The organism is Microbacterium sp. Root61, assembly GCF_001427525.1.
In the GTDB taxonomy this organism is placed as follows: Bacteria; Actinomycetota; Actinomycetes; order Actinomycetales; family Microbacteriaceae; genus Microbacterium.
The window spans coordinates 3,120,907-3,236,249 of the sequence record NZ_LMGU01000001.1 but is presented as its reverse complement, the minus strand read 5'-3'; the positions used below and the strand labels follow the sequence as shown (position 1 = coordinate 3,236,249).

The window sequence follows — 115,343 nt, the reverse complement described above, 5'->3', positions numbered from 1 at the left end:
CGGCATCCGTCACCTGGTCGTCTTCCCGATGTACACGCAGAACGGGTCGAGCAATCGGTTCGTCGAGGCGCTGATCGCGGAGGTCATCTGGCCGGAGTTCATCGCCGAGCTGGAGACCGAGTACGCGAACAAGCTGTTCGTCTCGCTGCGCCTCGTGGACTTCACGCCGGGCTACGACACGAACTCCGCCGTCCTGTTCCCCGAGACGGTCGCGATGCGCGAGATCCCGACGTTCACGTGGGGCGCGATCTTCCAGGATCGCGAAGCGGCCCGGTACCGCCGGGTCGTGCGCGCCGCCGCCGAGATCACCAAGCTCGAGCTGCCCGCCGCGGCCGCCCGCATGCTCGATGATCAAGACCTCACCGAGCAGACGTTCGTGATGTGGGACCTCATCCACGACCGGACGCACATGCGCGGCGATCTGCCGTTCGATCCCTTCATGATCAAGCAGCGGATGCCGTACTTCCTCTACTCGCTGGAGGAGCTGCGGTGCGATCTGACGGCGTTCCGGGAGAGCGTCGCGATCGAGCAGCGGCTGCGGGCGCGCACCGACGAGTTGTCGGTCGCCGAGGCCGCGATGCTCGAGCACGCGGGGCTGGTGCAGTACGCGGTGATCTTCGACCGGATCTTCCGGTTCGCGATCACCGGTACGCGGGTGCGCAACTACGACGGGCTCGGCGGCCAGCTGCTGTTCGCGTGGATGCACCAGCACGGGGTGCTGCACTGGACCGACACGTCGCTCGCGTTCGACTGGGACGACGTGCCGGCCCCGGTGATCGCGCTCGGCGATGCGATCGACGAGCTGTACTGGCGTTCGATCGACCGCCCCAAGACGGCGCACTGGCTCGCGGCGTACGAACTCGTACGCGGCGTTCTCGCGCCGAACCCGGCGTCCGTGTGGGCGCGGGGGCTGTCGGACGACGTGCTCGCCGGCCCCGTCTCGGGGTACACGAACGCGGTGCTGGACGACGAGTTCCCGCTGTCGATGTTCTACGAGGCGCTCGAGAAGAAGATGCGCCCGGTGATCGATTCGACCGCCGGCATCCGCGGGACAGATGACTGAGGACGCCATGAACGACCGGCAGGTGCTGCTTTCGGGCGGCACCAGTGCGGCAGGGCGCGCGGCAGCGCGCGCCCTGCTCGCCGCCGGGGCCCGGGTGATCGTCGTCGGGCACGACCCGGCGAAGCTCGACGAGCTCCGGGCCGAGCTGCCGGAGGTGCAGACCGAGGTCTGCGACCTCACCGACGAAACAGCAGTCGCCGGGCTCGCGCAGCGACTGCACGAGAGCGGCCGGATCGACGGCATCCTGCACCTGGTGGGCGGATGGCGCGGCGGCGGCGGTCTCGCCGGGCAATCCGACGACGACTATCGGTTCCTCGAGCGGTCCCTCACCGCGCTGCGGCACGTCAGTCGCGCGTTCGACGAGGACCTGCGGGCCTCGGATGCCGGACGCCTGGCGATCGTGTCCTCCACCGTCGTGAACCGTCCGCTCGCGGGCGGCGCGAACTACGCGACGGTCAAGGCCGCCAGCGAAGCCTGGACCCGGGCGGTCGCCCAGGGCTACGCCAAGGCCGCCCGCGACGCGGGCACCGAGCTCACCTCCGCCGCGGTCATCTTCCGGGTGAAGGAGCTCGCGGGGCTCGAAGAGAAGCTCGCCGACGCCTATGCGGGCCTCTGGGCCCAGGACGCGGCATCCGTCAACGACTCCGTCATCGACCTCACCGGTTCATAATTCAGTTTCTCCGCTTCGGCGGCCGCGCCTTCTTCGTGTGTTCTCGGGGATCGGCGGCTCCGCCGAATCCATAGGGACTGAATTGTGAACCGCCGTCACAACTAGATTGGACCTCGTGACTGCACTCCACGACACCACGGTGCGGGGCTTCGCCTCCGACAATTACTCCGGCATCCACCCCGAGGTCCTCGCGGCCATCGCGGCGGCGAACGACGGGCACCAGGTCGCGTACGGCGAGGACGTCTACACGACCCGCCTGCAGGAGGTGTTCGCCGGACACTTCGGCGACGGCGTCCAGGCGTTCCCGGTGTTCAACGGCACCGGCGCCAACGTCGTCGGGCTGCAGTCGATGCTCCCCCGCTGGGGCGCGGTGGTCGCGGCATCGACCGCGCACATCAACGTCGACGAGGGCGGCGCCCCCGAGCGCGTCGGCGGCATCAAGCTGCTGACCGTCCCCACCGACAACGGCAAGCTCACGCCCGAACTGATCGACCGCGAGGCGTGGGGCTGGGGCGACGAGCATCGCGCGCAGCCGCTCGTCGTCTCGCTCACCCAGTCCACCGAGCTGGGCACGCTCTACAGCGTGGACGAGCTCAAGGCCATCGCCGACCACATCCACGGACTCGGCATGCACCTGCACATGGACGGTGCGCGCCTCTCCAACGCCGCGGCCTCCCTCGGCCTGCCGCTGCGGGCGTTCACCCGCGATGTCGGTGTCGACGTCCTCAGCTACGGCGGCACCAAGAACGGGGCGATGCTGGGCGAAGCCGTCGTCGTGCTGAACCCCGAGGCATCCGCGGGTCTGATCTTCGGGCGCAAGCTCAACATGCAGCTCTCCTCGAAGATGCGGTTCGTCTCGGCGCAGCTGATCGCGCTGCTGGAGGGCGACCTGTGGCTGCGCAACGCAACGCACTCCAACGCGATGGCCGCCCGACTGCGGGCGGGCGTCGCCGCCGGCATCGCCGACGGATCGATCTCGGGCGTCGCGTTCACACAGGAGACCCAGGCGAACGGCGTCTTCGCGACGCTGCCCGACGGCGTCGCCGACCGTCTGCGCGAGTCGTTCCGGTTCTACGACTGGGATGCGGCGAAGAACGAGGTGCGCTGGATGTGCTCGTTCGACACCACCGAGGCCGACGTCGACGCGTTCGTCGCCGAGCTCGCCCGCCTCACGACGGCCTGATCCGACGGGTCAGCGCAGCGCGCCGACGCTCGCGAGGGCGAGGCGGATCAGCGTGCCGCGTCCGCCTTCCATCTCGGCGGAGAGGGCATCGGATGCCGCCTCCTCCGGTGTCAGCCAGGTCACTTCCAGCGCGTCCTGACGCGGCTCGCACGTGCCGGTGACGGGCACGACGAAGGCGAGCGACACGGCGTGCTGGCGGTCGTCGTGAAACGCGCTGACGCCGGGGATCGGGAAGTACTCCGCGACCGTGAAGGGCAGCGGTTGCGGCGGCAGCAGCGGGAAGGCCATCGGTCCGAGGTCGTTCTCGAGGTGCCGGAACAGGGCGTCGCGGATGGTCTCGCCGTAGCGGATGCGGCCGCTCACGAGCGTGCGCGTCATCTCGCCGACGGGTGTCGCGCGCAGCAGGATCCCCACCTGGGTGACGGTGCCGAGTCCGTCGGTGCGCACCGGCAGCGCCTCGACGTAGAGCATGGGCAGGCGTCGACGCGCCTCCGCGAGCTCGATATCGGACAGCCAGCCCGGGTTTGACGCCGATCCCGGCGTGGGCGATCCGAATGACCCGTCGCCGAGCGGGTGCCCGCTCGAGCCGAACGACGCGCCGATGCCGCCGAGAGGATCGCGGGGGGTACCCTCGTCGTCGTTCTCGTTGGGATCGGGATCAGGCGTGCGCACCGGCATGTGTCCTGTATACCTCAGCGAGGGGTGCTCCGCTGGCGGCCGGCGTCGGGTGTCCCTGTCAGGACCGCCTGGCAGGATGGGCGGATGACCGAGTCTTCGCTGCGCCTGGATGCCGATGTCGTGCTGTGGTCGGCGCCCGAGGACGAGCGCGCCGGACGGCCGGTGCTCGTGCTCCTGCACGGGTACGGCGCCGACGAGCGCGACCTGTTCGGCCTCGCGCCGTACCTGCCGGAGGAGTTCGTGGTCGCCGCCGTGCGCGCGCCGCTGTCCCCGCCGTTCCCGGCGCCCGGGTACTCCTGGTATCCGATCGAGGGACTCGACGGCCGGGATTCCTCGCATGTCACCGCCGCCGCATCCGCCTTCCTGTCGTGGGCGGATGCCACCACCGCCGGCGCGCCGCTCATCGGGCTGCTCGGGTTCTCGCAGGGCGCGGCGATCGCGCTGCAGGCGCTGCGACTCGACCCCGACCGCTTCGCGTTCGTCGTCAACCTGTCGGGCTACGTGAGTCCCGGCGAACTCGACCACGACGAGGAACTCGCGGAGCTGCGGCCGCCGGTCTTCTGGGGTCGGGGCACCCGCGACGAGGTGATCCCGGCCGAGCTCGTGGAGCACACCATCGACTGGCTCCCCCGCCACGTCGAGCTCAGCGGTCGGGTATACCCGGGCCTGACGCACAGCGTGTCCGAGGCGGAGCTGGGCGACGTCCGCGCGTTCCTCGACAAGCAGCTCGCCGCCGCCGCCGAAGGTCCGGCCGTCGCGGCGGGATGACGCGACGTTCAGCGAACGGGCAGACAGGATGCCGCGGCATCCGCTAGTCTGGCGGTTCCTGTTCCCGACGTAAGGTCCTCCGGTGACAAAGATCGACGCTTCCGCGCTCTCTTCCGCGCGCTGACCCGTCGACGCTCCCTCCGTGTGAGCACTGCCCTCTCTGGGCATCCGGTGTCAGTGCATCCCTGACACCCGGGAGGCTTCATGCCCACTCACACTTCTGCACCCTCCATCGTTCTGGACCGCGTCACCTTCGCCTGGCCGGACGGTTCGATCGCCCTCGATCAGGTCTCTGGCTCGTTCGGCACCGGCCGCACCGGTCTCGTCGGCCGCAACGGCTCCGGAAAGTCCACGCTGCTGCGGCTGATCGCCGGTGAGCTCGCGCCCTCCGATGGCACGGTCTCGCGCTCGGCCGAGGTGGCGTACCTGCCGCAACGGCTGACGCTCGAGGTCGACCGACCCGTCGCCGAGCTGCTCGGTATCGCGGAGACGCTCGCGGCGCTGCGCGCCATCGAGTCGGGCGACGTCGACCCGCGACATTTCGACACGGTCGGCTCCGACTGGGATATCGAAGCGCGCGCGGAGGCGGCGCTGGGCGATGCCGGTCTGCCGCCGGACGCGCTCCACCGGCACGTCGGCACCCTCTCCGGCGGCGAGGCTGTGCTGGTCGCGCTGGCCGGCATCCGCCTGAGCGGTGCGCCGATCACCCTGCTGGATGAGCCCACCAACAACCTCGATCGCGTCGCCCGCGCGCGCCTGTACGACATGGTGCGCGGATGGCGCGGGGCCCTGATCGTGGTCAGCCACGACGTCGCTCTACTCGAGCTGATGGACGACACCGCCGAGCTCCACGAGAGCGCACTGTCGTTGTTCGGCGGCCCGTACTCGCAGTGGCGGGCGTGGCTGGATGCCGAGCAGGACGCCGCGAAGCACGCCGAGCGCTCCGCCGAGCAGGCCTTCCGCCGCGAGAAGCGCGATCGCATCAGCGCGGAGGCGACGCTGGCCAAACGCGAGCGCACGGGGAACAAGGCACAGGTCGAGAAGCGGGTACCCGGCATCGTCGCGGGCCTGCGCAAGAGCTCGGCCCAGGTGTCCGCGGGCAAGCTGCGCGGCGGCATGGCCGGACGCGAGGCCTCCGCCCGTGCGGCCTGGGATGCCGCGGAACGGCGGGTGCGCGACGATGAGGGCATCCGCATCGACCTGCCCGATCCGGGGGTTCCGGCCGGGCGCCGCATCGCGACGCTCGATGACGGGTCGCGGACGTTCATCATCCAGGGGCCGGAGCGCGTGGCGATCGTCGGCCCCAACGGCGTCGGTAAGACGACGCTGCTGGAGCGGCTCGTCGGAGGTGCCGACTCCAAGCCGGATTTGGAAGACCCGGACACGGCCCCTCCCGCCGATTCGGCCGCGGATCGGCGGAGTGGTGCACACGCCGAGGCGCTCACCGACCTCGTCGCGTACCTCCCGCAGCGGGTGGACGGACTGGTGGACACGGCATCCGTCCTCGACAACGTCCGCGCCGCGGCGCCGAACGTCACCCCGGCCGAACTGCGCAATCGGCTCGCGCGATTCCTGATCCGGGGGGACGCCGTGGAGCGCGCGGTCTGGACGCTGTCCGGCGGCGAGCGCTTCCGCGTCGCGCTGGCCAGGCTGCTCCTGTCCGACCCGCCGCCGCAGCTGCTCGTGCTGGATGAGCCGACCAACAACCTCGATCTCGACACGGTCGACCGGTTGGTGGAGGCGCTGGCCGTCTATCGCGGTGCCGTGCTGGTCGTCAGCCACGATGACGCGTTCCTCGACCGGCTCGGGCTCGACCTTCGACTCGAGCTCGGCCCCGACGGGTCGTTGACCGAGATCGGGGGTTAGCCCCCTCGTGCAGCCCGATCCCGCACGACAGGATGGAGATATGAACAATCTCGCCCGACCCCGACAGGGGCGCATGCTCGCCGGCGTCTGCCGCGGAGTCGCCAACCGCTTCGGCTGGAACGTCACAGCCGTGCGAGTGCTGACAGTGCTCGCCGTCGTCTTCTTCGGCCTGTCGCTGTGGATCTACATCCTGCTGTGGTTCCTCATGCCCAACGCCGACGCGTAGCCGCAGCAGCCCGCACGTCTGCGCAGACCCACCCGCCGGCGTTTCATCAGCGAAGGCCGGAGCCGGCGAAGTCGGCGAAGGCCGCTGCGATCTGCTCCGTCGTCCACCGTGTGTCGAGGGCTGCCTCAACGGACAGCGCATTCACCCCGTCGGTCATCTCGTAGTTGGTCCCACCCAGGTAACCACTGGATTCCATGAGGAACGATGTGATGCCGGCAACGCCGAGATCGTGCGGCTCGCCGAGCCCTGCCCAGGGCACGTTCCAGGCCATCCCCGACTCCAGGATCCCCAGAGCGATCGTCTGCCCGGACTCTTCCAATGAGCACCAGGTACGGTTCGAGGCGAAGTCTCCCGCCCGTGTCGCCTGCAGCGGCGGATCGTGATAGCCGGCGGAAGTCGCGGACAGGGTCGCATTGAGCCGTTGCCCAATCGCCACGGCTACCGAGTTGCAGTCGACGACCGGCCACCAACCAGACGTGTCGCGCTCCCATGCGAGGTCGGACGCGGCCGCTCGGCCGACAATAAGGGCGCTGATCTCTGCCGCCATACGGTCGGCTTCGGCACGCCCGCGCTCGGGCAGATCCGTGGCATACCCTCCGATCCAGAGCGAATCCGTCTCCTCGATCCAACTGCAGCCCCATTCACACTCGCCGATGTGCGACTGCTCCCACACCGAGAAGACCGTGTCCCCGAGCATCTGACGAGGCAGTACCTGGAACGATCCCGACACATCACCGCCGACCCACTCGCACGCTAACCCGCCGACATTGTCGATCGAACTCGTCCATGTCGGATCACGCTGCGTCAACTCGATCCCCGCGATGCCGGTGACCTCCGACAACGCCTCCTCCGATATCGCGGCATGGCAGTCGCCACCGAAGACCTGCGGCGGCTTATCCCCCGGAGCGACGACCAGCGCCTCCGCGGTCGGGGACGGCTCCGGTGTCGACAAGGCCACCGTCGGGGACGGCCTCGGCGCGGGGGCGGGCGTGCAGCCGGTGAAGATCAACAGCATCGCGAGCATCGGAACGATAGCGAGTGCGGGGCGGCGGGGCATCCTGGGTCCTGTCGTCGGCAACGGCGTCGTTGAAGCGGCTGTCTCGACAGACTATGACCTGGCGAACGCGGACATCCCGCCCGCACGTCGCACGTCGCACTCGCCCCGATGTCGCCGACAGCGACGAAGATGGGGGGATGGGTGACGTGCTGGACCGGTTCAGTCCCGCGACGGCGGACTGGTTCCGCGGCGCGTTCGTCGCGCCCACCGACGCGCAGAAGGGCGCGTGGGACGCCATCTCCGCGGGCAAGCACGCGCTCGTGGTCGCGCCGACCGGGTCGGGCAAGACGCTGTCGGCGTTCCTCTGGGCGATCGACCGCGTGTTCCGGGAGAAGCCGGAGGCCGAGGCATCCGTCCCCGTCAAGAAGGCGGCCCGCTCGACCCCGAAGCCGCCCGCCACGCGCATCCTGTACATCTCGCCGCTCAAGGCGCTCGGCGTCGACGTCGAGCGCAACCTGCGCTCGCCGCTCGTCGGCATCGGCCAGTCAGCCCGGCGACTGGGCACGCGCGTGCCCGAGGTCTCGGTCGGCGTGCGGTCGGGTGACACGACCTCCAGCGACCGGCGCAAGCTCGTCACCGCGCCGCCCGACATCCTGATCACGACCCCCGAGTCGCTGTATCTCATGCTCACGAGCCAGGCGGCGCAGACCCTGACGGGCGTGCACACGGTGATCGTCGACGAGGTGCACGCGGTCGCCGCGACCAAGCGCGGCGCGCATCTGGCCGTCAGTCTCGAACGGCTCGACGCCCTCCTCGAGCGTCCGGCGCAACGCATCGGGCTGTCGGCCACCGTGCGCCCGATCGACGAGGTCGCGCGCTTCCTCGGCGGCTCCGCCCCGGTGGAGATCGTCGCACCGCGGGCGACGAAGGCGTACGATCTGCGCGTCATCGTGCCCGTCGAGGACATGCTCAATCCCCCACCGCCGCCGGGGACGGAGCAGGCTGCCACCTCGGATGCCGCGACCGACGGCGAGGACTGGTTCGCGAGCGACAGTCGCCCCGAGAGCACCGAGATGACCGGGTCGGTGTGGCCCCACGTCGAAGAGGCCATCGTGGACCGGATCTTGGCGCACCGGTCCACGATCGTGTTCTCCAACTCCCGTCGTCTCGCAGAACGCCTGACCGGACGGCTCAACGAGATCTACTCGGAGCGACTCGGACTCGATCTGCCGGAGAAGGCGATCCCCGCCGCCACGATGGCACAGGCCGGCATCACCGCGGGCGCGGAACCGGTGCTCGCCAAGGCGCACCACGGCTCGGTCTCCAAAGAGCAGCGGGCACAGGTCGAAGAGGAGCTGAAGTCCGGCGTCCTGCGCTGCGTCGTGGCCACGAGCAGCCTCGAGCTCGGCATCGACATGGGCGCGGTCGACCTGGTCATCCAGGTCGAGGCTCCGCCGAGCGCGGCCAGCGGCCTGCAGCGGGTCGGGCGCGCCGGCCACCAGGTCGGCGAGGTCAGCCGCGCCGCGCTCTTTCCCAAGCATCGCGGCGACGTGCTGCACACCGCGATCGTGACGGAACGGATGCTGGCCGGGCAGATCGAGGCCATCACCGTGCCGCAGAACCCGCTCGACATCCTGGCCCAGCAGACCGTCGCGGCCTCGGCACTCGGGTCGATCGACGTCGAGGACTGGTACGAGACCGTCAAGCGGAGCGCGCCGTTCCGCAGCCTGCCCCGCTCCGCCTACGAAGCCACGCTCGACCTCTTGGCCGGACGATACCCGTCCGACGAGTTCGCCGAGCTGCGCCCGCGCCTGGTGTGGGACCGCGACAACGGTACGCTCACGGGCCGCCCCGGGGCGCAGCGGATCGCGGTCACCAGCGGCGGGACGATCCCCGACCGGGGGCTGTTCGGCGTCTTCGTCGCCGGCGAATCGCAGAACGCCCGCGTCGGCGAGCTCGACGAGGAGATGGTCTACGAGTCGCGAGTGAACGACGTCTTCACCCTCGGCACCACGAGCTGGCGCATCGTCGAGATCACCCATGATCGCGTCAACGTGCTGCCTGCGTACGGGCAGCCGGGCAAGCTCCCATTCTGGCACGGCGACGGCATCGGTAGGCCCGCCGAGCTCGGCGAGGCGCTCGGGAAGTTCAATCGCGACGTGTCGACCGCCCCGCGCGCCAAGGCCCAGGAGCGCCTCCGCGAAGCGGGGCTCGATGACCGCGCCGCCGCCAACCTGCTCGCCTACCTCGACGAGCAGAAGGAGGCGACCGGCAGCCTGCCGACCGACAAGAGCCTCACCGTCGAGCGCAGTCGCGACGAGGTCGGCGACTGGCGCGTCATCCTGCATTCCCCTTTCGGCATGCAAGTGCACTCGCCGTGGGCGCTGGCCGTCAACGCCCGTATCCGCGAGCGCCTCGGCGTCGAAGGATCGGCGGTCGCCAGTGACGACGGGATCATCGCCCGCGTACCGGATGCCGCGGCCGAGCCGCCCGGCGCGGAGCTGTTCGTCTTCGATCCGGACGAGCTCGAGCAGATCGTCATCGACGAAGTGGGCGGCTCCGCGCTGTTCGCGTCGCGGTTCCGGGAGTGCGCGGCGCGTGCCCTGCTGATGCCGCGGATGAACCCGATGAAGCGCACGCCGCTGTGGCAGCAGCGGCAGCGCTCCGCCCAGCTGCTGGAGGTGGCCCGCCGCCACCCCACGTTCCCGATCATCCTGGAGACCCTCCGCGAGGTGCTGCAGGACGTCTACGACCTGCCCGCGCTGCTGCGCATCGCGCGGGGCATCGGCGAGCGCAAGATCCGGCTCGTCGAGACCACCACGACCCAGCCGTCGCCGTTCGCGCGCGATCTGCTGTTCGGATATGTCGGCGCGTTCATGTACGAGGGCGACTCGCCGCTGGCCGAGCGCCGGGCCGCCGCACTGTCCGTCGATCCGGCGCTGCTGAGCGAACTGCTCGGCAAGATCGAGATGCGCGAGCTGCTCGACCCCGACATCATCGTGCAGTTCGAGCGCGAAGCGCAGCGCCTGGATCCCGAGCGGCGCGCACGCGGGCTCGAAGGCGTCGCGGACCTGCTCCGGATGCTCGGACCGCTCGACGCGGCCGAGGTGGCGGAGCGGCTCGAACCGGCGGACGGGGCCGAATCGGACGACGCCGGTGCCCACCTGGCCGCGCTGATCGACGCGCGCCGGGCGATCGCCGTCACCATCGCGGGCGTCCCGCGGGTCGCGGCGATCGAGGACGCCGGACGGCTGCGCGATGCGCTCGGGGTCGCCCTGCCCGTCGGCATCCCGGTCGCGTTCCTCGAACCCGTCGCCGATCCGCTCGGCGATCTGACCGCGCGCTACGCCCGCACGCATGGCCCGTTCACGGCGGATGCCGTGGCCACCCGGTTCGGCGTCGGGATCGCCGTCGCACGGCAGACGCTGCAGCGCCTCGAAGGACAGGGCCGTGTCACGAGCGGCTTCTTCCTGCCCGAGGCACGCGCGGACGACTCCTCGCACGGCCTGGACCCCGAGTGGTGCGACACCGAGGTGCTGCGCCGCCTCCGGATGCGCTCGCTCGCTGCCATCCGCGGCAGCGTCGAGCCGGTCTCGCCCGAGTCCTACGCGCGCTTCCTGCCGATGTGGCAGCACGTCACCCGTCCACTCGAGGGCCTCGACGGGGTCGCCGCCGTCGTCGAGCAGCTGGCCGGGGTGCCGATCCCGGCGAGCGCCTGGGAGTCCCTCATCCTCCCGGCGCGCGTCCGCGACTACGCGCCGACGATGCTCGATGAGCTGACCGCCACCGGTGAGGTCCTCTGGTCGGGCCACGGCTCGCTGCCCGGACGAGACGGCTGGATCGCCCTGCATCCCGCCGACACCGCGCCCTTCACGCTCGCCGAGCCCGATGTCGAGATCGCCGCGGAGTCGCTCGAGGCACGGCTCCTGGAGTCGCTCGCCGGTGGCGGCGCCTACTTCGCCACCCAGCTGCGCCAGCTCACCGACGCCGAGAACGAGCAGTCCGTCATCGAGGCGCTGTGGAACCTGACGTGGGCAGGACGCGTCACCAACGACACCTTCTCCCCCATCCGGACGCTGCTGGGCGGCGGCGCACAGACGCACCGCGTGGCACGCAAGGCCCCGCGATCGCGGATGTACCGCGGGGTCGCGCTGCCGCGCCCGACCGCGAGCGCCCCGCCACGACCGCCGGCGCTCGGTGGTCGCTGGTCGATGCTGCCCGCCGCCGAGCCCGACGCGACGCTGCGGGCGACCGCCTCGGCCAGCCTCCTGCTCGACCGCTACGGCGTGGTCACCCGCGGCTCGGTCCAGGCCGAGGGGGTGCCCGGCGGCTTCGCCCAGGTGTATCGCGTGCTCGCCGGGTTCGAACAGGCCGGGCACTGCCGGCGCGGCTACGTGATCGAGAAGCTCGGCGCGGCGCAGTTCGCGGCCTCCACGACCGTCGACCGCCTGCGCGAGTTCGCCGGGCTCCCCGACCCGGCGCCGCTGAACGCGGTCACCCTGGCGGCGACCGACCCGGCCAACCCGTACGGCGCCGCGCTCCCCTGGCCCGCCCTCGAGGGAGTGTCGCACCGCCCTGGGCGCAAGGCCGGCGGGCTCGTCGTGCTCGTGGACGGCGCGCTGACGATCTACCTCGAGCGCGGTGGCAAGTCCGCGCTCGCCTTCACCGACGACGAAGCGCGGCTCGGGGCCGCCACGCGGGACCTCGCCATGACGGCGCGCGCACGCCGCCTCGACACCCTCACGATCGAGCAGGTCAACGGCGCATTCGTGTACGGCACCGCGGTGGGTCGCGCATTGCGGGATGCCGGATTCGTCGAGTCTCCGCGCGGCCTCACGCTGCGCCGGACGACGGCGTCGGCGAACCCGGTCGGAGCCCCGCGTGGCTGACCTCCGGCGCATCCGGCACCGCGGGCGACAGGTCCATGCCCGAGGGTGACACGGTCTACCGCACCGCCCGGCGACTGCACGAAGCGCTGGCGGAGGCGGAGGTCACGCGGTTCGACATCCGGGTACCGGGCAGCGCCACGGCCGATCTGCGCGGCGAGAGAATCATCGGCGTCGTCCCCCGGGGCAAGCATCTCCTGGAGCGGATCGGCGATTGGACCCTCCACTCGCATCTGAAGATGGAGGGTGAGTGGCAGCTGTACCGCCCCGGCGAGCGGTGGCGCAAGCCGGCGTTCCGGGCGCGGGCCATCGTCGGCACGGCGACGCACGAGAGCGTCGGGTTCGACCTCGCCATGGTCGAGGTGCTGCCGACGGCGGACGAGGAGCGCGTGGTCGGGCATCTCGGTCCGGATCCGCTCGCACCAGACTGGGATGCCGCGGAGGCGGCACGGCGTCTCGGGGCCGACGACCGCCCCGTCCATGTCGCCCTCCTGGATCAGCGCAACATCGCCGGCTTCGGCAACGAGTACGCCAACGAGATCCTGTTCGTCCGCGGCATCCTTCCCACGACTCCCGCTGCGCAGACGGATGCCGCCGCCATCGTCGAACTCGGTGCCCGCATGATCCGCGCCAACGTCGAGCGCGCCGACCGGACGTTCACGGGCGACACCCGCCCCGGTCGGAACGCCTGGGTGTATCGACGCGAGAATCGCCCGTGCCGACGCTGCGGCACAGCCATCCTCGCGGGGTCGATCGGTGCGACGCCGACCGCGGAACGCCTGACCTTCTGGTGCCCCGCCTGTCAGCGCTGAGCAACGCACGGCCCCACGGCCACCGCGGCAAGGACGATCTGTCGGCGTCACGAATCCTCACCGGAATCTGAAGGTGCATACCTTTCGGATCACCCCGGTTTCCTGCGTGTTACGGACCGTCGGACGATCTGTCGCGCGCGATCGGCTGCGATCACGAATCGTCCTGTTCATCGCGCTCACCATTGCCCGCGACGGGGGCCGCGTATTGAATGACCCGTATACCCGCGCATCGGCGCGCCGGTGCGACGAGGAGAGTGCCGAGAGGTGACAGCGACGATGGATGCCCCGACCGCCCGGCAGGATGCTTCGGACACCGCCGAGACTGCAGGAGCGGTCGTCCTCGACCGCATCACGAAGCGCTGCCCGAGCAGGCGATCGACCTGGCGACCTCCCTCACGGCGTACACCGCCGGCTCCGCGTTCGTGAACCACCTCGACGCCGTCACCGGCACGATCGAGGTCGGCAAGTACGCCGACCCCGCGGTCCTCGATCGGGATCCGTTCGACGGCCCGGCCGACCGGATCGGCGCCACGCGCGTGCTGCAGACGTTCGTCGAGGGCGGGCGCGTCTACACCGCCGCCGACGCGTAGCTGCGTCATCCGCAGCGTCCGCGGGATCCCGCAGACTTGTCCCTGAACCTGCAATACCGAACCCCTGTAAGGAAGTGATAGCCGTGGGAACTACCGTGTTCGAACGGCAGATACCGCCCGCCGCCGCCATCCGCCGAGGCCTGGCCGAGACGCGTCAGAGCGTCTTCTGGCTGGATGACCTGCACGATGTCCCGACGCGCCCGGCGCTGACCGGAACCCGCACCGCCGATCTCGTGATCGTCGGCGGCGGATACACCGGGCTATGGACCGCGATGCTGGCGAAGCGCCGCAACCCGGACGCCCGCATCGTGCTCCTCGAGGGGCAGAAGATCGGATGGGCCGCCTCCGGCCGCAACGGCGGATTCAGCGAGGCGAGCCTCACGCACGGCCGCGAGAACGGACTCAACCGCTGGCCGGATGAGATCGAGACGCTGGACCGTCTCGGTCACGAGAACCTCGACGCCATGGGCGCCGACATCGCCGAGTGGGGCATCGACGCCGAATGGCAGCGCGTCGGCACGATCGGCGTGGCCACCGAACCGCACCAGCTCGAGTGGCTCGACGAGTGGGCAGCGGATGCCGCGGCTCGGGGCGAAGAGGGCGTCGTGCGCCTGAGCGAGGCCGAGCTGCAGGCATCCATCGCCTCCCCCACCTACCTGGGTGGCGTGTGGGAGCAGCACTCGGCCGCTCTGGTGCACCCGGGCAAGCTCGCTACCGGACTCGCCGCCGCCGCCGAAGCGGCCGGGGTCGAGATCTTCGAGCACTCCCCGGTGCGCTCGCTGGACGACATCGACGGCGGGGTGCGCGTGGTGACCTCCGTCGGCGAGGTCATCGCGAGCCGCGTCGTCCTGGCCACCAACGTGTTCCCGTCGCTGCTGCGGCGAAATGCGCTGATGACCGTCCCGGTCTACGACTATGTGCTCATGACCGAACCGCTCACTGACGCCCAGCTGGCGTCGATCGGGTGGAAGGACCGTCAGGGACTCAGCGACCTCGCCAATCAGTTCCACTACTACCGACTGAGCAGCGACAACCGGATCCTGTACGGCGGCTATGACGCCGTGTACCACTACGGCCGCAAGGTGCGCGCCGGGTACGAGAACCGGCCGGCGTCGTTCGAGCGGCTCGCCAGCCACTTCTTCACGACGTTCCCGCAGCTGGAAGGCGTGCGGTTCAGCCACAAGTGGGCGGGGGCGATCGACTCGTCGACGCAGTTCTGCGCGTTCTTCGGCACCGCACGCAAGGGCCGCGTGGCGTACGCCGCAGGGTTCACCGGCCTGGGCGTGGCCGCGACCCGATTCGCGGGCGAGGTGATGCTCGACCTCCTCGAGGGCGCCAAGACCGAGCGGACCGAGCTGGAGATGGTGCGCAAGCGCCCGTGGCCATTCCCACCCGAGCCGGTGGCCGCGATGGGCATCAACGCCACCCGCTGGTCGATGGATCGCGCCGACCACAACCGTGGACGCCGCAACATCCTGCTCAAGACGCTGGATGCGCTCGGGCTCGGATTCGACTCGTGAGCGGGCTGACCGCCGGAGCGGTGACGGATGCCGCGGCCCTGGTTCTGGAGCACGAACCGGTCGCACCGGATCAGGTCGTGGCCGGCGCACCCGCGACCGGGTACGCGGAGCTCGACGATGCATCCGGCGTCGGCGTGTGGGAGATGACGCCCGGCGCGATGAGCGATGTCGAGGCCGACGAAGTGTTCGTCGTGCTCGCCGGGGCGGCCACGGTCGAGTTCGTCCGCCCTGCCCTGCCCTCGATCGAGCTCGTCCCGGGCTCGGTCGTGCGGCTCGCGGAGGGCATGGAGACGGTCTGGACCGTCCGCGAGACGCTGCGGAAGGTCTACATCGTCGGCTGAGAGCCGGGATCGAGGGGCTCGCATCGCGCGCAGGCGATGCGGGCCCCTTCGTGTGCGCGGTCTCAGCGCCCCGCGCTGCGGCGCACCAGGAGGGCGAGGTGCAGGGCGGTCTGCGTCTCGCCGTCGTCGAGGTCGGCGCCCAGCAGCTGTTCGATGAGCGCGATGCGCTGGTAGAACACCGAGCGCGATAGGTGCGAAGCGGATGCCGCGGCCGTGCGGTTGCCCGGATGCGCGAGCATCGCCTCCAGCACGTCGAGCAGATCGCCGCCCCGCTCGAGGTCGTGCACGATGAGCGGCGACAGCATCCGCTCGCCGTGCTCGAGGAGCCGGTGATCGTCGCGCAGCGACGAGATCAGCTGCACGAGCGGCCGATCGGCCGCCCGCCGCAACTGCACACCGCGGCCGGCGCGACGGCGACGGCCGCGCGCCAGAGCGATCGCCTCCTGCAGCGAGACGAGCCCCTCCTCGAGGCCGTCCGCCGCACGACCGACCGACATGACGAGCCGGTCGAGGTCCGCTCCCGGCGCGACCGCCCGGGCGAACTCGGCCGCGGTGGCATCGTCGAACGTCGCCTCGAGCGGCAATGACAGCAGCACGGCGACCGCCGGTGGGTTCACCCCGGCGGGCACCGAGCCCGCCAGCGCACGTCCGCGCAGGCCGCGGGCCGCGGCATCGGCCGCCTCGCCCGCCAGCGGGACACCGGCGAAGACGACGCCGTAGAGCCTGGCGCCGGCGATCGGCACCCCGGCGGCCTCCAGCCGCGCCGCGGCGCCGGGGATCCCGGCGAACCGGCCGGCGAGCAGCCCGTCGATCAGCCGCCGCCGGCCGACACGGCTCCACTCGTCGACGTCGCCGTCCGCGAGTCGGCCGAGGGCGAGGGCGATCGCGCCCTGCTCGAGCACCGCCGTGCGCCCGGCCGCGTGCGGGGGTCCGGGGAGCGCGATCAGGTGTCCCCACCGGACGCCGCGCGCCTCGACCGGAATCACGAGCCATTCGTCCGGGTCCGGTGCTCGGTCGCCGCGCGCCCGCGCGTCGCGATGTACCGTGCGGGAGCGCAGCTCCCACTCGGCGAAGAGCTCAGCCTCGTTCGCGAGCGGCACCTCGGCGGCGACCATCTCGTGGCCGAGGTTCTCCAGGATCACCGAGGCCCCCAGCGTCTGGGCGAGCTGGTGCACGATGAAGTCGGCCGGCGCCCCGCGCAGCGCCAGGGCGGTGAACCGTTCGCGCACCTCGTCCCGCGCCCGCAGCGCGGCAGTCTGGTCCGAGATGATCCGGCCGTGCACGGCCTCCGTGATCGTCACGAACTTCACCTCGCGGTGCAGTGCGGCCAGCGGCAGCCCGTGCTCCTGCGCGGCGTCGGCGACGACCGCGGGGAGGTAGCGGTAGTGCGTGCCGAGCTCCAGGACCAGGCCGGCGAGCCCTGCGGCGACGAGGTCGCCGATGAACGTGCGCAGCACCGCGGGGTCGGCCGGCCAGCCGCTGCCCGTCGACAGCAGCAGTTCGCCGCCGTTGAGCAGGCGGGCGACCCCGGCGCTGTCCGAGACATGCACCCAGCGCACGCGTGCGTCCAGCACCTCGCCGCCGACGATGACCTCGGGCAGACCCTCGACCACTTGCGGCAGGGCCAGCACCTCGCGCACCGTCGGGAGGCTCGCGTCCGCCGGAGCGCCCGTCGGACGATCCGTTCGGAACGACGCATCTTCGCGACGATCATCCATGCCCATACCCCTTTTGCGCCTGACACACTTGGGTTCATAAGCCTAGATGAGGACCGTACGATCTGTCCGGCACGAAAGGACTCCCATGAGCATCACCGAGGTTTCGCCCGCGGCGACGACCGCAGCATCCACTCCGGTCATCGGCCACTGGGTCGACGGAGCGCCCTTCGCGTCCGCGTCCGGTCGTACGGCCCCCGTGTACAACCCGGCGACCGGTGTCGTCTCTTCACACGTCGCACTGGCGGATGACGCGGAGATCGCCGCCGCGATCGCATCGGCCAAGGCCGGGTTCGCGGTCTGGTCCGATTACTCCATCGCCAAGCGCCAGTCGGTGCTGTTCGCGTTCCGCGAGCTGCTGAACGCGCGCAAGGGCGAATTGGCCGCGATCATCACGGCCGAGCACGGCAAGGTGCTCTCCGACGCGATGGGCGAGATCGCCCGCGGCCAGGAGGTCGTCGAGCTGGCCACCGGGTTCCCGCACCTGATCAAGGGCGCGTTCTCGGAGAACGCCTCCTCCGGTGTGGATGTGTACTCGATCAAGCAGCCGCTCGGCGTGGTGGGCATCATCAGCCCCTTCAACTTCCCCGCGATGGTGCCGATGTGGTTCTTCCCCATCGCGATCGCCGCCGGCAACGCCGTCGTGCTCAAGCCGTCCGAGAAGGACCCGACGGCGGCACTGTGGATGGCGCAGCTGTGGAAGGAAGCCGGGCTGCCGGACGGCGTGTTCACCGTGCTGCAGGGCGACAAGCAGGCCGTCGACGGCCTGCTCACCTCCCCCGATGTGGAGTCCATCTCCTTCGTCGGCTCCACGCCCATCGCGCAGTACATCTACGAGACCGCTTCCAAGCACGGCAAGCGCGTGCAGGCCCTCGGCGGCGCCAAGAACCACATGCTGGTGCTCCCGGATGCCGACCTGGAACTGACGGCCGACATGGCGATCAACGCCGGCTTCGGCGCGGCCGGCGAGCGCTGCATGGCCATCTCGGTCGTGCTCGCCGTGGAGCCTGTCGCCGACGAGCTCATCGCGAAGATCGTCGAGCGCATCGCCAAGCTGAAGATCGGCAACGGCGCGGGCGCGGATGGCGTCGAGCCCGACATGGGCCCGCTGATCACCGACGTGCACCGCGACAAGGTGTCCGCGTACGTCGACATCGCCGAGGCCGACGGCGCGACCATCATCGTGGACGGCCGCGGCCTGCAGGTCGACGGCCACGAGGACGGGTTCTTCTTCGGTCCGACCCTGCTCGACCACGTGCCCACCACGTCCCGTGCGTACACCGAGGAGATCTTCGGGCCGGTGCTGTCCATCGTCCGCGTCGCCTCGTACGACGAGGGACTCGCCCTCATCAACTCCGGCCAGTTCGGAAACGGCACCGCGATCTTCACCAACGACGGCGGCGCCGCACGGCGCTTCCAGAACGAGGTGCAGGTGGGCATGATTGGTATCAACGTGCCGATCCCGGTGCCGGTCGCCTACCACTCCTTCGGCGGCTGGAAGAAGTCGCTGTTCGGTGACGCGAAGGCGTACGGCGTTCACGGCTTCGACTTCTTCACCCGTGAGAAGGCCGTCACCAGCCGCTGGCTCGACCCGGCGACGCACGGCGGGATCAACCTCGGCTTCCCGCAGAACAACTGACCCGCAGGCAACCTCAGGGACTCATGATGACCGATGCAATGACCACCACAGCCCGCGCGATCCCGGACCCGGACGGCGACGCCCGCGTCCGCACCGACGACCGCGCGCACGTCTTCCACTCCTGGAGTGCACAGGCGCTCATCGACCCGCTGCCCGTCGCGGGCGGTGAGGGCTCGACGTTCTGGGACTACCAGGGCAATGAGTACCTCGACTTCAGCTCGCAGCTGGTGAACCTCAACCTCGGGCACCAGCATCCCGATCTCGTCGCCGCCATCCAGAACCAGGCGGGCCGTCTCGCGACGATCCAGCCCTCGATGGCCAACGACGTGCGCGGCGACCTCGCCCGGCGAATCGCCGAGGTCGCGCCGGACGGCATGGAGAAGGTCTTCTTCACCAACGGCGGCGCAGACGCGAACGAGAACGCGGTGCGCATGGCGCGGGCCGTCACCGGCCGCCGCAAGGTGCTCTCGATGTACCGCAGCTATCACGGCAACACCACGACGGCGATCTCACTGACGGGTGACCCGAGGCGCTGGGCGAACGAGCCGGGCGACGGATCGGTCGCGAAGTTCTTCGGCCCGTACCCCTACCGCTCGGCGTTCCACTCGTCCTCGGACGAGCAGGAGACGCAGCGCGCGCTGGAGCACCTCGAGCAGACGATCATCCTCGAGGGCGCCTCGACGATCGCGGCGATCATCATCGAGACGGTCGTCGGCACCAACGGCGTGCTGATCCCCCCGCCTGGCTACCTGCCCGGCGTCCGCGAGCTGTGCGACCGCTACGGCATCGTCTGGATCGCGGACGAGGTCATGGTCGGCTTCGGCCGCACCGGCGAGTGGTTCGCCTTCCAGGCCTATGGCGCCGACCCCGACCTGATCACGTTCGCCAAGGGTGTGAACTCGGGCTACGTGCCCCTCGGCGGCGTCGTGATCTCGGACCGGATCGCGTCGCACTTCGACACCGTCGCCTTCCCCGGCGGACTCACGTACTCGGGCCACCCGTTGGCCTGCGCCGCGGGCGTCGCGACATTCGAGGTGTTCGAGCGCGACGGCATCCTCGAGCGCGTGCGCGACCTCGGCTCCCGCGTCGTCGAGCCGCGCCTGCGGGCGATGGCCGAGCGCCACCCGTCCATCGGCGACGTCCGCGGTGCGGGACTGTTCTGGGCGATCGAGCTCGTGCGCAACCGCGAGACGCGCGAGCCCCTGGTGCCGTACAACGCCGGTGGAGCGGATGCCGCACCCATGGCCGCGGTCGCCGCGGCGTGCAAGAAGGCCGGTGTCTGGCCGTTCACGCACTTCAACCGCCTGCACGTCGCGCCGCCACTGGTGATCTCGGAGGACGAGCTCGTCCGCGGCCTCGAGGTCATCGACCGCGCGCTGGACGTCGCCGACGAGTACGTCGCGTAGCGCATCGCACGCCACAAGGGCCGGTCGACCTCTCCAGGTCGACCGGCCCTTCGGCCGCGCGCCGATGCCGTCGTCACGCCCGAGAGGACCGGCACGTATGTTGGAGGAACACCGAGGAATCGAGGGCGAACGCACATGACCAAGAAGACCGTGATCCACATCTTCCACGACGATCCGGACTCGATCGCGACCGGAAGCCGGGTGGCGCTTCGGATGCGGGAGATCTCCGTCGAGAAGGACGTCGAGATCGAGGTGTTCTGCTTCGGTCCGGCTCAGCGCCGCCTCGGTGCGTCCGCCACCGATGCGGAGAACACATTCAATCGCCAGATCGATGAGCTGGTCGCCGCCGGGGTGACCGTCGGCGCCTGCATCAACGCCGCGCGCGCCGACGAGACCGAGGATGCCCTTCGCGGTCGCGGGATCGCGCTGCACGTCGCACGCGACGAGTTCCTTCGTTTCACCCTCGAAGACGCCACCGTCATCACCTTCTGACGGGTCTTCTCAGCCCTTCATGCCGCGCGCGGCGGTGGTGAAGGCACGCGCCTTCGACGTGACCGCGCTCCAGTCACCGGATTCGACGTCGGCGCGCCCGATGACACTCGAGCCCGCGGTGACGGCGAGCGCTCCCGCTCGCACGTAGTCCGCGGCGTTGTGCGCCGCGATCCCTCCGGAGGCCACGAGCGGCACGTGCGGCAGCGGCCCGGCCAGGTGGCGGAAGTAGGCGGGCCCCACCGTGTCGGCCGGGAAGATCTTCACTGCCGACGCGCCGAGTCCGACGGCGGCCATCACCTCGGTCGGGGTCATCGCTCCCATCACCACGGGCAGCCGCGCGTCCTGCGCCGCGACCGCCACCTCGCCGCTGACGCCGGGCGTGACGAGGAACTGCGCGCCGGCGGCGCCGGCACGGCGGACGAGGTCGGCGTCGGTCACGGTGCCCGCCCCGATCAGCACGCCGGCGGGGGCTCCGGCCACCGCCGCGGCGATGATCTCCTCGACGCCGGGCGTGGTGAACGCGAACTCGATCGCACGGATGCCGCCGCGCGCCAGCGCCGCGACCAAAGCGGCGGGGTCGGCGATGGCGGGAAGCCGCACGAGGGCGATCGCGCGGTCGGCCTCGAGCAGGTCGAGGAGGGCGGAGTCGGTCACGAGCGGGTTCCTGTCGTCGAGGGTGGGGTCGGGCGCAGCACGGTACCGGCGAGGACGTCGGTGCGGATGCCGTCGCGGTAGGCGACGCGGCCGTTCACGAGCACCGCGACGATGCCCGTCGCCGCCTGCCGTGGGGCCTCGAACGTCGCGGTGTCGTGCACCGTGCGCGGATCGAACAGCACCAGGTCGGCGGCGTAGCCCTCCCGCACGAGTCCGCGGTCGGTCAGCCCGAGCCGCCGGGCAGGGGTTCCACTCAGGTGGCGGATGGCCTCTTCGAGGCTCAGGACGCCGAGTTCGCGCACGTAGCGCGACAGGTAGCGCGGGAACGTGCCCCACGCCCGCGGGTGCGGCCGGTCGCCGACGAGGATGCCATCGCTGCCGCCGGCGTGCTGCGGATGCCGCATCACGGCCTGCACGTTGTGCTCGTGACCGACGTGCATCAGGATGCCGGTGGCCAGGCGGTCGGCGAGCAGGATGCGGGTGACCACATCCACGGGATCCGCATCCTCGCCCCCGGCGATGTCGGCGATCGTGCGCCCCACGTACGGTGCGAGCTCGGGTGCGACGACGCCGGAGATCTGGATGCGCGACCAGTCCGCGCGCTCGCCGTGGAAGCCGTCGCTGCCGGCCACCTCGAACGCGTCGACCAGCGCCGCCCGCTCCGTACCGGACGCGAGGCGGTCGAGCAGGGCGTCGGGCCCGCCCTGCGCCAGCCGGCTGGGCAGCAGCGCGGCCAGCGTCGTCGCGCCGGGCAGGTACGGATACGAGTCGAGCGTGAGGTCGATGCCGTCCGCGAGCGCCTGGTCGATCATGTCGAGGAACTCCGGCGCCGAGTCGGTGTTGGAGCTGAAGTTGAGCGTCGCGTGGGTGAGATGGAGGGCGCACCCGCTGTCGCGCGCGATGCGGATCATCTCGGCGTAGGAGTCGAGCGCCCCTGCACCGTACGAGCGGGTGTGCGGCGCGAAGTACCCGCCGGCCGCCGCGACGACGCGGCACAGCGCGGTCAGCTCGGCCGTGTCGGCGTACATGCCGGGGGTGTAGGTGAGGCCGCTGGAGAGCCCGACCGCCCCGGCCGCGAGGCTGTCGGCGAGGATGCCGCACATCGCATCGAGCTCGGCGGGGGTGGCCGGCCGGTCGTCCTGCCCGACGGTCAGCATCCGCAGGTTGCCCTGCGGCACGAGCACCGCGGTGTTGGTGGCCGTGCCGCCGGACAGCCGCTCGAGGTACTCGGCCATGCTCCGCCACCCGATCGGCAGCTCCGGACGGCCGTTCCAGCCCGCGATCTGCAGTCGGATACCGGGGAGCACCTCGTCGTCGACCGGGGCGTACCCGATGCCGTCCTGGCCGAGCACTTCGGTCGTCACACCCTGGCTGATCTTCGCCAGGTGGGCGCGATCGGCGAGCACCGCCAGGTCCGAGTGGGCGTGCATGTCGATGAACCCGGGCGCGAGCACGAGTCCGGTCGCGTCGATCGTGGGCGGTGCGGGATCGCCCGCGAAGGTCGCGCCAGGCTGGTGGATCCGGGCGATCCGCCCGTCGCGCACGAGGACGTCGGCGGGGTACCCCGCGGCCCCGGTGCCGTCGATGACGGTGGCACCGCGGATCGCGGTCGTCGGAGCGGGGTCGTGGATCATGCTCAGAATCGCGTCTCGACGACATCGATCACGCGGGGGTCGTCCTCGTTCGCATCGGCCACCACCGGGATCCGCCGCCAGCGGTCCAGCGCGGTGCACGGATGCGAGAGCCCGAGCCGGACGACGGCCCCGACGGGCAGTGCCTCGGCCGCACCCGCCGCGAGCGCATCGGGGGAAAGCCTCAGGAAGCCGTGCTGGTCGTTGAGCGCGGTGATCTCACTCCCGGCGAGGGCGCGATCGCTGTCCGCCGCGGACAGCCCGACGATGCGCTGCGGAACCGGCAGTCCCTCATCGAACGACAGGTCGCGCTTGCCGCCGTCCAGCAGCACCAGCCCCGGCTCCGGGTGCGACACGACCCGCACCCAGGCATGCATGGCCGAACGGAACGGCTCGGTGCCAGGCAGCATCCCCATCGGTGAGATCTGCGCGTAGAAGCCGTCGTCGTGGATCTGGAACGCCCCGGAGCGCAGCACGACCTCCGCCTCATCCGCCACCGGCGCGAGCCGCTCGGCGACGCGATCGAAATAGGCGCTGCCGCCCACGGTCACGATCGGCGGAACGCCCGGGCGATACAGCCCGGCGGCGGCGACCTCCTCGTGCAGACCGCGCACGTCATCGAGGTACGCGTCCACGCGGGCGACGGATGAGGGGGCGCGGTCATGCGCGAGCGCGCCTTCGTATCCGCCGACGCCGGCGACGGTGAGGACGTCGGATGCCGCGACCGCCCGGGCGACCTCGAGCGCTTCGGCGCGCGACCGAGCTCCGGTGCGCCCGCCGGGAGCACCCAGCTCGACGATCACGGGGATCGGGCGCGGCACCCCGGCTTCCCGCAGCACGGCCTCCATCACGCGCACGGTGGCGAGGCTGTCGACCCAGCAGCTGATCTCGACATCGGCGTGGGCCGAGAGCTCGGACGCGAGCCAGCGCAGGGCGACGGGATCCACGATCGCGTTCGCGACCATGAGGCGACCGATTCCGACGCTGCGCGCGACCTGCGCCTGCCAGGCAGTGGCGAGGGTGAGTCCCCAGGCTCCGGCATCCGTCAGCATCTCCCAGAGCGCGGGAGCCATCGTGGTCTTGCCGTGCGGCGCGAGGTGCAGGCCGTGCGAGGCCACCCACGCGGACATGACGCGGACGTTGTGGCTCATCGCCGCCTGGTCGAGGGTCAGCAGCGGAGTGGCGAACCGGGACACGGGCGGGGCAGTGGCGAGGAACTCGGCGACCGTCAGCCCCCAGGCGTCGGGCGGGAAGGACTTGTCGTCGACGGCGAGCACGTTCATCCTTTCGTTGCGCACAGTGCAACGTGCATTGCAACAGGTGTGATTGCAGAGTAATCTCGCGGCATGAGCACGTCAATCCCGACGGCCGGAACGGATCGGGCACACCCCGACCGTCCGCCGCGCGCCGTCGCCTTCGGCGAGGCCCTGGTGGTGCTCGTCCAGACCGAGCCCGGGCCATTGGAGGACGCCGAGAGCTTCCGGCGGTCGCTGGGCGGAGCCGAGACCAACGTCGCGATCGGACTGGTCGCGCACGGCCTCCCGACGACGCTGCTCAGCCGCGTCGGCGACGACGGGTTCGGGCGTTACGTGCGCGCAGAGCTCGAGCGGTTCGGGGTGGACACGTCGATGATCGAGGTCGATCCGGTGCGATCCACGGGCGTGTACGTGAAGGAGGTCGGCGGTGCCACCGGCTCCTTCACCGACCTCGGGCCCGGCCGCAGCGCGATGCACTACTACCGCGCCGGATCGGCCGGCTCCCACCTCTCCCCCGCTCTGCTGGACACGCCGAGAGTGGCGGCGACGCTCGACGCTGCGACCCTCGTGCACACCACGGGCATCACCCCGGCGCTCTCGTCCCACGCCGCGGCCGCGCAGCGTCTCCTCGTGGATCGGTCGCGCTCGCGCAGCCTCGTCGCGTTCGACCTCAACTGGCGCCCGGCACTGTGGCACGGCCGCATCGAGCACGGGCGCGAGCTGCTGGCGGGCTTCCTGCAGACGAGCGACATCGCCCTCACCGGACTCGACGAGGCGTCCGCCGTGTTCGGCACCCGCACCGCCGACGACATCCGGCGGCGGTTCCCCGAGCCACGCTGGCTCATCGTCAAGAACGACGGGGGCGCGGTCAGCGCATACGACGGCGACGAGCGGGTGGATGTGGACGCGCACGAGGTCGCGGTCGTCGAGGCCATCGGCGCCGGCGACGCGTTCGCAGCCGGGCTGCTCGCCGGGCTCGCACGCGGAGACGCCTTGCGCGACTGCGTGGAGCACGGCCACGCGACCGCCGCACGGGCGCTGCGCACCTCCTCCGACCACGTCGCGGGAGGTGTGCGATGAACCAGAGCGTCGCGCGATCCCTCGAGCTGCTCATCGCCCTGCAGGACGGCCCCCGCACCCTCGAGGAATGCGCCACCCGGCTGGGGGTGCACAAGTCGACAGTGCTGCGGCTGCTGCAGACGATGGAGGCGGAGCGCTTCGTCACCCACGACGCGCAGCACCGCTATCGGCTCGGCAGCCGCCTGTTCGACCTCGCGAATGCAGCGCTGAGCCAGCGCGACGTGCGCGCGGTGATCCGTCCGCACATCGAGCAGCTGAGCGCACTGACCGGACAGACCGTGCATCTGGCCGCGTACGAATCCGGCGAAGTGGTCTACATCGACAAGATCGACGCCCGCGACGGCATCCGGATGTCCTCGCGCGTCGGCTCCCGCGCGCCCCTGCACTGCACGGCGGTGGCCAAGGTGCTCGTGGCTGATCTGCCCGAGGCACAGCGGGTGCGGATCGCCGCAGAGATCGACTACCAGCGGTACACCGACCAGACGATCCTCGACCCCGAGCGCTATCTCGCCGAGCTGGAACACGCCCGCGCCGACGGCTACGCGCAGGACCGACGGGAGCACGAGTCGTTCATCACGTGCATCGCCGCACCGATCCGCGACGGCAGCGGCGCCGTCGTGGCCGCGGCATCCCTCTCCGTCCCCCACGTCACCCTCGACGAGCGCGGCGTCTTCGCCTTGCGCCCACTGCTGTTGCAGGCCACCCTGGCCGCGTCGATCGACCTGGGCTGGGCACCAGCACCCGAGATCCCCCCTGCTGAAGGAGCATCCGAATGACCGATGTCAAGACCCGCGTCTCCACCACCGGCGCGCCCGCGCCCGCCCACACGTTCTCGCAGGGCGTGCGCAAGGGCCCGATCGTGCAGGTGTCCGGGCAAGGACCGGTCGATCCCATCTCGGGCGAGTATCTGCACGCGGGGGATGTCGCCGCCCAGACGCTGCGGACGCTGGAGAACGTGAAGGCGATCGTCGAGGCGTCCGGCGCCACCTTCGACGACGTCGTCATGCTGCGCGTGTACCTCACCACCCGCGACGACTTCGCTCTGATGAACGAGGCGTACGGCGAGTTCGTCTCCGCGCACACCCCCAGCGGCGTGCTGCCGTCGCGCACGACGGTCTTCACCGGCCTGCCCCGCGCCGAGATGCTGGTCGAGATCGACGGCCTCGCCGTCGTCTGAGCGGACCGATTATTCACGGCGCGACACGCTGTGCCGGCTGCCTGCCCGCGACAGGATGGGAGGAGAGCCCGTCCGGGGCGGACGGGTCGCGATCCAGCTGAGAGGCAGGAACACCATGTCCCGCACCTACGTCATCACCGGAGCCGCGAGCGGCATCGGCCAGGCGACATCCCAACTGCTCGTCGAGCGTGGTCACCGCGTGATCGGGGTCGACATCAGAGATGCCGACGTCGTCGCGGATCTGTCCACCACCGAGGGCCGCGAGGCGATGGTGGCCGGCGTCACCGCAGCGAGTGGCGGCGTGATCGATGGGGTCATCGCCAACGCCGGGCTGTCGGTCCCCCAGGCCGTCACCGTGGCCGTGAACTTCTTCGGGGCGGTCGCGACGCTGGAGGGACTGCGTCCGCTGCTGGAACGCTCGGATGCGCCGCGGGCCGTGGCCACGGCATCCATGGCCTCCCTGTATCCGCCGGATGACGCACTGCTGGAAGCCCTGCGCCTCGGCGACGAGAACGCCGCCCTTGCTCGAGCCGCCGAGCTGGAGGCATCGCCGCAGCATGCGAACCTCATCTACGGCACATCCAAGCGCGCGCTCGCACAGTGGATCCGTCGCGCTGCTCCCACCCCCGAGTGGGCCGGCGCGGGCATTCCCCTCAACGCCGTCGGCCCGGGCGTCGTCGCGACCCCGATGACGGCCGGGCTGACCACGACCGCGGAGGACCGCGACGCGCTGCTGCAGCAGGTGCCGATGCCGCTGAACGGCATCTTCGGACCGCGGGATGTCGCGTATCTGCTGGCCTGGCTGACCAGCGAGGAGAACGCGCATCTGTGCGGACAGGTCGTCTTCATCGACGGCGGATCGGACGCCGTGATGCGCGGCGACTCCACCTGGTAGCCCTCCTCCGACACGCGCACGGCCGGTAGTCGACGCATCACGCCGGCCATGCGTGGCGGTCCCCGCAATCCGTTCGCCCCACTCGCTGCGAAGAGCACGATGCACGGGAATGAATTCCCTCGTTCGGAGGTTATTCATTTACTCGGCGCATGAAGGCGCTGCAGGAGGGGATCGTGGGCAAGAACTACGTCGACATCGAGAACGACCTGGGCGAGACGCTGCGCTATCGCAAGCACGTCAACGGTCGGGGTTTGATCGCGCACGGCGCCAAGGTGCACCCAAGCGCGATCGTGGACAGCGGAGCGTATGTCGAGCCCGGCGTGCAGATCGCGGCGGGCGCACACGTCGGACGCGGTGTCTGGGTCGAATCCGGCGCCATCATCGGGCCCGACGCCGAGATCGCCCCCCTCGCCCACATCGGCTCGCGTGCGGCCATCGGCGCCGGCGCCAAGATCGGCGTGCGCACCCAGGTCGGCACCGACGCCCGGGTAGCCGTCGGCTCGCTCATCGGCGACGACGAGATCATCGCCGACGGCGAGCGCGTCGCCACCGACCGTCGCGGACTGCGCCTGGCCGCCTGACCCACCCGGACGCGTCGCGGGATGCCGCTACTCTGACGCGGTGGCACACAACTCCCGGCGACGCGGGTCGCTCTGGTCGCTGATCGGCGTGCTCGCACTCGCGGCCGCGATCGTCCTCGGATGGATGGTGTGGACCGGCGGATCCCCCGGCGACGCCGAAGAGGATGCCACCACCGCGCCTCCCGCCGAGGAAGTGCCGTCACGCCCCGCGGACGCGTTCGCCCTCACGGTGAACTACGTGTTCGACGGCGACACCATCGAGGCGACGATGGTCGCACCGAACGACATCGTGACGACCTCGAACCCGATCCGCATCCGGCTGATCGGCATCGACACGCCCGAGGGCACGCCGACGCCGGAGTGTTGGGCGGACGAGGCCCGCGCACATCTCAGCGAGCTGCTGCCCGAGGGCGCCACCGTGTGGGCGGCACCCGACAGCGACACGTGGGACGACTACCGGCGACGCCTGTTCAACCTCTGGACCGACGACGGCCGGTTCGTGAACCACGAACTCGTCGTGGCCGGCGACGCCGAGGCGATCCGGGTCTGGCCGAACGTGCGGTACTACGACCTGCTCAGCGATGCGCAGAGGCAGGCCGAGGCATCCGGAGTCGGCCAGTGGGGCGCGTGCGGCTGAGGCCTCTGCGTCAGGCGAACAGGAACAGCACGAACCCGATCAGCGGGAGCGTGCCCTGCACGAGCGCGGGGCGCAGGTACTTAGCGCCCGAGGTCGTGAGCACGAGCGCCGCCGCGAGCATCGAGCCGAGGCTGAACAGCACCAGCGTGCGGCCGGCGACATCCGCGACGGTCCCCGGACCACCGGCCCAGAAAAGCACGATGCCGAGGACCGCGCCGATGGCCAGGAACAGGTTGTAGAACCCCTGGTTGTACGCCATCGGCTTGGTGATGTCGGCGGCCGCCTGGTCCGCGACGCCGAAGCGCTTCCAGACTCGGGGCTGGGTCCACTGCACGCTCTCCATCACGAAGATGTAGACGTGCAGCAGCGCGGCGAGTGCTCCGAAGACGGTGGCGATGATCGCGATCATGAGCGAACTGTATCGCCCGAGTACGCTGGCGTGATGGCGAAGAGCGGCAATTCCTCAGGCAAGAAGCGGGATGCCGCACCCGCTCGTCCCACCAAGGGCAAGCTGACGCGCGGCGCACAGCTGGCGGCGTCGAAAGGCGGCAAGCCCGGGGTGAAGGGCGCCAAGCCCGGCGCCAAGGGTGGCAAGCCCGGCACTCCGGCGAAGGGCAGAGCCCCTAAGCGCCCCGCCGCGACACCGGTCGCGCCGGAGTCCGAGACGCTCGCACCCGCTGCGGTGTTCCGTCTGGGCATGGTCCCGGGGGCGACTCCCGGCAAGTGGATCGACGCCTGGCACGAGCGCATGCCCATGACGGCGATCGAGCTCGAGCCGATCGAGCTGCGCGACCAGCACGACCGTCTGCGCGACGGCGGGATCGATGCGGCCCTCGTACGACTGCCCCTCACGATGGACGGACTGTCCGTCATTCCGCTGTATGACGAGGTCGCCGTCGTCATGATGAACGCCGATTCGTCGCTCACCGTCGCGGAGGAGCTCGATCTCGCCGACCTCGCCGGGGAGATCGTCATCGCCCCGCTCGACGACGTCTACGGCCTCGAAGTCGCCGGAGCCGTCGCCCCCGCCTTCGAGCCGCCCGCCGACACGGCCGAGGCGGTCGCCACGGTCGCCGCGGGTGTCGGGGTGCTGATCGTGCCGCTGTCGCTCGCGCGACTGCACCGTCGCAAGGACGCCCCGCACCGCCGGCTCCGCGACGGACCCACCTCGACGGTGGCGCTGGCCTGGCCCACCGACCGCACGACCCCCGAGGTCGAGGCGTTCATCGGCATCGTCCGCGGGCGCACCGCCAACTCGTCCCGCGCCTGAAGCAGGCCTCCGGGCCGAAGACAGGGGATGTCGCCGACCTGGGTCTCTGCGACATCCCCCGCTGGCTTCGACGAACAGCGACCTGCGTGCCCCCACACGCCCCCGAAAACCGCTGTGCCCCCAGTACGCCCGGCTCCCCGCCGGGCGCATGCGTTCCGTCTGTTCCATGCATCCAGAGTCCGCCGCGGACCTGCTGATACATCGGCGCGGAAGTATTCTCAGAAGCCCGCGCCGTGCGTCTGGAACGGGGAGACGAGTCCGGTCAGAGCGGATGCCGCCGCCAACGCCGCGGCCGGGGGAAGCCCGACGGCCAGCCCCTCGTGCATCGCCCCCAGCAGTTCGCAGGCGACGTCGTCCGCGACGATGACCGGGGTGGCGATGACGGCCCGGGTGCCGGCGTGCAGCCAGACGCGCGTCATCCCGACCGCCTCCTCCCCCCAGCGCACCGAGGAGCGCCCGACCTCGCACGCCGACAGCACGACGACCGACGGGACCCGCGGCATCCGATCGATGTCGTACCCGAACAACGCACCATCGGCCAGCTCGAGACCGGAGAACAGCGCGTTGTCGGCGGCGTGGCGCCCGTGGGCGGCGATGTGCAGGAGGTCCACCTCGGCCGCCAGCGTCGTGACGGCGTCGACCGTCGCCTCCGAGCCGCGCAGCAGCCGCGCAGACGTCCAGGCGGATGCCGCGGCCGTCACTTCCTCGTCTCCACGGGCGACCCGCGGACCGACGGCGAGAGCCACCGTCGTCGGCGCGACGCGCGCGGTCTCGCGGCGGCTCAGCCACGCGGTCGCGGAGACGGCGAGGGTGAAGGTGCGTCCGTGCATCGCGGGCAGCATCCCCCACGGCACCCCGTTCAGGATGCCGGGGACGGTGATCACCAGGCGCCGGTCGCCGGCCACGGCGACGGCCTCGTCGAGCAGCGCGGAGGACAGCCGCGCGAGACGATCGTCCAACGACCGTCGCACGACGTCGGCCAGCGGTCCGGTCCGCACCGTCGCCGACATGTCGAGGTCGGCGCGCAGCCCCGGCAGCGCCTGCCGCACGGCGGGCCACTGGGTGACGTCGATGACGGCCTCGCGAGAGCGGGTGACCACCAGCGCCGTCAGCGCCGAGCCGGAGAAGATGTAGGCGATCAGCGCCGTGTCCTCGTCCAGTCCGGCGCGCAACTGCTCCAGACCGACATGGTCCTCGAAGGTCACCGAGCTCGTCGCCGACCACTGCCGCTCGCGAGCACGGTGCTGCAGCTCAGCCGCCCGGGGGTCGGTGAGCCACGCGCCGGTCGGATCGTCGGCGCGCAGCATCCGCAGCTGGGCCAGGTCCTCCGCGAGCTCGGGGTCGGGCGGCGGCCGCACCGGCACCACCTGCTGGCTGAGGTGGCGGGCGCGCTCGGACCACTCGAACAGCACGTCGGGCCGCCGCGACCGCACCGCCGCGGCGAGTCCCGCGAAGATCAGTCCGTTGCCGTGCATCCCGATCGAGGTCTGCAGGTCGAGGCTGCCGAAGTCCCGCTGCCACCGCCCGAGCGTCTCCAGCCCCGCCGCCGCATGACGACGGGCCTCGCCGTCCCTCCCCCGCGCCGACGCGCGTGCCGCACGGACCTCGTGGGCGAGCAGCCGCACATCCATCGACGCCGTCGACGGTGGGCGGAGCATCCGCGCGGGGCCGTCGTGCGCGTGTCGTGCACGCCACAGCTCCCGCGACATCCGGAGCGCGGCCGCCTCGCTGCGGAACCCGCGGGCCTCCAGGTCGGACGCGACCAGCTCGACCTCTGCGGCCGTCGGGGTGCGGCGGGGCTCGGGCACCCGCTCGCCCACCTTCGCCGGCCCGCCTCCGGACAGGAGTGCGCGCAACCGGACCGCGTCGGCACGCGCCGCCCACGTCTCGTTCCCGAGGGCGCGGAACCGACGGCCGGCGGCGGCGGCCAGACGGCCGGCGGCGACCGGATCGTGCATCAGCTTGGAGCGCGCGAGGTTGAACTCGGCCTCGGCCCGCGACTGCGGCATCCGGTGCGAGCCGAACACCGTCGCGGCCCGGGTCAGGATGCGCTCGGCCTCGGTGGTCAGGCCGGCATCGCGCAGCACCTCGGCACGGTCGACGTCGCCGACGGCGGCAGCGACGGGAGAGGATGCCGCGAACGGCCGTGCAGCGAGCATCTCGTGCAGCGCCGCGACGAGGTCGCCGGCCAGGAGGGCGACGTAGCCGAGGTTGTGGCGGGCCTGCCCTTCGTCGGTCGGCAGGCCGTGGGCGTGGAACGTCGTGATCGCGGCTTCGAGGTCGGCCGTGGCATCCTCCAGGCGCCCGAGCTGCAGGCTCACCAGACTGCGGTTCACCCGCGTACGAGCGGCGGCGACCGAGTCGTCCTCGAGGCGGACGATCGACGCGGTCAGCAGCCGGACGGCGTCATCCAACCGACCGCCGTAGACCGCGAGCGCACCCAGCTGCCCGTTGAGCACAGCCTCGGTGTGCGCGGAGATGCCGGGCATCGCCATGGCGCGACGGCACAGCTCTTCCGCCTCCGCCGGACGTCCCGTGCGCTGCAGGATCACGGCGCGCGTCCCGAGGATGCGCGCGTCCAGGTCCGGGTCCTCGACGCGCGCGGCCGCCTCATCCAACGCGCGCAGCGCCCGGGCGTACTTGCCGTGGATCGTCAGCTCGACGGCACGACTGTGCAACTCCCCAGGTGTCCGCGCCACGGGCTCATCATGGCGTACCCCGCGGCGGAACGCATCCGCCAGTCAGCCTGCGGGGTTCGGCAGCTCCTCGAGGACCGTGCCCTCCGCGGTCCGCAGAGCCGTCGACCGATCCTCGGCCGTGCCACCCCCCGTTCCGTCCATGAGTCCGGCGGCGACGATCGCAGCGAGCCTCCCCGCGACGAACGGTGCCGCGAATGAAGTGCCGCTCCAGAGCGAGAAGCCGCCGGTGAAGTCATCCGGGTCGATGTTCTCGCGCCGCAGACCGTACCTGTCGTTGCGCGCACCGGCCTGCACGCCCCCGTTGAAGGGCGGTGCGGTGCTGAGCAGCGACGCTCCGGGCGCGTAGACATGCACCCAGTCGCCGACGTTGCTGAACAGCGCCATCGAGCGGCGGTTCGGGTTCAGCGCGCCGACCGCGACATGCGGTGCGGCATCCGCCGGATCCTCGACGACGAAGTCGGCTCCGGGCCAGTCCCACAACGCGGCGGGAAACGTCGGCCGGTCGGTGGCGTCGTTGCCGGCGGAGCACACGATGGCGCATCCGTGACGCCGCGCGGCCACCAGCAGCTCGGCGAGCGTATGGTCGAACAGCTCGTCGTCCGGGGTCTCGTGGTAGTAGCCGAGCGACAGGTTGATCACGTCGATCGCACGCCCACCCTCTTCCGGGGTGGCCGCCATCCACTTCACGAGCGAGCGCACGGCGAGCATCAGCTCGCCCTCCAGCACCGTCCCCATGCTGTCGGCGACCCGCACCGCGATGAGGTCCGCCTCGGGCGCGACCTGCCGGATGATGCCGGCGATGAAGGTGCCGTGCCCGGCGGAGGGATCGAGGGCGCCGTCGAACGGTCCGGTCAGGTCGCCGTGCAGCTCCGGGTCCGTCACATCGTCGACCAGCCCGATCGGGTTGCCGTCGAAATGCGGCTTGCGCGTGACGATCCCCTCGGGCAGCCACGGATGGATGCCGCATCCCGTGTCGAGCACCGCGATCACCGGTCGGCGCCCACCCTCGACGATCGCCGCGGTGCGCTGCGGCCCCGCGCCGATGTAGTCCACGGCCTGGTGCCCGCCCATCCCGGCCGTGGCGTAGCTGCCCGGGCCGGGGGCGTTCGTGGATCCGTACGGGTTCGTGCTCCCGTACGGATTGGTGGAGCCGTAGGGATTCGTCGAGCCGTACGGGTTCGTCGAGCCGTACGGGTTCGTGGAGCCGTAGGGGTTGGTGCTGCCGTAGGGGTCGACGGTGATCAGGTGGTCCAGCCCCACACCCTGTACGTCTTTGCCGTACCGCGCCCGCACCCGCTGCAGCAGGCGCCAGGCGTCGATCGGCGGCACCGGCTGGTCATCCTTGTCGGGGCTGGGCTGCGGGAAGATCCCGACCCGGTGGATCGTCGGCAGGTTCAGGGCGTCCCGCGCACGCTTCGCCCGAGCGGATGCCGCGGCCTCATCCAACGGCGTCCCGTCGAGGTTCTGCAGCTCGATGCCCCACCCGAAGTCTCCCGCTGCTTCGCGCAGCCGCTTCAGCAGCTCTTCGAGCCGGCCGTCGGTCGCCGTGATGAGCAGATGCCCGGCCGCATACGAGGTCGGGTAGGCATCCACCCCCCGGACCGGCTCGCTCGACGGATCCAGCGGAATGCCGCGCCCGCGCGTCGCGTCGAAACGCTCGCGCCATTGGGGCGGCCGCGCGCGGCCGTCGTCGGAAGTGGGAGGCGTGGCATCGGTCATGGGCGTTCCTCAAGGTCGGCCGCGACCCCCAGGTCGCGGCATCCGGTCAGACTTCGAACTGCGGTGTCTCGAACTCGTGCATCTCGCCGTCGGAGCCGCGCACGACCAGACGGATGCGCGAGACGCCCGGCGTGACGGCGTCGAACGCGAAGCGGCCGTGCTCCCCCGGGTCGGCGGACCACTCGCGCTCGCCCTGGGTGAGCCGGATCGCCAGCGGCAGGGCGTCCACCCAGCCGTCGACGCGTCGCGAGCCGTCCTCGACCGTCGTCACGTGGACGAGCACGCTCGTCTCGCCGTCGCTGAACTGCAGCGTCGCGGTATCGGCCTCGCCCCGCACGGCGGCCAGATGCGCGCCCTCGACGAGGGTCAGCAGCGCGTACTCGCGGCTGAGGTCCTCGACCGCGACGGCGGCGACCATCCGGTCTATGAGATCGGCCGGCATCGGATCCACCTCCCGCCACGTCTCACGCAATCGCGCGAAGACCGCCGCATCGGCGGCGAAGTCCTCAATCTCCATGGTGGTCTCCTCCCCATCCGTCGCCCTCGATCAGAGCGCGGAGTTTGCCCAGGCAGCGCTGCCGGGTCGGCCCGATCGAGCCGATCGGCATCGCGAGGTCCTGGGCGATGCGTGCGTAGTCGGGCCGTTCGTCGAACGCGACCACTCGCAGCAGCCGCTGACAGCGGTCGTTGAGCTTCGACACCGCCGACCACAGCCGATGCGATTCGTCGCTGACCGTGGCCGTGTGCTCGGCCGACTCGGTGCTCGGCAGATGCGGCTCGAGGTCCTCGGTCTCGGTGGGGTCGGCGCGACGGTGCAGCTTCCCCACACGCCAGGCCTCGCGTCGAGCGCAGGTCGTCAGCCACCCCGACACGGCGAGCGGTTCGGCGATGGAGTCGTGGCGCCGCACCAGCGTCATCCAGGTGGTCTGCACGACGTCTTCGGCGAGGGCGCGGTCCAGACCGTACGCGCGCACCACGTGCCACAGCACGGGGGTCATCACGCGGACGAGCTCGTCCATCGCCCGCGACTCCCCCTCCCTCCAACGGATGAAGAGCGCGGCAGCGCGCTCCCACCGGGGCAGGTCGGCGGTGGGCTCGCCGGGGTCGCCGGGGAGGGCGCCCCCCGCGTCCGCAGGCTCGCCGGAATCACCGAGGGGCGCTGCGCGGTCTCTCGCGGTCATAGCGCCCATTGTCTCCACATCACCAGAGAGCGCGGTAGTGCCGCCTTGATACACCGAGTTCGGAACGCTGACACCAGGGCCGCAGCGGCCTAGAATCCACCCCATGACCTCTGCGCCGCTTCTGTACGTATGCGTGCGCCCGCAGCAAGGCGCGGCCGCAGCCGAGTACGAGTCCTTCCGCCTGGCGACGCATCTCGACGAACGCGACCTCGCGCAGCACGATCTCGTGCGCGAGCCCCTTCCGGACGATGCGTTCGAGCGCTTCGGCGGTTTCGTGATCGGCGGGAGCCCGTTCAACGTGGCCGACCCCGAATCGACCAAGACACCCGTGCAGCGACGGCTCGAGAGCGACCTCGAACGCATCGCGACAGCTGCCGCCGCCGCGACCACCGCCGCACTGTTCACCTGCTACGGCATCGGCATCGTGACGCGGATGCTGGGGGGCGAGGTCACGAGGGCATTCCCCGAGGACACCGGCCCGGTGACGATCTCGCTCACCGCGGCCGGCGGGCGCGACCGGGTGCTGGGCGGGCTGGCGACCCGGTTCACCGCCCTCACCGCCCACAAGGAGGGCGCCCGGTCGCTGCCGCCCGGCGCCGAGCTCCTCGCGACGAACGAGGCGTGCCCCGTCCAGGCCTACCGCGTCGGCGATCGGCTGTACGCGACGCAGTTCCACCCGGAGCCGACGACCCGCGCATTCACCGAGCGGATGGCCGTCTACCGGGACGACGGCTATTTCGACTCCGGCGACTTCGACGCGATCGCGGGACGCGTGCTGGCGGCATCCGTCACCGAACCGGCGCGCTTGCTGCGCGCGTTCGCCCGCGAGTTCGGTTCCGCGGAGGGCTGAGGGCTCAGTCCATGGCGGGTGCGTCGTCCGCGCTGCGCAGCAGCAGGTCGATGCGGTCGTCGAGGTAGCCGACCAGTGGCGCGATCGCCCCGGCTGCGCTCCACCGCACCCCGAACGCACCGTCCTGCGTCACGAGCGGGCCGCCGGTCGCACCGATCGCGTCGAGGTCCACTGCGCGCCATCCGAAGTGCACCGGTGTGCCCTCGGCGAAGCCGCCGCGGAATGCGGCCGCCGCGAGCTCGGCCCGTCGTCGCTGCGACTCGGCGGCGAACCCCCGGCGCACCTCCTCGTGCGAGGAGACGATGTCGCCGGTGGCGAGCACGGCGTCCGGCGTGAGCAGCAGCACGCCGAGGTGCCACGCCCGACCGCGCGGCACGATCCGCGGCGGGCGGGAGAGTCCGAGGATGCGTCGACCGAGGCTGAGCTCGCCCAGCGCCTCCGTCGGCGCTTGCGCCAGCCGGGCGCGCGCGTCGGCGAACAGAGCGGCGATCGAGTCGGTCATCTCGGGGGAACGAGCGGGTCGTACGCCGGGGAGGTGACGACCTCGCGGTCGCCGTGGAGCGACATTCCGATGAGCGGGAACAGCAGTACTGACAGCATGCCCGCACCGACCAGCGCCGACGCCATCCCCGACGAGATGAGGCCTTCGTCGACGCCGATCGCGGTGACCGCGACGATGATCGGCAGCCCGGTGGAGCCGAGCAGCAGCATCGCCATCCGGTCTTTGCGCGACGAGCCGACGGGGAGCGCGAGCGTGGACGGGAGGCCGCGGACGATGAGCAGCAGCACGAGGAGGATCGGCACCATCACCATGACGCGCCAGTCCGAGACCAGCGCGTCCAGGTCGAAGGTGACACCCGTGTAGATGAAGAACACCGGCACGAGGAAGCCGAAGGCGACGGCCTCGACCTTGCTCTCCACGGCCTCGCGGTCCTCATGGTTCGCGTTGCGCATGATGAGCTGCCACACGATGCCCGCGGTGAAGGCGCCGAGCAGCATGTCCAGGTCCATCCAGATGCTCAGCACGACCAGCGCGCCCAGGATCAGGAACACGATGCGCACGGCGACCTGACCCGACGTGTGCAGCGTCGCGTTCACGAAGCGGTGCAACCGGCCGTGCGGCGCGCGCATCGCGAGCCAGATCGATCCCCCCGCCACGAGGATGAACGCGGCGAGCACGAGCGTGGAGAGCTCCAGGTTGCGCGCCCCGAGGAACAGGGAGATCGCCACGAGCGGACCGAACTCGCCGACCGCGCCGACGGCGGTCACCGCCTGGCCGAACGGGGTGCCGAGCTCCTTCGCATCGCGCAGGATCGGCATCAGCGTACCCAGCGCGGTCGAGCACAGGGCGACGCCGATCACGACCGCGGCCTCGCCGGGCTGCAGCAGGAATCCGGCCGCGACGCCGGCGGCGAGGCTGATCAGCCAGCCGAGCGACGCCCGACGGATGGGGCGGCCGGCGATCGCGCCGAAGTTGATCTCGGAGCCGGCCATGAAGAAGAGCATCGCCAGGCCGAGGTTGGAGAGTTGCGAGAACAGCTCGGAGGGCTCGATCAACCCCAGAATGCTCGGGCCGAACACGATGCCGAGCACGAGCTCGAACACCACGATGGGGATGCGCACCCAACGACCCAGCATCCGTCCGAGGATCGGTGCGAGGACCGCCAGGAGAGGGATGAGGAAGAACCCGGAGTCCACGACACTCATCCCGTCAGCGTAGTGGCCGCGCGCACACCCGTCAGGGCGCCGGCGACACGGTGCGATCGAGCCACGACAGCAGCCCGGGAATCGCGAGGTAGGCCACCGTCGCATGCGTCGCGAAGGAGATCGGCTCGAAAGTGACGTCGACGCCGATCGACTGCTCGTGCCGCACGAACTCCTCCGTGTCGGCGGGGACGACCAGCTGATCGGACAGCCCCTGGGCGATGAACAGCGGGGCGGAGAAGCTCGTCCCGCCGGCGGAGTTCTCGGCCAGGAGCTCATTCCAGGGTGCGGTGGTGGTCGGGTCCTGCGCGAAGAAGTTTCCGACCAGCGGCTGCCCGATCTCATGCAGCTCCGGGATGTTCGTCAGCAGGCAGAGCGAGTTCATGCGGGGCAGCAAGGCGATCGCCGCCGGCGTGAGGACCGTGCTCAGCTGCGCGCCCGGCACGGCGTCGCCGTAGACGTCGGCATACGCGGCGAACGCGTACGACCCGATCGTGACGCCGGAGATATCGTCCAGGTGCGACCGCATCAGCGCCGAGAGATCCGCCGCGGGTGCCGCCGCCGCGACCGCTTCGATCTGCAGCTCCGGGGCATAGGTGCCCGCCTGCTCGGCGGCGAACAGCACGGCCTGTCCGCCCTGCGAGTGTCCCCAGAGGATGACGCGCTCGCTTGCGGATGCCGCGGGGATCGCGCGCGCGGCGCGCACGGCGTCCAGCACGTTGTTGCCCTCGGTGACGCCGACGAGATAGGAGTCCGGCCCCGCCGTTCCCATCCCGGCGTAGTCCGTCGCGACCACCGCGTAGCCGCGGTCCAGGAGCGGACGCATCCCCTCGATGCCGATGAACGGATCGAGACCGTACGACGGCGCGCAGGTCGGTGCGGAACCGGTCGTCGGATGCCCCCACGAGACGACGGTGCGCCCCTCGGCGGGGGCAGGTCCTAGCGGGACGACGAGGATGGCGGTGACGATGACGTCTTCGTCGTGCAGGTCGCGCGAGTGGTACATCAGCCGCCACGCGCGCGCGGCGAAAGGCACCCCGACGAGCTCCTCGGACTTGATCATCGCGCCGGGCTCCCCCGCCGTAGCAGGCGACGGCTGCGCGTAGAACGCTGCGAGGTCGGGCCGTTCGAGCTCGTCGCCGACGACGCGCACCGCTTCGGTCGCGATCACGGCACCGAAGACGGCGAGGAGTGCAGCGAACAGTGGGACGACGATCCGATGACGGCGTAGTCGCGGACGGGCGTCGCGTGTCATCCCTCGTCGAGCGCGGCGCGCGCCCGCTCCGCCCGGTCGGCCGCCGACTTCGCCGCGGATGCGGCATCCCTGTGCTCGCTCTCCATGCCGCGTACTTCCGCCTCGATCGCCTCAGCGTCCCGCTCCATGCGCGCGAGCTGCTCGCGCAGGTCGTCGATGCGCTCGTTGAGGAGGTCGGCACGTTCGCGGGTCTTGGCGAGTCGCGCCTCGACCTTCGTCAGGGCGCGCTCGGCCTCGGACGACAGCCGATCCGCCTCGCGGGCGGCCTGCTCGGCGGCCTTGCGGGCGCGCCGCTCGGCGAGGTCGTCTCGAGAACGCGGGGCCGCCGCGGCGGGGCCCGCTCCGGCCACTGCATCGGAGATGTCGACGGCATCGAATCCGGATGCCTCGAGCCCGTGCACCAGCCGTCCGGACTGGACCGCCGCGGCGGCTCCGGCATCCATCATCGCGGCGTTGATCGTCTTCTCGAGGTCGTCCCGCGCGGCCGCGCCGACGGTCACCCCGCGCTCGGCGGCCAGCGCGACCGCATCGCGGGCGAGGGCCGAGACGAGCGAGCGACGCTGTCGCCCGAGCCGGGCCAGTTCGGCTGCGTCAAGGTCCTCCTGCGCGTCCCGCAGCGCGGCGGCGAGTTCGAGCGCATCGGTCAGGCGACCCTCGCGGGCGAGGAGGTTGATCGTCCACGCGGCCGCCGAAGGCTTGCGCAGGGCCTTGATCGCCGCCGCGGATGCACGATCGGATGCCCCCGCCCGCGCGTTGCGTGCCGCAGTGAACTCGTCCGGAGTCAGGGCGTAGAGCTCCGCTGCGGCCGTCGTCACCGCGGCCTCGACTGCCGCGGCGCCGTCGTTCGAGGCATCCGTCATGGTGTCATTCTTGCGTCAGAGCGCCGCGCGCGCACTCCGATGCTCGGCCGCCGACCGCGAACCCCGGCGTCAGGCTCCCAGGACTGCGGCGGCCTGGCGCGCAGCGCCGAGGGCGACGTACTCGCCGGGTTCGGGGACCTCGACCGGGAGTCCGAGGATCAGCGGGGCGATCGTCCGCACCGCCTCGGATTGGGCGGCTCCGCCGATCAGCAGCACGCGCTCGAGCGGCACGTCGAGTCCGCGCAGCGCTTCGAGTCCGGCGGCGAGCCCCGAGAGCATCCCCTCGACGGCGGCACGGGCGAGGTTCTCGCGAGTCGTCGATGCCAGAGTCATGCCCGTGAGCGACGCGGTGGCATCGGGGAGGTTCGGGGTGCGCTCGCCCTCGAAGTAGGGCACGAGGCTGAGCCCGTGGGCGCCAGGCTCGGCGGCCATGGCCAGGCGGCTGAGCTCCTCATGGTCGACGCCGAGCAGCCCTGCGATCGCCTCGAGCACGCGCGCGGCGTTCATCGTCGCCACGAGCGGAAGGAAGCGACCGGTGCAATCGGCGAATCCGGCGACCGTTCCCGTCGGGTCGATCGTGCGCTGCTCGCTCACCGCGAAGACGGTGCCGCTCGTGCCGATCGAGACGATCACGTCGCCCGGCTTCGCACCGAGCCCGAGCGCGGCACCGGCGTTGTCGCCCGCGCCGCCGCCGATGCGCCGACGGGCGGTGTCGAAGACGAACTCGTCCGGGCCGAGCACCCGCGGCAGAAGCGCATCGTGGCCCAGGGCGGCGATCAGCAGAGCACGGTCATAGTCACCGGTCGCAGGGTTCCAGTAGCCGGTTCCCGAGGAATCCGATCTGTCGGTCACGAGCTCGTCGAGCGCTGGATTCTCGGGGCCGAATCCGCGCAGTCGCCATGTCAGCCAGTCGTGCGGCAGCGCGACTGCGGCGACCCGCGCGGCGTTCTCCGGCTCGTGATCCCGCAGCCACCGCAGCTTGGTGATCGTGAAGGATGCCACGGGGACCAGCCCGGTGCGCTCGGCTAGCTGCTGCGCGCCGAACTCCGCGATCAGGTCGGCCGCGGCACCCGCCGACCGGGTGTCGTTCCACAGCAGGGCGGGACGGATGACGCGGCCTTCGGCATCCAGTACGACCATGCCGTGCTGCTGTCCGCCGACCGATAGCGCCGCGACGTCATCGAGCCCGCCGGCGTCGACGATCGCAGCCTGAAGCGCGCTCCACCACGCCTCGGGATCGACCTCGGTCCCGTCGGGGTGGGTGGCCCGCCCCGAGCGCACGACGGTGGGGCTTACGCGGCCGGAGGCTCCGCGCGGCGCGCCGGTCGCGGCATCCACGATCACGACCTTGCAGGACTGGGTCGACGAGTCGACCCCCGCGACCAACGTCATGACGTCGCCCTTTCGTTCAGATCCGGACCCGGGCCGCGAGACTGCAACGGGAAGTCGAGACTGCGGGGTCCACCCGCAGTCTCGACCCCCGCGTGCAGTCTCGGCGCTCGGGGGCGTGTGGTGTCGACTCAGCGAGCGCCGAGCAGGTGCTCGGTCGCGAGCTGCTGCAGGCGGACGAAGCCGAATCCCTTGCCACCGAAGTACGCGTCGGCGTCGAAGTCCTCGTACGCCGAGCGGTCGGCGAGGAAGTCGTCGTAGCTCTCGCCCTGGCCGAGGGTCGGGACGGCCAGCTCGTCCACGCGGGCGGCGGTGAGCGCCTCCTGCACCTCGGGGTCGGCACGGAAGGCCGCGGCACGCTCCTTGAGGAGCAGGTACGTGCGCATGTTGGCGGCGGCGGAGTCCCACACGCCCTTCTCGTCTTCGGTGCGGCTCGGCTTGTAGTCGAAGTGACGCGGGCCCTCGTAAGCCGGAACCCCGCCGGGGCCGCCGTTCTCGAGCAGGTCGACGAGGGCGAACGCGTTGTGCAGATCGCCGTGACCGAACACGAGGTCCTGGTCGTACTTGATGCCACGCTGACCGTTGAGGTCGATGTGGAAGAGCTTGCCGTGGAACAGCGCCTGCGCGATACCTGCGGCGAAGTTGAGCCCGGCCATCTGCTCGTGCCCGACCTCGGGGTTCAGGCCCACGAGCTCGGGGCGCTCGAGCGAGTTGATGAACGCGAGCGCGTGACCCAGGGTCGGCAGCAGGATGTCGCCGCGCGGCTCGTTGGGCTTGGGCTCGATGGCGAAGCGGATGTCGTAGCCCTTGTCGGTGACATAGTCGCCGAGGAGGTTCACGGCCTCGCGGTAGCGCTCCAGTGCCTGGCGGATGTCCTTGGCCGAGTCGTACTCGGCGCCTTCGCGGCCGCCCCACATCACGAACGTCTTCGCGCCCAGCTCGGCGCCGAGGTCGAGCTGGCGGAAGACCTTGCGCAGCGCGAAGCGGCGCACGGCGCGGTCGTTCGAAGTGAAGCCGCCGTCCTTGAAGACCGGTGCGCTGAACAGGTTGGTCGTCACCATCGGCACGATGAGGCCGGTGTCGGCCAGCGCGCCCTTGAGGCGGTCGATCTGGGTCTGGCGCTGTGCGTCGGTCGAGCCGAAGGCGAACAGATCGTCGTCGTGGAACGTGAGGCCGTAGGCGCCGAGCTCGGCGAGCTTCTCGACGGCGTGCACGACATCCAGCGCGGGACGGGTCGGTCCGCCGAACGGGTCGGCGCCGTTGTAGCCGACGGTCCAGAGCCCGAAGGAGAACTTGTCGGCGGGTGTGGGCTTGGCCATCTGATGCTCCTTTGCGAGAAATGTTGCTGACGACAACCTATACCAGCAGTGGCCTGCACTGCTAGTCCGCGCGCCTAGTCCGCGCGCCGCCGGGACGTCTCGGGGAATCTTGTGCCGCGTGGGCCCAGTCACGTCCACCGCCCGACCCCCTCACGGGGCGCCTCTACAGTGGGGGTATGAACGAGCCGATGGCCAGTCGCCAAGCGAATCTGTCGCGGCTACTGCGTCTCGCGCACATCGATGGCCCCGTCTCGCGTGCGACGCTGACCGGTGCGACCGGTCTGAACCGCTCGACCATCGCCGACCTGGTCGGCGATCTCGTAGCCCTCGGCGTCGTGGAGGAGCACGCTCCCGGTCCCAGCCGCCGCGTCGGTCGGCCGTCTCCACTGGTCGCTCCGCACCCGCGCGTGGTGACCATCGCGGTGAACCCCGAGGTCGATGCCCTCACGATCGCGGCAGTCGGTCTCGATCGCACGGTGCGACGTCGCGAGCGCATCGAGATGACCGGTCTACTGGGCCCCGAGGGGACGGCACAGCTCATCGGCGAGCGCATCGCCGCGTGGCGCTCGGGCGATCTCGCCGAGGCGCGGATCGCGGGGATCGGCGTCGCCGTCCCGGGACTCGTGCGGGCGTCCGACGGTGTGGTACGAGACGCCCCGCACCTGAGGTGGATCGACACCGCTCTGCGCGAACTCATCGAAGCGGCGACCGGCCTGCCCACCGTGGTCGGCAACGACGCGGCGCTGGGAGTCCTCGCCGAGCACCTCTTCGGCGCCGCGCGCGGAATCGACGACGTCGTCTATCTCAACGGCGGTGCGAGCGGCATCGGCGGCGGCGTGATCGTGCACGGGATGCCGGTAGCCGGCGCCTCGGGATACTCCGGCGAATTCGGACAGAACCGCCCCGGCATCGCGTCGAGCGCCGACCGCCGGGCGAGTGACGGCGTGCTCGAGGACGAGGTGAGCCGCGCGCGCCTGCTGGCCGTCCTCGGTCGTGACAACGCCGACGAGCCGACTCTCGCCGAGATGCTACGCGCAGCCCGCGCGCCCGAGGTGCGCGACGAGATCGCGCGGCAGCGCCGCATCCTGTCCACCGCACTGGCCAATGCCGTCAACGTGCTCAATCCGGCCGTCGTCGTGCTCGGCGGTTTCCTGGCGATGCTCGCCACCGACGACCTGGACGGGTTCACGCAGGCCGTCGTCGCGCAGAGCATGCCGGCGAACGGCGAAGAACTCGAGATCCGGCCGGCGGCCCTCGCCGAAGATCGCCTGCTGATCGGCGCGGCCGAGGTGGCGTTCGCGGAACTGCTGCGCGATCCGGCAGGCGTTGCACTGAACTGAGCACGCTCCGCCGTCCTCAGAGCGGCGGCGCGGTCGTCCCTCGGGGGATGAGCCGTGTCGGCAGCGTCACATGCGTCGCCGCCGGAACCTCGCCGTCCATGAGCGTGAGCAGCAGCCGCGCCGCTTCGGCGCCCAGGGTCTGCATCGGCTGACGGACCGTCGACAGGGCCGGTGTCGACTTGGAGGCCTCCGGGACGTCGTCGAATCCGATGACGGAGAGATCTCGCGGCACATCGAGCCCGAGCTCCGCGGCGACGTTCACGATCTCGAGCGCCGAGATGTCGTTGGCGGCGAAGATGGCGCTGGGGCGGTCGCCGCGCCGGAGCATCTCGACAGCGGCGACGCGGACGGCATCCTGACGGTAACTGCCCGACCCCACGAGCGCCGGATCGACCGCGATGCCGGCATCTGTCAGCGCCCGCCGATACCCGGCGTCGCGCGCGATCGACGAACGCAGGTCGCGCCGGCCGGCGATGAAGCCGATGCGGGTGTGGCCCAGGTCGAGGAGGTGCCGCGTCGCCTGGAGCGCACCGCCGTAGCTGTCGCACTCGACCACGGGCAGGTCCGCCGGCCCGGTGTGCGGATCGATGGCGACCACGGGCACCTCCGCGCCGACGTTGACCACCGTCGGGGTGACCATGATGGCGCCGTCGATGAGCGTGCCGCTGAGGCGTGACAGCGAGCGCCGCTCCCACCCTTCCGACGAGCCGTGGGAGCCGGAGTACGCGAGGAGGTCGTAGCGGGAGTCGCGCAGCGCCTGTCCGACACCCTTGAGGATCTCGGCGCTGAACGGCTCGAAGTCGGCGACGAGCACCCCGATCACGCCGGTCCTGCGCGAGCGCATGCTGCTGGCGATGAGACTGGACTCGTAGCCCAGTTCCGCGACGACGGCCAGGACACGGTCGGCCGTCTCACTGGCCACACCGTAGCGGCCGTTGACCGCTTTCGACACGGTCGCGACGGAGACGCCGGCCGCAGCGGCCACATCTGTGATGGTGGGGCGGCGCTTCATGATCTCGATAGCGTAACGCCTTGGAAACCGTTTTCGAAAACGTTTGACAAAGTATTTGTTGCGAACGCACACTTTTGCTGCTCGGTCGCAGCATCGAGCAGCGCGCGACCCGATCGCGCCGACCACCGCACCTCGGAGCAGAGGTGCTCCTCGATGAAGAGAACGGGAATCACATGATCGGCAAGAGAATCCTCGCGGGTTCCGCAGCACTCGTCGTCGGCGCACTCGCGCTCGCCGGCTGCAGTGCCGGCGGCTCCGACGCGAGCAGCGACGGCAACGTGGAGATGACGCTCTGGCAGAACTCGACGACCGGTGACGGCCAGCAGTTCTGGAAGGACGCGATCGCCGCGTTCGAGAAGGACAACCCGAACGTCACGATCAAGATGCAGTCCATCCAGAACGAGGACATGGATGGCAAGCTGCAGACGTCCCTCAACGCCGGAGACCCGCCGGACATCTTCCTTCAGCGCGGCGGCGGAAAGATGGCGGCGATGGTGCAGGCGGGCCAGTTGATGGATCTGACCGGCAAGATCGAAGGCGAGGCGAAGGACAACATCTCCGACGGCTCCTTCAAGGCGGAGACCTACCAGGACAAGGTGTGGGCGATGCCTCTGTCGGTGCTTCCCGGCGGCATCTTCTACAGCCAGGACCTCTATACCGCGGCCGGAGTCACCGAGACCCCGACCACCATCGACGAACTCGTCGCGGCCAACGACAAGCTCAAGGCGACCGGCGTCGCTCCCCTCGCGCTCGGCGCGAAGGACGCCTGGCCGGCGGCCCACTGGTTCTACTGGTTCGCGCTGCGCGAGTGCGCCCCCAAGACGGTGGAGGAGACCGGCGACTCGAAGGACTTCAGCGACCCGTGCTGGCTGAAGGCCGCCGAGGACCTCGAGAAGTTCGCCGCCACCCAGCCGTTCAACGAGGGCTTCCTCACGACGTCCGCCCAGCAGGGCGCCGGCAGCTCGGCCGGCCTCGTCGCCAACCACCAGGCCGGCGGCGAGCTGATGGGCGCGTGGGACCCGGGCGTGATCGCGTCGCTGACGCCCGACGAGAAGCCGCTGGCCGACCTCGCGTGGTACCCCTTCCCTGAGGTGTCGGGCGGCAAGGGCGAGCCGGGATCGATGATGGGCGGCGTCGACGGCTACTCCTGTTCTGCGAAGGCACCGAAGGAGTGCGTCGACTTCCTCAACTTCGTCGCGTCCGACGCTCAGCAGACCGCGTACTACAAGGCGTTCTCCTCACCGCCGGTCAACCAGGCGGCGCAGTCCGAGGTCACCGAGCCGTACCTCAAGCAGATCCTCGAGGCCTACAACGCGGCCCCGTTCGTCTCGCAGTGGCTCGACACCGTCCTCGGGCAGAACGTCGGCAACGCGCTCAACGTCGCCGTGGTCGACATGCTCGCCGGCCAGAGCACGCCCGACGAAATGATCGCAGCGGCCAACTCGGCCGGCGCGAAGGGATAAGGAACACTTCGCATGCACACGAGCGAGACACCGAAAACGGACGATCGCCCGGAGACGGATCTCGCGCAGCGTGCCGGGGGCGGCGGCGTCACACCGCCGCCCTCGGCTCCGCCGCGCCGCCGACGCCGAGGGATCGGATGGTCCGGTCGTATGGAGATCGCCGTGCTGGTCGGGCCGGCACTGATCTTCTTCGTCGGCTTCGTCATCTTCCCGGTCGTCATGGCGGCGTACTACGGGTTCTTCAACTGGCACGGCTACGGCCCGGCGACGGACTTCGTCGGCTTCAAGAACTACGCCACGATCCTCACCGATCCCGACTTTCAGGAAGCGCTCGGCCACAACGGCTTCATCGTCGTGATGTCGCTGGTCATCCAGGGTCCGATCGCACTCCTGCTGGCACTTCTGCTCAACCGCAAGATGCGGGGGCAGTCACTCATCCGGGTGCTCATCTTCGTGCCCTACGTGATCGCCGAGGTCGTCGTCGGCACGGGGTTCAGCCTCATGTTGGCGACCAACGGCGCCCTCAACGGCATCCTCGACGAATGGGGCCTGTCGGGATTGACCCACGACTGGCTCTCGGATCCGAGCATCGCGATCTGGACCCTGATGGGGATCCTCACCTGGAAGTACGTGGGCTTCGCGGTCATCCTCTTCCTCGCCGGGCTCCAGGGAATCCCCGAAGAGCTGTACGAGGCGGCTGCTATCGATGGCGCGACCTACTGGCAGATCCAGCGGCGCATCACGATTCCACTGCTCGGCCCGACCCTGCGCATCTGGGCGTTCCTGTCGATCATCGGCGCACTGCAGCTGTTCGACCTGGTGTACATCATCTGGGGACAGTACGTTGCGCCGGTGGCGGGCACCTCGACGATGGCGACCTACATGGTGGCCAACGGTCGAAACGCGGGCAACTTCGGATACGGAAACGCCGTCGCCGTCGTCATCTTCCTCATCTCACTCATCGTCGCCCTGATCTACCAGCGCTTCGTGCTGCGCCGCGACACCGCAGGCGCCCTCACCGAAAGGACCGCCCGATGACCGCCCTCGACACCATGGCGACCATTGCGCTGCCCCCGCCTCGTCGTACCCGGATGCGGGCCGGTACCCCCGCGGTGTACTTCGTCGCCCTCGTCGTGATCGCGCTCATGCTGGGTCCGGTCATCTACATCATCCTCGGCGGGTTCCGCTCCAACTCGCAGATCACGACCGACCCCGGCGGCCTGCCCGATCCTTGGGTCTGGACCAACTACCTGGACGTGCTGACCGGCGGCATCTTCTGGCAGCTCGTACTCAACTCCACCATCGTCGGGGTGGCGACCACTCTGGGCGTCATCCTGCTGGGTCTCATGGCGAGCTACGTCCTCGCGCGCTACCGGTTCCGGGGCCGCGCGGCGCTGTACGCGCTGTTCGCCGCCGGACTCATGTTCCCGATCACCGTCGCGATCACGCCGCTGTACATCGTCGTGCGCGACCTCGGGCTCATCAACTCGCTGGGGGGCGTCATCCTGCCGCAGATCGCGTTCGCCCTGCCGACGACGATCATCATCCTGGTGCCGTTCCTGCGTGCGATCCCCGACGAGATCGAGGAAGCCGCCTTCATCGACGGATGCAGCCGCCTGGGCTTCTTCTGGCGCATGGTGATCCCGCTCGCGGTTCCCGGTGTGATCACCGTCGGGATCCTCGCCTTCATCGCCAGCTGGAACAGCTACCTGCTGCCGCTGTTCCTGCTCAACGACAATGCGAACTTCACCCTGCCGCTCGGCGTCCAGGCGTTCTCGTCGCAGTACTCCGTCGACACGGCGAAGGTGCTCGCGTTCACCTCGCTCTCCATGGTTCCCGCGCTGGTCTTCTTCAGCCTCTTCGAACGGCGCATCGTCGGCGGCTTGACGGGGGCGGTCAAGGGATGAGCGACATCGTGATGCCCGCGGTCTCGCCGCGGGTACGGTCCCTTCACGCGCAGATGACGTTGGATGAGAAGCTCGCGCAGCTCGTCGGCTACTGGGTCGATCAGGGGGACGAGGTCGTCGCGCCGATGGCGGGCGAGATGGTGACCTCGACCCGGTACGAGGACGCCACCGCAAACGGCATCGGACACCTCACCCGCGTCTACGGCACTCGACCGGTCGACCCGGTCGAGCGTGCCGCGTGGCTCTGGGCCGAGCAGCGCCGGCTGCGGGACGAGACCCGGCTGGGCATCCCCGCCATCGTCCACGAGGAGTGCCTCACCGGCCTGGCCGCATGGAAGGCCGCGACCTTCCCCACGCCCCTGGCCTGGGGCGCCGCCTTCGACCCGGAGCTGACGGAGGAGCTCGGCGCCGCGATCGGCCGCTCGATGGCGGAGCTCGGCATCCATCAGGGCCTCGCACCGGTACTCGATGTCGTGATGGATCCCCGCTGGGGCCGCGTCGACGAGTGCATCTCGGAAGACCCGTACGTGGTCGGTACGATCGGCACCGCCTACGTGCGGGGGCTCCAGTCCGCCGGAGTCCACGCCACTCTGAAGCACTTCGCGGGGTACTCCGCCTCGCAGGCCGGGCGCAATCACGCCCCGGTGCACATGGGCAGACGACGACTGCAGGATGTCATCCTGCCACCCTTCGAGATGGCGGTGCGCGACGGCGGGGTGCGGTCGGTGATGAACTCGTACGCCGAGATCGACGGCGTACCCGTGGCTTCCAACCCCGAGCTGCTCACGTCACTGCTGCGCGAGGAGTGGGGTTTCGACGGCACGGTCGTCGCCGACTACTTCTCCGTCGCGTTCCTCCACGCCCTGCACGGGGTCGCAGCGAATCTCGGCGAAGCAGCGTTGCTGGCGTTGCGGGCGGGGATCGACATCGAACTGCCCACGGGCGACGCGTTCGTCGCTCCCCTACGCGAGCTGCTGGACTCGAACCCCCAGGCGCTCGCCGACGTAGACCGCGCCGTGCTGCGGGTGCTGTCGCAGAAGGAGGAGCTGGGGCTCCTCGACGAGGACTTCTCGTCCGCCCCGACGGCGGTGGACCTCGATAGCCCCGAGCTGCGGGAGCTCGCCCGCCGATCCGCGGAGGAGTCGATCGTTCTCCTCCGCAACGACGGGATGCTGCCCCTCGCCGAGCCGCGCACGATCGCGCTGATCGGACCCAACGCCGACGCGGCAGAGTCACTGATGGGCTGCTACTCGTTCGCCAACCACGTGCTGGCACATCACCCCGGCACCGCGCTGGGCGTCGAGATCCCGACGGTCGCGGAGGCGCTGCGCGCGGAGTTCCCGCACGCCTCGTTCGTGCTCGAGCGGGGCTGCGATGTCGAGGATCTCGATCCCACGGGCATCGTGGCGGCCGTGGAGGCCGCCACGCGGGCAGAGGCGGCCGTCGTCGTTGTCGGCGACCGGGCCGGACTGTTCGGTCGCGGCACGGTCGGCGAGGGCAACGACGTCGACGACCTCGAGCTGCCCGGCGCGCAGCGCCGGCTCGTGGAGGCTGTCGTCGCGACGGGCACCCCCACGGTCGTGGTGGTCGTCTCGGGTCGTCCGTACGCGATCGGCTGGATGCTGGACGGCCCGTCGGCCGCCGGCGCGGTCCTGCAGGCGTTCTTCCCCGGCGAGGAGGGTGGTCCTGCGATCGCACGCATCCTCTCCGGCGCGACGGTCCCCTCGGGAAGGCTGCCGGTGTCCCTGCCCCGGTCGGCAGGCGCGCAGCCTTACACGTACCTGCACCCGGTGCTCGGCGGTCCTACCGACGTCACCAGCGCGGACAACACGCCGGCACTGCCGTTCGGCCACGGGCTGAGCTACACCACATTCGCCCACGAGGACCTCGGCGCCGCCGATGCGGCCACCGACGGCGCCATCGTCGCGCGCGTGCGGGTGTCGAACACCGGCGCGCGGACCGGCACAGATGTGGTGCAGCTCTATGCGCGCGACGTCCTCGGCTCGGTCACCCGCCCGGTGGCGCAGCTGCTCGCCTACCAGCGGGTGACCCTCGAGCCGGGCGGCTCGGCCACGGTCACCTTCACAGTGCCCGCCTCGCGTCTGGCCTTCTCCGGGCGCGACGAGCGACGCATTGTGGAGCCGGGGGACGTCGCTCTGTGGGTAGGGCCCTCGTGCGCCGAACGGGAGACCGAGGCCATGATCCGACTCACCGGCCCGGTCCACATGATCACCCCGGAGTCGGCCCGGGTGGCGACCGCGGCCGTCTCCCTGCTGGTCGCCGACCCCCGCTGAGAGCCGACCTCCGCCGAATGACGAGGTCCCGGTGCGCAGTGCGCGCCCGGGACCTCGTCTTGCGGCAGCTCTTACGCCAGGTCGAGTTCCACGGCTGCGAAGGAGTGACGGGGAAGCGACACCGCCAGTACGCCGCCATCGATCGACACATCGAGGCCCACGGGTGAGACGGCATCCGGGCTCTCGGAGGAGTTGTGGGCGGCGGCATCCGTCCCGGTCAGCACACGGGCACGACGCACGGAGGCCTCGCGTCCACGCAGGTCGATGCGCACCTCGAGCGACTCGTCGAGCGACAGGTTCGACAGCGACACCAGCGCCGAGCCGTCACGCGTCGAGGCCGACACCGACAGGCCGGGCACGCCGTCCGCCGCGGTCGGCGACGACAGCACGTGCGCGGCCAGTGCGGTGGCATCATGGTGCCCGCGATTCATCTCGAAGACGTGGTAGGTCGGGGTGAGCACCATGGCTCCCTCGTCGTCGGTGAGGATCATCGCCTGCAGCACATTGAGCGTCTGGGCGATGTTCGCCATCTTCAGGCGCCCGGCGTGACGGTGGAATGCGTCGAAGTGCACGGCAGCGACCAACGCGTCGCGCACGGTGTTCTGCTGGAACAGGAACCCGGGATTCGTGCCCGGCTCGACGTCCCACCACGTGCCCCACTCGTCCAGCACGAGCCCGACGCGACGGTCGGGGTCGTACGAGTCCATGACCGCCTCGTGCTTGCGGATCACGCGCTCCACCTCGACCGCCTTGCGCATCGTGCCGTAGTACTGCTCGGCCGAGAAGTCGGTCGCCGATTCGGTGTTGATGCCGGCGCCGGCGTGCGTGTAGTAGTGGAACGACAGCCCCTGGAACACCGGCACCGGGGTCGACTCGCAGGTGAGGCATCCGAGCGACTCCATGAGCGCGCGGGTCCACGTGATGTCGTCGTCGGCGGCACCGGCGGCGATGCGGTACAGCTCATTGCCGCCGTGGTTTCGGCAGAACGTGCCGTAGCGGCGCGCCTCGAGCGTGTACTGCTCGGCGGTCATGTTGCCGCCGCAGCCCCACGCCTCGTTGCCGATGCCCCAGAAGGGCACCTTCCAGGGCGCGCCGCGGCCGTTCTCATGGCGCAGCCGCGCCATCGGACTGTCGCCGTCGCGCGTGAGGTACTCGACCCACTCGCTCATCTCGCGCACGGTGCCGCTGCCGACGTTGCCGTTGACGTAGGCATCGGCGCCCAGCATCTCGCAGAGGTCCATGTACTCGTGGGTGCCGAAGTGGTTGTCCTCGACGACATCGCCCCAATGCGAGTTCACCATCCGGGGGCGGTCCTCACGCGGACCGACGCCGTCACGCCAGTGGTACTCGTCGGCGAAGCAGCCGCCCGGCCAGCGCAGGTTCGGGATGCCGAGTGCCCGCAGCGCCTCGACGACATCGGAGCGGATGCCGCGTACGTGCGGGATATCGGAGTCCTCGCCGACCCAGAACCCGCCGTAGATGCAGCGGCCGAGATGCTCGGCGAAGTGGCCGTAGAGGTGACGGCTGATGACGTCGCCGGGAACGTCGAGGTCGATGACGGCGTGGGCTGGGGTCACAGATTCCTCCAGGTGGATGCGGCGGTCAGGGGAACGAGCGAGGGACGCTCGACGGTCGTGGCCAGCGGCTCACGGACACCGGACACGGCGGACGCGGCAAGCATCGTCATGACCTCGAGGACGTGCAGGGCCATGGTCCCGCTCGCGCGTGCATCGCCGGCAGCGAAGTCGATCAGCCCGATGCCGCGACCGGAATCGACGTACCCGGCGGACTGATCGAGCGTCTCCCACGAGCCGCCGCGCGCGTACAGCCGCACATCGCCGGCAAAGGTGTTGGGATCGGGAAGGAGGAGGGTCCCGTCGACGCCGTGGACCTCGATGGGCGCCGCCGTGGAGACCACGCCGTCGAAGCTCATCGTGACGGTCGAGATCGCGCCCGAGGCGTGATGGAGGATCCCGGCGAGATGGGTGTCGACCTCGACGGGCATGCGCTCCCCAGCCCGCGGCCCCGACGCGATCACGCGTTCGTCGCGCGAACGGGATCCGGCGCCCGACACCGCGGTGACGGGGCCGAGGAGGTGCACGAGAGACGTGATGTAGTACGGCCCCATGTCCAGCAGCGGTCCGCCGCCCTCGCGATAGTAGAAGTCGGGTTGCGGATGCCACGACTCGTGCCCGGCCGAGACCCACATCGCCGATGCCGACACGGGCCGGCCGATCCGGCCGTCGTCGATCGCGGCGCGGGCCGTCTGCACACCTGTGCCCAGCACCGTGTCGGGCGCTCCCCCGACGCGAACGTCCGCGTCGGCGGCGGCATCCGTCACCCGCAGGGCGTCCGCGAAGGTCGCCGCCAGCGGCTTCTCGCTGTACACGTCCTTGCCGTGCGCGATCGCGGCGAGCGCGACCTCGGCGTGCGCGGCGGGGATGGTCAGGTTGAGGATGGTGCGGATGCCGGGGTCGGCGAGCATCTCGCCGGTCGTGAGGGCGCGGCACCCGGCGATGGCGGCCGCGGCCCTTTCGGCGCGCAGAACGTCGAGGTCGGCGACGGCCGCGATCCGCACACTCGAGGCCGGGACCAGGGTGTCGAGATACTGCCGAGAGATGACGCCGAGTCCGACGATGCCGATGTCCGTCACCGGGCCGCCCACAGCATCCCCCGCTCGATGATCGTGCGGACGTTGGCGTCCTGCAGCACGTCGATGCTGTGCCCCGGCGTCGACACGAAGACGCGTCCCTGGCCCCACTCGCGCGTCCATACCGCGGGCGAGGCAACCGGGCGGTGCCACGGGTGGTAGGGCTGCACCGGGTGTGTGGTCGTCGCGAGTACATCGATGAGATCGTCGTGCAGCACCCAGTACTGCTCGGTCGTGAGCGCGAAGTCCTCGATGCCGACGGTGATCTCGTGCCGATGACCGAGGTCGGTCATCTCGACTGTGTAGTCGAGGTAGTTGTCGCTCTGGTCACCGTGCACCTCGTCGGGCCGCTTCGACGGATGCGTCGCGAACTGTCCGCCGACGAGCTGCAGATAGTCGGAGCTCGCCCGGAACGAGTCAGCGATTCCGCCGTGCCACCCGGCGAGTCCCGTACCAGCGGTGACGGCGTCGCGGAGTCCTCGCACCGCCTCGGGCGACGCCTCCGACATCGTCACCGACTGCAGGACGAGGTCGGTGGCGGCCATACGGTCGGCGTCGGCGTACACCTGCGGGTCGTCCTCGACGATGACGTCGAAGCCGCTCTCGCGGAGGAAGGGCAGGAACAGCTCCGTCGCCGCGACGGGGTGGTGGCCGTCCCATCCGCCGCGGACGACGAGTGCGGTTCGCGTCATGCGGAAGCCCCTTTCGAGAGGTCGGCGTCGGCGGAGGCGACCGGCGTGAGGATGCTGTCGTGCGCGGCACTCTGCTCGACAGCGGCGAGCACGCGCTGCACTTGCGTCGCGTCGGCGAAACTCGGCGATACCGGGATCTGCCCCGCGACGGCGCGCACGAAGTCGACGGCCTGGTGCGTGAACAGGTGCTCGTAGCCCAGCCCATGACCGGCGGGCCACCACGCACCCGCATACGGATGCTGCGCCTCGGTCACGTGCACGCGCCGGAAGCCCTGCGCGGCATCGATCGATGTGTCGTACACCTCGAGTTCGTTCATGCGCTCGAAGTCGAACGCGATCGAGCCGCGGTCGCCGTTGATCTCGATGCGATTCGCGTTGCGGCGACCGGTCGCCATCCGCGTGGCCTCGAAGACGCCGAGGGCGCCCCCGTCGAAGCGGGCGGTGAAGGCGGCGGCGTCGTCGACGCTGACGGGGAGGCGGTCGGAGGTGTCGGTCGCGACGCCGCCCAGGCCCTCGACGCCCGTGCGGCGCGGACGCGAGGTCACGAAGGTGCGCACGGTCGCCGAGACCGCAACGATGTCCTGACCGGTGAGCCACTGCACCGTGTCGATGCTGTGCGCGCCGATGTCGCCGAGGGCACCGGAGCCCGCGCGGTCGCGATCGAGGCGCCACGTGTGCGGGGAGTCGGGATCGCTCAGCCAGTCCTGCAGGTACTGGGCGCGCACGTGCCGGATCTCGCCGACACGTCCGTCTGCGATCAGCTCGCGGGCCAGCGCGAGGGCGGGCGTGCGGCGGTAGCTGAAGCCGCACATGGCGATGCCCGGACCGCGGCGGGCGGCATCCGTCATCTCCTGGGCCTCGGCGACCGTGTTCGCGAGCGGCTTCTCGCACAGTACGTGCTTGCCGGCAGCCAGCGCGGCCAGCGCGATCTCGGCGTGGGTGTCACCGGGCGTGCAGATGTCGACCACGTCGATGTCGTCGCGTTCGATCGCCCCGCGCCAGTCGACGCAGTACTCCGGCCAGTCCCACCGTTCGGCGGCCTGAGCGGCAGCGTCCGCACGGCGGCCGACGAGCAGGGCGGGCTGCGGCGCGAGCGGAAGGTCGAAGAAGCGCGGGGCCGTGTGCCACGCCTGCGTGTGCATGCGGCCCATGAAGCCGGTGCCGATCAGCGCGATCCGCAGTGGCGATGTCGTCGTCGTCATCGTTGGTGCCCTTTCCAGCCCCGACGATGCCACCGCCCGTCGCCCTGGTCGAGCACGTTGCGCAAAACCTCCCGCATGCACGACAGTGGTCAGATGACGCTTCACGGGGACGTGTCGGGGAAAGGCGGCGACCCATGGCTGCGAGGGTGACCCTGGCCGGGGTCGCGGCCGACGCCGGAGTCAGCGTCGCCACGGCATCTCGAGCGCTCTCGGGGCGCGGCGACCTCGCCCCCGCGACACGGCGTCGCGTGCTGGCCGCCGCCCGCGCGCTCGGCTACACCCGCGACCCCGCGGTGGGTGGGCGACCGCCCGGATCCGCGCGGCTGGTCGACCTCGTTCTGGGCTGGTACCACAACGCCTACTCCGACGAGGTGACGGCCGGCGCGCGCCGCGCCGCTGCCGCCGCGGGCTACGACCTCGTGCTCACCGAGGAGCGCGAGGACCCTGACGACGACTGGCCGATGCGCATCCGGAGGCGGGGTTCGGCCGGCGTGGTCCTGGGGCTGATCTCGCCGACCGCCTCGCAGCTGACGGCGCTGGCCGATGCCCGTATCCCGGTCGTGCTGATGGACCCGCAGGCCGAGACCTCCCGGGGGCTCACGAGCGTGCGCACGACGGATCACGAGGGCGGGGCCGCTGCGGCGATGCACCTGGCCGAACGCGGTGCGACCCGGTTCGCCGTGATGCTCGGCTCGCCGCCCTACCGATACGGCCGCGCGCGCAACACCGGCTTCCGCGAGGCGCTGCGGCTCGTCCGCCCGGACGCCGATCTCGTCGCTCTGCAGGCCGACTGGGGCGGGTCGGCGGCACGCGAGGCCGCACTCCCGCTGTTACGCGGCCTGCGGCCGGGTGAACGACTCGGCGTCTTCGCTTGCTCCGACGAGATGGCGGCGGGCGTGTACTCCGCGGCCGCGGCCACGGGGCGGCGCATTCCCGACGACGTGCTCGTCGTCGGGTTCGACGACCTCCGAGGCGCCCGCTGGCTGACACCACCGCTCACCACCGTGCGACAGCCGATCCGCGAGATGGCCGCGGCGGCCGTCATCGCCCTCGCCGACGCGGCGGCGGGCGATCCTCTGCCGCCATCGCCGATCATCCTCGCGACGCGGCTCATCGAGCGCGACTCGACCTGAGTCGCCTGCCCGCCCCGACCACGACCTGCCGCCGCCGCCGATCGCACCGTCGAGCGAGCACGCGATATACCCGGAGCCGGGGTCGTGGCATCGGACGGACCGGCGGGGCGCGGCATCCGAACCGGACGAACCGTCATGGACGCGCGCGACCGCCTCGCGAGTATCGTCGGGAGCACGTCCTGACGGAAGGCCCGCAATGTCGATCTCGACCGAACGCCACACCCGCACCGAGGCTGAGCTCCAGACGATGGCGAAAGACCACCTCTGGATGCACTTCGCCCGGCAGTCCGTCATGACCAACGGCCCCGGTGTCCCGATCATCGTCAAGGGCGAGGGCCATCACATCTGGGACTCGGCCGGCAAGAAGTACATCGACGGCCTGTCCGGGCTCTTCGTGGTCAACGCCGGGCACGGGCGCAAGCGTCTCGCCCAGGCCGCCGCGACGCAGGCCGAGCAGCTCGCGTTCTTCCCGATCTGGTCGTACGCGCACCCCGCGGCCATCGAGCTTGCCGACCGGATCGCCGACCTGGCTCCCGGCGACCTCAACCACGTCTTCTTCTCCACCGGCGGCGGCGAGGCCGTGGAGACCGCGTTCAAGCTCGCGAAGTACTACTGGAAGCTGCAGGGCCAGCCCACCAAGCACAAGGTCATCTCGCGTGCGGTCGCCTACCACGGCACCCCGCAGGGCGCCCTGGCCATCACCGGCATCCCTGCGATGAAGGCGATGTTCGAGCCGGTGACACCCGGCGGATTCCGCGTGCCGAACACGAACTTCTATCGTGCGGCCGACATGGGTGCGCCGACCGGCAGCCTCGAGGAGTTCGGCGTCTGGGCGGCCGACCGCATCGAGGAGATGATCCAGTTCGAAGGACCCGAGACGGTCGCGGCCGTCTTCCTCGAGCCGGTGCAGAACTCCGGCGGATGCTTCCCTCCTCCCCCCGGCTACTTCCAGCGCGTCCGCGAGATCTGCGACAAGTACGACGTGCTGCTGGTCTCGGACGAGGTCATCTGCGCCTTCGGCCGCCTCGGGCACTACTTCGGCGCCGACGCCTACGGCTACCAGCCCGACATGATCACGTTCGCCAAGGCGGTCACCAGCGGCTACTCCCCGCTCGGCGGCACGATCGTCAGCGACAAGCTCTACGAGCCGTTCCGCACCGGCGACACGACGTTCTACCACGGTTACACCTTCGGCGGTCATCCCGTCTCGGCGGCGGTCGCCCTGGAGAACCTCGACATCTTCGAGGAGGAGAAGCTGCTCGAGAACGTCCGGACGAACTCCCCCGCGTTCCGCTCCACGCTCGAGAAGCTCACCGACCTGCCGATCGTCGGCGACGTGCGCGGCGACGGATACTTCTTCGGCATCGAGCTCGTCAAGGACAAGGCCACGAAGGAGACCTTCGACGATGACGAGTCCGAGCGCCTCCTCCGCGGATTCCTCTCCAAGGCGCTGTTCGACGCCGGGCTGTACTGCCGCGCCGACGACCGCGGCGACCCGGTCATCCAGCTCGCCCCGCCGCTGACCATCGGGCAGAGCGAGTTCGACGAGATCGAGCAGATCCTGCGCGGTGTGCTGACGGAGGCGTGGACGCGCCTCTGACGCCATCCCGCGTCACACGGGAATGCCGGGCGGTCCGGTGCGTTCACTCCGACATGACAACAGTGGGAATCATCGGAGCAGGACACATCGGATCGACCCTCGCGCGCGGCCTCGCCGAACGCGGCTACGAGGTCGTCATCAGCAACTCGCGCGGGCCCGAGACCCTCGCCGACGTGGTGGCGGACCTGGGTGAGAACGCCCGTGCAGGCACGGTGACGGATGCCGCGGCATCCGGTGACATCGTCATCGTGACGGTCCCGCTCAAGGCGTACCGCGAGGTGCCCCTCGAGCCGCTCGCCGGCAAGATCGTGCTCGACACGAACAACTACTACTGGGAGCGCGACGGCCGCATCGCCGAGCTGGACGACAAGCTCACCACCACGGCCGGGATGCTGCAGGAGCACCTGCCGTCCTCGAAGGTCGTCAAGGCCTTCAACCACATCTTGTCCACCGAGATCCTGACCGACGGCGCCGCGGCCGGATCGCCCGACCGCCGCGCCCTCGCCACCTCGAGCGACCACGCGGACGCCGTCGCGTTCGTCACGGCGCTGTACGACGAGTTCGGCTACGACACCGTGAACGTCGGCCCACTTTCGGAGAGCTGGCGCGTGGAGCGCGACCAGCCCGCCTACGTCGTGCGCCAGACGCGCGACGAGCTCGTCGAGAACCTGGCCCGCGCCACCCGCTGAGTCCGGGCGGACCCAGCGGGTGCGCCGGCGTCAGAGGGTCGCGGCGAACGGATCGAACGTGGCGGGCACCGAGTCGACGCGGTCGACGGTGCTCGCCACGGGCACGAAGGCCTGTGCGCCGACGGACTCCTCGATCGAGAGCAGGGTGTCCAGCACGTGGTAGCCGAGCTCGCCGCTGGCCACGTGCGGACGGTCCTCGCGGATCGCGCGCACCATGTCGAGCAATCCGAGCCCCCGTCCGACCATGACGCCTTCGGGCGCGACCTCGTCGACCTGCTGGACGACGGGGCCCGCGGTCAGCGCGGTCAGGCCGCGCGTGATGGTGATCGCGCCGCCGAACGTGTTGGGGTCGGGGATCACCAGCGTCCCCTCTGTGCCGGTGATCTCCACGACGCCCTGACGCAGCAGCGGTGAGTCGGTGCTGTACAGGCTCTGCGCCTGGCCGCCGCCCTCGAACTGCGTGAGCACCGTGACCGTGGACGGGATCTCGACGGGGAACTCCGTGCCTGCGAGCGGGCCGACCTGCACGCGCCGCGCCTCCGTGCCGCGCAGGCCGAGCGCGGCCACGGCCGCCACCGGCCCGAACACGTGCACGAGGGTCGAGACGTAGTACGGCCCCATGTCCAGGAGCGGTCCGCCGCCACGTGCGTACAGGAATGCCGGGTTGGGGTGGAAGATCTCCGGCCCCTGCCATTGGAAGGTCGTCTGCGCGAACAGCGGACGACCGATGTCACCGCGGGCGATCGCCCGCTTGGCGGTCTGCACACCCGGTCCGAGGACGGTGTCGGGTGCGATCCCGACGCGCAGGCCCGCCTCCTTCGCCCGCTCCAGCAGGCGCCGCGAGCTCTCCCGATCCACGCCGATGGGCTTCTCGCTCCATACGTGCTTGCCGGCTGCGATGATCGCCTCCGACACCTCGACGTGCGCCGCGGGGACGGTGAGGTTGACGACGATCTCGATGTCGGGATCGTTCAGGACGACATCCACGCCGCCGCTGCGCGGGACACCGTAGCGGGATGCCTGCGCCTGGGCCCGCTCCCCGATCACATCCGCGACGGCCAGCACGCGGACGTCGGGGAAGCTCGACAGGTTCTCGAGGTAGGTGTCGCTGATGTTGCCCGCACCGATGATGCCGACTCCGACCGCACCCATCAGCGGGCCGCCAACTCGTCGAGGAAGACCCGGCTCTGCTCGACGGCCTCGAAGATGTCGCCGTCATAGACGTCGAACTCGACGATGGCGTATTCCAGAGCGGATGCCGCATCCAGCGCTGCGGCGAGGGGCACCACACCCTGCCCGGCCGGGACCTGATCCACCGGCGGATACGCGACCAGCGCGTCCTCGTCCAGCGTGCCGTCCTTGACATGGACGGCCACGACGCGGTCGCCGAGGCGACCCAGAAGCGCGGGCGAATCGACGCCGGCGCGGGCGGCCCAGTAGAGGTCGACCTCGAGCACCACACGCGGATCGAGCAGCCCGGCGAGGACCTCGAGTCCCGTGACGCCGTCGAAGGTCGCCTCCAGCTCGTGCGCGTGGTTGTGGTAGCCGACCCGCAGGCCGTGCACGGCCGCGGCGTCTGCGGCGGTGTTCAGTCGGCGAGCGGTGTCCTCGATCTGCTCGACGCTCTCCCAGCGGGACGGTGCCGTGTACGGGTCGATCACGGTGTTCATGCCCAGCACCTCGGCCGCCGCGAAGACCTCCTCGTGCGAGGGCACCGCGACGGTCGTTCCGGAGCCGTCCGGGTTGACGAAGGAATCCGATGCGAGGAACGCGTGGCCCGTAGGCGACTGCAGCCCGTGCGCGGACAGTGCCGCCGCAAGAAGCTCCGCCCGGCGCACGAAGTCGTACGGCTCGACGGCGGTGAAGCCGCGGCCCGCAAGGGCGGCCAGAGTCCCGTCGAGGTCGGCCTCGAGAGCCGCGTTGACCGTGAAGAGTTGGACGGAAGTGAGCGTCGGCATTGTCGTTCTCCTTGAGTTTCGCCGTTGATCGGGCCTCTCCGGCCCGCACATCAACACGCTAACAGACAAAACCTCCATGTGGAGGTTTTTGTCCGAGTAGGATGCCAGCATGACCGAAGAGCCCGACAGTCCCGCCTCCGCACGGGCGAAAGGCTCTTACGCGAAGGGACTCGCGCGCCGCCAGGAGATCCTCGATCGCGCCATCGAGGTGTTCGCGCGCCGCGGCGCCGAGCGCACCAGCCTGCGCTCGATCGCCGCAGAGATCGGGGTCTCCCACGCGGCACTGTCGCACTACTTCCACTCGCGCGAAGAACTCCTCGTCGAGGTCTACCTGGAGTCATCGCGGCAGCTCGATGCTCAGCATCCCGCTGCACCCGACTCCTCCGTCGTCGAGATCATGACCACCTCGGCCGCCCGCAACCGCGAGGTGCCGGGCCTCGTGCAGCTCTATTCGACGCTCGTGGCCACGGCACTGGAGGACGGACATCCGTACGCCACGGAGTTCGCCACGACCCGGTTCGCGCGGATCCGCGAAGAGCTGGCCGAGAATGTGCGGCGTAGGCAGGAAGCCGGACGGATGCGTCGCGACATGGATCCGGATGCCGTGGCAGCCCTGGTCATCGCCGCCTCCGACGGCCTGCAGACCCAGTGGCTGCTGGATCCTGACGCACCCCAGGAAGCGGGCCTCCGACTGCTGGAGCGACTGCTCCGTCCCGACGCCGCCGAATAGGACCGTCGGAGTTCAGGCCGCGGGCCGCCGCGCGGTGAGCGCGGCGTGGAAGATCGCGCGGCCGCGACGCGCAACATCGGGGCGCATGTCCGGATCACTGCGCGCGATCGCGGTCGCCAGCATCTCGGTCGCCAGCAGCACGTCTTCGGCCTCGACATCGGCGGACACGTGGCGCGCCGCGCGCTCCCGGTCCAGCAGCGCCACCACGACGTCACGATAGCGTCCGCCGAGGTGCTGCACGATCGGATTGTGCGGGTCTCCCGCGAGCAGATCGATGAACGCGGTGGAGACCATCGCCTGGTCCACGACCCGGTCGAGGAGGTCGTCGAGGGTACGCCCGTCGACTGCCGCGAAGAGCTCCAGCTCGCCGACGTTCTCGTCGAACACGGCGACGGCGAGCGCGGTGCGATCGGGGAAGTGGCGATACAGACTGCCCTGCCCGACACCGGCGCGCTTGGCGACCGCGCTGAACGGCGCATTGAGGCCCGCTTCGGCGTAGACCTCGCGCGCGGCGGCCATCAGGGCGCGCCGATTCTCCGGTCCCGCGGCGCGACCACGATTGGCCTTCGGTGCCCCTGCCTCACGTGGTTCCACGGGTGTATCCTATTACCGGACATACTTGTCCGGTAGAAGGGAACATCATGGCTACATCTGCACAGCCGCTCTCCGGCGACTCCTCCATCGCCACTTGGCTCGCCGACCCCGTGGGCAGCGCGATCCTCACCGACATGCTCGCCCAGGGCGGCCAGAGCCCCGACGTCTTCAAGCCCGTGAGTCGTCTCGCGATCAAGCGACTCGTGAAGATGAGCCGCGGCGCGTTCACACAGGAGATGCTCGACGACCTCGTCCGCCGTGCCGCCGCCGGTGACGTGCCGACCGGGTCCGCCCCCGTGGCCGAAGACACCGCCGCCGCCGAGAGCGCAGCCCCCGCCGTCGCCCTCCGCGAGTGGACCGAGCGCATCGACCAGGGCCGCTTCACCGGCCGGACCGTCATCGTGACCGGCGCCGGATCCGGCATCGGCCGCGCCACCGCCTCGCGCATCGTGCGCGAGGGCGGCCGCGTCATCGCCGTCGACGTCAGCCAGGAGCGCCTCGACGAGTTCGTCGCCGAGCACGCCGGTGCCGACATCGTGGCGATGGTGGCCGACATCACCGACGACGCTGCCATCACGCGCATCGTCGAGGCGGCCGACGGCACCATCGACGGCCTCGCCAACATCGCGGGGATCATGGACGACATGACGCCCGTGGGCGAGATGTCGGATGCCGTGTGGGAGCGCGTCTTCCGCGTGAACGTGGACGGCACCATGAAGCTGATGCGCGCCGTCATTCCCGTGATGATGGCCCAGGGCGGCGGATCGATCGTGAACACCGCCTCCGAGGCCGCACTGCGCGGTTCGGCGGCCGGTGCCGCCTACACGGCGTCCAAGCACGCCGTCGTGGGCCTGACCAAGAGCACCGCGTTCATGTACGGCCCCAGCGGCCTGCGCGTGAACGCCGTCGCCCCCGGCGCCACGATCACCAACATCGAGGCGAAGTTCGCCTCGCCCCTCGGCGCGGAGCGCGTGCAGCTGGCGATGGCGATCCTCCCGGGTGCGGCCGAGGCCGAGGCGCTGGCGGCATCCATCACCTTCCTGCTCAGCGACGACGGCGTGAACATCAACGGTGTCGTGCTCGCGAGCGACGGCGGCTGGTCCGCTGCCTGAGACCAGGCGCACGGGGAACGGCCGGGGCGGATGCCTCGGCCGTTCCCCGTTTCGTCAGAACGGCCAGATCAGCGGCACGTAGTAGACCGCGACGCCCAGGAACAGCAGTGCGAGCGGCAGCCCGAGCTTCCAGTAGTCGCCGAACCGGTACCCGCCCGGCTGCATCACCATCAGGTTGGCCGGCGTCGCGATCGGCGTGAAGAACGCCGCCGCCCCCGCGACGGTGAGCGCCATCATGAACGGCTGTACCGACAGACTCAGGGTGGCAGCCACCGAGAGCGCGATCGGTGCGATGATCAGCACGGTCGCGGTGTTGCTGATCAACTGACCGAGCAGCAGCGTGAGCACGCACAGCGCGAGCAGCACGACGTGCGGACCCGCACCGCCCACCGCGTCCAGCAGCCAGCCCGCGACGAGGTCGGCCGTGCCGGTGCGGATGAAGGCGGTCGACAGCGGGATCATCCCCGCGATGAGCACGACGGTGGTCCAGGAGATCGAGTGGTACGCCTGCGTGACACTCACAGTGCGCGTGAGCACGAGCGCGCACGCCGCCAGCAGCGCCGCGACGGCGGGCGGCACCAAGCCGGTGGCGAGGAGGATCACCATGGCCCCGAGGATGACGAGGGCGGCGACGGCCCGGCCGCCCAGCGGTGCGGAACGGCGCAGCTGCGCGGGGGAATCGACCGCCAGCAGCCCGGGCTTCTCCGCGTGACGGGCCAGGTCGTCCCACGACCCCTGCAGCAGCAGGGCATCGCCGGCCTGCAGCGTGACATCCTTCCCGCGCAGCTGCTCGTCGCCCCGGCGCGCGGCGAGCACGACGAGATCCCCCGTCGGGGTGGCCATCCCGGGGTAGACCTTCGTGCCGATCAGCGGCGAGCGCGGCGCGATGACGAACTCGGTGACCCCGTTCACGGCGCCCACCAGCATCCCGGTATCCAGGCTCAGCGAGTACTGCGAACGCAGCAGGCGCGTATGCCGGACGAGGTCGAGCGGCATCTCCCCGCCACTGCGGTTCGGCAGCAGGCGCCGCCCGAACAGCAGCAGGATGACGATGGTGCCGGCCAGCAGCGGAAGCCCGACGAGCGCGAACTCGAAGTAGCCGAACGCCCGACCGCCGGCTCCCTCGGCGAAGTCCGAGACGAGGATGTTGACCGGCGTGCCCGTGAGCAGGAGCAGCGAGCCGGCGTGCGCGGCGAACGCGAGCGGCATCAGCAGTTGGGACGATGGGATGCCGGCCCGTGCGGCCACCACCACCACCAGCGGGAGCAGCGCGGCGACCGCGCCGTTGATGCTGATCAGCGCGGTCGCCAGCGCCACCATCAGGCTGATCACGACCAGCAGCGTCTTGCGTCCCGTGCCCGCGCGACCGATCACCTTCTGCCCGGCCCAGGCGGTCACGCCGGTGGAGTCGAGCGACTCGCTGACCACGAACAGGGCCGCGATGAACAGCACCGTCGGGTCCCCGAAGCCCGCGAGCGCCTCGGGGAGCGTGAGCACCCCGGTGAAGAACAGCGCGAGTGAGACGCCGATCGCCACGATCCCGAGCGGAATGCGATTGCTCAGGAACGCGGCGATGGCGAGCACCAGGATGACGAGCGTGCTCACGATGGGGTCCACGCGGCCCAGCGTAACGACACCCGCGGGTGCGGATCAGGTGGTGCGGTAGTTCTCCCGGGCGAAGCGCGAGTACGGCGCCGGCTCGACCGTGGCACGGATGCGCACCTGGCGGTGGCGTTCCACGGCCGGCTTGTTGGAGTTGGGCTCCTCGCCCCAGATGACCTCGACCGCCGTGCCGGGTGCGGCGTGGGCGGTGGCGATGCTCGCGAGCGACACGAACGCCTGCTCGTTGGTGATGTAGCCCGCGTCGTGCGAGATGCCGACGTCCGCGCCGTCGATCAGCACGCGGTCGACCTGGTAGAGCCCGTAACGGGCCTTCGGGAAGTCGATGTACTTGGCCGGGAGGCCCGGCTGCATGAGCGATTCGATGGCGCTGGCCACGTCATCCGCGTTCCACACCAGCGTGACCTTCGTGCGGTCCTGCGCGGCCGCGTGGCGCTCGAGGGCCTCACGGCCGATGAAGTCGTGGTCGAATGCGACGCTGCGGCCGTAGCCGATGTCGTACGGGGTGACGTAGTAGTCGGTGATGTCGTCGGAGTGCAGGCTGCCGGCGAGCGAGCCGGCCCGCGCGACGGGCAGCCACTCGCGGTAGGCATCCGAGCCCTCGCCGGTGAAGATCGCCGGCAGCGGCGACGGCACCCACGCCGACTCGAGGTTGGCGGACGAGTAGGCCTTCGAGCCCACCAGCACCAGATCGAGGTCGGCGCCCGCCGCGATCAGGGCGCTGCGGACGCGCTCCCCCTCGGCCCACGGTCCGAACAGCTCGAAGCCGGGCTGACCGGCCATGCCGTGGCGGAGCGAGCGGACGGTGAGTCCGTCGATGGTGAACGTCGCCATGTGGAAGAACTTCGTCGGTGGCACGGGTGCCCCCGTGACCTTCTCCATGAGCGCGAGGGCGTTCGGGCCCTGCAGCTCGTAGCGGTACAGCTTCGGGTCGCCGGCGCGCACGATCGAGTTGCCGTCGCGCTCGAACGTCGCGTCGTAGTCGCCGGTCTCGAGGTGGAACTGCACCCAGTCGATCACCATGGGGTGGCCGACGAGGTCGAAGGACTCCTCGGCGAGGTAGAAGAGGATCGCGTCGCCGATCAGGTAGCCGTCGGAGTTGACCGCGATGAACTGCTTGGCGTTGTCGACCTGGAAGTTCGCGAAGCTGTTCACGCCCACGTCGCTGAGCAGCTTGAGGGCGTCCGGTCCGGTGAGGAACAGGTCTGTCATGTGGTGCGACTGGTCCAGCAGCGCGACCGAGCTGCGCCAGGACTGCTGCTCGGAGCGCCAGTTGCTGAACTCCGGCGTCACCGGGAAGACGGTCGGGAGGGCGGGTGCGTTGCGCAGCAGCTGCACGGCACTGCCGACGCGCTCGATCGCGGCGGCGAGGGACTCGGTCATGGGAACTCCTTCGTTCAGGATGCCGCGGCATCCGCGATCATCTCGATCCCAGGCTACGTATCCGCAAGAGCCTCCGGCATAATTGCTGCTTATAGTTCGCACACGCGCGCTAAGCCGACCGAAGGCGGAATCGGATGGACCTCAACCTGCTGCGCACGTTCGTGGCCGTGTACGAGACGCGCAGCCTCACCGCGGCCGCCGCGCGGCTCTACGTCACGCAGCCGGCGACGAGCCAGGCGGTCGCCCGGCTGCGGCAGGCGTTCGACGATCCGCTGTTCGAGCGGTCCGGGCGGCTCATGGTGCCCACTCCCCTCGCCGAGAGCCTGTTCCCCGCGTTCCGCGATGCCCTGCAGAAGATCGATCGCACCATCGGCTCGGTGCACGGGTTCGACCCCGCGGCATCCGATCGGCACTTCCGCATCGCACTGTCCGAGCTCGGTGAGGTGGGCTACTTCCCGGAGCTGCTGCAGGCCGTGCGGCGGGTCGCACCGCACGTTCGGATCGAGGCCGTCCCGCTCGACACGCGCGCCCTGCCGGAGTGGCTCGCGAAGGGCACGATCGACCTCGCCGTCACCTCGTCCCCGGTCGCGGGCGAGTTCGAGAGCGTCAAGCTGAAGTCCCAGGGCTACGCCGTACTGATGTCGGAGCGCCACCCCCTGGCGGCCAAGGGGATCGACCTCGCATCGTATGTCGCGGCATCCCACGTCACCGTCAGCGGCGACTCCGGACGCCCGAACCTGCAGGCTGCCCTGGCGCGGCTGGGCGTGACGATCGATGCCCCGGTGACAGTCACCCACTTCGCGTCGCTGCCGCCGCTCCTGGCCGGCACGACGGACCTCATCGCGACGGTGCCCGACACCATCGCCTCGGCGTGGGCGACGTCCTGGCCGCTCGCCGTCCGCGACCTGCCGTTCGCGGTCGCGGGCGTCGAGGTCTCGCTGTTCAAGCGCGCGACGACCCAGCACGTGGCTGCACTGGACTGGATCTTCGACACCGTCCAGCGGGCGGTGCACGGGTCGCCGGGCGATTTCAGCGCCATCCGCGCCGATGCCCGGCGCTCGCGCAACGGCTGAGCGCCGGGCCCCGGCGGTCGGGCGCCGGAGACGGAATCAGGCGTGCGCGAGCACCGGCTGCGAGCTGTCGGGCAGCAGCACCGACTTGTCGCCGCGGATGAGACCGATCGCGATACCGGAGGCGACGACCATGCCGATCGCGGCGACGACGAAGGTGGCGCCGTAGCCGTCCGCGAGTGCGGCGAGGTCTGTCGGTGAGGCCTCGCCCACCGCGGAGATGTACACCGCCGTGAACACCGAGAGTCCGATCGAGCCGCCGATCTGCATCGCCGAGTTGGCGGTGGCGGATGCCGCACCCGCGTCGTGCGGGGCGACACCGGCGAGGGCGAGGTTCTGCAGCGGGACGAAGATCATCGCCATGCCGACGCCCATCACGATCAGACCGGGCAGCACCTGAACGGCGTAAGAGCCATCGGCGGTGATGCGGCTCAGGTAGAGCAAGGCGACCGAGACGAAGAGCGGGCCCGCGATCAGCAGCGGGCGCGGCCCGATCCGGGGCAGCAGCTTCGTCGCGAACGGAGCGACGATCATGATGGCAGCGGTCAGCGGGAGGCTCGCGAGTCCCGACATGAGCGCCGACATCTGCATCACGATCTGCAGATGCAGCGTGAGGTACAGCGTCGCGCCGATCATCACGCTGCCGGCGACGGCCTGGATCAGGAAGGCTCCACCGCGCACCTTGTCGGCGACGATCCGGAGGGGCAGCAGAGGCTGGGCGACGCGGGACTCGATCCAGACGAACAGCGCCAGAAGGATCACTCCCAGGACCAGGAAGCCGACGGTGTCGAGCCGACCCCATCCTGCTTCGGCGAGGCTGAACCCGTAGACCAGCGACCCCAGGCCGAGGATCACGACGACCGCGCCGACGAGGTCGTACTTGTTGTCGCCCTCCGCCTTGCTCTCGGTGAGGAACAGGAGCGCGCCGATAACACCGACGATCACGAAGAAGACGTTGACGAGCAGGCACCACCTCCAGTCGGCGAACTCGGTGAGCACGCCGCCGAGCAGCAGGCCGACTGCAGCGCCCGCACCGGCGATGGTGCCGAAGACGGCGAACGCCGTGTTGCGGTCCCGACCGGACGGGAAGGTGACCGTGAGCAGTGCGAGCGCCGCGGGTGCGAGCATCGCGGCGAACGCGCCCTGCAGACCGCGCGCGATGATGAGCTCGATACCGTTCTGCGCGAGCCCGCCGTAGACGGACGCGAGACCGAACCCGATCATCCCGACCATGAACGTGCGCTTGCGACCCCAGTAGTCCGCGATCCGGCCGCCGAGGAGCAGGAGCGCGCCGAACGCGAGCGCGTAGGCCGTGATGACCCATTGCCGCTGGCCGTCGGTGAGGCCGAGGTCGGCCTGCGCCTGCGGCAGTGCGATGTTGACGATCGTGCCGTCGAGCACGACCACCAGTTGGGTCAGCGAGAGGACGAACAGGGCCCACCAGCGAGTGCGGGAAGACATGGCTGTAGACATGAAGAAACCTCCGGGTTCTTTTGACGGATGCCGGAGGTTTCGAGCCTCGGATCGCCACGCGCGGGGCGTGCGACCACCTCGACCGACGTGGTCGAGCAGGGTTCCAGTCTATCGGGCGTCGAACGCCATCGTCGCGCCGGCCACCCCCATCGACCCCGCGACCGTGCGTGACTAGCCTCGGATCATGACGGCAGATCTGGTGCAGATGCCCCTCCTCACGGACGCGCAGTGGACGCGGCTCACCGCGTTCGGCACGCCGCAGGATGTCGCGGTCGGCGACTACGTGTTCCGCTCCGGGGATGCCGACTACGACCTGATCCTGATCGAGACCGGTGCGGTCGAGGTCGTCCGCGACTCGCTGGGATGGTTCGACGAAGCCGTGCTCGCGCACATGGGTCCGCGGTCGTTCGTCGGCGAGCTCGGTCTCCTCAACGGGCAGGGCGCCTTCCTCTCGGCGCGCGTGACGGAAGCGGGGCGCATGCTCCGCGTCACACGGCAGGAGCTGCGGCGCTTGATGTCCGAGGACGACGAACTGTGCGATGTGATCCTGCGTGCACTGTGGGCGCGCCGCGAGAGCCTGCGCCACGGTCCGGCCGCCTACACCCTCAAGTTCGTCGGTCCTGCCTCCTCCAGTCAGTTCCTCGCGTTACGGCGATTCGCCGAACGACTCGACCTGGTGCACACCGCTGTCGAAATGAACTCCGGCGACCTCGGCACGCTGTCCGGGCACGGCATCACCCAGGACGACCTGCCCGTCGCGTTCATCCAAGGGGAGCCGCTGCTCCGGGCGACTCCCGGGCTCGTGGCCGAGCGTCTCGGCCTCAGCTATCAGGCGCACGCCGATGAAGTCGTCGATCTGGTCGTGATCGGCGGAGGGCCCGCGGGGCTCGCCGCCGCCATCTACGGCGCCTCGGAAGGGCTGAGCACCGTACTGCTGGACGCCGTGGCTCCGGGTGGACAGGCAGCCGCGACATCCCGCATCGAGAATTTCCTCGGCTTTCCCTTCGGCGTCAGCGGCAGCGACCTCATCGGCCAGGCGTCGCTGCAGGCGCTCAAGTTCGGCGTGCGCGTGTACGCCCCGTGCGAGGCGGTCGCCCTGACCCCGGTGGGCCGCGAGTTGGACGTCACGCTCAGCGATGGTCGCCTCATTCGCACCCGCACCGCGATCGTGACCGCCGGCGCGGCCTATCGGAGACTCGACCTGGATCGCTGGACGGAATTCGAGCGTGCCGGCATCTACTACGCCGCAACCCAGCTCGAGCTCCGACAGGTGCGCGAGTCGCCGGTCGTGGTGGTCGGCGGTGCGAACTCCGCCGGGCAGGCGGCGCTGTATCTCGCGGCCAACGGCTGCCCGGTGCGGCTTGTGGTCCGCGGCGATGATCTCGGCGGGAGGATGTCGTCGTACCTGGTCGATCGGCTTCATGAGGATCCGCGGGTCGAAGTGCACACCGGGTCGCGCGTCGTGGGACTCGAGGGCGGCAGCGCGCTCGAGCGTGTGCGGATCGACAGCGTCGGCGAGGTCGACGCCCGAGGGTTGTTCTGCTTCATCGGCGCCGAACCCGCGACCACGTGGCTGGCGTCGCTCGATCGCGACGAGGAGGGCTTCCTGCGCACGGGCACCGATGTCGCTGTGCAGACGCTCGACCAATGGCAGGCGCTCGGACGCGAGCCGCTGCCGTTCGAGACCTCCACCCCGCGCGTCTTCGCCGCCGGCGATGTCCGGCGCGGGTCGATGAAACGTGTCGCCGCTGCCGTGGGCGAAGGCTCCAGCGCCGTGGCATCCGTCCACCGCGCTCTGGCCGGCTGAGTCAGTCGCCCGCCGGCTGCGGGGCGGGGTCGGGAACGGGCGCCTGGCTCGCGACCCAGCTGGCCAGCAGACGGAGGGCGTCCTCCGAGGCGGAGCCGGGTTCGGCGGTATAGGTCGAGAGCGCGAGCCCCGGATCGGCGGGCAGGTCGAAGGCCTCGTATGTCAGCTCGAGGTCACCCACGATCGGATGGTGGAGGCGTTTGACGCCGGTGCGGTGGTAGCGGACGTTGTGCGCCGCCCACAGCGTCCGGAACCGCTCGCTGCGCGTGGACAGCTCGCCGACGAGGTCGGTGAGGCGCTTGTCGTAGGGGTTGCGGCCCGCTTCTCCGCGCAGCGTCGCGGCGAGCTCCTGCGTGACCCGGTCCCAATCGGGGTAGAACTCCTGCGCGGCCGGGTTCAGGAACGCGAATCGCGCACTGTTCGGGTGCGGATCCGAGAAGGTCGGGGCGTACAGCGCCCGCCCGAGCGGGTTGGCGCCGACGTAGTCGAAGTAGTTGTTGCGCACGAGCGCCGGCGCATCCGTCATGGCGTTGAGCAGGCGCAGGATGCTGGGACGAAGCCCGTCGGCACGCTTCGGCCGTCGACGCGCGACCGGTGAGGCGTTGGCTTCACGGGCGAGGTCGAACAGGTGCGCCGTCTCGGCATCATCCAGCTGCAGCGCCCGCGCGAGTCCGTCCAGCACGGACTCGGACACTCCGCTCAGATTGCCGCGTTCGAGGCGCGTGTAGTAGTCGACGCTGACGCCGGCCAGCAGCGCCACCTCTTCACGGCGGAGACCGGCGACACGGCGGTTCCCGCCGTAGGCCGGCAGCCCGGCCCGGTCGGGGGTGATGCGCGCGCGACGGGTGGAGAGGAAGTCGCGCACCTCGCTCGAGTTGTCCATGCTTCGACCGTACGCCCCGCGCCGCGGGCCAGGGAGGTACTGCCGGTACCTGGTCGCCGGGCGCGCCGGTCCGTAGTGTCGTGGCATGACCGAATGGACCCCGCAGGACCTCGACCGCATCGGCCGCGCCGAAGAGCTCGAGATCGCATCGCGCCGCCCCGACGGCACGTTGCGGCCTTTCATCACGATCTGGGTGGTGCGGGTGGGCGACGACGTCTACGTCCGCTCCGCGCACGGCGGCACGAACCCGTGGTTCCGTCGCGCGATCGCGAGCGGCGAAGGCCGCATCAGCGCCGGGGGCATCGAGCGGGACGTCGCGTTCGAGGTGATCGACGCGCAGGATGCGGCCACCCACGCGGCACTCGACGCCGCCTATCACGCGAAGTACGACCGCTACGGAGCACCGGTCGTGGATCCCGTCACCGACGCGCTTTCGGCGACGGCGACCATCCGGCTGCTCCCGCAGGACTGAGTCCGGGTCAGAGCAGCTCGCGCGCGACCGCCTCGGCGATGGCCTCCCGGCGGGACCTCACGCCGAGCTTGCGATAGACGCTGCCCAGCTGGCTCTTGACCGTGTGCAGCGAGACGTGGAGCCGCTCGCTGACCGCGCTGAGCGGTTCTCCCCCCGAGGCGGCGCGCAGCACCACGAGCTCACGCTCGGTCAATCCGCCGCCGTCGCTAGTGACATCTCCCACCGGTGCGACGGTCAGGTCCGCCGGCCAGGAGAATGCCGGCGCCTGTGCCACGATGCGCGCGATCATGACGTCCCGGTCGGCGGGCGGCAGCGACAGCAGCGGGAGGCGCATTCCGGTCGCCAGCAGGAGCTGGACAGCGGCATCCGAGTCCCGTTGCGCGGGAGTCCCGAGCCCGAGTCGTGTCGCAGCGGCGGCCCGCCCCAGGTACAGCTGGGCGCGGAGCCGCGGCGACAATCGACCGGGGCGATCGAGGGTGCGCAGCAGGCCGAGGGCGGCGTGCGGATCATCCGCGACGAGCGCGACGCGGGCGCGCGCCAGCAGGGTCACGGGCGTGCGCCCGTGGGCGGTGAGCAGCCTGTCGGCGGCGCGGCCTCGGCCGAGCATCGCCAGCACGTCGCCCTGCACGGCATCCAGTTCGGCCCGCTCGTGTCGGCCGATCAGAGCACGCCGCGGCGTGGCCTCGTGCAGCCGTCGCTCCGCCCGCTCCGCCTCGCCGACAGCCAGATCGATGCCCGTGCGCAATCGCACGATCGTGGGCCAGTGCTCGATGTTGTCGTAGTGCGCGTCGAGCGCGGCGAGGTGCGCGTCGGCCGCCGCGAACTCGAACTCCTCCATCGCCAGCACCGCCCGCGCGACGCGGTACTGCGCCGCGTTGTAGCTCTCGGTCCACCCCGTCGGCCACGGGATCGTGCGCGCGTCCGCAAGCAGCGACCGCGCATGGTCGAGCTCGCCCGACTGTGCCCGGATCGCGGCGGCGACCGTCAGTACCGAGACCTGCGGCATCCCCGTCGCATCGATGGAGGCCAGCACCTCGAGCGCCTTCTCCGTGCGTCCGGCGACGCCGAACGTGACCGCGTTGTGCTTGCGCGCCAGCACGACCGTGCGGCGCAGATCGTCGAATGCAGTATCCGTCGCCAGCGTCGAGTAGAGGTCTTCCGAGCGATCCGCCGCGCGCACGGCCGCGTCGACACGGCCGGTCACCCGCAGCGCCGCGTTCTCGAGCGCCGACAGCAGCATCTGCTCGGAGGGCGCCGCGCCGTCGCGCTGTGCGCGGGAGCCCTCGACCGAGAGCGTGAAGAACTGCGCCGCGCGGACCCGATTGACGCCGGTCGAGTGGTAAGCGAGGGCGACGAGCATGCTCAGCAGCGGCCACCGCCGCAGCTCGGTCATCGGGACGGCGGTCACCAGAGCGATGACGCGACTGTGGTGCAGCGCCACGAGGTCCGGCCAGTGCTGCAGCGCCACCGAGCTCGCCAGCGCGAGGTCGTCGGCCTCCAGCGCGCTCTCCAGCGCGGCCAGCGCGTCTCCTTCGGCCAGCGCCCACCGGGCGGCGACGACGCGGAGCGCCCGCCCGAGCTCCGGGGTGTCCGCCAGGCGAGCGCGGAAGACCTCGCGCACGGCCGTGGTCAGCTGGAATCGGGTGCCGGATTCGTTCCACACCCCGAACCCGGCGAGTTCGAGGCGGTCGAAGGATGCGGAGTGGTCGCCGCCGGGGACCAGCAGCTCCGCCAGCGCGGGGGTCAGCTCGTCGACGACCGATACGCGCACCGCCCACTCCCGCACCGCCTCCGGCAGGCCGCTCTCGGTGACGAGCTCGTCGAGCAGATGGAGCGCGATGACGTGCGGGTCGCGCTCCGCCCCGGGCGCGGCGGCTGCCTCCACCAGCGCGAGCAGGATCGCCCGGGTCAGCATGGGCGAGCCCCCGGCGCCGCGGTGGATCTCGCGCGCCCCCGTGCGCGAGAGTCCCGCGGTGACGGTCGCCGCCTCGGTCTCGGACTCTGTGAAGCGCAGCACCGCCGGCGTGATGACCGCGACGTCCACCCGCACGCGGACGGGGGCCGATTCGAGTCGGGTCCGCACGCGCGAAGCGACCACGATGCGCAGATGAGCGGATGCCGCGGCCATCGCCGCGAGGTCGTCGAAGACGGCGGCATCCGCGATCCGCTCACCGTCATCGACGATCAGGATGAGCGGCAGGGTGAGGCGTTCGACGGCATCCCTCAGCAGCGACCGCACATCGCCGGACTCCTCCAGCGCCGCTCGCACGGTCTCCAGCGCCTCGATCGCCGCGGGCTCAAGGTACGGCTCCTCGGCCAGGCGCAGGAACACCGCTCGCCAGAACGCCGGCCGGGATGCCGTGGAGCCGACCACGCGGATCCACACCGGCGCCGGCTGACGTGCGGCCCACTGGGTCAGCAGCGAGGTCTTGCCGCTGCCGCTCGCCCCGCGCAGCACGGTCACGGGCGCGCCCCGGTCGAGCACCTGTTCGAGGCGCGGACGCGGGATCAGGTGCGCCATCACCCGCGGTGACGTCGTGCCTCGCGCCGACGCTCCAGGCGGCGCGGTGGTATCACTCACGACGAAACCCCCCGGTCACAGCGCCGCAGGGTGGCATCGGCCCCCGCGAATGCGGCCCCCTGCTCGGCATCCCCAGGCTAGCCCACCCGCCGAGGCGACCGGTCGGGGTGAGCGTCGGAGATCCGACGCTCACCCCGCATTCCGCAACTAGCTGCGACGTGTCCGGCGACCGAGGTAGAGCACCAGCGCACCGGCGAGCAACAGCACGCCTGCGGCACCCAGCACCAGCCACGGCAGCGATCCGCCTGTGGCCGGGAGGTCCGGGCGGACACCCGCGGCGAAGTCGTTGACGATCTCCCCCTGCGCGATCTCCGCGTCGGTCGTGTCGACCACCAGCTCGAGCGGATTGTCGGCCGTGTGGCTCGAGCGGGCTCCGCCGGTCTCGGTCTCCCACACGAGGCAGCGCGCGGTGTGCGCGAGCTGCTCGAGGCGGAGCGCCCCGTTGACCGAGATGACGCCGGTGCCCTCGACGAGCCATCCGGTCTCGTCGTTCGGGATCTCGCAGCGGTACGCCACCGGGAATTCGGTCGCATCCAGCGCGAGAGAATCCGGGTTCGTGCCGATCCTCTTGTCGACGACGACCTCGCCGTACTCGAAGGTGTTCGTCGCCGTGATGGTGAGGGCCTGGATCTCGTCCGGGTCACCCGCCGTCACGATCGTCGCGGTGTCGTAGCTGTCGTGATCGATCTCCCAGGAGGTCGCGAGGCCGGTGCCGGTCTCCTCTGCGAAGCAGTGCGTGCCGACCGGCAGCAGCACCGGCTCGCCGGAGACCGGGTGCAGCACCGGAATCGTGTCACCGGCGCGGACCACAACGGTTCCACCGAAGACGGTGGTCAGCTCATCATCCGCGTCCGGGCGCTGGCACGTCACGAGCAGCTCGTACTCGGCGTCGGTCGCGTAGTCCTCGCCCGCCGCGGGGCCGTCGAGGACCTTGGCGACCTCCAGAGAACCGGCCGAGAACGCGTTCGTGAAGCCGGCGACGACCGTGTTCGCGTCGGCGTTCTCGGTGATCACGACCTGCACGGGTGCGGGCGTGGCGTCGGCCCCACCGTTGTCCGTCTCGGTCACGAGGCACTCCGCGCCGATCGGCAACGGGGTGATCGGGTCCGACCGCAGCGTCGACGTGCCGTCGGCGGTGAGCGTCACCGAACCGGTGTAGACATCGTCACGGCCGTCGAACGAGCAGCTCACCGAGAAGTCGAACTCTGTTCCGGTGGCCAGGTTCGCACCGGTTCCGACGAGTTCCTTGCCGATGACGAGCGATCCCGCGACGAACGTGTTGGTCACGGTGAATCCGGTACTCGCGGCGCCGACCTGAAGCTGCGCCGGGCTGACGACCACATGGGTCGCGCTGCCCTGGGCGGTCTCCCGGGCGGAGCACGTGCTGCCGACCGGAACCTGGACGTTCTTCGTGCCGGGTTCGGTCAGCGTCACCGTGAACGGCGACCCGGTGACCGGCGTGCCCTCGAACGTGCAGGACAGCTCGACCGTGTACGGGCCGTCGGCGAAGTCGGCCGCGCCGCCGTCGACGACCTTGGTCACGGGCACGGAGGCCAGCGGGAAGTCGTTCGTCAGCGCGGCGGTCCGCACCGACGCGGGGTCGGGCTCGCCGGTGCCGAAGTGCGCGACGATCGGGTCGAGCGTGATCGGATCGGCTTCCGGGTGGGATGCCACAGCCCCGTGCGCATCCGTCTCCCACACGTCGCAGACGGCGTTGGAGGGGATGCCGGACACGGTCGTCGGCGTGCCGACCGCGACTGCGCCGGTCCCGTCGCGGACGACCTCGATGGTGCCGTTGACGTCCATGCTGCAGGAGTACGCGAAGCCGTACTCGAGGCCGTCGAGCGGGAGGCCGCCGGGGTTGCTCGTGATCGTCTTGGTGACCTGGAACGCTCCGAAACTGAGTCCGACGCCGACCTTGATCGGCTCGAGCGGCGCGAGCGGCCGCACGGTCCCGTTGCTGCGGATCGTCTCGGCACCGCGCGCGATCGAGTTCCACGCGATAGTGGGATCCGAGACCCGCTTCACGTCGGCGGGGCTCGCCATCTGGAACGCGATGTCGAAGCCCTGGCCGGGCTTGAGGCGTGCGCCCTGGGGGAAATCGACCGAGGTCTGGAATCCGCTGGCTCCCGCGGCATCCGCTGTCCAGTCGTCCACGTCGCAGACGGCCGGCGTGCGCATGTCGAGGTCCGCCGTGCACAGGGTCTTGCCGTGGCTGAACCCGGTGGTGACGGTGGCCGTGCCGGGCACGTCGACCGCCGGAACGCCGATGAGGGTCGGCGCGCTGTTCCACTCGGTGCCGCGCTTCTGGTCGGACAGGATCGCGGTGTCGCCGTGCACGGGGAAACGGTCGGCGATGACGACGCGCGACGCGTCCTCGGTACCGGCGTTGATCGTGCGCAGCACGTAGGAGAAGTTCTCACCCGGGTGGACGAGGGCGATGCACGGGGTCGCCGTGTAGCTCACGCCACCGCGCACCATGACGGGGCAGGAGACGTCGCCCGTCGGGATGTTCTCCTTGGTGGTGGCGTTGTACCAGCCGAGCTCCGGCGTTCCGGCGACCCACTTGCGGGTGTCGAAGGCCGCTCCGGCGCTGACGGACAATTGCGCCGTGTCGGTGCACACCACGCCGGGACCGAACGGTCCGTCGGTGGAGGTGCTGCCCGGCCGCTTGCACGTGAACTGTGTGGGCGGAACCACGGTGGAACCGGCAGCCATCGTGTTGGTCAGCTTCTGCCCGGCCGTGACGCCGGGTTCGAGGGCGACCTGGATCTCGATCGTGAACCGCGCGCCGGGGGCGAACAGCCAGTCGGAGCCGAAGTCCCAGCTGAGCCCGCTGACCCGCTCGCCGTCGCGGGCGACCGTGAACTCCGGCACGGGGATCGCCTTGGCTCCGGACGGGATCGTCGCGTCCACGATCTTGTAGGGCTGAACGACGCCGCCGACCGTGTCACCGGCGAAGTCCTCGACGAACGCCATCCCGGCCGGGATCAGGTCGCGCACCGTCAGGCCCGGGATGTTGCCGGTGCCGGTGTTGGTGACCTTGAGGAAGAAGCTCGTCTTCGCACCGGGGGTCAGAGTGGTGTCGGGCGTCTTGTCGACGTCGAGCTGAGTGGTACCCGTGACGAGTTCGAGGGTCGCATCGACCTCGGCGATCTCGGCCAGGGTGCCCGGCGCCTGCAGGCGCGTCTCGTACCCGGCGGTCGCCGTGTTGGTCAGAACGCCGAGCTTCGCGACGTCGCCGCTCTTGCGCAGCGCCTCGCGCGGGCTGATCGTGTACGAGATCACGCCCTTGCACGCGTCGTTGCCGATGGCGCACGGGGTGATCACGTAGCCGTCGTTGGCGGAGGACGTGCTCGAGAAGGTGGCACGGATGCCGACCACCTCGTCCGCGTCGACTCCCGAGGGAAGCGGGTACGAGCCTGCCGAGGCAAGTGGCCCGGTGGTGTGCCACGTCGAGCCCACGAGGTAGTCGAAGGTCACGCGGTTCGCACCGGCCGGGAAGGTGACCTTGGCGACCTTGATGAAGTCGACGGCGTCGAAGAAGTCCGCGTCGGCGTCGGTGATCTGCAGCCGCTTCGCACTCAGGTTGCCCGTATTGGACACCATCAGCGAGACATCCGCCTTCTGTGCCGGGAGCCCGGGAACGAACACCGGGAGGAGACCCGGAGAGATCATCTTGTTCAGGTTCACGTCGGCGGACTGCGGGCCGGTCACGATCTCCGGCGAGCAGGACGGATCGCCCGGCACATAGCCGGCCGTCGACGACGACGTCACGAAGCAGTTGGCGATGACCGCATCATCCGGAATGCCGGCGCGGCGCTCGGTGACGAGGGTCAGGGTGAAGCCCTGCGTCGGCGCGAGGCTGCCCTGCGCGACCGCGCGGACACCGGTGGCACGCTCCAGCAGCGCAGCGTTGCCCGCAGCGTACGGCACCCACTTCGCGGCGGTCGGGTCGTACACCTGGATGTCGGCATCGGGACTGCCCTGCCGGGTGATGCCGGCCGAGACCAGGCGCAGGCTCGCGAACGGGTTGCCGGCCGAGACGGGGGCATCCACCGCGTTGACGCGCGGATCGGTGATCGACGGGGTGACCAGGTCGAGGTTGCCGTTGTTGACGACCTTCAGGGTGAAGACGATCGGCTGGCCCTCGGGGATGCTGTTCTGCGACACCGTCTTCGTGCCGCCGGTGGTCTGTCGCGGGCTTTCCACGGGCAGTGTCGCGCACGCCTGGCCGACGGCGACGCCGGTGCCGTCGGTGCGTCCCGCCGAGCCGGCGGTCGCGGCGCAGTTGAAGACGCCGGGACTGGTGCCGCCGGGGAGATCCGCGTCGGTGACCTTGTCGTTGAGCGTGCCGTGAACACCGAGTCCCGCGGTCGCACCCTCGATGATCGCCGCTCCGTTGCCCGTGTACTTGACCGACACCTTGGTCAGCGCACTGCTGACCTGGAGGTCGGCGATGGCGAGGTCTGTTCCACCGGCTCGCGGGTCGTAGTCGACGGTGCGTACCTCGCCGTTCGCGAACGTATAGGTCACTTGCGCGTTGGAGGATCCGACGGGGAAGGTCAGGCGGATCTTGCTCACGTCGACGAAGGAGAATTCCTGACCGGCCACGGTCGTGTCGGGCTCGGTGATCGTCAGCTCGCTGACCGGGAACGGCGACTTGTTCTGCACGGAGACGGTCGCGCTGACCGGGGAGTGCTCCCCGATCACGGCGTATTCGCCGGTGTTCCTCGTGAAGTTGCCGTCGCGGTCGGCGAAGAAGCTCTTCTTGGACTCGAGCACGAGCGTGTCGGGCAGGATCTGGTGCACCGAACAGGCCGCGGCACCCTGCACGGGCGCACCGGTGGCTTCCGCAGCCACCGGGACCGCACAGTTGTCGACCGGGATCTTCGCGGTCGGTGCGATCGGGGCGCCGGTGGAGCGAAGGGTGTCGCGCAGCTCGAGCGTGAGGGTGGCAGCGCCGCCATCGGCGTCGTACGGCAGGATCTTGTCATCGACATCCGTGAAGTCGATGCGGATGCCGGTGGCGAAGGCCAGATCGACGCCCGGTGCACCGGGGAACGTGCCCGCAGCGCTCAGCGTGGACACCGACATCCAGTTGCCGCCGATCTTCGCCTGCAGCACGGCCTTGTTCGCGCCCTTCGGGAAGGTGGTGACGCTGACCGACGTGGCGTCGAAGTGCTCGTACGTGGCGGCGGTGTCGTCGACGACACTCAAGGTCGTGACGGCGGCGCTCGACGATGAGCCGTTGCGGACGCCGAGCTTCACCTCGACCACGTTGTTCGTGCCGGCGACGCTCGTGCCCTCGGTCCAGCTCTTGGTCGCGATCGGCGTGACCGCCTTGGGGACCTCGACGACGATGATGTCGTCGTCGGTCACGGTCGCAGCGTTGCTGCCGGAGAGCTCGGCGACGTTGGTGATCTTGTCGCCCGAGAGCATCGGGGTGTTCGCCGGCAGACGCCCGGCGACCTCGAAGACCTCCTGGCTTCCGGCGGGCAGGCCGACACCGGCCGGATTGTCTGTCTTCTTGTGGAACGAGATCGTCAGCGTGCGGGTCGCTTCGACGAACTCCACGGTGCGGTCGGGCGTCGACTGCGGCAGGGCCGTGATGTCGATGCCTTCAGGCAGCACATCGGTGAGCACGACATCGGTGCAGTCGACTTCGATGTTCGAGCACGACGCCGTCAGTTCGTAGACGAAGTCCGCCCCGGGCTTCAGGGTCTGCCCGCCCAGGTTGTCGGACTTCGAGACAGCGAGCGTCGACTGCGGCACCTCAACAGCAGGTGCCGGCAACGCGCCCGCGGTCACCATCGCGGCCACGAGCGTGGCCCCCGTCACCGCTGCAACAGCGCGGTAGAGCGTCCCGAACTTCAGCATGAGCGTCCCCCCTATCGGACACGCCCGCGAACCACAGCACGCGGCATGGCCGGCGCGCGGGCGATGTCCCCCCAAACACAGGGTTCCGACGCTAGTGATGAGGACGCAGCCTCCGCGGCGCATCGCGCGCACCCCTCAGACCCCCTCCGACACGGGCCCTCGGTCCGCGGTGGCAGCCCGGAGTTCCGCGTGATCTCGGTCGTGAGATGGGCCAGCGATGCATTTCAGGGATGCTGTGATCTAGCTCCGGAGATCGCCGATCAGCGACCCGCGTTTCATCCGCGGATTTCATCCTTTCGCCTCTCCACCGGGCCGGGAGGGGAGTCAGGCGCCGAGTCGACCGAAGATCCTGTCGACCACATCGCGGAATGAAGTGGCCGGATCGGCGATCCATTCGCTCCAGCTCAGGTCGAAGGCCGCCATCCCCGTGGCGGCGAGCACCCGGGCGCCGAGGGCGTCATCCATTCGCTCACCGATCGCCTTGCCCAGCCTCTCGACCTTTTCGAGGCGCGACTCGGCGAGCTTGGCGCGGAGGCTCGGCTCGGCGTTGATGACTTCCAGTCGAGAAAGCTGACGTGCGGGATCATCCTCGACCCGCAGGACCGTGGGCTCCACGGCAACCCGCACGAGCGCCCAACCAGACCGCGGATCACCCGAAGGAAGCGCGCGGATCACCTCCGCGTAGTCGATGCTCGAGAACTCGACCGCGAGGATGACGGCGTCCTCTTTGGTCCCGAGGTGACGGAAGAACGTCGCTCGCGAGATCCCGACGGCATGCGCCGCCTGTTCCACGGTCACGTTGTGGAACCCGTGCTCGGCGAAGACGGCGAGCACGGCCTCCGCCAATTCGGCTCGGAACGCCTCACGGGCTCGGCCCCGAACATCCATGGTCACTCCGCCAGTCTAGAATATGAGACTGAGTCGCATCTTCGATACTCTGCTCCAAGCAATGCGCGACACTCCGAGGAACCACATATGACACCTGACACGAACAGATCGAAGCTGACGAAACAGCCGCGCCCCGGAGCAGTGATCGCCGTGCTCGCCTTCGCCGGCATGGGGGCGTCTTTCATGCAGACGATCCTGATCCCCATCCAGGCGGAGCTTCCCGATTTGCTCGGGGCGGCCCGTGAAGAGACCGCGTGGGTGATCACGATCACCCTGCTCGTCTCGGCGATCTGCACCCCGATCTCGGGGAAGCTCGGCGACATGTACGGCAAGCGGCGCATCGCTCTGGTACTTCTCAGTCTCCTCGTAGCCGGATCCGTAATCGCTGCCCTGTCCACGTCGGTCGGCCCGCTCATCGTGGGACGCGGACTGCAGGGCACCGGCATGGGAGTCATCCCGCTGGGCATCTCGATCCTGCGCGACGTGCTCCACAAGGACCGGCTCGGATCCGCGATCGCGCTGGTGAGTGCCACTCTCGGCGTGGGCGGGGCGATCGGGCTGCCCATCAGCGCGTTCATCACCGAGAACTACGACTGGCACGTGCTGTTCTGGGTCGCGGCGGGCATCGGTGTCGTCAGCATTCTGCTCTACATCTGGATCGTCCCGCCCAGCACGCTGCGCACGGGCGGCGCGTTCGACTTCCTGGGTGCCATGGGTCTCGCCGTGGGACTCGTCGGGGTGCTATTGGGCGTCTCGCGCGGAAACGACTGGGGTTGGCTCTCCGCGCCCACGCTCATCAGCCTGATCGGCGGAATCGTCGTCCTGCTCGTGTGGGGCGTGTACCAGCTGCGGCGGAACAACCCGCTCGTCGATCTGCGCGTGAGCGCGCGCGGACCGGTGCTGATGACCAACCTCGCCTCGATCGCCATGGGATTCGCCCTGTTCTCCTCGAGCATCGTCTTCCCGCAGTTGCTCGTGCTCCCCACCGAGACGGGTGGCCTCGGACTCTCGCTACTGAGCGCGAGCTTCGTCCTCATGCCTTCCGGACTCGCGATGCTCGCGATGTCGCCCGTGGCAGGTCGCCTCCAGCGTCGATCCGGACCGAAGCCCCTTCTCGTCGCGGGAGCGATCATCATCGCCGCCGCCTACTGCGTCGCCGTCTTCGTCGACCTCGAGGTCACTCACGTGCTCCTCATCAATCTCGTCATCGGCGTCGGCATCGGACTCGGCTACGCTGCGATGCCCGCTCTCATCATGGGGGCCGTGCCGTCGACCGAGACGGGCGCCGCGAACGGGCTCAACACCCTCATGCGCGCTCTCGGCACGAGCTTCGCCGCCGCGATCATCGCCGCCATCCTCGCCCAATCGGCGGTCACCATCGGCGGCGTCTCGGTGCCGAGCGCGACCGGCTTCCACCTCGCCCTGGTGTTCGGACTCGTGGCCGCTGCCGTCTGCGCGGCAGTCGCCGCATTCATCCCCCGACCGCGAACGATTCCCGAGGAGCACGTGTCGCTGCCGGAGAGCGCCCTGTAACCAACCCGTACCGCGGACTCAGCGGGTGCGGGCTGAGGTCCCGCGCCCGCCGTGCGCGAACTCAGGCTGACCGATCGGCCATTTCGCGCCGGCCCGCGGAACGCCCGTCAGCCGACTGCCGCAAGCGCGGTGCGCAGCAGAGCCGCCGGGTCATCACCGTTCGCGAGCCGGCCGTTCTCGGCGACGACCCGCCCACCGACGACGACGCGCGTCACATCCGACGCCGTGGCGGTCAGCGGCACCTGACGGGGGTCCGACCCGATCGTGCGCACCGAGTCGAGGTCTACCTCGATGAGGTCGCACGGGCCACCGGGCTGCAGCGGCGGCCCGGCCCATCCCAGCGATCGATAACCACCGGCCGTGCCGGCCTGCACCAGCTCCTGCGGGCTGAACCTGCCGCGGCGCTGGGACGCGAGCCTCTCGTGCATCTCGAGGCCGCGCATCTCCAGGAACGGGTCGATGACCGCGTTCTGGTCCGATCCGAGGGCGAGCACCGCACCGGCATCCCGCAGGCGTCGCGCCGGACCGATGCCGTCTCCGAGGTCCGCCTCCGTCGTCGGGCACATCACGATCGAGGCTGCCGCCGCGCCGAGCAGACGGATGTCGTCGTCGGTGAGGTGAGTAGCGTGCACCGCACTCGACCTGGCCGACAGCGCGCCCGCGTCAGCGAGCACGCGCGTGGGCGTACGCCCGTAGGCGGCGAGCGCATCGACGTTCTCGCGCGGCTGCTCGGACACATGGATATGCAGCGGCACGTCGACCGGCAGCCCCGCGACGATCGTCTCGATCTGCTCCGGGGGCACCGCCCGCACCGAGTGGATCGCGGCGCCGAGTGACGGCATCCGCTCGCGCAGCGCATGCCAGCGTTCCAGATACCCCTCCGCCGTTCCGTCGCCGAAGCGCCGCTGCGCCGCAGACAGCTCGAGACCGATCCCGCCCTGCAGATACGCCGTGTCCAGCAGGCGCAGACGGATGCCGGTGTCCGCCGCCGCCGCATGCACCGCCTGCTCCATCTCGAACGGATACGGGCGTCCGTCGGGGCGGTGGTGAACGTAGTGGAACTCGCCGACCGCGGTGAACCCGGCCACGAGCATCTCGGCGAAGACGGAGCGGGCGAGGTCGTAGTAGGTCTCCGGAGTCAGCGCGCCGGCGACGTCGTACATCTTGTCGCGCCACTGCCAGAAGTCGCCACCGTCGGCGTGCGTGCGCCCGCGCAGGGCGCGATGGAAGGCGTGCGAGTGGGCGTTGGCGGCACCGGGCAGCACAGCGCCCAGTCGCAGGTCGCCGTCGGCCGGATCGACACCCTCGTGCAGCGAGGCCACGGATCCGTCGGCGTCGATGGTGAGGCGGACGCGGTGGCGCAGCATCCCGTCGTCACCGATCAGCTGCGCGCACCAGATGCTCACAGCAGCTCCCGCAGCACCGTCTCGAGCGCGTCGATGCCGGCGAGGCAGTCGGCGAGCTCGGCCGACTCCTCGGGGGCGTGCGAGATCCCGGTCGGGTTGCGCACGAAGACCATGGCCGTCGGGACGAGGCTGGAGAGGATGCCCGCGTCGTGTCCAGCCCCGGTCGGCAGGAGCGGGACATCCCCCAGGGCGGTCGCCAGCCGGGCCGCGAGGGCGGGGTCGAAGTCGACGCGGGGCGTCCAGGAGTCCTCGACGAACTCGGTCGCGCCCACGCGGTGGGCGATGTCGGCCACGAGCTCGCGCGTCTGGGTGTCGGACTCGGCACGGGCGTCGAGGGTCAGCGTGACCGAGGAGGCGATCACGTTGGTGCCGCCGGGCACCGCCTGGATGCGCCCGACCGTTGCGCGGGAGCCGTCGGAGCGCCAGGCGGCCTCGCGGATCTCCAGCACAGCGCGCGCCGCGGTGACCATGGGGTCGTCGCGGTCGGCCATGAGCGTGGCGCCGGCATGGTTGCCCTGCCCGCGGAAGGTCAGGGTCCAACGCCCGTGGGCCAGGATGCTGGAGGCGACCGCCGTCGGGCTGCCGAGCTCGATCAGCCCACGACCCTGCTCGATGTGGAGTTCGACGAAGACGCCGATGCGCGCCAGCGCCTCGGGATCGTGGCCGAGGTGGTCGGTGGAGAACCCGACGCGGGCGGCGGCCTCGGCGAACGTGGTGCCGTCGGCATCGCGCAGGCTCCGCACGCGGTCGGGGTCGAGCGTGCCGGCCATGAGCCCGGAGCCGAGACAGGCGACGCCGAAGCGCGACCCCTCCTCCTCGGCGAACGCGACGACGGCGAGCGATCGGGTCGGACGGAATCCGGCCTGCTTCAGCTTCGACACGGCCTCCAGTGCGCTGACCACACCGAGCGGACCGTCGAACGCGCCGCCGCCGGGCACGCTGTCGAGATGGCTGCCGGTGACGACCGCGCCGTCCTGCGGGGCGCCCCACCAGGCCCAGATGTTGCCGTTGCGGTCGTGCTCGACATCCAGCCCGAGCGCGGCCGCGCGGGCGGTGAACCACTCGCGCATCTCGAGGTCGGCGGGCTGCCACAGGTGCCGCGAGAAGCCGCCGCGGATCGTGTCGGCACCGACGGTCTCGAGGTCGGCCAGGTCGGTCAGCATGCTCACACGCTCATTCCACTGCAGGGCTCGCCCGGGATCCAGCGCCCCCGCGCGGTCGGTGTCTGGGATACCAGATCGCGGTCGAATGCCGCGGCAGGGGTCGCGCGGCCGAGAGGGGTGCCGACGCAGGGCTCGCGGACCTACAGTCTGTCCATGGACGGCGTGCCGGCGTGGTGGGTGACCCTGATCGCGGTCGCCCTGCTCGCCGCGATCGCCACCATCGGCCTGCGCACGATGAAGGTGCCGGGGGTGTGGTCGGTCGCCTCCGCGCTGGCCCGCGCGGTGCTGCAGCTGGCGGCCCTCAGCCTGGTGCTCACCGGCATCATTCAGAGCCCGCTGTGGGTCGGCATCGGGCTGGTCGTGATGCTCGCCGCGGCCGTCTTCACCGCCGCCCGACGCGCGGGTGCGCCGTGGCGCCGCGTCGGCCCGCTCGCCCTCGCGATGACCGTGGGTCCGCTCGTGGTCATGACGGTCGTGTTCGGGACCGGTGCGCTCGCTCTGACCCCGCGCTACGCGCTGGCGGTCGGCGGGATCGTGATCGGCAACACGATGACCGTCGCCATCCTGTCGCAGCGGATCTACGGCGCCTCGCTCCGCGGACAGTGGGACGAGGTGGAGGGATGGCTCGCCCTCGGGGCGACGCCCTGGGAGGCCACCCGGACCCTCGCCCGCCGAGCGACCCACACCGCGCTCCTGCCGTCAGTGGATCAGACCCGCACGACCGGCATCGTGGTGCTGCCCGGCGCGTTCGTGGGCGCGGTCTTCGCCGGGGCGTCGCCGCTGGAGGCCGGCCAGTTCCAACTGGTGGTGCTGGCCGGCATCCTCGCCGCCGGGGTGCTGACCTCGACGATCCTGCTCCGGATGACGGGAGGCGTGGCGGTCAAGCCCGTCGACGTCCTCGACGGGCGCGTCGGCTGAGCTCGCGTCCTACAGCCACTTCCGGTACTTGAACACTCCGTAGAGCGCCGCGCCCATCCCCACCATGAGCGCCAGCGAGAACGGGTAGCCCCACGTCCAGTGCAGCTCGGGCATGTGGTCGAAGTTCATGCCGTAGATCGTTCCGATCAGCGTCGGCGCGAACAGGATGGCCGCCCACGACGAGATCTTCTTGATCTCCTCGTTCTGCGCGAGATTGAGCTCGGTCATGCGTCGCATCTCGTCGTTCTGCCGCTGCGCGACGAGCGTCGCCTCCACCGTCAGCGCGTTCTCGAGGATCGCGCGGAAGGCCCCGGCCCGCTCGACGATGCGCAACGTGTGGTCGAGGACGTCACGGAGGTAGCGCTGCAGCTCGAGGTCGACCTGGTACTTCTCCGACCCGCGCAGCAGCGCCTCGAGCATCCCGACGAGAGGCTGGGATGCCCGCTGGAAGTCGATGACCTCGCGGGAGAGCTCGTAGATCCGACGCGAGACGCCCTCCTCGGCGAACAGCTGGTCCTCGATCTCATCGATGTCGTTCTCGAGGCCGGCGATGACCGGTCCATAGTCGTCGACGACCTCGTCGAGGATGGCGTACAGCACGGCCTCGGGGCCGAGCGCGAGCAGTTCCGGCTCACCCTCGAGACGCCGCCGAACCCGCGCGATGTTCGGCGACTCCGCGTGGCGGATCGACACGACGAAGTCCGGGCCGACGAACAGGTGCAGCTCGCCGAATTCGACCCGCTCGACGTCGTCGAGATAGCGGGCCGGACGCAGCACGACGAACAGAGTGTCGCCGTAGCGCTCGAGCTTGGCGCGCTGATGCCCGGCGAGCGCGTCATCGACGGCGAGCGGATGCAGCGAGAACTCCTCCGCGATCTCCCGGATCTCGTCGGCGCCCGGCCGATAGAGACCGATCCAGGCCATTCCCCCACGGTCGCGGACCACCTCGCACGTGTCCGTCACATCTGCGGGGTCAGCCGTACGGAGTCCGTCCACGTACACGGCGTTATCGACCAGTGCCATCATCATTCACCTCGATCACTCATGTTCTGCAAGCGGCATCGCAGAGCGGATGCCGCGGAGACTGCGCATGCCACGCATGCGTCACGCCACCGCTTGCTTGCGGAGATCAGCGAAGAGAAGAAGAGCCGACCAGCGAAGACGAAACGGTGGCGCGGCAACTATGACTCGACATCGCGCTCACCTGCCTTCCTGTTCGTCCACGGCCGGTACGGCCTCAGTCACCATAGGCGGCCACGACCGCACGAGTCAATCCGACGGATGCCGCCACCCGAGTGGCTGCGGAGAGGAAGAGCGTCGCACGCAGAGGCGAAGCGTCCTTCCTCCTCCATTATCCCCCGCGATGGGGGGCTTGCCGCAAGGCCCCCCTGACGGCGCATACTGGTCGGCTGCGCGCCGCGAATCCACCTGCGGCGTGCACGTGCGAGATCGGAATCATTGCCATGAAACCCCTGACAGACACCGTGTTCGACCTTTCCCCTCACCTCGCCGCCAAGGCGGATCCCACCCTGATCGGCGGCGACGAACAGCATTTCGCGGCCATCGCCGCCACCCTCGACGAATCGATCGCCGACCTGACCCGGCGGCTGGACACCGCGCGTCTCGAGCAGGGCGGCAGCGGTCAGGCCGCTCTGGATCGGGATCTCGAGATCCACCGCCTGACCGCCCGGGTGAACACCCTGCGCCGCTTCGGCATCGACCTCTGCCTCGGCCACATCGTGCGCGACGACGACTCCGAACCGCTGTACATCGGGCGCCTCGGCCTCACCGACTCCGCCGGACGGCAGCTGCTGATGGACTGGCGCTCCCCCGCGGCCGAGCCGTTCTTCGGAGCCACCCACGCCAACCCGATGGGCCTGACCAGCCGTCGCCGCTACCGCTGGATGCACGGTCGGATCACCGACTACTGGGACGAGGTGTTCGCGCCCGACGCCCTGGTGGGGCGTGCGGCCCTCGACGACCAGTCCGCGTTCATCGCGAGCCTGGGCGGCAGCAGGTCCAGCCGGATGCGCGATGTGCTCGCGACGATCCAGGCCGACCAGGACGCGATCATCCGCGCCGGGTCGCGCGGCGCCCTCGTCGTGGACGGCGGTCCCGGCACGGGCAAGACCGTCGTCGCACTGCACCGCACCGCGTACCTGCTCTACGCCGACCCACGGCTGGCCCGCAGCCGCGGCGGCGTGCTGTTCGTCGGTCCGCACCAGCCCTACCTCGACTACGTCGCCGACGTGCTGCCCGGGCTCGGCGAAGAGGGCGTGGAGACATGCACACTGCGCGATCTCGTGCCGGAGGGGGCCGCGGCGGTGGTCGAACCCGACGCACGGGTGGCGCAGCTCAAGTCCACGGGGGCGATGGTGACCGCCATCGAGCCCGCCGTCGCGCTCTACGAGGAGCCGCCCACCCGGAGGATGGTGGTGGCGACCCCGTGGGCGGAGGTCGTGCTCACGCCCGACGACTGGGCCGAGGCGTTCGATGCGGCCGAACCGGGAGCGACCCACAACGATGCCCGCGATGACGTCGTCGAGGCGCTGCTGGCGATCCTCGTGGACCTGCACGACTCCGATGTCCCGCCCGCCCTCCTGCGCCGCTCGCTGCTGCAGAACGACGACCTGATGCGCACCGTGAACAAGGCATGGCCACTGCTGGATCCCGCCCAGGTCGTGAGTGATCTGTGGTCGGTGCCGGCGTATCTGCGCCGCTGCGCCCCGTGGCTCGCACCCGATGAGGTGGCGGCGCTGCAGCGATCGGATGCCGCTCCCTGGACCGTCTCGGATCTCCCGCTGCTTGACGCGGCCCGACAGCGGGTCGGGGATCCGGGGGCTTCCCGACGGCGTCGTCGACGGGAAGCACAGCTCGCCGCCGAGCAGGAGGTGCGCGAGAGGGTGGTCGAGGACCTCATCGCGGCGGACGACTCGGAGATGGCGGTCATGTCGATGCTGCGCGGCCAGGACTTCCAGAACACTCTGGTCGACGAGGCCTCACTCCCGCGCACCGATCCCGATGAGCTGGCCGGCCCGTTCGCGCACATCGTCGTGGATGAGGCGCAGGAGCTGACGGATGCCGAGTGGCAGATGCTGCTGCTGCGCTGCCCGTCGCGCAGCTTCACGATCGTCGGCGACCGCGCTCAGGCCCGGCACGGGTTCGCGCAGTCCTGGGAGGAGCGGCTGGAGCAGGCGGGGGTCACGCACGTCACCGTGGCCGGCCTGACGATCAACTACCGAACGCCCACGGAGGTGATGGCGGAGGCCGAGCCCGTCATCCGTGCGGTGCTGCCGGACGCGAACGTGCCGACATCCGTCCGCAGCAGCGGCATCCCGGTGCTCCGCGACTCGATCACGCGGCTCCAGTCGATCCTCGACGGCTGGCTCGACACGCACGACGAGGGCGTCGCGTGCGTGATCGGCGCCCCTGCGTTCGCGAGCACGCCGCGCGTGCGATCGCTGACGCCGGAGCTCGCGAAGGGTCTCGAGTTCGACCTCGTCGTGCTCGTGGACCCGGACGGATTCGGCACCGGCATCGAGGGCGCGGTCGACCGCTACGTCGCGATGACGCGCGCGACTCAGGGGCTCGTGATCCTCACGAGCCCCTGAGTCGCGCGGCGTCAGTCGAGGAAGATGTCCGGGTACATCCGCTCGTCGGGTGTACCCGGCACCGCGGCGTAGCCGGAGAAGTCGGTCACTCCCGCGGCCTCCAGCACGTCCTCGACGATCAGGGTCTGCCCCGAGTAGTCGCGGGCGGGCTGGATGAGCACCTGGTACGCGGCATCGGCGTAGATCTCCGGCGTACGGCTCACCTTCATGAGCTGATCGCCGCCGAGGACGAACTGCACCGCGGCCGTGGCGATCGTCGTGCGCGGCCACAGCGTATTGGCGGCGATGCCGTCCTTCGCGAACTCCGCGGCGATGCCGAGCGTCGCCATCGTCATGCCGTACTTGGCCAGCGTGTAGCCGGTGTGCGCCCCGAACCACTTCGGGTTGAGGTTCAGCGGCGGCGACAGCGACAGGATGTGCGGGTTCGCGCTCTCCCGGAGGATCGGCACGGCCGCGCGCGAGAGCATGAACGTGCCGCGCACGTTGACGTCCTGCATCAGGTCGTACTTCTTGGCTCCGAGGTCGAGTGAGCCGGACAGGTCGATGACCGACGCATTGTTCACGACGATGTCGATGCCGCCGAACTCGCCCTGGGTCTTGAGTACGGCCTCGGTGATGTCGTCGTCGTTGCGCACGTCGCCGACGATCGGCAGGGCGTTGCCGCCGGCCGCCCGGATCTCCTCGGCCGCCGAGTGAACGGTGCCGGCGAGATGCGGATGCGGGGTGTCGGTCTTGGCGAGCAGCGCGATGTTCGCGCCGTCCGCGGCGGCGCGCAGGGCGATCGCCAGTCCGATGCCGCGGCTGCCGCCGGACATCAGGATGGTCTTGCCGGAGAGCGGCTTGTCGGTCATCGGGTCTCCTTCTCGGCGGAACGGCGGGTCGATGCGGCGGCGAACGCGGCGATCCGGGCCTGTGCTTCGGGGGTGTCCAGGAACGTCCCGATCGATTGCGCCTCGGCGTCGATCTGGTGGGCGAACTCCGAGCGCGAGCCGTCGCGGACGAGCCGCTTGGCCTGGCCGTAGGCCGCGAAGGCTCCGTCCAGCCAGAATCGCGCGATTGCCTCGGCGCGAGCCTCCACCTGGTCGTCGGCGACGACCTCGGCGATCAGGCCCCACTCGAGGGCTTCCTCGGCGGACAGCATCCGATCCTGCAGCACGAGCTGCAGCGCCCGCCGCTCGCCGACGGCGCGCGCCAGCTGTGCGGAGACGGACAGGTCCGGGGTGAGCCCGATGTTCGCGTACAGGCTGCCGAGCCGCGAGCTCTCCCCGACCACCGCGTAGTCGGTGGCGAGCAGGATGCCCAGGCCACCGCCGGCTGTGGTGCCCTGCGCCGAGGCGACGACGGGCTTGGCCGAACCGGTGAGCGCGGTGATGCCGCGGTTGATGACGCCGGCCAGCCGCGTGATGTCCGAGCCGTGCATCCCGCTCATGGCCATCGCCATGACGTCACCGCCGGCACAGAAGTGGCGTCCGGATGCGCCGACCAGGATCGCCCCGACGTCGTCGCGGTCGACCGCGTCGGCGGTCGCGGCATCCCACGCCTCCGCCAGCTCGTCGTCGAACGCGTTGAGGCGCGCGGGACGGTTCAGGATGATGCGGGCCAGGCCGTCCTCGACGGTGTACAGCAGAGAATCGCTCATCGTGCTCCTTACCTCGGTGCCATGCGGATCGCGCCGTCGAGACGGATGGTCTCGCCGTTCAGGTAGCCGTTCTCGACGATGCTCATCACGAGCTGAGCGTATTCGTCGGGGCGGCCGAGACGCGACGGGTAGGGCACCTGCTGACCCAGGGAGTCCTGCGCGGCCTGCGGCAGGCCCTTGAGCATCGGGGTCTCCATGATGCCGGGCGCGATGGTGAGCACGCGGATGCCGTAGCGGGCGAGCTCGCGGGCGATCGGCAGCGTCATCGCGTGCACGCCGCCCTTGCTCGCGGAGTAGGCGGGCTGACCGATCTGCCCGTCGAACGCCGCCACGCTGGCCGTGTTGACGATGACGCCCCGGTCGCCGGTCGCGGCATCCGCGTCGGTGCGTGCCATTGCGGCGGAGGCCTGGGAGATGACGTTGTAGGTGCCGACGAGGTTGACCCGCACGACGCGCTCGAAGTCGGCGAGCGGCGCCGGGTTGCCCTCGCGGTCGAGCACCTTGGCCGGCGGGGCGATCCCCGCGCAGTTGACGACGACCCGCAGCGGACCCGCCTGGGCGGCGATCTCGACGGCCGCGGCGACCTGCGCCGGATCGGTGACATCGGCCGGGGCGAACGATCCGCCGAGCTCGGCGGCGATGTCCGCGCCCGCCGACGAGGGCAGGTCGATGATCGTGACGACCGCTCCTGCAGCCGCGAGGCGACGGGCGGTGGCCAGGCCGAGACCGCTCGCGCCGCCCGTGACCAGGGCGCTGGTTCCGGTGATTTCCATGTGCTCTCCTTCGAACAGACCGCGGATGTCGCGACATCCTGTGTCAGCTTACGCGGCACTCAGTTCCATCCGAGAACGGGGATGCCGCCGCGTCCAGGCTAGTCCCGCCGCTCGGGTGTTGACTGTCCCCATGGAGCTGCGAGTGAAGCGGGTCTACGAACCTGCGACCCCCGACGACGGATGGCGCGTACTGGTCGATCGCCTCTGGCCGCGCGGGCTCACCAAGGAGCGCGCCGCTGTGGACCTGTGGGCGAAGGACGCCGCGCCCTCCACCGAGCTGCGTAAGGCCTACCACCACGACGGCCTGGACTGGGCGGAGTTCGCCGAGGCGTACCGCGCCGAGGTCGCGGGCAACCCCGCCATCGCCGACCTGCGGGCTGCGATCGCCGGGCATGACGTCGTCACGCTGCTGTACGGCGTGCACGACCCCGATCGCAACCATGCCCTCCTCCTGCGCGAGGCCCTCTTGGGCTGAGTGGCTGGCGGGTCGTCGCGCCGGGGTGCGCCGAGGGCGCCGGGGCGAAAACCGGGCCAACCCGTCCGAATCGGCGGCGTCGGGGCGACAATAGGCAGATGTCGATCCCCACCGACTCGGTCGAGGTGCCGATCCAGGTGCGCGCCCTTGCGGAGGGCGCAGAACTGACCCCGGTCTGGGTGAACGGCATCGGCGGCCTGACCTTCCGCACCGATGACGGGCGCTACATCAAGTGGGGTCCGCGCAACGCGGAGTCGAGCTTCGCCGCCGAGGCGGAGCGGATGGCGTGGGCGGGTGCGTACACCCCTGTGCCCCGGGTGCTCGCGCACGGGGCCGACGGAACGACGGAGTTCCTCGTGACGGCGGCGCTCGAGGGCGAGAGCGCGGTGGCGCGCCGCTGGCGGGCGGATGCGGCGACCGCGGTCCGCGCCGTCGGCGAAGGGCTCCGCGCCCTGCACGACGCGCTCCCGGTGGGTCGCTGCCACTTCCGGTGGGATGTACCCAGCCGCATCACGAATGCCGCGAGTCGCGGCATCCGAGTCCCCGCCTCGCTCATCACACCGCCGCCGATCGACCTGCTCGTCGTCTGCCACGGCGACGCCTGCTGCCCCAACACACTCGTCGGCGACGACGGACGCTGGAGCGGCCACGTCGACCTCGGCGCCCTCGGGGTCGCGGATCGCTGGGCGGACATCGCGGTGGCGGCGATGTCGACGGAGTGGAACTATGGCCCTGGGTGGGATGACACGCTCATCGAGGCCTACGGGGTCGAGCCCGACCGCGAGCGCCTCGAATACTACCGAGAGCTCTGGGACGCGACATGACGCAGATCCGCGGAACCGTGACCCGCATCGACGGGCGGCCGAACCTCATCCTCACCCGCCACTTCGCCGCGTCGGCGGCGGAGATCTGGCGCGAACTGACCGTGTCCGACCGGCTCGAGCGCTGGATCGGGCGCTGGGAGGGCGACCCCGCGAGCGGCACGGTCGACTTCTTCATGACGGCCGAGTCGGCGGATGCCACGGCCGAGCAGTACGCGATCCTCGAGTGCGATCCGCCACGGCGATTCGCCGGCGACACGTCGATGGGCGCCGGGGCATGGCATCTGTGGTTCGAGTTGCACGAGGACGCCGCCGGCACGACCTTGACCTTCGGGCAGCGCCTCAACCCCGGCGAGGACGTCGGCTCGATCGGTCCGGGCTGGGAGTACTACCTCGACCGGCTCGTCGCCGCGCACGACGGCAAGGATGTCGCCACGGTCGCGTGGGACGACTACTACCCCGCCCTCAAGGACGCCTATCAGGCACTCGCACCCTGAGCTCGGTACGCCAACGCCCGGGTCAGGCCGAGGGGCCGAGAACGAAGTTCCACGTGCCGGCGAGGACCGCGGCCGTCACGGCGATGAGCGAGATCGCGAGGCCGATGCCCATCAACGCCCACTCGCGTGCGCCGAACCGCGACTCGCGCGCCCACGTCCGCTCGCCGTCCGCACCGAAGCCGCGCGCCTCCATCGCGGTCGCGAGCTTCGAGCCGCGCCGGATCGAGAGCACGAGCAGCGCGAACGCCATCCCGAGGAAGCGACGCAGGCGGCCGGCATCCGCCACCCCCCGCGCACGGCGCGCGAGCTCCATAGCGCGCCAGTCGTCCAGGAACAGCCCGATCATGCGCAGGCCGGCCAGAGCCCCCATGACGAAGCGCGAGGGCAGCCGGAGCACCTGCCCCAGGCCGTCGGCCAGGTCGGTCGGATCGACCGTCACGAACAGCACCACCGAGGGCAGCGCGATCGCGAGGACGCGGAAGAACGTCGCGAGTGCAAGCTCGAGCGAGCCCTCGCTGACGCGCACCACGAACCAGTCGACGTAGACCTGCCCCGACGCCTCGCCGTACAGCGCGATCGTGAGCGCCGTCAGCGGCGCGGCCAGCCACACGGGCCAGGTGCGCGTCCAGAACTCGCGCCAGCCGAGCCCCGCGAACGGCAGCAGCAGAGCCTCCAGCAGCAGAGCTGTCGCGGCCGAGACCCAGTCGAGGGTCAGGATCAGCGGGATCGCGATGAGAGCGGATGCCCCCAGCTTGGCGACCGGATTGATGCGGGCGATCGCTCCCGTCCGCGCGCGGGTCTCCAGAAGTGTCATGACGCACCGTCCAGTGCGAAGGTGCGCGCATGCAGGGCGCGCACCACCTCTTCGTCATGCGTGATCGTCACAATGGCCGACCCCGCGTCGCGCAGCTCGGCGAGGATCGCCACGAGCTCCGCCCACGTGCGGGCATCCTGACCGAACGTCGGCTCGTCCAGCACCAGCACGCGCGGCCGGCTGGCCAGCGCCGCCGCGACCGTGAGCCGCCGCTTCTCGCCGCCGGACAGCGTGTACGGGTTCGCCCGGGCGAGCGGCGCCAGGCGCAGCCGCTCGAGGAGGTCATCGACCCGGGCGTCCATCTCGTCGGGGGCCAGCCCCAGCGCGCGCGGCCCGACCTCCAGCTCGGCCCGGACGGTCGTCTCCAGCAGCTGGTGCTCGGGCTCCTGGAAGACCATGCCGATGCGGGACAGCAGCTGGCGCGACGTCCAGTCGATCGGCGCGGCCGCGATGCCGTCGGCGAGGTTCGCCGCCGCGGCGACCTTTCCGCGCACGGGCGGGAGCAGCCCGGCCAGGGTGAGGCCGAGCGTCGATTTGCCCGCGCCGTTCGGACCCGTGATCGCCGTGACCGCACCCGCCGGCACCTCCAGCGAGAGTCCGGCTGCCACGGCCACCCCCCGCACGCGCCCGACCGAGACGTCATCGGCGCGCAGCAGCACCTCGCCCGGACGACCCGCGGGTGGAGCCGGGTGCGCCGGCGGCAGCCCGGGAACCCAGACCCCCGCCGCGGCGAGCTCCGCGCCCCGGGCACCGAGCACCGCCGCGGGCGAGCCGTCGGCCACCACACCGCCCTGCCCGAGCACGATTACCCGGTCCACGAGCGGCAGCCACACCTGCACGCGATGCTCGACCACGACCAGCGTCGAACCGGTCGCATCCAGCACACGTCTGACCGCCTCGCGCACCTCCTCGACCCCGGCCGGGTCGAGATTGGCCGTCGGCTCGTCCAACAGCAGCAGTCCCGGGCGCATGGCGACGACGCCGGCCAGCGCGAGGCGCTGCTTCTGTCCGCCGGAGAGCGCCTTGGTCGGGCGGTCCAGCGGCACGTCCAGCCCCACGGCGTCCAGCGCCGCCTCGACCCGCGGCCAGATCTCCCCGCGCGGGATGCCGAGGTTCTCGCATCCGAACGCGACGTCGTCGCCCACGCGCGCCAGGATCACCTGCGAGTCGGGATCCTGTAGCACGAGTCCCGCGCGCCCCCGCGCCCGTGCGGCGGGGACGCCGTCGATCAGCAGCGCGCCCTCGGACTCGCCCTCCTCGTCGCCGCCGAGCACCCCGGCCAGGCCGTGCAGCAGCGTCGTCTTGCCGGAGCCCGAGGCGCCGAGCAGCAGCACCCGTTCTCCGGGGTCGATGCGGAACGAGGCATCCTGCACCGCCCAGGCATGTCGGCCCGAGTGGCGCCAGCCCCAATCGCGCGCCTCGACGGACGCCGGGGTGAGAGCGGCCACGACTACACGCGCGCCTGGACCTCTTGCCCCGACGCGAAGCGGTTGAGTGCCCCGGTCGCGGCGATGCCCCGTGCCAGGACCCACGAGAGTCCTCCCGCGATGACCGCGCCGGACACGACGGTGCTGGCGAGGTAGACCACGGTGAACGTGACGTCGGCGCCCGCGTACCAGAGCAGCAGGTTGTTGATGCCACCGGCCAAGGCGGCCCCGGCACCGGCGAGGATCGCGACCGGCAGGCTCCAGCGGCGGTAGAAGAAGAGCAGGAAGATGGCCTCCGCGCCGAGGCCCTGGATGAAGCCCGCCTCGAGCGTGAGGAAGCCGCCCCACTGGTTGCCGATGAGCGCCGAGACGACCGCGGCGAGCACCTCGGTGTAGATGGCGGCACCCGGCTTGCGGATGATCAGTGCGCCGAGCACTCCGGCGAACAGCCAGGGTCCGTCCAGCAGGCCCTGCAGGCCGGGCAGGAGGGGCTCGAGGATCGCCTTCGGGCCGAGGTAGCCGATGTTCCAGAGGAGGAAGATCAGCCCGGACGCGACTCCGATGACGCTGGCCACGACGATGTCGACGACCCGCCACCGCCAGACGATCGACCCCCATCCGCGGCGTGCGGAAAGCTCATCCTTCGAAGCGGACGTGGGCGTGGAAACACTCATTCTGACTCCTCCCTGCGCTGGCATGATCCAGATCAGGTTCGACGGTCGAAGCGTGGTTCGCTTCCTCTCAGCCCGGCTCACCGGACTCCCGTGGTTGTGCCGTTGAGTATAGCGCGACCTTCGGCGGGGTAACTTAGGCAGGTGACCCACGACGACGCCCCCGCGCCTTCGCGACGTATGCTGCGACAGCAGACGGATGCCGGGGCCTCCGGTATCCCGTCAGGTGTGCTCACCGTCGAATCCGACGCACTGCCCCCTGCACCGCTGCCGCCCGCCTCCGACCTGTCCGGCGGACGCCCGCCGAAGAAGGCCCCGGCCGCGCCGCGCGTGGCCTTCGGCTGGGTGGATGAGGCATCCGTCCTCTCGCTCACCCGCGCGACTCCCGCGCTCGAGAACAGCACCGCGCCGTATGTGCCCGTCACGGCCGATCTGCTCTCCGACGCGCCCCGCCGCTCGCCGTGGCGCCCCGGCGTGCTCGTCCCCGTCGGGATCATCGCGCTGCTGCTGGGCGGCTACTCGGCCACGACGCTCCTCTGGCCGCTGCACTCGGTCGCACCCGAGATCACCGCGGTCGCGGTGCAGCCTGTGGCCGCACCCGTGACGACTCCGGCATGGCCGGCCGTGGGAAGCGCCGCCGTCGAGGTCGCCGGCATCGACGGCGTCACCGCGTCCACGACCGACGCCGACACGATCGCCAGCATCACCAAGGTCGTCACCGCGCTGCTGGTGCTCGACCGGATGCCGCTCGCGCTCGGCGAGCAGGGGCCGGAGTACGCCTTCACCGGCGCCGACCGCACGCGGTACTGGAGTTACCGGGCCAACGGCGAGTCCGCACTGGACGTGCCGGTGGGCGGCACGCTGACCCAATACCAGCTGCTGGAGGGCATGCTGATCGGCTCGGCCAACAACTATGCCGACCGGCTCGCCGGCAACCTCTGGCCCAACGACCGGGTCTTCGCCAGTGCGGCGCAGAGCTGGCTGGAGACGCACGGCGTGCCCGGGGTGACGATCGTGGATCCGTCCGGCATCGAGATGGGCAACGTCGCGAGCCCGGAGGCGCTGATCCCGCTCGCCGAGCGGGCCCTCGCCAACCCGGTGATCGCCGAGATCGTCGCCAAGCAGTCCGTCGAGCTGCCCGGCGCGGGGCTCGTCGAGAACACCAATGGGCTGCTCGTCGACCCCGGCGTGCTCGGCATCAAGACCGGGTCGCTGGATCGGTACAACCTCCTCTCCGCCAAGACCATCACGGTCGGCGACACCGCCGTGCGCCTCTACGCCTCCGTGCTCGGCCAGCCCGACGACGCGACCCGTGTCGAGGCCTCGCGCGCGCTGTACGCCCAGCTCGAGCAGGAGCTGCAGCTGCGCCCTTCGGTGACGGCTGACACTCTCGCCGGAACAGTCAAGACGCTGTGGGGTGCGAAGGCGAACGTGCTCACCGCGGCGGATGCCGACGTGATCCTCTGGAACGGTGGCGTGGGCGAAGTCACCACGACCTACGCCCTGGACGACAGCCGGAAGGCCGGCGACACGGTCGGCTCACTGTCGGTGCGCGGACCGTTGGACTCGACGACCGTCGATCTGCGGCTCTCCGACGACATCGACGGCCCGTCGCCCTGGTGGCGGCTCACGCACCCGCTGGACCTCTTCGGCCTCAACGGCTGACGCCGCGTCAGCCCGCCTCGGGGCGACCGGGTCAGACGAATCGCGCGGTCTGCTGCAGGCGGGTGCGCACATCGAAGACCTCGTTGCCGCCCATCGAGCGCGAGCCGGTGATCCCTCGACGCAGCACCGTCGACAGCGCGCTGCGGGCCACGATGGCGACGGGGATGCCGCGGACCTTCCCGATCTCGTCGATCACGCTCAGTACGTCCTCGTCAGGCAGCACCACGATCGCACCGCTGAAGCGCACCCCGGCCGCCCGGGCCATCACCCGCATCCGTGCCAGCAGCGTCCCGACCGGCGAGCCGTCCACGCCGTCGCCGATCAGGTCGCCGCGGCGCACGCGCACCGGCCCGCCGAAGTCCTCCGACAACACTCCGTAGAGCCCGCTCGGGCCGAGCACGATGTGGTCGAGCTTCGCCTCGGGGTCGGCATCCCTCCCGCCGGCCGCCACGTCGTGCCACACCGTGTAGCCCATGCCCAGGTCGCCGACGATGCGGGCCGTGGCCTCCTCGGCGAGCGCGTCGGCCAGCAGCCGCCGGATGCCGTGCGGCGCCGACCGCACCAGGGCGGGGTCGTACGGGTCGGCGAGCGTCACACCGCGCCCCGCCCACTCCCGGATCAGCGTGAGGTAGCGCTCGCGCCGCCAGCCGCCCGGCTGCCCGTGGGAACGGGCACGGGGACGGGTGTCGTTCTGCGCGGCAGGCGCACGCCATCCCGACCACTCCGGCGCCGGGGCATCCGCGAAGCCGTGCCCGCGGTCGTAGGCGGCGCGGGCGTCGGGCGTGCCGACGAGCTCCCACGCGCGCTGCACCTGAATGAAGACGGCCGCATCGCCACCGGTGTCGGGATGCGTCTGGCGCAGCCGCAGACGATACGCCTTGCGCAGCGCCTCCTCATCGACGGCGGGCAGGACTCCGAGCACCTCGTAGGCCGACGCGGACAGTGGGCTGTCGAACACGTTTCTCCCCCCGATCCGTGCGAGCGGATCTCAGGCTAACGCCCCAGAGGGGCGGTGGCGCTCAGCCGACGCTCAGCGCCGCTCGTTGCGGCGCGCGTAGGCGGCGGCGCTGCGGCTGGACAGCGCCAGCAGCACGAGGATGTCGAGGGCGAGCGACAACAGGCTTCCGCGCAGTTCGATCTCCTGGCCCTGCACCCACCACCCGACGAACGAGGACGTGATCGAGATGACCGAGAAGATCATGACGACGACGCGCGCCCAGTTCACGCCGCGGATGATCAGCACCGCCAGGGACGCGTCCACCAGCAGCACGAGGATGCTGATGCCGACGAAGACGGCGAGGGTGCCGTCGACGAACCCGGGCGAGAACTCCACCCCTTCGAGCGCCCCGTCGATCTCAGCCGCGTACGAACCCCAGTGCGCCGCGAGCTCGATGAGCCACACCGCACCCGCCAGCACGCGCAGCAGCACGAGCACGGCGCCGGCGACGGTCGAGATCGGACGCCGCATGGCGGGGTCGTACGCCATCGGCTTCATCAGCCGGGTCGGCGGCTCGAACGCCGGGCGCTTCTGCGGTTCGCTCATGCCACACTCACCTCCACACGGCGGACGTCCACGATGGGCAGGTCGCCGTCGGTGTGGATGCTGTCTCCTCCGCCGTTGCGCGCGTGGTAGCCGGTCGCGAAGTCCTCGATGACGTCGACCTGCACGCGGTCGTCCGCGCCGCGGAGGGTCGTCACGATGTGGTCGCGCTCGATGTCGGTGTTCGCGTCGATGCGGTGCGTGATCTGCAGGGTGAACAGGGAGAGCCCGACCGCCGTGTCGAACGTGCCGGCGGCCAGCCAGTCCACGCGCCGTCCGCCCGGCAGCAGCCAGCCGTCGGGGCACTTCCAGAACCGCACGTGGTGGCGTTGGGCCGGGTTGCCGTCGACCTCCTGCTGGTATGCGAAGTCCTGCGGGTGGCCGAACAGGAACAGCGGGCTGACCGGCGCCTCGTCATAGCTGCGCCGCGTCAGCGTCGACGTGACGATGCGCCACGACGAGCCGAGCGTCACCGGGTCGGCCTTGGTCCAGCCGGCGGTCTGCAACGCCGCCTCGATCTGCTCTCCCGACCCCATGAACCCGAGGTTCACCGGGTCGCCCAGGAGCCCGTCGCTGGTGCGGGTGCGGCCGATGAAGTAGTCCGGCACGTAGATCGTGGTCAGGATGCGGTGCAGGCGCGGCAGCACGAGGTAGGCCAGCAGCACCCAGAAGACGATCGCGACCAGGATCCCCCACCAGCCGAGCTTGAACGTCTCGGTGAAGCTCAGGTACGCGAGCCAGATCGCCGCGAGTCCGGCGAAGACGAAGAAGAACCAGTCGAGCGCGACACCCACCGAATACGCGCGGCGACGTGGCGGATCCTCCTGCTCGGACACCTCGACCTCACCCCCAGAGCGCGACGACGGGTTCGTAGGCGAAAGCGGATGCCGCGGCATCCGTCGGCAGTTCCGTGATGGTCGCCGGGACCCAGCGCGGGGAGCGGTCCTTGTCGACCAGCTGGGCGCGGATGCCCTCGACGAGGTCGGGCTGCGTGTGGGCGAACCACAGCACCAGGCGGTACTCCTCGGCGAGCGCCGCACGCAGGTCGGGCAGTGCGCGGGCACGGCGGACTGCTTCGAGGGTGACGGCCAGACCGATCGGGGACAGCTCCTCGAGAAGGTCGGCGGTCGCGATCGCCTCGGCTTCGGGGCGTGCGCGCAGGCGCCGAACGATCTCGGCGACGGTGTCGGCGGCGAAGGCGTCGTCGATCCAGACCTGGGCCGCTTCGAGCCGCGACGGCCCGGCCGTCTCGTCGAACAACAGCACGAGCTCGGTCGGGCTGGACGGGTCGGCCCGCGTCTCCAGCGCGTCGCGTAGGCCCTCGAGGTTCGCCGAAGGCACGAGGTGGTCGGCGAAGCCCGTGTAGATCGCGTCCGCGGCGTCCATTGCGGCGCCGGTGAGCCCGAGGTACTCGCCGAGCCGTCCGGGGGCGCGCGCGAGCAGCCAGGAGCCGCCCACGTCGGGGGTGAACCCGATGCGGGTCTCGGGCATGGCCAGGCGCGAGCGCTCGGTCACGATGCGGATCGCCGCGTGCCCGGCCAGGCCGATGCCGCCGCCCATCGTGATGCCGTCGGCGATGACCACGATCGGCTTGCGGTACTCCGCGATGCGGGCGTTGAGCGCGTATTCGGCCCGGAAGAAGATGCCGGTGTCTTCGGGGCGCCCCGCCGAGATCTGGTCGTACAGTCCCCGCACGTCGCCGCCGGCGCACAGGCCGCGCTCGCCCGCGCCGTCCAGCAGCACGATGTCGACGTCGGTGTCGCCGTCCCACGCGTCCAGCGCCTGGGCGAGCCCGTCGACCATGTCGAGGTCGAGCGCGTTGATGGCGCGGGGGCGATTGAGCGTCAGATGGCCGAGGCCGCCGCGCGCTCGGGCCAGGACTCGCGGCTCTGCATTTCCGGTCTCATCCGTCACACGAGCAACGTTACCGCCGGGGTCGGCCGGAGTGCGCTCGACCGTCGCCCGCGGCGCGCGGAGAGACGACTTTTCACATCCGCGCCGTACTTTCCGCAAAGATAAGGGAAACAACTCGCGACGAGGAGAGGGTTCGGCATGCCCGAAGGACAGATGCTGGAATTCTCGGGACTCACAAAACACTTCGGCTCCATCGCCGCGGTCTCCGGCTTCACGGCCCAGGTCGAACCCGGTGTGGTCACCGGATTCCTCGGTCCCAACGGCGCCGGCAAGACCACGACGCTGCGCGCGCTGCTCGGCCTGATCCGGGCCGACGCCGGCACCGCGACCATCGGCGGCCTCCCCTACGCTCGGCTCGCGCACCCGCTGCAGACCGTCGGCGCCGTGCTCGAGGCGTCCAGCTTCCATCCCGGACGCACCGCGGCCAACCACCTCAAGGTGTACGCGCAGGCCGCGGGCCTGCCCCTCTCTCGGGTCGATGAGACGCTCGGTCTGGTCGGGCTCGCCGACGCTGCCGGCCGCAAGGTCGGCGGCTTCTCGCTGGGCATGCGGCAGCGCCTCGGCCTCGCCTACGCGCTCCTCGGCGACCCGGGCGTGCTCGTGCTCGACGAGCCGTCCAACGGTCTCGACCCCGAGGGCATCAAGTGGCTGCGCGGCTTCCTGCGCGAGTTCGCACGTCAGGGCCGCACCGTGCTCGTCTCCTCGCACCTCCTGTCCGAGGTGCAGCAGACCGTCGACGCGCTGCTGATCATCGCGCAGGGCCGTCTCGTGTTCCAGGGCGGCCTCGACCAGCTGACCGACCCGTCCGAGTACACGACGATCGTCGACTCCCCCGACCGCGCCGCCCTCTCGGCGGCTCTCAGCGACGCCGAGGTGCCGTTCGAGGTCCTCCGCTCCGGGCTCACCGTGCGCGGGGCCGAGCCGGTCTCCGTCGGCCTGATCGCTGCGGCATCCGGTGTGCCCCTCTCCGCGCTGCAGCGTCGCGGACCGGCGCTCGAAGAGGTCTTCCTGGATCTGGTCAACGGCGTGCGCGTGCACCCCAGCGCGAGCGGTGGAGTGCCGGATGCCGCCTACATCGCCGCGGTGGCCGGTGCCGTGGAGGCGATGGACGACGTGGTCCCCGGTGACGAGGTTGTCGAGGACGGTGACGAGCTCGAGGCGTCCGCGCTGGCGGCGACCTTCGACGCCGAGACGCTCGGCACCCCCGGTGGCGCCGTCGCCGCGGGCGCAGCCGCCGGACTCGGTGCCGCGGCACTCGCGCAGGCCTTCGAGCCGGAGGAGCCCGCGGCGGCACCCGAGGAGCGGCATCCGTCCGCGGAGGCGTCGTTCGCCGTCGCGAGCACGGGCGTGATCGACATCATCCCCGCCGAGGTCGCAGCGGTCGCGGCGACCGTCGATGACGAACCGGCCGTGGACGCCGACGTGGATGTGGACGCGCTTGCCGACATCGACGACGACCTGACCGACGCCCTCGACGACGAGCCCGACGCGGACGCTCCCGAGGGCACCGTGTCGGACCGCCCGTGGGAGGACTACGTCAAGACCGAGGCGGATGTCGAGGCCGATCGCTTCTTCCACTCGTTCGACGACGAGGGCAACGCGATCCCCGGGACAGCCGAGGGCGAGGCGTCGAGTGTTGCGGACGCGGATGCCGAGGCTGAGGTGGATGCCGAGGCGGGCGTGGACGAAGCGGACATCGAGGCTCCCGTCGAGCCCGTTGCCGACGCGGTCGAGGTCGAGGTCGAGGTCGACACCGAAGCAGATGCCGACGTCGAGACGTCGACGGATGACGCGGCTGAGGCCGTCGAGAGCACCGACGACGACAGCACCCCCGAAGCCCCTGCGACGGTTGACGCCGAGGGCTCCGCGGAACCGGAATCCGAAGCATCCGAAGCATCCGAAGCATCCGAAGACCATTCGCCGGAAGACGATGACCCCGGAGCTGACCCGGCCGAGCCCTCGAGCGACGAGCCTGGGCCGGAAGCCGACGACCACGAGGAGGGTGAGCAGCGATGAGCCTCATCAACGCCAGCCGCTCGGAGGCCACCAAGCAGTTCTCGACGGCGATGTGGTGGATCCTCGCGATCGTCCTGTTCGTCTACGTCGCATTCACCGCCACTGCGCTCGGATTCGTGTTCTCGGCCGCATCCACCGGCTCTCTGCCGGGCAACGGCCCCCAGATTCCGGCCGACATGCTGCCCTCCCTGCTCTACAGTTCGGCGACGTCGGTGGGCTACGTCTTCCCGGTGCTCATCGGCACGCTCATGGTGACGACGGAGTTCCGTCACAAGACGCTGACCCCGACCTTCCTCGCGACACCGCGCCGCAGCACCGTGCTCATCGCGAAGGTCCTCATCGGCATCCTGCTGGGCGTCCTCTACGCCGTCGTCGGCATCGTCGCATCGGTCGCGCCCTCGGCCGGCTTCCTCGCCGGATTCGGGCTGGACACCGGGTTCTCTTCCGGCGACACCTGGGCACTCATCGGGCGCATGGTGATCGCGTTCGTGCTGTGGGTGCTGGTCGGCATCGGTGTCGGTGCGCTGGTGCGCAACCAGGTCGGCGCCATCGTCGGAGTGCTGGTGTTCACACAGTTCCTGGAGCCGATCGGCCGGGTCGCGGCATCCTTCGTCGAAGGACTGTCCGACGCGACGAAGTTCCTCCCGGGCGCCGCGGGCGACGCCCTGGTGGGTGCCAGCGTGCTCAGCATGTCGGCGGGCACCGGCGCATCGACCGGTGATCCGCTGGAGTGGTGGGCGGGCGGCCTCGTCCTGCTCGGCTACGCCGCGGTGCTCATCTTCCTCGGCTACCTCTTCAGCTGGCGCCGCGACGTCAGCTGACGGGCTCGCCCCGGGTATCTCGCCCGGGATCGGGGGGGGCGGGCGGGCGCTCGGCTCAGGAAGCGGTGGCCGGCTTCGCGGCGCGGGTGCGCGGCTTCTTCGGCTTCGGCTCGGGTTCGGCCTCGGCGGCGAGCTCGACGACATCCGCGGCTTCGTCCTGCACATCCAGCCGCAGCGCCTGCACGAGGGCGAGGCCGTGACGCGTGGTCAGAATGATCCGCTCGAACTCGTCGTGCCCATCGAGGTCGATGACGACGCCCGGACGATGACGGCGGATGAGGACGAAGTCGTTCGCACCGGTGGACTTCCACGTGCCCATGGCGACGGCTCCGCGCACATGGGTGCCGGGGCTCGGCACCCCGCGCAGCCAGGTCCATCCGTCATCCGTGAGCTGGACCTTGGCGATCGCCGATCTCTCGATCACCACATTCCCTTTTCGGAATGCAAGGGTGCGCTCGACTCGCGAGAGCACGACTTCGAGCTGCGTCGAGTCCAGCAGCAAGGTCACCATGCTCCTAGTCTGCCAGCGCGACGGTCACCCCCGCTGGACGTTTGCTTACGGACCCGCAACGATCCGACGGGACCGGGTGCTGTCAGCGGTGAGAGACTGAATCGATGACCACCGTGGATTCGCCCGTCGCGGCTGCCGACCACCGCTCGATCGCAGCGGGGCTCGCGCGAGCCGCCCGCGGCGAGCGACTCGACGTCGACGACGCCGAAGCGCTGCTGCACGCCCGGGGAGAAGACCTCGACGAGCTCCTGCGCATCGCCGGAGCACTCCGCGATGCCGGGCTCGAGGCATCCGGGCGTCCCGGTGTGATCACGTACTCGCGCAAGGTGTTCGTGCCGCTGACCACCCTGTGCCGCGACCGCTGCCACTACTGCGTGTTCGTGGATACCCCGGCCCAGTTGCTGAAGATGCACAAGCCCGCGTACATGTCGCCGGAGCAGGTGCTGTCGGTCGTGCGGCAGGGCGCCGCGCTGGGCTGCAAGGAGGCGCTGCTCACGCTCGGCGACCGCCCCGAGGACCGCTGGCCCGAGGCGCGCGCCTGGCTCGACGAGCACGGCTTCGCCTCGACGCTGGACTACGTCGGCCACATCGCGCGCCTGATCACCGCCGAGACCGGGATGCTCGTGCACCTGAACCCCGGGGTAATGGCGTACGACGAGCTGCGGATGCTGCGGCCCACCGCTCCGTCGATGGGCATGATGCTCGAGACCACCTCGCGTCGCCTGTTCGAGGAGCCCGGACAGGTGCACTTCGGCTCGCCCGACAAGGACCCCGACCTGCGGCTGGCCGTGATCGAGGATGCCGGGCGTGCCGGCATCCCGTTCACCACTGGAATCCTCGTGGGCATCGGCGAGACCCTGCGCGACCGCGCCGAATCGCTCATCGCCCTCCGAGACTCGAACGAGCGGCATGTCCGCGGCGGACGCGGTCACGTGCAGGAGGTGATCGTGCAGAACTTCCGCGCGAAGCCCCGCACCGCGATGCAGTCGGCACCGGATGCCTCGGTCTTCGAGCACGTCGCCGCCGTCGCCGTGGCGCGCGTGGTCATGGGTCCGCACATGCGCATCCAGGTGCCGCCGAATCTGTCCGATCCGGCGGAGTTCGCGCTGCTGATCGCGGCCGGCGCCGACGACTGGGGCGGCGTTTCGCCGCTCACGGCCGACCACGTCAACCCGGAGCGGCCATGGCCGCACGTCGACGACCTCGCGGCCATGACGGCCGAACTCGGCTTCATCCTGCGCGAGCGCCTGACCGCCCACCCCGAGTACCTGCACGATGCCGCCGCGTGGATCGACCCCGACCTCCTGCCGGCGGTGGTCGCGCTGGCCGACCCCGCGACAGGCCTCGCCGCCCCGCTGACACTCCCCACCCCGTTGCGCGAGACGCGGCAAACGGTTCCACCCCGCGCCGCGGCAGGCACTTTCGCCACGTCTCGCGCGGGGGACGTGCGAGGGGTCGCGGCGCGGGCCGCCTCCGATCCGCTGAGCCTCGACGACGCCGAATGGATCGCACTGCTCGAGGCCACCGGCGACGACCTCGACCACCTCGCCGCGACCGCCGACGATGTGCGCCGCTACACCGTGGGCGAGGCCGTGAGCCTGGTCATCAACCGCAACCTGACCTCCACCGGGTTCCGCTCCGCCGCCACCTCCGAGCCGGGCACATTCACACTCGACGAGGTCGGCGCCATCGCGGCCGACGCGTGGGACCTGGGCGCCACCGAGCTGTGCGTGCAGGGACGCCTCGAGCCGTCCGAGGCTCCGGAGGCGTACCTCGAGATCGTCCGCGCCATCCGGACGGCGTCGCCGGGCCTGCACATCCACGCCTACCGTCCGCAAGACGTGTGGGATCTCGCCGAGCGCGGCGGCCTCGGACTCACGGGAGCCCTGGCCGCACTGACGAGCGCCGGAGTGAACACAGTCCCGGGCACCGGGGTGAAGGTGCTCAGCGAACGCGTCCGGGGCCTGATCGCCCCCGGCGACCTCGAGATCGACCGCTGGGTCGAGGGCATCACCGCCGCACACCGCGCCGGGTTGAACTCGACGTCCGTCTTGTTCTACGGGCATGTCGAGACCGCCGCCGAGCGCATCGCCCACCTGCACCGACTCCGCGGGATCCAGGCCGAGACAGGCGGATTCACCGAATTCGTGCCCATCCCGCTCCCCGGACACGGCACTCCCCTGGTCACCGGCAGATCCGCCCTCGACGAGCACCGGGCGATGGTCGCAGTATCCCGACTGCTGCTGTCCGGCAGCATCCCGCACGTCCAGATCCCGTGGACGCGCGTCGGCCGCGAGACCGCCGCCGTCCTCCTCCGCGCCGGCGGCGACGACCTCGGCGGGACGCTGCTGGACGGACGCGTGCGTCCGGACACGGGCATCGAGCAGGGCCTCGAACTGCCGGTGGCGGATGCCGCACGCATCGCCGCGCGCCTGTTCCGGCCGTTCCGGGTGCGCACGACGGACTACCGCGAGCCGACGGGCACGCGATGACAGTGCGCGTGGAGGTCGCGATCGTCGGCGCCGGGTTCGCCGGCATCGGCATGGCGATGGCGCTGCGGCGGGCCGGGCGCGAGTCGTTCGCGATCCTGGAGCGCGCGGCATCCGTCGGCGGCACCTGGCGCGAGAACACCTATCCGGGCGTCGCGTGCGACGTGCCCTCGCACCTGTACGGTTTCGCCGCACACCCCAACCCGGCCTGGTCGGGCGTGTATGCGCGCGGCGACGAGATCCGCGGCTACCTCGAGGACGTCGTCGATCTCGAGCAGCTCGGCGACCGGCTCCGCCTGCGCGCCCCGATGCTCGCTGCCGTCTGGGATGACGACGTGTGGCGCATCGAGACCGGCGGCGACGCCCCCGAGACTATCGAGGCCGAGGCCCTGGTCCTGGCCTGCGGCCGACTGACCGAGCCCGATGTCCCGGACGTGCCGGGGCTGGAGAGCTTCCCCGGCCCGCTGTTCCACTCGGCCCGCTGGGATCACTCCGTCGACCTCGCCCACGCCAGGGTCGCCGTGGTCGGCACCGGCGCCAGCGCGATCCAGCTCGTGCCGGAGCTGGCGTCCCGCGCCGCACGGGTGACACTCTTCCAGCGCACCCCGGCATGGATCGTGCCCCGCGACGCCCGCGCGTACAGCGACGCCGAGCGCGCCGACTTCGCCGCGCATCCGGAATCCCTCGATCGACTCCGCGCCGAGCTGTACGCCGAGGGCGAGGCGCGCTTCGCCTCACGATCGGGGGATGCCGCGGCATCCGTCGCAGCCCGCGACATCGCACTCGCGCACCTGCACTCCCAGGTCGGCGACCCCGCACTGCGGGCCTCACTCACCCCCGACTACGCGTTCGGGTGCAAGCGGGTGCTGCTGTCGGACGCGTTCTACCCCGCGATCGGCTCGGGCGCGGTGACGCTGGAGGCGTCTGCGCTCGCGTCGGTCGAGGGCTCGACGCTCGTCGCCGAGAGCGGCGCGCGCCACGAGGTGGACGTGCTCGTGCTCGCGACCGGCTTCGCGTCCACCCGGCAGCCCTATGCGGCGCTCGTCCGCGGCGAGGACGGCATCACCCTCGACGAGCACTGGTCCGAGGGCATGACCTCCTTCGCCTCCACTGTCGTCGGCGGGTTCCCGAACATGTTCGTGCTGAACGGCCCCAACGCGTCGCTCGGCCACAACTCGTCCGTGCTGATGGTCGAGGAGCAGGCGGCCTACGCCGTGCGCGCCCTGGCCCTGCGCGAGACCCTCGCCGACGGCGTGCTGCGCGTGCATCCCGAGGCCGAGCGGACCTATACCGACGAGATCGCGCGGGCCGCCGCATCCACCCCCTGGATCACGGGCGGATGCCGCAACTGGTACGTCGACGAACGCTCCGGCCGCCTCACCCTGCTGTGGCCCGGAACCGTCGACGCGTTCCGCTCGCGGCTGGCGCGCACCGGCGGCACGGAGTTCGAACTGGAAAGCATCACGGCGAGCGGCGCGGACGCGCGGCCCGCGAGAGGAGAAGAGTCATGACGGTTCCCCTGCGGTTCGGGTACAAGGCCTCCGCGGAGCAGTTCGGACCCACCGAGCTGGTCGAGTTCGGTGTGCTGGCCGAGGAGATGGGCTTCGACTCGGTCTTCCTCTCCGACCACTTCCAGCCGTGGATGCACGACGGCGGTCACGCGCCGGCCGCCCTCCCCTGGCTCGGCGCGCTCGGCGCCCGCACCGAGCGCGTGCTGCTCGGCACCTCCGTGCTGACCCCGACCTTCCGGTACCACCCGGCCGTGATCGCGCAGGCGTTCGCCACCCTCGGCGTGATGTATCCGGGGCGCATGATCCTCGGCGTCGGCACGGGTGAGGCGCTCAACGAGGTCACGCTGGGGCTGGACTGGCCGGATGGCCCGGAGCGCTTCCAGCGGTTGAAGGAAGCCATCATCCTGATCGAAAAGTTGTGGGAGCAGGACCGCGTCACGTTCGACGGGACCTACTACTCGGTCAAGGACGCCACGATCTACGACCGGCCGCCCGCCGATCAGAAGGTCCCGATCTACATCGGCGCGTCCGGTCCGGCAGCGACCCGACTCGCGGGCCGGATCGCGGACGGCTACATCACGACGAGCGGCAAGGACCCGGCGCTGTACACCGAGACGCTGCTGCCCGCGCTGGCGGATGGTCTCGCGAAGGCCGGCCGTCCCGCCGACGCCGTGGACACCCTCATGGAGGTCAAGGTCTCGTACCACCCCGACCGCGAGGTCGCTCTGGAGAAGACCCGGTTCTGGGCGCCGTTGGCGCTGTCGGCCGAGGAGAAGATGGGCGTCCACGACCCGATCGAGATGCAGCGACGGGCTGCCGAACTGCCGATCGAACGTGCCGCGTCGCGCTTCATCGTCTCGACCGACCCCGACGAGCACGTCGAGCGCATCGCGGCCTACGTAGAGCTCGGTTTCCGCCACCTCGTGTTCCACGACCCCGGTCACGATCAGGCCGAGTTCCTGCGCACGTACGGCGCCGAGATCCTGCCGCGCCTGCGCGCACGGTTCGGAGTGTGAGCGGGCCCGACGGCTGGACCGTGATCGTCCCGGTCAAACCGTCGGCGATCGGCAAGTCCCGACTGGCCGGAGTCGGCGTCGACCGGGAAGCGCTCGCGCGTGCGATCGCGCTCGACACCATCGAGGCGGCCGCCGCCGTGGCCACGGTGGTCGTCGTGACGGACGACGCGGGCGTGACCGAAGCCGCTCAGGCGATGGCGGGGGTGCGCGTGGTTCCCGAGGGCCCGACGCGCGGGCTGAACGCCGCGATCGCGACGGGAGCGGCCTCGGTCGGGGTCGACGTGCCGCGGGCGGCGCTCCTGGGCGACCTCCCCGCGCTGCGCCCGGGTGATCTGTCCGCCGCGCTGGAGTCCGCGGCATCCGTCCACCGTGCCGTCGTCGCGGATGCCGAGGGCACCGGCTCGACGCTCGTCACCGCGCGAGCGGGGGTCACCTGGGAAACGGCCTTCGGCGCGGAATCGTTCGCGCAGCACCTCGCGCGGGGCTGCGTGGCGCTGGAGATCCCGGATGCCTCGACCCTGCGTCGCGACGTCGACACCGTCGCCCAGCTGACGGCCGCGGCGGCCCTGGGCGTCGGTCCGCGCACCGCGGCGCTCCTTGGCGGACGCGCGCTCGCCTAGGGCGTCGCTCGGCACCGCCCCAGATCGCCGGCGCGCCGGTGCGGTGCGACCTATCGCCAGTCCACCAGCGCACCGCGGTTCGTAACTCCTCTTCGCCGCGCGCCTTGACAGGGGCCCGCCGCGGAAATCCGCGCCGTCGCTCCCCGCTGACCGATGACCTGGAAGAGTTGTGAACGCCGAGCCTGCGTTCACAACGGTCATCTCTCAGAGCAGCAGGTACACCGCACCGATGATCGTGAGTGCGATGACGAGGCGCTCGAAGACCTGCTGCTTCATCCGATCCGCGAGTCGGCGCCCGAGCAGCGCACCGACGACGACCGCGGGGATGAGCACCAGGTCCAGGAGCACCCCCGGTGCCGTGACGAGACCGAGTCCGATGGAGAACGGCAGCTTGGTCAGATTCACGAGGGCGTAGAACCATGCGGCCGTGCCGAGGAACTCCTTCACGGAGAAGCGCGACGCCAGGAAGTACATCGACATCACCGGACCGGCCGCATTTGCCACCATCGTCGTGAATCCGCCCAGCGTGCCGTAGGTGACCGCAGCGATGCGGTGCGGACCGGCGTCGGCGACCTGGCTCTGCACCCGGCGCCGGAACAGCGTGATCGCGATCACCGCGATCAGGATGACGCCGATGAAGCGCTTCACCCAGGCGTCGTCGGCGACCGCCAGGAAGGCGACACCGAGCGCGAGCCCGACGATGACCGCCGGAGCGAGGCGCAGCAGCGCGGGCCAGTTGGTGTGGCGCCGGTAGGAGACGACGGCGAACACGTCCGCGACGAGCAGGAGGAGGAGCAGGGTGCCGGTCGACTCCTTCGCCGGCAGGATCGCCGCGAAGATCGCGACCGCGATCGTGTTCCCGCCGGGCAGCCCCGTCTTGGAGATGCCGACGACGAATGCGGCGAAGGCCAGCAGCACCCACGCGAAGGTCGAGAGATCGGGCACTATGCGTCGGCCGCGGCGAGCGCGTGTTCGACGATCGCCGCGGTGGCCGCAGCATCCGTCATCCAGAGAGGGCAGACGACCGAGCGGATGCCGCGTCCTTCGACCGCGGGGGCGAGCGCCGCGTCCTCCTCGGCGAGGAGCCAGGCGTCGAGCAGCCCGCCGTCGCGGCGCGCGCCGTAGTGACCGGCGACGGCGGCGGCCGAGGTTTCCACGCCGATCGCGGTCAGGCAGACGTCGGCCATGCCACGCACGACCCGGCCGCCGATGATCGGTGAGACGCCGACGACGGTCGCGCTCGTGGTCGCGAGGGCTTCCCGGATGCCGGGCACGGCGAGGATCGGCCCGATCGAGACGACGGGGTTCGACGGAGCGAGCAGCACGACGTCGGCGGCGGCGATGGCCTCGACGACGCCGGGCGCGGGCTGGGCGGCGGCGATGCCGGGGTTCTCGAAGGCGGTCGGCTCGAGGGTCGCACGGTGCCGCGTCCACCACTCCTGGAAGTGCATCGCCGCACCGTCGCGGACGTGCACGATCGTGTCGACCTCCGCATCGGTCATGGGCAGCAGGTGGGCGCCGAGGGGCCAGCGCCGCGACATCCGCTCAAGCACCTGCGTGGGCGTCAGTCCGTCGCGGAGCCACCCCGTGCGGGCGAGGTGCGTGCCGAGATCGAGGTCGCCGAGCGTGAACCACGGCCAGCCCGCGCCCCACGCCTGCAGCTCGTGGTTGACGCGCTCGGTGTCTCCCGCGCGACCCCAGCCGCGGACGACGTCGTTGACGCCGGCCAGGGCGTAGACGATCGAGTCGATGTCGGGCTGGAGTCGGACCCCGCTCAGCCAGAGGTCGTCGCCGGTGTTGACCACGACGGTGGCCTCGGGTGCGCCGCGCCGGACGAGCGCCTCGCGCACGCCGAGCGTGAACTTGGACCCGCCCACGCCTCCGGCCAGCACCACGATGCGGGGGGATTCAGTCATGCCTCCAGGCTAGTTGCGCCGCAGGGGTGGGTCGGTCCCGGGGCCTCTTCGTGAAACCTGCCCCGCACGCGACGGCGGGGGCGCGTGCGAGCGCGCCGCGCGGTGCGGCAAAGGGTCCCGCGCGGGAGAAGGGCGTCAGGCCGCCGAGGCAGCAGCCGCGGCGCGGGCGGCTGCGGGGAGGGCGGCGACCACGCGGGCGAGGGCATCCTCGTCGTGGGCGGCGGTGAGGAACCACGCCTCGAACACGCTCGGCGGCAGCGACACCCCGGCGTCGAGCATCGCGTGGAAGAAGGGGGCGTAGCGGAACGACTCCTGCGCGAGCGCCTCCGCGTACGAGCGCGGCGCGTCCGCGGCGAACACCACGCCGAACAGCGAGCCCGCGCGGGGCACCGCGTGCACGACGCCCGCCTTGGTCAGGGCCGACGACAGCGCGGATGCGACGACGGATGCCGCAGCATCCACTCGCGCATACACCTCGGGTGTTGCGAGCTGCAGCGTGGCGATGCCGGCCGCGACCGAGAGCGGATTGCCCGACAGTGTGCCTGCCTGGTACACCGGACCGGTCGGTGCCAGCTGTTCCATGACCTCGGCACGACCGCCGAGGGCCGCCAGCGGCATCCCTCCGCCGACGACCTTGCCGAACGTGAACAGGTCGGGTGTGTACGTCTCGCCCTGCGACTGCTGCAGCCCCCAGAAGCCGGCAGGGTGCACGCGGAACCCGGTGAGCACCTCGTCGAGGATGAGGAGAGCGCCGTGCGCGTGCGCCAGGTCGGCGAGTGCGGCGTTGAATCCGGGGAGGGGCGCGACCACGCCCATGTTGGCGGCGGCGGCCTCGACGATGATCGCGGCGATGCGGTCGCCGTGCACCGCGAACACCTCGCGCAGGGCGTCAAGGTCGTTGTAGGGCACGACGAGCGTCTGCGCGGCGATCGGTGCGGGCACCCCTGCCGAACCGGGCAGGGCGAGGGTCGCGACACCGGAGCCGGCCGCAGCCAGCAGCCCGTCGGAGTGACCGTGGTAGTGCCCGGCGAACTTCACGAGCAGGTCGCGGCCGGTGTAGCCGCGGGCGAGGCGGATCGCGGTCATCGTCGCCTCGGTGCCGGTCGAGACGAGTCGCACCCGCTCGACCGGACGCTGGTCGCCGACGGCGACTCGGTCCGCGATCAGGTCGGCGAGCTCGACCTCGGCGCCGGTCGGGGCCCCGAAGGAGAGACCGCGGGATGCCGCGGCCTGCACGGCCGCCACGACCTCCGGCTGCGCGTGCCCGAGCAGCGCCGGACCCCACGACGCGACGAGGTCGACGTACTCGCGCCCCGCGGCATCCGTGATGTACGGACCCCGCGCGGATGCGACGAACCGCGGCGTGCCGCCGACCGAACCGTAGGCGCGCACGGGCGAGTTGACCCCGCCCGGGGTGATGGCCCGGGCGCGGGCGAACAGCTCATCATTGCGGTCAGTCATGCGTTTCCTCTGCACATCGTTTTCGCGAGCTCACAGAAATGGCTCGCTGAGCCCCGTCTGAGCGAGCAGTTCTTGTGAGCTCGCGTAACGGGGTGGGGCTACTCGCGGAGCCAGGCGGCAGCCTCGAGTGCGAAGTAGGTCAGCACCGCGTCGGCGCCGGCACGGCGGATGGACAGGAGCGACTCGAGCACGGCGCCGCGACGATCGATCCAGCCGTTGGCGGCCGCGGCCTCGATCATCGCGAACTCACCCGACACCTGGTACGCCCAGACGGGCACATCCACGGTCGCGCGGACCTCGGCGAGCACGTCGAGATACGGCAGAGCGGGCTTGACCATCACGACGTCGGCGCCCTCCTCGACATCGAGCACGGCCTCCCGCACGCCTTCGCGCGCATTGGCCGGGTCGAGCTGATAGGTGCGGCGATCGCCCTGCAGCTGAGAGTCGACGGCCTCGCGGAACGGTCCGTAGAAGGCGCCTGCGTACTTCGCCGAATACGCCAGCAGCAGGGTGTCGGTGAAGCCCTCGGCGTCGAGCGCGGCGCGCACATGCGCGACCTGCCCGTCCATCATTCCGGAGAGCCCGAGCATCGGCGACCCCGCGCGCGCCTGCGCGAGCCCCATCGCGGCGTACCGCTCCAGGGTCGCGTCGTTGTCGACGCTGCCGTCCGCGG

General features: G+C 70.7%; 98 protein-coding genes and 1 riboswitch (2 of these 99 only partly in view). Of the genes, 48 read left to right on the top strand and 50 right to left on the bottom strand.

The window, feature by feature from the left end; genetic code table 11:
* From ASD65_RS15170 to ASD65_RS15160, 3 genes are all read left to right on the top strand, one after another.
* A protein-coding gene (locus ASD65_RS15170) for a DUF6421 family protein (protein ID WP_056223890.1) crosses the window boundary here: on the top strand, positions 1-1,063 show its 3' portion. Its footprint begins 374 nt before the window's first position; the window shows 1,063 of its 1,437 coding nt (coding positions 375-1,437); its start codon lies off the left edge, out of view; its stop codon occupies positions 1,061-1,063.
* Entirely contained in the window at positions 1,056-1,733 is a 678-nt protein-coding gene (locus tag ASD65_RS15165; RefSeq protein WP_056223887.1) for an SDR family NAD(P)-dependent oxidoreductase, read from the top strand. The genes ASD65_RS15170 and ASD65_RS15165 overlap by 8 nt, the downstream gene beginning before the upstream one ends.
* Positions 1,734-1,848: 115 nt before the next feature.
* A complete protein-coding gene (locus tag ASD65_RS15160) occupies positions 1,849-2,916 on the top strand; it encodes a threonine aldolase family protein (protein ID WP_056225057.1) in 1,068 nt (355 codons plus the stop codon).
* Positions 2,917-2,925: 9 nt separating this feature from the next.
* Here the strand turns inward: ASD65_RS15160 and ASD65_RS15155 are convergent, their stop codons facing one another.
* Positions 2,926-3,594, bottom strand: coding sequence for an NUDIX hydrolase family protein (locus tag ASD65_RS15155; RefSeq protein WP_056223885.1), 669 nt, complete (start codon positions 3,592-3,594; stop codon positions 2,926-2,928).
* Between the two features lie 84 nt (positions 3,595-3,678).
* Here ASD65_RS15155 and ASD65_RS15150 point away from each other — a divergent pair, with 84 nt between their 5' ends.
* The 3 genes from ASD65_RS15150 to ASD65_RS15140 all read left to right on the top strand — a co-directional run bounded on the left by ASD65_RS15150 (position 3,679) and on the right by ASD65_RS15140 (position 6,454).
* On the top strand, positions 3,679-4,362 hold the full coding sequence (locus tag ASD65_RS15150) for an alpha/beta hydrolase (RefSeq protein ID WP_056223883.1): 684 nt from the start codon (positions 3,679-3,681) through the stop codon (positions 4,360-4,362).
* Between the two features lie 204 nt (positions 4,363-4,566).
* The gene (locus tag ASD65_RS15145) at positions 4,567-6,228 is read left to right on the top strand and encodes an ABC-F family ATP-binding cassette domain-containing protein (RefSeq protein ID WP_056223881.1); all 1,662 of its coding nucleotides are present in this window, start codon (positions 4,567-4,569) and stop codon (positions 6,226-6,228) included.
* 40 nt (positions 6,229-6,268) lie between these two features.
* The gene (locus ASD65_RS15140) at positions 6,269-6,454 is read left to right on the top strand and encodes a PspC domain-containing protein (protein ID WP_056223879.1); all 186 of its coding nucleotides are present in this window, start codon (positions 6,269-6,271) and stop codon (positions 6,452-6,454) included.
* Between the two features lie 46 nt (positions 6,455-6,500).
* Here the strand turns inward: ASD65_RS15140 and ASD65_RS15135 are convergent, their stop codons facing one another.
* Entirely contained in the window at positions 6,501-7,511 is a 1,011-nt protein-coding gene (locus ASD65_RS15135) for a hypothetical protein (protein ID WP_156378891.1), read from the bottom strand.
* A gap of 137 nt (positions 7,512-7,648) precedes the next feature.
* Between ASD65_RS15135 and ASD65_RS15130 the strand changes: the two genes are divergently transcribed.
* The 5 genes from ASD65_RS15130 (at position 7,649) to ASD65_RS15110 (ending at position 15,600) form a co-directional block, all read left to right on the top strand.
* Positions 7,649-12,340 carry an ATP-dependent helicase gene (locus ASD65_RS15130; RefSeq protein ID WP_056223875.1) on the top strand — a complete coding sequence of 1,564 codons (4,692 nt, stop codon included), beginning with the start codon at positions 7,649-7,651 and terminating at the stop codon, positions 12,338-12,340.
* Positions 12,341-12,375: 35 nt separating this feature from the next.
* Entirely contained in the window at positions 12,376-13,149 is a 774-nt protein-coding gene (locus ASD65_RS15125) for a DNA-formamidopyrimidine glycosylase family protein (protein ID WP_056223873.1), read from the top strand.
* Positions 13,150-13,403: 254 nt separating this feature from the next.
* On the top strand, positions 13,404-13,739 hold the full coding sequence (locus ASD65_RS15120) for an amidohydrolase family protein (protein WP_056223871.1): 336 nt from the start codon (positions 13,404-13,406) through the stop codon (positions 13,737-13,739).
* Positions 13,740-13,822: 83 nt separating this feature from the next.
* Positions 13,823-15,259, top strand: coding sequence for an NAD(P)/FAD-dependent oxidoreductase (locus ASD65_RS15115; protein ID WP_056223869.1), 1,437 nt, complete (start codon positions 13,823-13,825; stop codon positions 15,257-15,259).
* Entirely contained in the window at positions 15,256-15,600 is a 345-nt protein-coding gene (locus ASD65_RS15110; protein ID WP_056223867.1) for a cupin domain-containing protein, read from the top strand. The genes ASD65_RS15115 and ASD65_RS15110 overlap by 4 nt, the downstream gene beginning before the upstream one ends.
* Positions 15,601-15,662: 62 nt before the next feature.
* On the opposite strand, the gene ASD65_RS15105 is transcribed toward ASD65_RS15110, so the two are convergent.
* Positions 15,663-17,318 (bottom strand): PucR family transcriptional regulator, encoded by a 1,656-nt coding sequence (locus ASD65_RS15105; RefSeq protein WP_235566733.1) that lies wholly within the window; start codon positions 17,316-17,318, stop codon positions 15,663-15,665.
* Positions 17,319-17,403: 85 nt separating this feature from the next.
* Here ASD65_RS15105 and ASD65_RS15100 point away from each other — a divergent pair, with 85 nt between their 5' ends.
* From ASD65_RS15100 to ASD65_RS15090, 3 genes are all read left to right on the top strand, one after another.
* Entirely contained in the window at positions 17,404-18,954 is a 1,551-nt protein-coding gene (locus ASD65_RS15100; protein ID WP_056223864.1) for a CoA-acylating methylmalonate-semialdehyde dehydrogenase, read from the top strand.
* Between the two features lie 38 nt (positions 18,955-18,992).
* Positions 18,993-20,360 carry an aspartate aminotransferase family protein gene (locus ASD65_RS15095; RefSeq protein WP_235566732.1) on the top strand — a complete coding sequence of 456 codons (1,368 nt, stop codon included), beginning with the start codon at positions 18,993-18,995 and terminating at the stop codon, positions 20,358-20,360.
* A gap of 135 nt (positions 20,361-20,495) precedes the next feature.
* Positions 20,496-20,852, top strand: a complete 357-nt coding sequence (locus tag ASD65_RS15090) for a DsrE family protein (protein ID WP_056223862.1) — start codon at positions 20,496-20,498, stop codon at positions 20,850-20,852.
* 9 nt (positions 20,853-20,861) lie between these two features.
* Here the strand turns inward: ASD65_RS15090 and ASD65_RS19090 are convergent, their stop codons facing one another.
* From ASD65_RS19090 to ASD65_RS15075, 3 genes are read right to left on the bottom strand one after another with little or no spacing between them, the layout of a single operon-like run.
* Complete coding sequence (locus ASD65_RS19090; protein ID WP_056223860.1) at positions 20,862-21,506, bottom strand: bifunctional 4-hydroxy-2-oxoglutarate aldolase/2-dehydro-3-deoxy-phosphogluconate aldolase; 645 nt, start codon at positions 21,504-21,506, stop codon at positions 20,862-20,864.
* Positions 21,503-23,140, bottom strand: a complete 1,638-nt coding sequence (locus tag ASD65_RS15080; protein ID WP_056223858.1) for an N-acyl-D-amino-acid deacylase family protein — start codon at positions 23,138-23,140, stop codon at positions 21,503-21,505. Before ASD65_RS15080 ends, ASD65_RS19090 begins: the two co-directional genes overlap by 4 nt.
* Positions 23,141-23,142: 2 nt before the next feature.
* The gene (locus ASD65_RS15075) at positions 23,143-24,420 is read right to left on the bottom strand and encodes an alanine racemase (protein WP_056223856.1); all 1,278 of its coding nucleotides are present in this window, start codon (positions 24,418-24,420) and stop codon (positions 23,143-23,145) included.
* A gap of 63 nt (positions 24,421-24,483) precedes the next feature.
* On the opposite strand from ASD65_RS15075, the gene ASD65_RS15070 reads away from it, so the two are divergent.
* From ASD65_RS15070 to ASD65_RS15045, 6 genes are all read left to right on the top strand, one after another.
* On the top strand, positions 24,484-25,473 hold the full coding sequence (locus tag ASD65_RS15070; protein ID WP_056223853.1) for a sugar kinase: 990 nt from the start codon (positions 24,484-24,486) through the stop codon (positions 25,471-25,473).
* The gene (locus ASD65_RS15065; protein WP_056223851.1) at positions 25,470-26,249 is read left to right on the top strand and encodes an IclR family transcriptional regulator; all 780 of its coding nucleotides are present in this window, start codon (positions 25,470-25,472) and stop codon (positions 26,247-26,249) included. Before ASD65_RS15070 ends, ASD65_RS15065 begins: the two co-directional genes overlap by 4 nt.
* Positions 26,246-26,650, top strand: a complete 405-nt coding sequence (locus ASD65_RS15060) for a RidA family protein (protein WP_056223849.1) — start codon at positions 26,246-26,248, stop codon at positions 26,648-26,650. The genes ASD65_RS15065 and ASD65_RS15060 overlap by 4 nt, the downstream gene beginning before the upstream one ends.
* Positions 26,651-26,765: 115 nt before the next feature.
* Positions 26,766-27,545 (top strand): SDR family oxidoreductase, encoded by a 780-nt coding sequence (locus ASD65_RS15055; protein WP_056223847.1) that lies wholly within the window; start codon positions 26,766-26,768, stop codon positions 27,543-27,545.
* A 173-nt stretch (positions 27,546-27,718) separates the two neighbouring features.
* Positions 27,719-28,126 (top strand): transferase, encoded by a 408-nt coding sequence (locus tag ASD65_RS15050; protein WP_056225049.1) that lies wholly within the window; start codon positions 27,719-27,721, stop codon positions 28,124-28,126.
* A 40-nt stretch (positions 28,127-28,166) separates the two neighbouring features.
* Positions 28,167-28,763 (top strand): thermonuclease family protein, encoded by a 597-nt coding sequence (locus ASD65_RS15045; RefSeq protein ID WP_056223845.1) that lies wholly within the window; start codon positions 28,167-28,169, stop codon positions 28,761-28,763.
* Between the two features lie 10 nt (positions 28,764-28,773).
* On the opposite strand, the gene ASD65_RS15040 is transcribed toward ASD65_RS15045, so the two are convergent.
* Positions 28,774-29,172 (bottom strand): DUF1304 domain-containing protein, encoded by a 399-nt coding sequence (locus tag ASD65_RS15040; protein ID WP_200948680.1) that lies wholly within the window; start codon positions 29,170-29,172, stop codon positions 28,774-28,776.
* Positions 29,173-29,205: 33 nt separating this feature from the next.
* On the opposite strand from ASD65_RS15040, the gene ASD65_RS15035 reads away from it, so the two are divergent.
* Positions 29,206-30,033 (top strand): LysR substrate-binding domain-containing protein, encoded by an 828-nt coding sequence (locus ASD65_RS15035; RefSeq protein ID WP_082561810.1) that lies wholly within the window; start codon positions 29,206-29,208, stop codon positions 30,031-30,033.
* Positions 30,034-30,251: 218 nt separating this feature from the next.
* Here ASD65_RS15035 and ASD65_RS15030 read toward each other — a convergent pair whose 3' ends face one another.
* Genes ASD65_RS15030 through ASD65_RS15015 form a run of 4 tightly spaced genes read right to left on the bottom strand, consistent with a single transcriptional unit; the run spans position 30,252 to position 35,632 of the window.
* Complete coding sequence (locus tag ASD65_RS15030) at positions 30,252-32,732, bottom strand: CHAT domain-containing protein (protein WP_235566729.1); 2,481 nt, start codon at positions 32,730-32,732, stop codon at positions 30,252-30,254.
* A gap of 42 nt (positions 32,733-32,774) precedes the next feature.
* Entirely contained in the window at positions 32,775-34,451 is a 1,677-nt protein-coding gene (locus tag ASD65_RS15025; RefSeq protein ID WP_056223840.1) for a S8 family peptidase, read from the bottom strand.
* Positions 34,452-34,497: 46 nt separating this feature from the next.
* On the bottom strand, positions 34,498-34,968 hold the full coding sequence (locus tag ASD65_RS15020; protein WP_056223837.1) for a hypothetical protein: 471 nt from the start codon (positions 34,966-34,968) through the stop codon (positions 34,498-34,500).
* Positions 34,958-35,632: an RNA polymerase sigma factor gene (locus ASD65_RS15015; RefSeq protein ID WP_082561809.1), complete on the bottom strand. Its 675-nt coding sequence runs from the start codon at positions 35,630-35,632 to the stop codon at positions 34,958-34,960. The genes ASD65_RS15020 and ASD65_RS15015 overlap by 11 nt, the downstream gene beginning before the upstream one ends.
* Before the next feature lie 103 nt (positions 35,633-35,735).
* On the opposite strand from ASD65_RS15015, the gene ASD65_RS15010 reads away from it, so the two are divergent.
* Positions 35,736-36,482, top strand: coding sequence for a glutamine amidotransferase-related protein (locus ASD65_RS15010; protein WP_056223836.1), 747 nt, complete (start codon positions 35,736-35,738; stop codon positions 36,480-36,482).
* 4 nt (positions 36,483-36,486) lie between these two features.
* Here the strand turns inward: ASD65_RS15010 and ASD65_RS15005 are convergent, their stop codons facing one another.
* From ASD65_RS15005 to xylA, 6 genes are all read right to left on the bottom strand, one after another.
* On the bottom strand, positions 36,487-36,984 hold the full coding sequence (locus ASD65_RS15005; protein WP_056223834.1) for a hypothetical protein: 498 nt from the start codon (positions 36,982-36,984) through the stop codon (positions 36,487-36,489).
* On the bottom strand, positions 36,981-38,189 hold the full coding sequence (locus ASD65_RS15000; protein ID WP_056223832.1) for a cation:proton antiporter: 1,209 nt from the start codon (positions 38,187-38,189) through the stop codon (positions 36,981-36,983). Before ASD65_RS15000 ends, ASD65_RS15005 begins: the two co-directional genes overlap by 4 nt.
* Before the next feature lie 31 nt (positions 38,190-38,220).
* The gene (locus ASD65_RS14995; protein WP_056223829.1) at positions 38,221-39,441 is read right to left on the bottom strand and encodes an alpha/beta fold hydrolase; all 1,221 of its coding nucleotides are present in this window, start codon (positions 39,439-39,441) and stop codon (positions 38,221-38,223) included.
* On the bottom strand, positions 39,438-40,301 hold the full coding sequence (locus tag ASD65_RS14990; RefSeq protein ID WP_056223827.1) for a hypothetical protein: 864 nt from the start codon (positions 40,299-40,301) through the stop codon (positions 39,438-39,440). The genes ASD65_RS14995 and ASD65_RS14990 overlap by 4 nt, the downstream gene beginning before the upstream one ends.
* 69 nt (positions 40,302-40,370) lie before the next feature.
* Complete coding sequence (gene xylB / locus ASD65_RS14985; RefSeq protein ID WP_056223826.1) at positions 40,371-41,693, bottom strand: xylulokinase; 1,323 nt, start codon at positions 41,691-41,693, stop codon at positions 40,371-40,373.
* A 128-nt stretch (positions 41,694-41,821) separates the two neighbouring features.
* Entirely contained in the window at positions 41,822-43,009 is a 1,188-nt protein-coding gene (gene xylA / locus ASD65_RS14980; protein ID WP_056223825.1) for a xylose isomerase, read from the bottom strand.
* Positions 43,010-43,185: 176 nt separating this feature from the next.
* Between xylA and ASD65_RS14975 the strand changes: the two genes are divergently transcribed.
* The gene (locus tag ASD65_RS14975; protein WP_056223824.1) at positions 43,186-44,349 is read left to right on the top strand and encodes an ROK family protein; all 1,164 of its coding nucleotides are present in this window, start codon (positions 43,186-43,188) and stop codon (positions 44,347-44,349) included.
* A gap of 16 nt (positions 44,350-44,365) precedes the next feature.
* On the opposite strand, the gene ASD65_RS14970 is transcribed toward ASD65_RS14975, so the two are convergent.
* Positions 44,366-45,361 carry a LacI family DNA-binding transcriptional regulator gene (locus ASD65_RS14970; RefSeq protein WP_056223823.1) on the bottom strand — a complete coding sequence of 332 codons (996 nt, stop codon included), beginning with the start codon at positions 45,359-45,361 and terminating at the stop codon, positions 44,366-44,368.
* Positions 45,362-45,534: 173 nt separating this feature from the next.
* Between ASD65_RS14970 and ASD65_RS14965 the strand changes: the two genes are divergently transcribed.
* Genes ASD65_RS14965 through ASD65_RS14950 form a run of 4 tightly spaced genes read left to right on the top strand, consistent with a single transcriptional unit; the run spans position 45,535 to position 51,025 of the window.
* Positions 45,535-46,824 (top strand): ABC transporter substrate-binding protein, encoded by a 1,290-nt coding sequence (locus ASD65_RS14965; protein WP_056225034.1) that lies wholly within the window; start codon positions 45,535-45,537, stop codon positions 46,822-46,824.
* Positions 46,825-46,836: 12 nt separating this feature from the next.
* Positions 46,837-47,862 (top strand): carbohydrate ABC transporter permease, encoded by a 1,026-nt coding sequence (locus ASD65_RS14960; RefSeq protein ID WP_056223822.1) that lies wholly within the window; start codon positions 46,837-46,839, stop codon positions 47,860-47,862.
* 14 nt (positions 47,863-47,876) lie between these two features.
* On the top strand, positions 47,877-48,731 hold the full coding sequence (locus ASD65_RS14955; protein ID WP_056225031.1) for a carbohydrate ABC transporter permease: 855 nt from the start codon (positions 47,877-47,879) through the stop codon (positions 48,729-48,731).
* Positions 48,728-51,025 (top strand): beta-glucosidase, encoded by a 2,298-nt coding sequence (locus ASD65_RS14950; protein ID WP_056223821.1) that lies wholly within the window; start codon positions 48,728-48,730, stop codon positions 51,023-51,025. The genes ASD65_RS14955 and ASD65_RS14950 overlap by 4 nt, the downstream gene beginning before the upstream one ends.
* A gap of 71 nt (positions 51,026-51,096) precedes the next feature.
* On the opposite strand, the gene ASD65_RS14945 is transcribed toward ASD65_RS14950, so the two are convergent.
* From ASD65_RS14945 to ASD65_RS14930, 4 genes are read right to left on the bottom strand one after another with little or no spacing between them, the layout of a single operon-like run.
* The gene (locus ASD65_RS14945) at positions 51,097-52,602 is read right to left on the bottom strand and encodes an alpha-N-arabinofuranosidase (protein ID WP_056223820.1); all 1,506 of its coding nucleotides are present in this window, start codon (positions 52,600-52,602) and stop codon (positions 51,097-51,099) included.
* Positions 52,599-53,678 carry a Gfo/Idh/MocA family protein gene (locus tag ASD65_RS14940; protein ID WP_056225028.1) on the bottom strand — a complete coding sequence of 360 codons (1,080 nt, stop codon included), beginning with the start codon at positions 53,676-53,678 and terminating at the stop codon, positions 52,599-52,601. The genes ASD65_RS14945 and ASD65_RS14940 overlap by 4 nt, the downstream gene beginning before the upstream one ends.
* Positions 53,675-54,367 (bottom strand): ThuA domain-containing protein, encoded by a 693-nt coding sequence (locus ASD65_RS14935; RefSeq protein WP_056223819.1) that lies wholly within the window; start codon positions 54,365-54,367, stop codon positions 53,675-53,677. The genes ASD65_RS14940 and ASD65_RS14935 overlap by 4 nt, the downstream gene beginning before the upstream one ends.
* On the bottom strand, positions 54,364-55,569 hold the full coding sequence (locus ASD65_RS14930; protein WP_056223818.1) for a Gfo/Idh/MocA family protein: 1,206 nt from the start codon (positions 55,567-55,569) through the stop codon (positions 54,364-54,366). Before ASD65_RS14930 ends, ASD65_RS14935 begins: the two co-directional genes overlap by 4 nt.
* A gap of 134 nt (positions 55,570-55,703) precedes the next feature.
* On the opposite strand from ASD65_RS14930, the gene ASD65_RS14925 reads away from it, so the two are divergent.
* From ASD65_RS14925 to ASD65_RS14915, 3 genes are all read left to right on the top strand, one after another.
* On the top strand, positions 55,704-56,702 hold the full coding sequence (locus ASD65_RS14925) for a substrate-binding domain-containing protein (protein ID WP_056223817.1): 999 nt from the start codon (positions 55,704-55,706) through the stop codon (positions 56,700-56,702).
* Between the two features lie 196 nt (positions 56,703-56,898).
* Positions 56,899-58,302, top strand: a complete 1,404-nt coding sequence (locus ASD65_RS14920; protein ID WP_056223816.1) for an aspartate aminotransferase family protein — start codon at positions 56,899-56,901, stop codon at positions 58,300-58,302.
* A 53-nt stretch (positions 58,303-58,355) separates the two neighbouring features.
* Positions 58,356-58,991, top strand: coding sequence for an NADPH-dependent F420 reductase (locus tag ASD65_RS14915; protein ID WP_056223815.1), 636 nt, complete (start codon positions 58,356-58,358; stop codon positions 58,989-58,991).
* 30 nt (positions 58,992-59,021) lie between these two features.
* Here ASD65_RS14915 and ASD65_RS14910 read toward each other — a convergent pair whose 3' ends face one another.
* Positions 59,022-60,143: a Gfo/Idh/MocA family protein gene (locus tag ASD65_RS14910; protein WP_056223814.1), complete on the bottom strand. Its 1,122-nt coding sequence runs from the start codon at positions 60,141-60,143 to the stop codon at positions 59,022-59,024.
* Complete coding sequence (locus ASD65_RS14905) at positions 60,143-60,949, bottom strand: sugar phosphate isomerase/epimerase family protein (RefSeq protein ID WP_056223813.1); 807 nt, start codon at positions 60,947-60,949, stop codon at positions 60,143-60,145. The genes ASD65_RS14910 and ASD65_RS14905 overlap by 1 nt, the downstream gene beginning before the upstream one ends.
* Positions 60,950-61,058: 109 nt before the next feature.
* Here ASD65_RS14905 and ASD65_RS14900 point away from each other — a divergent pair, with 109 nt between their 5' ends.
* Positions 61,059-61,679, top strand: coding sequence for a TetR/AcrR family transcriptional regulator (locus tag ASD65_RS14900; protein ID WP_056223812.1), 621 nt, complete (start codon positions 61,059-61,061; stop codon positions 61,677-61,679).
* Positions 61,680-61,691: 12 nt separating this feature from the next.
* On the opposite strand, the gene ASD65_RS14895 is transcribed toward ASD65_RS14900, so the two are convergent.
* Positions 61,692-62,273, bottom strand: a complete 582-nt coding sequence (locus tag ASD65_RS14895) for a TetR/AcrR family transcriptional regulator (protein ID WP_056223811.1) — start codon at positions 62,271-62,273, stop codon at positions 61,692-61,694.
* A 47-nt stretch (positions 62,274-62,320) separates the two neighbouring features.
* Here ASD65_RS14895 and ASD65_RS14890 point away from each other — a divergent pair, with 47 nt between their 5' ends.
* On the top strand, positions 62,321-63,385 hold the full coding sequence (locus ASD65_RS14890; protein WP_056223810.1) for an SDR family NAD(P)-dependent oxidoreductase: 1,065 nt from the start codon (positions 62,321-62,323) through the stop codon (positions 63,383-63,385).
* 54 nt (positions 63,386-63,439) lie between these two features.
* Here ASD65_RS14890 and ASD65_RS14885 read toward each other — a convergent pair whose 3' ends face one another.
* Both ASD65_RS14885 and ASD65_RS14880 read right to left on the bottom strand, forming a co-directional pair.
* Positions 63,440-65,002 (bottom strand): SLC13 family permease, encoded by a 1,563-nt coding sequence (locus ASD65_RS14885; RefSeq protein WP_056223809.1) that lies wholly within the window; start codon positions 65,000-65,002, stop codon positions 63,440-63,442.
* Positions 65,003-65,035: 33 nt separating this feature from the next.
* Complete coding sequence (locus tag ASD65_RS14880) at positions 65,036-66,388, bottom strand: aminomethyltransferase family protein (protein ID WP_056223808.1); 1,353 nt, start codon at positions 66,386-66,388, stop codon at positions 65,036-65,038.
* Positions 66,389-66,522: 134 nt separating this feature from the next.
* Between ASD65_RS14880 and ASD65_RS14875 the strand changes: the two genes are divergently transcribed.
* The gene (locus ASD65_RS14875) at positions 66,523-67,461 is read left to right on the top strand and encodes a LysR family transcriptional regulator (RefSeq protein WP_056223807.1); all 939 of its coding nucleotides are present in this window, start codon (positions 66,523-66,525) and stop codon (positions 67,459-67,461) included.
* Positions 67,462-67,497: 36 nt separating this feature from the next.
* Here the strand turns inward: ASD65_RS14875 and ASD65_RS14870 are convergent, their stop codons facing one another.
* Positions 67,498-68,919, bottom strand: a complete 1,422-nt coding sequence (locus tag ASD65_RS14870) for an MFS transporter (protein WP_056223806.1) — start codon at positions 68,917-68,919, stop codon at positions 67,498-67,500.
* Positions 68,920-69,115: 196 nt separating this feature from the next.
* On the opposite strand from ASD65_RS14870, the gene ASD65_RS14865 reads away from it, so the two are divergent.
* Positions 69,116-70,738, top strand: a complete 1,623-nt coding sequence (locus ASD65_RS14865; protein ID WP_056223805.1) for an FAD-dependent oxidoreductase — start codon at positions 69,116-69,118, stop codon at positions 70,736-70,738.
* A gap of 1 nt (position 70,739) precedes the next feature.
* On the opposite strand, the gene ASD65_RS14860 is transcribed toward ASD65_RS14865, so the two are convergent.
* A complete protein-coding gene (locus ASD65_RS14860; protein WP_056223804.1) occupies positions 70,740-71,621 on the bottom strand; it encodes a helix-turn-helix transcriptional regulator in 882 nt (293 codons plus the stop codon).
* 85 nt (positions 71,622-71,706) lie between these two features.
* Here ASD65_RS14860 and ASD65_RS14855 point away from each other — a divergent pair, with 85 nt between their 5' ends.
* Positions 71,707-72,093 (top strand): DUF2255 family protein, encoded by a 387-nt coding sequence (locus ASD65_RS14855; RefSeq protein WP_056223803.1) that lies wholly within the window; start codon positions 71,707-71,709, stop codon positions 72,091-72,093.
* Positions 72,094-72,100: 7 nt separating this feature from the next.
* Here ASD65_RS14855 and ASD65_RS14850 read toward each other — a convergent pair whose 3' ends face one another.
* The 3 genes from ASD65_RS14850 to ASD65_RS14840 all read right to left on the bottom strand — a co-directional run bounded on the left by ASD65_RS14850 (position 72,101) and on the right by ASD65_RS14840 (position 81,442).
* Positions 72,101-74,674 carry a LuxR C-terminal-related transcriptional regulator gene (locus ASD65_RS14850; protein ID WP_156378889.1) on the bottom strand — a complete coding sequence of 858 codons (2,574 nt, stop codon included), beginning with the start codon at positions 74,672-74,674 and terminating at the stop codon, positions 72,101-72,103.
* 147 nt (positions 74,675-74,821) lie between these two features.
* Positions 74,822-80,554 carry a DUF5979 domain-containing protein gene (locus ASD65_RS14845; RefSeq protein WP_056223801.1) on the bottom strand — a complete coding sequence of 1,911 codons (5,733 nt, stop codon included), beginning with the start codon at positions 80,552-80,554 and terminating at the stop codon, positions 74,822-74,824.
* Positions 80,555-80,878: 324 nt separating this feature from the next.
* The gene (locus ASD65_RS14840) at positions 80,879-81,442 is read right to left on the bottom strand and encodes a TetR/AcrR family transcriptional regulator (protein WP_235566794.1); all 564 of its coding nucleotides are present in this window, start codon (positions 81,440-81,442) and stop codon (positions 80,879-80,881) included.
* A gap of 87 nt (positions 81,443-81,529) precedes the next feature.
* Between ASD65_RS14840 and ASD65_RS14835 the strand changes: the two genes are divergently transcribed.
* Positions 81,530-82,975, top strand: a complete 1,446-nt coding sequence (locus tag ASD65_RS14835; protein WP_056223799.1) for an MFS transporter — start codon at positions 81,530-81,532, stop codon at positions 82,973-82,975.
* A gap of 107 nt (positions 82,976-83,082) precedes the next feature.
* Here the strand turns inward: ASD65_RS14835 and ASD65_RS14830 are convergent, their stop codons facing one another.
* Both ASD65_RS14830 and ASD65_RS14825 read right to left on the bottom strand, forming a co-directional pair.
* Positions 83,083-84,381: a formimidoylglutamate deiminase gene (locus ASD65_RS14830; protein ID WP_082561805.1), complete on the bottom strand. Its 1,299-nt coding sequence runs from the start codon at positions 84,379-84,381 to the stop codon at positions 83,083-83,085.
* Positions 84,378-85,544 carry an allantoate amidohydrolase gene (locus tag ASD65_RS14825; protein WP_056225021.1) on the bottom strand — a complete coding sequence of 389 codons (1,167 nt, stop codon included), beginning with the start codon at positions 85,542-85,544 and terminating at the stop codon, positions 84,378-84,380. The genes ASD65_RS14830 and ASD65_RS14825 overlap by 4 nt, the downstream gene beginning before the upstream one ends.
* A 153-nt stretch (positions 85,545-85,697) precedes the next feature.
* Between ASD65_RS14825 and ASD65_RS14820 the strand changes: the two genes are divergently transcribed.
* On the top strand, positions 85,698-86,462 hold the full coding sequence (locus ASD65_RS14820; protein WP_056225017.1) for an ABC transporter permease: 765 nt from the start codon (positions 85,698-85,700) through the stop codon (positions 86,460-86,462).
* A gap of 9 nt (positions 86,463-86,471) precedes the next feature.
* On the opposite strand, the gene ASD65_RS14815 is transcribed toward ASD65_RS14820, so the two are convergent.
* The gene (locus ASD65_RS14815) at positions 86,472-87,485 is read right to left on the bottom strand and encodes a magnesium and cobalt transport protein CorA (RefSeq protein ID WP_056225015.1); all 1,014 of its coding nucleotides are present in this window, start codon (positions 87,483-87,485) and stop codon (positions 86,472-86,474) included.
* A gap of 440 nt (positions 87,486-87,925) precedes the next feature.
* Here ASD65_RS14815 and helR point away from each other — a divergent pair, with 440 nt between their 5' ends.
* Complete coding sequence (helR, locus tag ASD65_RS14810; protein ID WP_056223798.1) at positions 87,926-90,073, top strand: RNA polymerase recycling motor ATPase HelR; 2,148 nt, start codon at positions 87,926-87,928, stop codon at positions 90,071-90,073.
* Between the two features lie 11 nt (positions 90,074-90,084).
* On the opposite strand, the gene ASD65_RS14805 is transcribed toward helR, so the two are convergent.
* From ASD65_RS14805 to ASD65_RS14795, 3 genes are read right to left on the bottom strand one after another with little or no spacing between them, the layout of a single operon-like run.
* The gene (locus tag ASD65_RS14805; protein ID WP_056223797.1) at positions 90,085-90,924 is read right to left on the bottom strand and encodes an SDR family oxidoreductase; all 840 of its coding nucleotides are present in this window, start codon (positions 90,922-90,924) and stop codon (positions 90,085-90,087) included.
* Complete coding sequence (locus ASD65_RS14800; RefSeq protein ID WP_056223796.1) at positions 90,921-91,712, bottom strand: enoyl-CoA hydratase/isomerase family protein; 792 nt, start codon at positions 91,710-91,712, stop codon at positions 90,921-90,923. The genes ASD65_RS14805 and ASD65_RS14800 overlap by 4 nt, the downstream gene beginning before the upstream one ends.
* 8 nt (positions 91,713-91,720) lie before the next feature.
* The gene (locus ASD65_RS14795) at positions 91,721-92,485 is read right to left on the bottom strand and encodes an SDR family NAD(P)-dependent oxidoreductase (RefSeq protein WP_056223795.1); all 765 of its coding nucleotides are present in this window, start codon (positions 92,483-92,485) and stop codon (positions 91,721-91,723) included.
* A gap of 130 nt (positions 92,486-92,615) precedes the next feature.
* Between ASD65_RS14795 and ASD65_RS14790 the strand changes: the two genes are divergently transcribed.
* From ASD65_RS14790 to ASD65_RS14780, 3 genes are all read left to right on the top strand, one after another.
* Positions 92,616-92,960 (top strand): DUF488 domain-containing protein, encoded by a 345-nt coding sequence (locus ASD65_RS14790; protein WP_056223794.1) that lies wholly within the window; start codon positions 92,616-92,618, stop codon positions 92,958-92,960.
* Between the two features lie 98 nt (positions 92,961-93,058).
* Complete coding sequence (locus tag ASD65_RS14785) at positions 93,059-93,784, top strand: aminoglycoside 3'-phosphotransferase (RefSeq protein WP_056223793.1); 726 nt, start codon at positions 93,059-93,061, stop codon at positions 93,782-93,784.
* Complete coding sequence (locus ASD65_RS14780) at positions 93,781-94,278, top strand: SRPBCC family protein (protein WP_056223792.1); 498 nt, start codon at positions 93,781-93,783, stop codon at positions 94,276-94,278. Before ASD65_RS14785 ends, ASD65_RS14780 begins: the two co-directional genes overlap by 4 nt.
* Positions 94,279-94,300: 22 nt before the next feature.
* Here the strand turns inward: ASD65_RS14780 and ASD65_RS14775 are convergent, their stop codons facing one another.
* The 3 genes from ASD65_RS14775 to ASD65_RS19340 form a co-directional block, all read right to left on the bottom strand.
* Complete coding sequence (locus ASD65_RS14775) at positions 94,301-95,092, bottom strand: energy-coupling factor transporter transmembrane component T family protein (RefSeq protein WP_056223791.1); 792 nt, start codon at positions 95,090-95,092, stop codon at positions 94,301-94,303.
* Positions 95,089-96,465, bottom strand: coding sequence for an ABC transporter ATP-binding protein (locus tag ASD65_RS14770; protein ID WP_056225012.1), 1,377 nt, complete (start codon positions 96,463-96,465; stop codon positions 95,089-95,091). Before ASD65_RS14770 ends, ASD65_RS14775 begins: the two co-directional genes overlap by 4 nt.
* A gap of 77 nt (positions 96,466-96,542) precedes the next feature.
* Positions 96,543-97,193 carry an ECF transporter S component gene (locus ASD65_RS19340; RefSeq protein WP_082561804.1) on the bottom strand — a complete coding sequence of 217 codons (651 nt, stop codon included), beginning with the start codon at positions 97,191-97,193 and terminating at the stop codon, positions 96,543-96,545.
* A riboswitch (TPP riboswitch) is annotated at positions 97,186-97,295 on the bottom strand. (Overlaps the previous gene by 8 nt.)
* A 39-nt stretch (positions 97,296-97,334) precedes the next feature.
* On the opposite strand from ASD65_RS19340, the gene ASD65_RS14760 reads away from it, so the two are divergent.
* The gene (locus ASD65_RS14760) at positions 97,335-98,855 is read left to right on the top strand and encodes a D-alanyl-D-alanine carboxypeptidase family protein (protein WP_056223790.1); all 1,521 of its coding nucleotides are present in this window, start codon (positions 97,335-97,337) and stop codon (positions 98,853-98,855) included.
* A 31-nt stretch (positions 98,856-98,886) separates the two neighbouring features.
* On the opposite strand, the gene ASD65_RS14755 is transcribed toward ASD65_RS14760, so the two are convergent.
* The 4 genes from ASD65_RS14755 to ASD65_RS14740 all read right to left on the bottom strand — a co-directional run bounded on the left by ASD65_RS14755 (position 98,887) and on the right by ASD65_RS14740 (position 102,309).
* Positions 98,887-99,813, bottom strand: coding sequence for a J domain-containing protein (locus ASD65_RS14755; protein ID WP_056223789.1), 927 nt, complete (start codon positions 99,811-99,813; stop codon positions 98,887-98,889).
* Positions 99,814-99,885: 72 nt separating this feature from the next.
* Positions 99,886-100,398, bottom strand: coding sequence for a hypothetical protein (locus ASD65_RS14750; protein ID WP_056223788.1), 513 nt, complete (start codon positions 100,396-100,398; stop codon positions 99,886-99,888).
* Positions 100,395-101,231 carry an LssY C-terminal domain-containing protein gene (locus ASD65_RS14745; protein ID WP_056223787.1) on the bottom strand — a complete coding sequence of 279 codons (837 nt, stop codon included), beginning with the start codon at positions 101,229-101,231 and terminating at the stop codon, positions 100,395-100,397. Before ASD65_RS14745 ends, ASD65_RS14750 begins: the two co-directional genes overlap by 4 nt.
* Before the next feature lie 7 nt (positions 101,232-101,238).
* Complete coding sequence (locus ASD65_RS14740) at positions 101,239-102,309, bottom strand: enoyl-CoA hydratase/isomerase family protein (protein ID WP_056223786.1); 1,071 nt, start codon at positions 102,307-102,309, stop codon at positions 101,239-101,241.
* A gap of 138 nt (positions 102,310-102,447) precedes the next feature.
* On the opposite strand from ASD65_RS14740, the gene ASD65_RS18840 reads away from it, so the two are divergent.
* Positions 102,448-104,325 (top strand): ABC transporter ATP-binding protein, encoded by a 1,878-nt coding sequence (locus ASD65_RS18840; RefSeq protein WP_082561802.1) that lies wholly within the window; start codon positions 102,448-102,450, stop codon positions 104,323-104,325.
* The gene (locus tag ASD65_RS14730; protein ID WP_056223785.1) at positions 104,322-105,146 is read left to right on the top strand and encodes an ABC transporter permease; all 825 of its coding nucleotides are present in this window, start codon (positions 104,322-104,324) and stop codon (positions 105,144-105,146) included. Before ASD65_RS18840 ends, ASD65_RS14730 begins: the two co-directional genes overlap by 4 nt.
* Positions 105,147-105,201: 55 nt before the next feature.
* Here ASD65_RS14730 and ASD65_RS14725 read toward each other — a convergent pair whose 3' ends face one another.
* On the bottom strand, positions 105,202-105,657 hold the full coding sequence (locus ASD65_RS14725; RefSeq protein ID WP_056223784.1) for a hypothetical protein: 456 nt from the start codon (positions 105,655-105,657) through the stop codon (positions 105,202-105,204).
* A 104-nt stretch (positions 105,658-105,761) separates the two neighbouring features.
* Here ASD65_RS14725 and cofG point away from each other — a divergent pair, with 104 nt between their 5' ends.
* Genes cofG through cofC form a run of 4 tightly spaced genes read left to right on the top strand, consistent with a single transcriptional unit; the run spans position 105,762 to position 111,293 of the window.
* Positions 105,762-108,149: a 7,8-didemethyl-8-hydroxy-5-deazariboflavin synthase CofG gene (gene cofG / locus ASD65_RS14720; RefSeq protein ID WP_056223783.1), complete on the top strand. Its 2,388-nt coding sequence runs from the start codon at positions 105,762-105,764 to the stop codon at positions 108,147-108,149.
* Positions 108,146-109,657 carry a flavin-containing monooxygenase gene (locus ASD65_RS14715; protein ID WP_056223782.1) on the top strand — a complete coding sequence of 504 codons (1,512 nt, stop codon included), beginning with the start codon at positions 108,146-108,148 and terminating at the stop codon, positions 109,655-109,657. The genes cofG and ASD65_RS14715 overlap by 4 nt, the downstream gene beginning before the upstream one ends.
* Positions 109,654-110,673 carry a glucose-6-phosphate dehydrogenase (coenzyme-F420) gene (gene fgd / locus ASD65_RS14710; RefSeq protein WP_056223781.1) on the top strand — a complete coding sequence of 340 codons (1,020 nt, stop codon included), beginning with the start codon at positions 109,654-109,656 and terminating at the stop codon, positions 110,671-110,673. Before ASD65_RS14715 ends, fgd begins: the two co-directional genes overlap by 4 nt.
* Positions 110,670-111,293, top strand: coding sequence for a 2-phospho-L-lactate guanylyltransferase (gene cofC, locus ASD65_RS14705; protein ID WP_056223780.1), 624 nt, complete (start codon positions 110,670-110,672; stop codon positions 111,291-111,293). The genes fgd and cofC overlap by 4 nt, the downstream gene beginning before the upstream one ends.
* 204 nt (positions 111,294-111,497) lie before the next feature.
* Here the strand turns inward: cofC and ASD65_RS14700 are convergent, their stop codons facing one another.
* From ASD65_RS14700 to hemB, 4 genes are all read right to left on the bottom strand, one after another.
* Positions 111,498-112,238, bottom strand: coding sequence for a sulfite exporter TauE/SafE family protein (locus tag ASD65_RS14700; protein ID WP_082561801.1), 741 nt, complete (start codon positions 112,236-112,238; stop codon positions 111,498-111,500).
* Complete coding sequence (cofD, locus tag ASD65_RS14695; protein WP_056223779.1) at positions 112,238-113,209, bottom strand: 2-phospho-L-lactate transferase; 972 nt, start codon at positions 113,207-113,209, stop codon at positions 112,238-112,240. Before cofD ends, ASD65_RS14700 begins: the two co-directional genes overlap by 1 nt.
* A 135-nt stretch (positions 113,210-113,344) precedes the next feature.
* On the bottom strand, positions 113,345-114,670 hold the full coding sequence (hemL, locus tag ASD65_RS14690) for a glutamate-1-semialdehyde 2,1-aminomutase (protein ID WP_056223778.1): 1,326 nt from the start codon (positions 114,668-114,670) through the stop codon (positions 113,345-113,347).
* A 98-nt stretch (positions 114,671-114,768) separates the two neighbouring features.
* On the bottom strand, positions 114,769-115,343 hold the 3' portion of the coding sequence (gene hemB, locus ASD65_RS14685) for a porphobilinogen synthase (RefSeq protein ID WP_082561800.1). 403 nt of this gene lie beyond the right edge of the window; the window shows 575 of its 978 coding nt (coding positions 404-978); its start codon lies beyond the right edge, outside the window — the gene reads right to left on this strand; it ends in the stop codon at positions 114,769-114,771.

Coding starts and splice junctions, on each gene's coding strand:
- ASD65_RS18840 (WP_082561802.1), top strand. CDS start 102,448: ATGCCCGAAGGACAGATGCTGGAATTCTCGGGACTCACAAAACACTTC.
- ASD65_RS14875 (WP_056223807.1), top strand. CDS start 66,523: ATGGACCTCAACCTGCTGCGCACGTTCGTGGCCGTGTACGAGACGCGC.
- ASD65_RS14900 (WP_056223812.1), top strand. CDS start 61,059: ATGACCGAAGAGCCCGACAGTCCCGCCTCCGCACGGGCGAAAGGCTCT.
- ASD65_RS14795 (WP_056223795.1), bottom strand. CDS start 92,485: ATGGAAATCACCGGAACCAGCGCCCTGGTCACGGGCGGCGCGAGCGGT.
- ASD65_RS15135 (WP_156378891.1), bottom strand. CDS start 7,511: ATGCCCCGCCGCCCCGCACTCGCTATCGTTCCGATGCTCGCGATGCTG.
- ASD65_RS14950 (WP_056223821.1), top strand. CDS start 48,728: ATGAGCGACATCGTGATGCCCGCGGTCTCGCCGCGGGTACGGTCCCTT.
- ASD65_RS14965 (WP_056225034.1), top strand. CDS start 45,535: ATGATCGGCAAGAGAATCCTCGCGGGTTCCGCAGCACTCGTCGTCGGC.
- ASD65_RS15060 (WP_056223849.1), top strand. CDS start 26,246: ATGACCGATGTCAAGACCCGCGTCTCCACCACCGGCGCGCCCGCGCCC.
- xylB (WP_056223826.1), bottom strand. CDS start 41,693: ATGACGTTGGTCGCGGGGGTCGACTCGTCGACCCAGTCCTGCAAGGTC.
- ASD65_RS14955 (WP_056225031.1), top strand. CDS start 47,877: ATGGCGACCATTGCGCTGCCCCCGCCTCGTCGTACCCGGATGCGGGCC.
- ASD65_RS14870 (WP_056223806.1), bottom strand. CDS start 68,919: ATGTCTTCCCGCACTCGCTGGTGGGCCCTGTTCGTCCTCTCGCTGACC.
- ASD65_RS14890 (WP_056223810.1), top strand. CDS start 62,321: ATGGCTACATCTGCACAGCCGCTCTCCGGCGACTCCTCCATCGCCACT.
- ASD65_RS15005 (WP_056223834.1), bottom strand. CDS start 36,984: ATGACCGACTCGATCGCCGCTCTGTTCGCCGACGCGCGCGCCCGGCTG.
- ASD65_RS15040 (WP_200948680.1), bottom strand. CDS start 29,172: ATGATCGCGATCATCGCCACCGTCTTCGGAGCACTCGCCGCGCTGCTG.
- ASD65_RS15105 (WP_235566733.1), bottom strand. CDS start 17,318: ATGGATGATCGTCGCGAAGATGCGTCGTTCCGAACGGATCGTCCGACG.
- ASD65_RS15055 (WP_056223847.1), top strand. CDS start 26,766: ATGTCCCGCACCTACGTCATCACCGGAGCCGCGAGCGGCATCGGCCAG.
- ASD65_RS14800 (WP_056223796.1), bottom strand. CDS start 91,712: ATGAGCGATTCTCTGCTGTACACCGTCGAGGACGGCCTGGCCCGCATC.
- ASD65_RS14855 (WP_056223803.1), top strand. CDS start 71,707: ATGACCGAATGGACCCCGCAGGACCTCGACCGCATCGGCCGCGCCGAA.
- ASD65_RS14820 (WP_056225017.1), top strand. CDS start 85,698: ATGGACGGCGTGCCGGCGTGGTGGGTGACCCTGATCGCGGTCGCCCTG.
- ASD65_RS14725 (WP_056223784.1), bottom strand. CDS start 105,657: ATGGTGACCTTGCTGCTGGACTCGACGCAGCTCGAAGTCGTGCTCTCG.
- cofG (WP_056223783.1), top strand. CDS start 105,762: ATGACCACCGTGGATTCGCCCGTCGCGGCTGCCGACCACCGCTCGATC.
- ASD65_RS14995 (WP_056223829.1), bottom strand. CDS start 39,441: ATGACACGCGACGCCCGTCCGCGACTACGCCGTCATCGGATCGTCGTC.
- ASD65_RS14925 (WP_056223817.1), top strand. CDS start 55,704: ATGGCTGCGAGGGTGACCCTGGCCGGGGTCGCGGCCGACGCCGGAGTC.
- ASD65_RS15035 (WP_082561810.1), top strand. CDS start 29,206: ATGGCGAAGAGCGGCAATTCCTCAGGCAAGAAGCGGGATGCCGCACCC.
- ASD65_RS14750 (WP_056223788.1), bottom strand. CDS start 100,398: ATGAGCGAACCGCAGAAGCGCCCGGCGTTCGAGCCGCCGACCCGGCTG.
- ASD65_RS14805 (WP_056223797.1), bottom strand. CDS start 90,924: ATGACCGACAAGCCGCTCTCCGGCAAGACCATCCTGATGTCCGGCGGC.
- ASD65_RS14835 (WP_056223799.1), top strand. CDS start 81,530: ATGACACCTGACACGAACAGATCGAAGCTGACGAAACAGCCGCGCCCC.
- ASD65_RS15095 (WP_235566732.1), top strand. CDS start 18,993: ATGACCACCACAGCCCGCGCGATCCCGGACCCGGACGGCGACGCCCGC.
- ASD65_RS14780 (WP_056223792.1), top strand. CDS start 93,781: ATGACGCAGATCCGCGGAACCGTGACCCGCATCGACGGGCGGCCGAAC.
- hemL (WP_056223778.1), bottom strand. CDS start 114,670: ATGACTGACCGCAATGATGAGCTGTTCGCCCGCGCCCGGGCCATCACC.
- ASD65_RS14730 (WP_056223785.1), top strand. CDS start 104,322: ATGAGCCTCATCAACGCCAGCCGCTCGGAGGCCACCAAGCAGTTCTCG.
- ASD65_RS14920 (WP_056223816.1), top strand. CDS start 56,899: ATGTCGATCTCGACCGAACGCCACACCCGCACCGAGGCTGAGCTCCAG.
- ASD65_RS19340 (WP_082561804.1), bottom strand. CDS start 97,193: ATGAGTGTTTCCACGCCCACGTCCGCTTCGAAGGATGAGCTTTCCGCA.
- ASD65_RS14860 (WP_056223804.1), bottom strand. CDS start 71,621: ATGGACAACTCGAGCGAGGTGCGCGACTTCCTCTCCACCCGTCGCGCG.
- ASD65_RS14865 (WP_056223805.1), top strand. CDS start 69,116: ATGACGGCAGATCTGGTGCAGATGCCCCTCCTCACGGACGCGCAGTGG.
- ASD65_RS14905 (WP_056223813.1), bottom strand. CDS start 60,949: ATGCCGACGCTCACTTCCGTCCAACTCTTCACGGTCAACGCGGCTCTC.
- ASD65_RS15000 (WP_056223832.1), bottom strand. CDS start 38,189: ATGAGTGTCGTGGACTCCGGGTTCTTCCTCATCCCTCTCCTGGCGGTC.
- ASD65_RS14935 (WP_056223819.1), bottom strand. CDS start 54,367: ATGACGCGAACCGCACTCGTCGTCCGCGGCGGATGGGACGGCCACCAC.
- ASD65_RS14970 (WP_056223823.1), bottom strand. CDS start 45,361: ATGAAGCGCCGCCCCACCATCACAGATGTGGCCGCTGCGGCCGGCGTC.
- cofD (WP_056223779.1), bottom strand. CDS start 113,209: ATGACTGAATCCCCCCGCATCGTGGTGCTGGCCGGAGGCGTGGGCGGG.
- ASD65_RS14930 (WP_056223818.1), bottom strand. CDS start 55,569: ATGACGACGACGACATCGCCACTGCGGATCGCGCTGATCGGCACCGGC.
- ASD65_RS14840 (WP_235566794.1), bottom strand. CDS start 81,442: ATGGATGTTCGGGGCCGAGCCCGTGAGGCGTTCCGAGCCGAATTGGCG.
- xylA (WP_056223825.1), bottom strand. CDS start 43,009: ATGGCCAAGCCCACACCCGCCGACAAGTTCTCCTTCGGGCTCTGGACC.
- ASD65_RS15075 (WP_056223856.1), bottom strand. CDS start 24,420: ATGAACGTGCTCGCCGTCGACGACAAGTCCTTCCCGCCCGACGCCTGG.
- ASD65_RS14910 (WP_056223814.1), bottom strand. CDS start 60,143: ATGGGTGCGGTCGGAGTCGGCATCATCGGTGCGGGCAACATCAGCGAC.
- ASD65_RS15080 (WP_056223858.1), bottom strand. CDS start 23,140: ATGATCCACGACCCCGCTCCGACGACCGCGATCCGCGGTGCCACCGTC.
- ASD65_RS15100 (WP_056223864.1), top strand. CDS start 17,404: ATGAGCATCACCGAGGTTTCGCCCGCGGCGACGACCGCAGCATCCACT.
- ASD65_RS14785 (WP_056223793.1), top strand. CDS start 93,059: ATGTCGATCCCCACCGACTCGGTCGAGGTGCCGATCCAGGTGCGCGCC.
- ASD65_RS14790 (WP_056223794.1), top strand. CDS start 92,616: ATGGAGCTGCGAGTGAAGCGGGTCTACGAACCTGCGACCCCCGACGAC.
- ASD65_RS15025 (WP_056223840.1), bottom strand. CDS start 34,451: ATGACCGATGCCACGCCTCCCACTTCCGACGACGGCCGCGCGCGGCCG.
- ASD65_RS15155 (WP_056223885.1), bottom strand. CDS start 3,594: ATGCCGGTGCGCACGCCTGATCCCGATCCCAACGAGAACGACGACGAG.
- ASD65_RS14975 (WP_056223824.1), top strand. CDS start 43,186: ATGAACGAGCCGATGGCCAGTCGCCAAGCGAATCTGTCGCGGCTACTG.
- ASD65_RS15015 (WP_082561809.1), bottom strand. CDS start 35,632: ATGACCGCGAGAGACCGCGCAGCGCCCCTCGGTGATTCCGGCGAGCCT.
- ASD65_RS15090 (WP_056223862.1), top strand. CDS start 20,496: ATGACCAAGAAGACCGTGATCCACATCTTCCACGACGATCCGGACTCG.
- ASD65_RS15070 (WP_056223853.1), top strand. CDS start 24,484: ATGAGCACGTCAATCCCGACGGCCGGAACGGATCGGGCACACCCCGAC.
- fgd (WP_056223781.1), top strand. CDS start 109,654: ATGACGGTTCCCCTGCGGTTCGGGTACAAGGCCTCCGCGGAGCAGTTC.
- ASD65_RS15010 (WP_056223836.1), top strand. CDS start 35,736: ATGACCTCTGCGCCGCTTCTGTACGTATGCGTGCGCCCGCAGCAAGGC.
- ASD65_RS14960 (WP_056223822.1), top strand. CDS start 46,837: ATGCACACGAGCGAGACACCGAAAACGGACGATCGCCCGGAGACGGAT.
- ASD65_RS14915 (WP_056223815.1), top strand. CDS start 58,356: ATGACAACAGTGGGAATCATCGGAGCAGGACACATCGGATCGACCCTC.
- ASD65_RS15150 (WP_056223883.1), top strand. CDS start 3,679: ATGACCGAGTCTTCGCTGCGCCTGGATGCCGATGTCGTGCTGTGGTCG.
- ASD65_RS15165 (WP_056223887.1), top strand. CDS start 1,056: ATGACTGAGGACGCCATGAACGACCGGCAGGTGCTGCTTTCGGGCGGC.
- ASD65_RS14880 (WP_056223808.1), bottom strand. CDS start 66,388: ATGACCGAGTCCCTCGCCGCCGCGATCGAGCGCGTCGGCAGTGCCGTG.
- ASD65_RS15140 (WP_056223879.1), top strand. CDS start 6,269: ATGAACAATCTCGCCCGACCCCGACAGGGGCGCATGCTCGCCGGCGTC.
- ASD65_RS14845 (WP_056223801.1), bottom strand. CDS start 80,554: ATGCTGAAGTTCGGGACGCTCTACCGCGCTGTTGCAGCGGTGACGGGG.
- ASD65_RS15145 (WP_056223881.1), top strand. CDS start 4,567: ATGCCCACTCACACTTCTGCACCCTCCATCGTTCTGGACCGCGTCACC.
- ASD65_RS15065 (WP_056223851.1), top strand. CDS start 25,470: ATGAACCAGAGCGTCGCGCGATCCCTCGAGCTGCTCATCGCCCTGCAG.
- ASD65_RS15020 (WP_056223837.1), bottom strand. CDS start 34,968: ATGGAGATTGAGGACTTCGCCGCCGATGCGGCGGTCTTCGCGCGATTG.
- ASD65_RS15125 (WP_056223873.1), top strand. CDS start 12,376: ATGCCCGAGGGTGACACGGTCTACCGCACCGCCCGGCGACTGCACGAA.
- ASD65_RS14715 (WP_056223782.1), top strand. CDS start 108,146: ATGACAGTGCGCGTGGAGGTCGCGATCGTCGGCGCCGGGTTCGCCGGC.
- ASD65_RS14825 (WP_056225021.1), bottom strand. CDS start 85,544: ATGCTGACCGACCTGGCCGACCTCGAGACCGTCGGTGCCGACACGATC.
- ASD65_RS14775 (WP_056223791.1), bottom strand. CDS start 95,092: ATGACACTTCTGGAGACCCGCGCGCGGACGGGAGCGATCGCCCGCATC.
- ASD65_RS14815 (WP_056225015.1), bottom strand. CDS start 87,485: ATGGCACTGGTCGATAACGCCGTGTACGTGGACGGACTCCGTACGGCT.
- ASD65_RS15130 (WP_056223875.1), top strand. CDS start 7,649: ATGGGTGACGTGCTGGACCGGTTCAGTCCCGCGACGGCGGACTGGTTC.
- ASD65_RS14990 (WP_056223827.1), bottom strand. CDS start 40,301: ATGACGGATGCCTCGAACGACGGCGCCGCGGCAGTCGAGGCCGCGGTG.
- helR (WP_056223798.1), top strand. CDS start 87,926: ATGAAACCCCTGACAGACACCGTGTTCGACCTTTCCCCTCACCTCGCC.